The sequence below is a fragment of the Microbacterium testaceum StLB037 genome (assembly GCF_008763945.1).
In the GTDB taxonomy this organism is placed as follows: Bacteria; Actinomycetota; Actinomycetes; order Actinomycetales; family Microbacteriaceae; genus Microbacterium; species Microbacterium testaceum_G.
In genome coordinates this window covers 1-95,558 of sequence record NZ_VTQH01000002.1, presented here as the reverse complement: position 1 = coordinate 95,558, position 95,558 = coordinate 1, and the positions used below count along the sequence as shown (strand labels likewise).

Annotated in this window: 86 protein-coding genes; 39 read left to right on the top strand and 47 right to left on the bottom strand. The window is 70.6% G+C overall.

The annotated features are described in order from the left end of the window. Nucleotides 1–419: 419 nt before the first annotated feature. Together F9B98_RS09090 and F9B98_RS09085 are read left to right on the top strand one after the other, a co-directional pair. Complete coding sequence (locus F9B98_RS09090) at nucleotides 420–1,292, top strand: SGNH/GDSL hydrolase family protein (RefSeq protein WP_150956286.1); 873 nt, start codon at nucleotides 420–422, stop codon at nucleotides 1,290–1,292. Nucleotides 1,293–1,297: 5 nt separating this feature from the next. Continuing rightward, nucleotides 1,298–1,975 (top strand): hypothetical protein, encoded by a 678-nt coding sequence (locus F9B98_RS09085; RefSeq protein ID WP_150956283.1) that lies wholly within the window; start codon nucleotides 1,298–1,300, stop codon nucleotides 1,973–1,975. Between the two features lie 33 nt (nucleotides 1,976–2,008). On the opposite strand, the gene F9B98_RS09080 is transcribed toward F9B98_RS09085, so the two are convergent. Further along, nucleotides 2,009–2,818, bottom strand: a complete 810-nt coding sequence (locus F9B98_RS09080; protein ID WP_150956279.1) for a TrmH family RNA methyltransferase — start codon at nucleotides 2,816–2,818, stop codon at nucleotides 2,009–2,011. Between the two features lie 153 nt (nucleotides 2,819–2,971). Further along, nucleotides 2,972–4,174: an amidohydrolase family protein gene (locus F9B98_RS09075; RefSeq protein ID WP_150956276.1), complete on the bottom strand. Its 1,203-nt coding sequence runs from the start codon at nucleotides 4,172–4,174 to the stop codon at nucleotides 2,972–2,974. A gap of 119 nt (nucleotides 4,175–4,293) precedes the next feature. On the opposite strand from F9B98_RS09075, the gene F9B98_RS09070 reads away from it, so the two are divergent. Both F9B98_RS09070 and F9B98_RS09065 read left to right on the top strand, forming a co-directional pair. Further along, nucleotides 4,294–5,142: a Sir2 family NAD-dependent protein deacetylase gene (locus tag F9B98_RS09070; RefSeq protein WP_150956273.1), complete on the top strand. Its 849-nt coding sequence runs from the start codon at nucleotides 4,294–4,296 to the stop codon at nucleotides 5,140–5,142. Nucleotides 5,143–5,267: 125 nt separating this feature from the next. After that, a complete protein-coding gene (locus tag F9B98_RS09065) occupies nucleotides 5,268–5,855 on the top strand; it encodes a histidine phosphatase family protein (protein WP_150956270.1) in 588 nt (195 codons plus the stop codon). On the opposite strand, the gene F9B98_RS09060 is transcribed toward F9B98_RS09065, so the two are convergent. Genes F9B98_RS09060 through F9B98_RS09040 form a run of 5 tightly spaced genes read right to left on the bottom strand, consistent with a single transcriptional unit; the run spans nucleotide 5,852 to nucleotide 11,897 of the window. Then, a complete protein-coding gene (locus tag F9B98_RS09060) occupies nucleotides 5,852–6,667 on the bottom strand; it encodes an HpcH/HpaI aldolase/citrate lyase family protein (RefSeq protein ID WP_150956267.1) in 816 nt (271 codons plus the stop codon). The genes F9B98_RS09065 and F9B98_RS09060 overlap by 4 nt on opposite strands. 46 nt (nucleotides 6,668–6,713) lie before the next feature. Further along, entirely contained in the window at nucleotides 6,714–7,181 is a 468-nt protein-coding gene (locus F9B98_RS09055; RefSeq protein ID WP_150956264.1) for a MaoC family dehydratase, read from the bottom strand. Further along, nucleotides 7,178–8,356 carry an acyl-CoA dehydrogenase family protein gene (locus tag F9B98_RS09050; RefSeq protein ID WP_150956261.1) on the bottom strand — a complete coding sequence of 393 codons (1,179 nt, stop codon included), beginning with the start codon at nucleotides 8,354–8,356 and terminating at the stop codon, nucleotides 7,178–7,180. Before F9B98_RS09050 ends, F9B98_RS09055 begins: the two co-directional genes overlap by 4 nt. Further along, nucleotides 8,353–10,296, bottom strand: coding sequence for an acetyl/propionyl/methylcrotonyl-CoA carboxylase subunit alpha (locus tag F9B98_RS09045; RefSeq protein WP_150956258.1), 1,944 nt, complete (start codon nucleotides 10,294–10,296; stop codon nucleotides 8,353–8,355). Before F9B98_RS09045 ends, F9B98_RS09050 begins: the two co-directional genes overlap by 4 nt. Before the next feature lie 2 nt (nucleotides 10,297–10,298). Continuing rightward, a complete protein-coding gene (locus F9B98_RS09040) occupies nucleotides 10,299–11,897 on the bottom strand; it encodes a carboxyl transferase domain-containing protein (RefSeq protein ID WP_150956255.1) in 1,599 nt (532 codons plus the stop codon). Between the two features lie 121 nt (nucleotides 11,898–12,018). On the opposite strand from F9B98_RS09040, the gene F9B98_RS09035 reads away from it, so the two are divergent. Then, nucleotides 12,019–12,843: a TetR family transcriptional regulator gene (locus F9B98_RS09035; RefSeq protein WP_150957759.1), complete on the top strand. Its 825-nt coding sequence runs from the start codon at nucleotides 12,019–12,021 to the stop codon at nucleotides 12,841–12,843. Between the two features lie 139 nt (nucleotides 12,844–12,982). Here the strand turns inward: F9B98_RS09035 and F9B98_RS09030 are convergent, their stop codons facing one another. Genes F9B98_RS09030 through pdhA form a run of 3 tightly spaced genes read right to left on the bottom strand, consistent with a single transcriptional unit; the run spans nucleotide 12,983 to nucleotide 16,616 of the window. Beyond that, on the bottom strand, nucleotides 12,983–14,491 hold the full coding sequence (locus F9B98_RS09030) for a dihydrolipoamide acetyltransferase family protein (protein WP_150956252.1): 1,509 nt from the start codon (nucleotides 14,489–14,491) through the stop codon (nucleotides 12,983–12,985). Further along, nucleotides 14,488–15,495: an alpha-ketoacid dehydrogenase subunit beta gene (locus F9B98_RS09025; protein ID WP_150956249.1), complete on the bottom strand. Its 1,008-nt coding sequence runs from the start codon at nucleotides 15,493–15,495 to the stop codon at nucleotides 14,488–14,490. Before F9B98_RS09025 ends, F9B98_RS09030 begins: the two co-directional genes overlap by 4 nt. After that, the gene (pdhA, locus tag F9B98_RS09020) at nucleotides 15,492–16,616 is read right to left on the bottom strand and encodes a pyruvate dehydrogenase (acetyl-transferring) E1 component subunit alpha (RefSeq protein ID WP_150956246.1); all 1,125 of its coding nucleotides are present in this window, start codon (nucleotides 16,614–16,616) and stop codon (nucleotides 15,492–15,494) included. Before pdhA ends, F9B98_RS09025 begins: the two co-directional genes overlap by 4 nt. 174 nt (nucleotides 16,617–16,790) lie before the next feature. On the opposite strand from pdhA, the gene F9B98_RS09015 reads away from it, so the two are divergent. Beyond that, entirely contained in the window at nucleotides 16,791–17,264 is a 474-nt protein-coding gene (locus tag F9B98_RS09015) for an Lrp/AsnC family transcriptional regulator (RefSeq protein WP_056232426.1), read from the top strand. 4 nt (nucleotides 17,265–17,268) lie between these two features. Here F9B98_RS09015 and F9B98_RS09010 read toward each other — a convergent pair whose 3' ends face one another. Beyond that, nucleotides 17,269–18,261: a DMT family transporter gene (locus tag F9B98_RS09010; RefSeq protein WP_150956243.1), complete on the bottom strand. Its 993-nt coding sequence runs from the start codon at nucleotides 18,259–18,261 to the stop codon at nucleotides 17,269–17,271. A gap of 71 nt (nucleotides 18,262–18,332) precedes the next feature. On the opposite strand from F9B98_RS09010, the gene F9B98_RS09005 reads away from it, so the two are divergent. Next, complete coding sequence (locus tag F9B98_RS09005; RefSeq protein ID WP_150956240.1) at nucleotides 18,333–18,887, top strand: CGNR zinc finger domain-containing protein; 555 nt, start codon at nucleotides 18,333–18,335, stop codon at nucleotides 18,885–18,887. Here F9B98_RS09005 and F9B98_RS09000 read toward each other — a convergent pair. Continuing rightward, nucleotides 18,884–19,756 (bottom strand): alpha/beta fold hydrolase, encoded by an 873-nt coding sequence (locus F9B98_RS09000; RefSeq protein WP_150956238.1) that lies wholly within the window; start codon nucleotides 19,754–19,756, stop codon nucleotides 18,884–18,886. The two genes, F9B98_RS09005 and F9B98_RS09000, sit on opposite strands and share 4 nt — an antisense overlap. A gap of 163 nt (nucleotides 19,757–19,919) precedes the next feature. Between F9B98_RS09000 and F9B98_RS08995 the strand changes: the two genes are divergently transcribed. The 4 genes from F9B98_RS08995 to F9B98_RS08980 all read left to right on the top strand — a co-directional run bounded on the left by F9B98_RS08995 (nucleotide 19,920) and on the right by F9B98_RS08980 (nucleotide 26,533). Beyond that, a complete protein-coding gene (locus tag F9B98_RS08995) occupies nucleotides 19,920–20,654 on the top strand; it encodes an exonuclease domain-containing protein (protein WP_150956235.1) in 735 nt (244 codons plus the stop codon). Nucleotides 20,655–20,969: 315 nt separating this feature from the next. Next, the gene (locus F9B98_RS08990; protein ID WP_150956233.1) at nucleotides 20,970–23,270 is read left to right on the top strand and encodes a M1 family metallopeptidase; all 2,301 of its coding nucleotides are present in this window, start codon (nucleotides 20,970–20,972) and stop codon (nucleotides 23,268–23,270) included. 479 nt (nucleotides 23,271–23,749) lie between these two features. Further along, nucleotides 23,750–25,531: an HNH endonuclease signature motif containing protein gene (locus F9B98_RS08985; protein ID WP_150956230.1), complete on the top strand. Its 1,782-nt coding sequence runs from the start codon at nucleotides 23,750–23,752 to the stop codon at nucleotides 25,529–25,531. 177 nt (nucleotides 25,532–25,708) lie between these two features. Continuing rightward, complete coding sequence (locus tag F9B98_RS08980) at nucleotides 25,709–26,533, top strand: carbon-nitrogen hydrolase family protein (protein ID WP_150956227.1); 825 nt, start codon at nucleotides 25,709–25,711, stop codon at nucleotides 26,531–26,533. A 325-nt stretch (nucleotides 26,534–26,858) separates the two neighbouring features. Here the strand turns inward: F9B98_RS08980 and F9B98_RS08975 are convergent, their stop codons facing one another. The 3 genes from F9B98_RS08975 to glgA all read right to left on the bottom strand — a co-directional run bounded on the left by F9B98_RS08975 (nucleotide 26,859) and on the right by glgA (nucleotide 29,307). Further along, on the bottom strand, nucleotides 26,859–27,110 hold the full coding sequence (locus F9B98_RS08975) for a type B 50S ribosomal protein L31 (protein WP_013586710.1): 252 nt from the start codon (nucleotides 27,108–27,110) through the stop codon (nucleotides 26,859–26,861). A gap of 128 nt (nucleotides 27,111–27,238) precedes the next feature. Continuing rightward, nucleotides 27,239–28,021 carry an ABC transporter ATP-binding protein gene (locus tag F9B98_RS08970; protein ID WP_150956224.1) on the bottom strand — a complete coding sequence of 261 codons (783 nt, stop codon included), beginning with the start codon at nucleotides 28,019–28,021 and terminating at the stop codon, nucleotides 27,239–27,241. A gap of 95 nt (nucleotides 28,022–28,116) precedes the next feature. Further along, entirely contained in the window at nucleotides 28,117–29,307 is a 1,191-nt protein-coding gene (glgA, locus tag F9B98_RS08965) for a glycogen synthase (RefSeq protein ID WP_150956220.1), read from the bottom strand. A 76-nt stretch (nucleotides 29,308–29,383) separates the two neighbouring features. On the opposite strand from glgA, the gene glgC reads away from it, so the two are divergent. Further along, the gene (gene glgC / locus F9B98_RS08960; RefSeq protein ID WP_150956217.1) at nucleotides 29,384–30,628 is read left to right on the top strand and encodes a glucose-1-phosphate adenylyltransferase; all 1,245 of its coding nucleotides are present in this window, start codon (nucleotides 29,384–29,386) and stop codon (nucleotides 30,626–30,628) included. Nucleotides 30,629–30,711: 83 nt separating this feature from the next. Here glgC and F9B98_RS08955 read toward each other — a convergent pair whose 3' ends face one another. After that, on the bottom strand, nucleotides 30,712–31,185 hold the full coding sequence (locus tag F9B98_RS08955; RefSeq protein ID WP_150956214.1) for an S-ribosylhomocysteine lyase: 474 nt from the start codon (nucleotides 31,183–31,185) through the stop codon (nucleotides 30,712–30,714). A 124-nt stretch (nucleotides 31,186–31,309) separates the two neighbouring features. On the opposite strand from F9B98_RS08955, the gene serB reads away from it, so the two are divergent. Both serB and F9B98_RS08945 read left to right on the top strand, forming a co-directional pair. Further along, complete coding sequence (serB, locus tag F9B98_RS08950) at nucleotides 31,310–31,951, top strand: phosphoserine phosphatase SerB (protein WP_150956212.1); 642 nt, start codon at nucleotides 31,310–31,312, stop codon at nucleotides 31,949–31,951. Nucleotides 31,952–32,015: 64 nt separating this feature from the next. Next, complete coding sequence (locus F9B98_RS08945; protein WP_150956207.1) at nucleotides 32,016–32,693, top strand: alpha/beta fold hydrolase; 678 nt, start codon at nucleotides 32,016–32,018, stop codon at nucleotides 32,691–32,693. A gap of 34 nt (nucleotides 32,694–32,727) precedes the next feature. On the opposite strand, the gene fabG is transcribed toward F9B98_RS08945, so the two are convergent. Continuing rightward, nucleotides 32,728–33,438 carry a 3-oxoacyl-ACP reductase FabG gene (fabG, locus tag F9B98_RS08940; protein ID WP_150956204.1) on the bottom strand — a complete coding sequence of 237 codons (711 nt, stop codon included), beginning with the start codon at nucleotides 33,436–33,438 and terminating at the stop codon, nucleotides 32,728–32,730. Nucleotides 33,439–33,572: 134 nt separating this feature from the next. Between fabG and F9B98_RS16235 the strand changes: the two genes are divergently transcribed. The 5 genes from F9B98_RS16235 to F9B98_RS08915 all read left to right on the top strand — a co-directional run bounded on the left by F9B98_RS16235 (nucleotide 33,573) and on the right by F9B98_RS08915 (nucleotide 36,392). Continuing rightward, nucleotides 33,573–34,229, top strand: a complete 657-nt coding sequence (locus F9B98_RS16235) for a DUF4190 domain-containing protein (protein WP_150956199.1) — start codon at nucleotides 33,573–33,575, stop codon at nucleotides 34,227–34,229. Between the two features lie 112 nt (nucleotides 34,230–34,341). Next, nucleotides 34,342–34,713, top strand: coding sequence for a DUF3099 domain-containing protein (locus F9B98_RS08930; protein WP_150956197.1), 372 nt, complete (start codon nucleotides 34,342–34,344; stop codon nucleotides 34,711–34,713). Next, a complete protein-coding gene (locus F9B98_RS08925; RefSeq protein ID WP_150956194.1) occupies nucleotides 34,710–34,916 on the top strand; it encodes a hypothetical protein in 207 nt (68 codons plus the stop codon). Before F9B98_RS08930 ends, F9B98_RS08925 begins: the two co-directional genes overlap by 4 nt. Before the next feature lie 78 nt (nucleotides 34,917–34,994). Beyond that, on the top strand, nucleotides 34,995–35,891 hold the full coding sequence (locus F9B98_RS08920; protein WP_225310292.1) for an SURF1 family protein: 897 nt from the start codon (nucleotides 34,995–34,997) through the stop codon (nucleotides 35,889–35,891). 21 nt (nucleotides 35,892–35,912) lie between these two features. Then, complete coding sequence (locus tag F9B98_RS08915; protein WP_150956191.1) at nucleotides 35,913–36,392, top strand: GNAT family N-acetyltransferase; 480 nt, start codon at nucleotides 35,913–35,915, stop codon at nucleotides 36,390–36,392. A 60-nt stretch (nucleotides 36,393–36,452) separates the two neighbouring features. Here F9B98_RS08915 and F9B98_RS08910 read toward each other — a convergent pair whose 3' ends face one another. Then, a complete protein-coding gene (locus F9B98_RS08910) occupies nucleotides 36,453–38,051 on the bottom strand; it encodes an ABC-F family ATP-binding cassette domain-containing protein (RefSeq protein ID WP_150957755.1) in 1,599 nt (532 codons plus the stop codon). A 244-nt stretch (nucleotides 38,052–38,295) separates the two neighbouring features. On the opposite strand from F9B98_RS08910, the gene F9B98_RS08905 reads away from it, so the two are divergent. The 4 genes from F9B98_RS08905 to F9B98_RS08890 are packed head-to-tail and all read left to right on the top strand — an operon-like array spanning nucleotide 38,296 to nucleotide 42,302. After that, nucleotides 38,296–39,333, top strand: coding sequence for an iron-siderophore ABC transporter substrate-binding protein (locus F9B98_RS08905; protein WP_150956188.1), 1,038 nt, complete (start codon nucleotides 38,296–38,298; stop codon nucleotides 39,331–39,333). A 25-nt stretch (nucleotides 39,334–39,358) separates the two neighbouring features. Next, complete coding sequence (locus F9B98_RS08900) at nucleotides 39,359–40,405, top strand: FecCD family ABC transporter permease (protein WP_150956185.1); 1,047 nt, start codon at nucleotides 39,359–39,361, stop codon at nucleotides 40,403–40,405. Beyond that, nucleotides 40,402–41,478: a FecCD family ABC transporter permease gene (locus F9B98_RS08895; protein ID WP_150956183.1), complete on the top strand. Its 1,077-nt coding sequence runs from the start codon at nucleotides 40,402–40,404 to the stop codon at nucleotides 41,476–41,478. Before F9B98_RS08900 ends, F9B98_RS08895 begins: the two co-directional genes overlap by 4 nt. Next, a complete protein-coding gene (locus F9B98_RS08890) occupies nucleotides 41,475–42,302 on the top strand; it encodes an ABC transporter ATP-binding protein (protein ID WP_150956181.1) in 828 nt (275 codons plus the stop codon). Before F9B98_RS08895 ends, F9B98_RS08890 begins: the two co-directional genes overlap by 4 nt. Nucleotides 42,303–42,366: 64 nt before the next feature. On the opposite strand, the gene F9B98_RS08885 is transcribed toward F9B98_RS08890, so the two are convergent. The 7 genes from F9B98_RS08885 to sufB all read right to left on the bottom strand — a co-directional run bounded on the left by F9B98_RS08885 (nucleotide 42,367) and on the right by sufB (nucleotide 48,790). Beyond that, complete coding sequence (locus tag F9B98_RS08885; protein WP_150956178.1) at nucleotides 42,367–43,296, bottom strand: siderophore-interacting protein; 930 nt, start codon at nucleotides 43,294–43,296, stop codon at nucleotides 42,367–42,369. A gap of 70 nt (nucleotides 43,297–43,366) precedes the next feature. Beyond that, the gene (locus F9B98_RS08880; protein ID WP_150956175.1) at nucleotides 43,367–44,530 is read right to left on the bottom strand and encodes a MalY/PatB family protein; all 1,164 of its coding nucleotides are present in this window, start codon (nucleotides 44,528–44,530) and stop codon (nucleotides 43,367–43,369) included. Nucleotides 44,531–44,703: 173 nt separating this feature from the next. Continuing rightward, on the bottom strand, nucleotides 44,704–45,033 hold the full coding sequence (locus tag F9B98_RS08875; protein ID WP_056232125.1) for a metal-sulfur cluster assembly factor: 330 nt from the start codon (nucleotides 45,031–45,033) through the stop codon (nucleotides 44,704–44,706). 9 nt (nucleotides 45,034–45,042) lie between these two features. After that, nucleotides 45,043–45,813 (bottom strand): Fe-S cluster assembly ATPase SufC, encoded by a 771-nt coding sequence (sufC, locus tag F9B98_RS08870; protein WP_150956172.1) that lies wholly within the window; start codon nucleotides 45,811–45,813, stop codon nucleotides 45,043–45,045. Nucleotides 45,814–45,854: 41 nt separating this feature from the next. Beyond that, nucleotides 45,855–46,184: a non-heme iron oxygenase ferredoxin subunit gene (locus F9B98_RS08865; RefSeq protein WP_150956169.1), complete on the bottom strand. Its 330-nt coding sequence runs from the start codon at nucleotides 46,182–46,184 to the stop codon at nucleotides 45,855–45,857. Beyond that, nucleotides 46,181–47,371 carry a Fe-S cluster assembly protein SufD gene (sufD, locus tag F9B98_RS08860; RefSeq protein ID WP_150956166.1) on the bottom strand — a complete coding sequence of 397 codons (1,191 nt, stop codon included), beginning with the start codon at nucleotides 47,369–47,371 and terminating at the stop codon, nucleotides 46,181–46,183. Before sufD ends, F9B98_RS08865 begins: the two co-directional genes overlap by 4 nt. Further along, complete coding sequence (gene sufB / locus F9B98_RS08855; RefSeq protein WP_115918981.1) at nucleotides 47,372–48,790, bottom strand: Fe-S cluster assembly protein SufB; 1,419 nt, start codon at nucleotides 48,788–48,790, stop codon at nucleotides 47,372–47,374. 249 nt (nucleotides 48,791–49,039) lie between these two features. Between sufB and F9B98_RS08850 the strand changes: the two genes are divergently transcribed. Both F9B98_RS08850 and F9B98_RS08845 read left to right on the top strand, forming a co-directional pair. Next, nucleotides 49,040–50,026 carry a COX15/CtaA family protein gene (locus F9B98_RS08850; RefSeq protein WP_150956163.1) on the top strand — a complete coding sequence of 329 codons (987 nt, stop codon included), beginning with the start codon at nucleotides 49,040–49,042 and terminating at the stop codon, nucleotides 50,024–50,026. Nucleotides 50,027–50,209: 183 nt separating this feature from the next. Beyond that, on the top strand, nucleotides 50,210–50,701 hold the full coding sequence (locus F9B98_RS08845; protein WP_150956161.1) for a dinucleotide-utilizing enzyme: 492 nt from the start codon (nucleotides 50,210–50,212) through the stop codon (nucleotides 50,699–50,701). A gap of 365 nt (nucleotides 50,702–51,066) precedes the next feature. On the opposite strand, the gene F9B98_RS08840 is transcribed toward F9B98_RS08845, so the two are convergent. Continuing rightward, nucleotides 51,067–51,993, bottom strand: coding sequence for a heme o synthase (locus tag F9B98_RS08840; RefSeq protein WP_150956158.1), 927 nt, complete (start codon nucleotides 51,991–51,993; stop codon nucleotides 51,067–51,069). Between the two features lie 229 nt (nucleotides 51,994–52,222). On the opposite strand from F9B98_RS08840, the gene tkt reads away from it, so the two are divergent. From tkt to F9B98_RS08805, 7 genes are all read left to right on the top strand, one after another. Further along, nucleotides 52,223–54,322: a transketolase gene (tkt, locus tag F9B98_RS08835; protein ID WP_150956155.1), complete on the top strand. Its 2,100-nt coding sequence runs from the start codon at nucleotides 52,223–52,225 to the stop codon at nucleotides 54,320–54,322. Nucleotides 54,323–54,341: 19 nt separating this feature from the next. After that, nucleotides 54,342–55,463, top strand: a complete 1,122-nt coding sequence (tal, locus tag F9B98_RS08830; RefSeq protein ID WP_150956152.1) for a transaldolase — start codon at nucleotides 54,342–54,344, stop codon at nucleotides 55,461–55,463. After that, the gene (locus tag F9B98_RS08825) at nucleotides 55,460–57,085 is read left to right on the top strand and encodes a glucose-6-phosphate isomerase (RefSeq protein ID WP_150956149.1); all 1,626 of its coding nucleotides are present in this window, start codon (nucleotides 55,460–55,462) and stop codon (nucleotides 57,083–57,085) included. The genes tal and F9B98_RS08825 overlap by 4 nt, the downstream gene beginning before the upstream one ends. Nucleotides 57,086–57,087: 2 nt before the next feature. Continuing rightward, nucleotides 57,088–58,638, top strand: coding sequence for a glucose-6-phosphate dehydrogenase (gene zwf, locus F9B98_RS08820; RefSeq protein WP_150956146.1), 1,551 nt, complete (start codon nucleotides 57,088–57,090; stop codon nucleotides 58,636–58,638). Beyond that, a complete protein-coding gene (locus F9B98_RS08815; protein WP_150956143.1) occupies nucleotides 58,635–59,582 on the top strand; it encodes a glucose-6-phosphate dehydrogenase assembly protein OpcA in 948 nt (315 codons plus the stop codon). The genes zwf and F9B98_RS08815 overlap by 4 nt, the downstream gene beginning before the upstream one ends. Beyond that, nucleotides 59,579–60,370, top strand: coding sequence for a 6-phosphogluconolactonase (gene pgl / locus F9B98_RS08810; protein ID WP_150956140.1), 792 nt, complete (start codon nucleotides 59,579–59,581; stop codon nucleotides 60,368–60,370). Before F9B98_RS08815 ends, pgl begins: the two co-directional genes overlap by 4 nt. A gap of 231 nt (nucleotides 60,371–60,601) precedes the next feature. Then, on the top strand, nucleotides 60,602–63,124 hold the full coding sequence (locus F9B98_RS08805; protein ID WP_150956137.1) for a helix-turn-helix transcriptional regulator: 2,523 nt from the start codon (nucleotides 60,602–60,604) through the stop codon (nucleotides 63,122–63,124). A 120-nt stretch (nucleotides 63,125–63,244) separates the two neighbouring features. Here F9B98_RS08805 and F9B98_RS08800 read toward each other — a convergent pair whose 3' ends face one another. After that, nucleotides 63,245–64,525 (bottom strand): glycosyltransferase family 2 protein, encoded by a 1,281-nt coding sequence (locus F9B98_RS08800; protein ID WP_150956134.1) that lies wholly within the window; start codon nucleotides 64,523–64,525, stop codon nucleotides 63,245–63,247. A 289-nt stretch (nucleotides 64,526–64,814) separates the two neighbouring features. Between F9B98_RS08800 and F9B98_RS08795 the strand changes: the two genes are divergently transcribed. The 5 genes from F9B98_RS08795 to F9B98_RS08775 all read left to right on the top strand — a co-directional run bounded on the left by F9B98_RS08795 (nucleotide 64,815) and on the right by F9B98_RS08775 (nucleotide 71,299). Beyond that, complete coding sequence (locus tag F9B98_RS08795) at nucleotides 64,815–66,146, top strand: nucleotide sugar dehydrogenase (RefSeq protein ID WP_150956131.1); 1,332 nt, start codon at nucleotides 64,815–64,817, stop codon at nucleotides 66,144–66,146. Next, complete coding sequence (locus F9B98_RS08790; RefSeq protein WP_225310291.1) at nucleotides 66,143–67,207, top strand: NAD-dependent epimerase/dehydratase family protein; 1,065 nt, start codon at nucleotides 66,143–66,145, stop codon at nucleotides 67,205–67,207. Before F9B98_RS08795 ends, F9B98_RS08790 begins: the two co-directional genes overlap by 4 nt. Further along, nucleotides 67,207–69,021 carry a glutamine--fructose-6-phosphate transaminase (isomerizing) gene (gene glmS / locus F9B98_RS08785; RefSeq protein ID WP_150956128.1) on the top strand — a complete coding sequence of 605 codons (1,815 nt, stop codon included), beginning with the start codon at nucleotides 67,207–67,209 and terminating at the stop codon, nucleotides 69,019–69,021. The genes F9B98_RS08790 and glmS overlap by 1 nt, the downstream gene beginning before the upstream one ends. A gap of 86 nt (nucleotides 69,022–69,107) precedes the next feature. Beyond that, nucleotides 69,108–70,553, top strand: coding sequence for a polysaccharide deacetylase family protein (locus F9B98_RS08780; protein ID WP_150956125.1), 1,446 nt, complete (start codon nucleotides 69,108–69,110; stop codon nucleotides 70,551–70,553). Further along, the gene (locus F9B98_RS08775; protein ID WP_150956122.1) at nucleotides 70,550–71,299 is read left to right on the top strand and encodes a hypothetical protein; all 750 of its coding nucleotides are present in this window, start codon (nucleotides 70,550–70,552) and stop codon (nucleotides 71,297–71,299) included. The genes F9B98_RS08780 and F9B98_RS08775 overlap by 4 nt, the downstream gene beginning before the upstream one ends. Nucleotides 71,300–71,369: 70 nt before the next feature. On the opposite strand, the gene F9B98_RS08770 is transcribed toward F9B98_RS08775, so the two are convergent. The 11 genes from F9B98_RS08770 to F9B98_RS08720 form a co-directional block, all read right to left on the bottom strand. Next, nucleotides 71,370–71,723 (bottom strand): RNA polymerase-binding protein RbpA, encoded by a 354-nt coding sequence (locus tag F9B98_RS08770; protein WP_055955187.1) that lies wholly within the window; start codon nucleotides 71,721–71,723, stop codon nucleotides 71,370–71,372. Nucleotide 71,724: 1 nt separating this feature from the next. Then, nucleotides 71,725–71,973, bottom strand: coding sequence for a preprotein translocase subunit SecG (gene secG / locus F9B98_RS08765; protein ID WP_056232190.1), 249 nt, complete (start codon nucleotides 71,971–71,973; stop codon nucleotides 71,725–71,727). A 113-nt stretch (nucleotides 71,974–72,086) separates the two neighbouring features. Then, entirely contained in the window at nucleotides 72,087–72,875 is a 789-nt protein-coding gene (tpiA, locus tag F9B98_RS08760) for a triose-phosphate isomerase (protein WP_150956119.1), read from the bottom strand. Then, nucleotides 72,866–74,080 (bottom strand): phosphoglycerate kinase, encoded by a 1,215-nt coding sequence (locus tag F9B98_RS08755; protein ID WP_150956117.1) that lies wholly within the window; start codon nucleotides 74,078–74,080, stop codon nucleotides 72,866–72,868. The genes tpiA and F9B98_RS08755 overlap by 10 nt, the downstream gene beginning before the upstream one ends. 6 nt (nucleotides 74,081–74,086) lie before the next feature. Then, on the bottom strand, nucleotides 74,087–75,097 hold the full coding sequence (gene gap / locus F9B98_RS08750; protein WP_150956113.1) for a type I glyceraldehyde-3-phosphate dehydrogenase: 1,011 nt from the start codon (nucleotides 75,095–75,097) through the stop codon (nucleotides 74,087–74,089). Between the two features lie 103 nt (nucleotides 75,098–75,200). After that, on the bottom strand, nucleotides 75,201–75,827 hold the full coding sequence (locus F9B98_RS08745) for a superoxide dismutase (RefSeq protein WP_150956110.1): 627 nt from the start codon (nucleotides 75,825–75,827) through the stop codon (nucleotides 75,201–75,203). Nucleotides 75,828–76,109: 282 nt separating this feature from the next. Then, nucleotides 76,110–77,087, bottom strand: coding sequence for a DNA-binding protein WhiA (gene whiA, locus F9B98_RS08740; protein WP_150956107.1), 978 nt, complete (start codon nucleotides 77,085–77,087; stop codon nucleotides 76,110–76,112). 40 nt (nucleotides 77,088–77,127) lie between these two features. Next, a complete protein-coding gene (gene rapZ, locus F9B98_RS08735; protein ID WP_150956104.1) occupies nucleotides 77,128–78,009 on the bottom strand; it encodes an RNase adapter RapZ in 882 nt (293 codons plus the stop codon). A gap of 29 nt (nucleotides 78,010–78,038) precedes the next feature. Next, nucleotides 78,039–79,982 (bottom strand): excinuclease ABC subunit UvrC, encoded by a 1,944-nt coding sequence (gene uvrC / locus F9B98_RS08730; protein ID WP_191966752.1) that lies wholly within the window; start codon nucleotides 79,980–79,982, stop codon nucleotides 78,039–78,041. Between the two features lie 2 nt (nucleotides 79,983–79,984). Beyond that, entirely contained in the window at nucleotides 79,985–82,954 is a 2,970-nt protein-coding gene (gene uvrA, locus F9B98_RS08725; protein ID WP_191966751.1) for an excinuclease ABC subunit UvrA, read from the bottom strand. A gap of 110 nt (nucleotides 82,955–83,064) precedes the next feature. Next, nucleotides 83,065–83,508 (bottom strand): MarR family winged helix-turn-helix transcriptional regulator, encoded by a 444-nt coding sequence (locus tag F9B98_RS08720; protein ID WP_150956101.1) that lies wholly within the window; start codon nucleotides 83,506–83,508, stop codon nucleotides 83,065–83,067. 15 nt (nucleotides 83,509–83,523) lie between these two features. Here F9B98_RS08720 and F9B98_RS08715 point away from each other — a divergent pair, with 15 nt between their 5' ends. Next, a complete protein-coding gene (locus F9B98_RS08715) occupies nucleotides 83,524–83,766 on the top strand; it encodes a hypothetical protein (protein ID WP_150956098.1) in 243 nt (80 codons plus the stop codon). Nucleotides 83,767–83,795: 29 nt separating this feature from the next. On the opposite strand, the gene F9B98_RS08710 is transcribed toward F9B98_RS08715, so the two are convergent. The 3 genes from F9B98_RS08710 to coaE all read right to left on the bottom strand — a co-directional run bounded on the left by F9B98_RS08710 (nucleotide 83,796) and on the right by coaE (nucleotide 87,002). Further along, on the bottom strand, nucleotides 83,796–84,218 hold the full coding sequence (locus F9B98_RS08710; RefSeq protein WP_150956096.1) for a VOC family protein: 423 nt from the start codon (nucleotides 84,216–84,218) through the stop codon (nucleotides 83,796–83,798). A gap of 31 nt (nucleotides 84,219–84,249) precedes the next feature. After that, nucleotides 84,250–86,319: an excinuclease ABC subunit UvrB gene (uvrB, locus tag F9B98_RS08705; protein ID WP_150956093.1), complete on the bottom strand. Its 2,070-nt coding sequence runs from the start codon at nucleotides 86,317–86,319 to the stop codon at nucleotides 84,250–84,252. Nucleotides 86,320–86,399: 80 nt separating this feature from the next. Further along, nucleotides 86,400–87,002, bottom strand: coding sequence for a dephospho-CoA kinase (gene coaE / locus F9B98_RS08700; protein WP_150956090.1), 603 nt, complete (start codon nucleotides 87,000–87,002; stop codon nucleotides 86,400–86,402). Nucleotides 87,003–87,114: 112 nt separating this feature from the next. On the opposite strand from coaE, the gene F9B98_RS08695 reads away from it, so the two are divergent. After that, complete coding sequence (locus F9B98_RS08695) at nucleotides 87,115–87,489, top strand: response regulator transcription factor (RefSeq protein ID WP_150956085.1); 375 nt, start codon at nucleotides 87,115–87,117, stop codon at nucleotides 87,487–87,489. 8 nt (nucleotides 87,490–87,497) lie between these two features. Here F9B98_RS08695 and F9B98_RS08690 read toward each other — a convergent pair whose 3' ends face one another. The 6 genes from F9B98_RS08690 to F9B98_RS08665 form a co-directional block, all read right to left on the bottom strand. Further along, the gene (locus F9B98_RS08690; RefSeq protein WP_150956082.1) at nucleotides 87,498–88,655 is read right to left on the bottom strand and encodes a diguanylate cyclase domain-containing protein; all 1,158 of its coding nucleotides are present in this window, start codon (nucleotides 88,653–88,655) and stop codon (nucleotides 87,498–87,500) included. Then, nucleotides 88,652–90,271 (bottom strand): sensor histidine kinase, encoded by a 1,620-nt coding sequence (locus F9B98_RS08685; protein ID WP_150956079.1) that lies wholly within the window; start codon nucleotides 90,269–90,271, stop codon nucleotides 88,652–88,654. The genes F9B98_RS08690 and F9B98_RS08685 overlap by 4 nt, the downstream gene beginning before the upstream one ends. A 90-nt stretch (nucleotides 90,272–90,361) precedes the next feature. After that, a complete protein-coding gene (locus tag F9B98_RS08680) occupies nucleotides 90,362–91,018 on the bottom strand; it encodes a hypothetical protein (protein ID WP_150956075.1) in 657 nt (218 codons plus the stop codon). 163 nt (nucleotides 91,019–91,181) lie between these two features. Then, on the bottom strand, nucleotides 91,182–91,673 hold the full coding sequence (locus F9B98_RS08675; RefSeq protein WP_318527706.1) for a GIY-YIG nuclease family protein: 492 nt from the start codon (nucleotides 91,671–91,673) through the stop codon (nucleotides 91,182–91,184). A gap of 183 nt (nucleotides 91,674–91,856) precedes the next feature. After that, nucleotides 91,857–94,115 (bottom strand): maltose alpha-D-glucosyltransferase, encoded by a 2,259-nt coding sequence (gene treS, locus F9B98_RS08670; RefSeq protein ID WP_191966815.1) that lies wholly within the window; start codon nucleotides 94,113–94,115, stop codon nucleotides 91,857–91,859. Between the two features lie 140 nt (nucleotides 94,116–94,255). Beyond that, complete coding sequence (locus F9B98_RS08665) at nucleotides 94,256–95,470, bottom strand: MFS transporter (RefSeq protein WP_225310290.1); 1,215 nt, start codon at nucleotides 95,468–95,470, stop codon at nucleotides 94,256–94,258. Nucleotides 95,471–95,558: the final 88 nt, after the last annotated feature.

Genomic DNA, 95,558 nt, shown 5'->3' with positions numbered 1-95,558 from the left:
GACCGGGCCGGGGCTCGCGATGCGCGGCGCTCCGTCGACCGGCGCCGCGCCTGCCTGAGGGAGGTTCGGGGTGCGGGCTTCTTCTTCCAGCATCGAACCTCCATCCTTCGCGAGCGCGAACATCCACGATAGGTCACTCGCGCGCCCTCCGATGCGGGGTGTGGACAGCCGGCCGCCGCCCGCACGTCGGTCGCCGCCGGCCGAGCGGGCACGACGCAGGACTCCCGGCATCCCGCCCCCGCGTTCCCCCGAGTTCCCGGGCACGGCCTCGCCGGGCGCGCCGGATCTCCTGCGTCGTGCACGTCCGCGCGGCCCGCGCGCCGCCGGGCGGGCCGGCGACGGAGCATCCCGGGGGCGGCCCGAGCGCCGGGCCCTGGCGATGTCGGAGGCCGGGGGTACCGTGGAGGACGGAGGTTTCGATGACTCTCGATCCGCACTCGCCCCGCACCTCGTCCGCGTCCTCAGCCGCGCCCGACAACGCCGGCCCCCACCCCTGGCGGCGCTTCGTCGCCCTGGGGGATTCGTTCACCGAGGGCATCGGCGATCCCCTGCCCGACGGCGGCCATCGCGGCTGGGCCGACCGTGTCGCCGAGGTGCTCGGCGCGCAGGTCGACGACTTCGCGTACGCCAACCTCGCCGTGCGCGGGAAGCTCATCGCCCAGATCGTCGCCGACCAGATCGAACCGGCACTCGCGCTCAAGCCCGACCTCATCACCCTCTCGGCGGGCGGCAACGACGTCATCCGCCCCGGGACGGACCCCGACGTCGTGTCGCAGCAGTTCGAAGACGCCGTCCGACGCCTTCGACGCGACGGCGCCACCGTCGTGGTCTTCACGGGCGTCGATACCGACTTCACTCCGGTGTTCCGCGGCATCCGGGGCAAGGTCGCCATCTACAACGAGAACATCCGCTCGATCGCCGACCGCTACGACTGCGTCGTCGCCGATCAGTGGGGCTTGAAAGAGGTGCAGGACATGCGCTTCTTCGACGACGACCGCCTGCACTACAACTCCCTGGGCCACCACGAGATCGCCCGCATGGTGCTTCGCGCGCTCAACGTGCCGAACGACCTGGAGCCGATGCAGGCGGGCACCCAGGCGATCACGACGTGGCGCGCCGCGCGCGAGAAAGACCTGGTCTGGGCGCGGTCGTACCTCGTGCCGTGGGTGCTGCGGCGTCTGCGTCACCAATCGTCGGGCGATCACATCCTGCCCAAGCGCCCCGAGCCGCTGCCCGTGGTGACGCTCGCCCCGGGTCAGGACGCGGCGGCCTCCCGCGAGACGCAGGTCTGACGACCGTGGCCCCGCTTCCCGACGCAGTGACCGCGCTGTTGCGCGCGGCCGATTCCGACACGCTGCTGCGTGACGCCGAGCACCTCGCCGAAGGGCTCGACGCCGCGGGCTGGACACCCGAGGTCGAGAGCGGGCGCTTCGGAGCCGACGGCTGGGATCTGCTGTCGTCCGCATGGGCGCCGAACGTCTCGGTGTTCTTCGACGGGTCGGAGCGGTCGGTCCGCGAGGCCGCCCTGGCGGTCGCCGCGGCCCTGAAGGCCGAGCCGCACCGGTGGACCTTCGACTCCGAGGGACCGGACTGGTCCACGTGGCCCGTCGACGACGAGCGTTGGGGCACCGACGACATCGACTGGCTCGTGTGGGAGGGGGCGGATGTCATCGTGACACTGTTCACCGCCGGCGAGACCCCCGCGGGTCCCGGAACGCTCCCGGCACACCTGCAGCTCGCGATCGAGCGCGGTGACACCCCTTCCGAGGGTCTCCCCCGCGACGATGACCGCGCGCGGCGCGTGCTGCGCGAGGGCTCCGTCGTCGACAGGTGGTATCTCGCCGGCGAGCGCGACCTTCCCGCCGAGGTGATCGAGGCGCTCGAGAACGACCCCGATCCGCGCGTGCGCGCCGCGGCCGAGTCGGAACGCTGGATTCGCGAGCGCTCGTTCAGCGGGCCTCCGCCGGCGGAGTGACGTCGGCGCGGCGGCGTGGGCCCGCGCCGGGCGTCAGCCCCGGCGACCTCGCGTCAGTTCCCACAGCGCCACCGCGCTCGCCGCGGCGACGTTGAGCGAGTCCACTCCCCCGGCCATCGGAATGGTCACGACCGTGTCGGCGGCGGCGAGCGCGCCGCGGCTCAGGCCGTCGCCCTCCGAACCCATCAGCAGGGCGACGCGCTCGTGCCCCGCGGCCGAGAACGCATCCAGGCTCACCGCGTCGTCCGACAGGGCCATCGCGGCGAGATGGAACCCGGCGTCGTGCAGCAGCGGCTTCGCCTCGGCCCACTCGGGCAGGCGCGTCCACGGCACCTGGAACACCGTGCCCATGCTCACGCGAACACTGCGGCGGTACAGCGGATCGGCGCACCGGGGCGTGATGAGCACGGCATCCGCTCCGAGAGCCGCCGCGGAACGGAAGGCCGCGCCGATATTGGTGTGGTCCACGATGTCTTCGAGCACGACGACGAGCCTCGCGTCGCGGACGACCTCGTCGACGGATGCCAGGGCCGGGCGATGCATCGACGCCAGCAGGCCCCGGTGCACGGTGTAGCCGGTGACCTGCTCGGCGATCTCCGCCGGGACGACGTAGACCTCGGCGTCCTCCCCCACCAGCGCGAGGGCATCGGCGAGGAACTTCTCCTGCACGAGGACCGAGCGCGGCCGGTGCCCCGCGCGCAGGGCGCGGTCGAGCACCTTCGACGACTCGGCGATGTACAGCCCGCCCGCGGGCTCCGACACGCGTCGCAGGGACACGTCGGTCAGGTCTCGGTAGTCCGCGAGGCGCGGGTCGTCGGCGGAGTCGAGCGGGATGACGGGCATTCCCCCATCCTCCCAGCACGTCCGGTCCGCACGGTGAGCGTCCAACGCGCCACCCCGCGGTGACTGTCCCCGACACCCGGACGAATCCCGAAACCGTCCGGGTGTCCTGGACACTCGACGAAGGGGGGCCTCACCCCGCGCGGAACCCCGACCTCATGCCACGTGCAGCGCGCGACCCCCGGCGATCACCAGGGCCCGCTCGGGCTGGCGGACGAGCGCGTCCAGGGGGTTCTCGGCATCCACGAGCACGATGTCGGCGCGCGCGCCCTCGACGAGGTCGTGCACATCGCGCCCCACGGCCCACGCGCCGGCGCTCGTCGCGAGCTGCACCACGCGCAGCAGCTCGTCGTCGTGCATGAGGCCGCCGGCGCGGGCGTACTGCCAGGCGATGCCGAGCGTGTCGCCGGTTCCGAACGGGCTCCACAGATCCCGGATGCCGTCGGTGCCGAGCCCCAGCCGGACTCCGGCCGCGTCGAGCTCGGCGAGGGGCAGCTGGGCGAGCCGTAGCGGGGCGACGGTGGTCATCGAGACGCCCGCCTCGCCCATCGCGGCGAGCAGGTCGCGGCGGCGGGCGGGGTCGAGCTGTGCGACGGCGAACCCGTGGGCGATGGTGACCCGACCTCCGAGGCCGAGGCGCTGCGTGCGGTCGACGATCAGCTCGATCTGGAACGCCCCGAGCTCGGCCGGGTCGTGCAGGTGGATGTCGAGGCCGACGCCGGTCTCGGCGGCGAGCGCGGTGAGGGCGTCGATCTGGCCCACCGGGTCGCGGTCGATCGAGGCGGGGTCGAGTCCCCCGATCCCCGTGACGCTGTCGCGGGCCGCGGCCTCGCGCAGCAGCTCGAGCACCCCGGGGCGTCGGAGCACGCCGTCCTGCGGGAACGCGACGATCTGCACGTCGAGGGCGCCGCCGTACGCCGCCACCGCCTCTTCGACCGCCTCGATCCCGCGCAGTCCCACGCTGGTGTCGACGTCGACGTGCGTGCGGATCGCGGTGGTGCCGTGGCGCACGAGCTCGCGCAGCACGAACGCCGAGCGCTCGAGGGAGGGGATGCCGAGCGCGTCGCGCTGCTCCCGCTCGTGGCGGATGCGTCCCTCGGTCGAGCTCTCGCCGCCGTACGACTGCCACGGCAGCCCCCACCACGACTTGTCGACGTGCGCGTGGGCGTTCACGATGCCCGGCAGGGCGAGGAGCCCGCGCCCGTCGAATTCCCGGATGCCGATGGGATCGGCGGCGGCGGGGGTGATCGTGGTGATCCGCCCCTCGTCGATGGCGATGTCGACGGGGTCGCCGCCCCAGGGCCGCACGCGGCGGAGCGAGGTGACGTCGAGCATGGCGGGCCGGGGGAAGGAGCTCATCCCCCCAGTCTCCCTTTCGAGCGCGCCACCGAGTGACACGGGCCCGCCGAGGCGGAACCCGCTGCACGCGCGAGCCGGTGTCGGTGCCCCGCCATAGACTCGATGAGACGGAGGTGTGCATGACCGACACGACGCAGGATGCCGGGTTCTCGGCATCCATCGATCGCGCCGTCGACGTCCTCGCCGGGCGCAGGATCGCCGTCCTCACGGGCGCCGGTGTGTCGACCGACTCCGGGATCCCCGACTACCGCGGAAAGGGTGCTCCCACGCGGACGCCCATGACCGCGCAGCAGTTCCTCTCCAGCGCCGACGCGCGCCGCCGCTACTGGGTGGGCAGCCACCTGGGGTGGAAGGTGTTCGCCGCCGCGCAGCCGAACGACGGCCACCGCGCGCTCGCCGACCTCGAGGCCGCGGGGGTGGCGAACGGGGTGATCACGCAGAACGTCGACGGTCTGCACGTGCGCGCCGGCAGCGGCCGGGTCGTCGAGCTGCACGGCACGATGCGCCGGGTCGGGTGTCTGCAGTGCGGGCAGGTGTTCGACCGCCGTGATCTGGCCGAGCGGGTCGAGGCCGACAACCCGTGGATCTCGCTCCCCGAAAACGTCGAGCTCGGTCCCGACGGCGATGTCACCCCGGCGAGCGCCGACGGCTTCGTCGTGCCGGTGTGCTCCGTGTGCGGGGGAACGCTCAAGCCCGACGTCGTGTTCTTCGGCGAGTACATCCCGGTCGAGAAGTTCCGCGAGGCCGAGCAGCTGGTCCACACCAGCGAGGCTCTCGTCATCGCCGGTTCGTCGCTCGTGGTCAACTCCGGCATCCGGCTCGTCGAGCGGGCGCGTCGCAAGCGCCTCCCCGTGGTGATCGTCAACCGCGGCGAGACCCGCGCCGACCAGCGCGCGGCGGTCAAGATCGACGGCGGCACGACGCACGTGCTGCGGGCGTTCGCGGATCGGCTGCCCGGACTGCTCTGACGCCGACGACACCCGCGGCGGCACGAGCGACGTGCTGAAAGCCTCCGCCGATCGGCTGCCGGACTGCTCTGACGGTTCGTCCGCCTCCCGGCATCCGCTCCCTCCGCGCCGGTTAGGCTCGAGGCGTGACGATTCTTACTCTGGTGCGGCATGGCGAGACGGCGTGGAACTACGAGGGACGCATCCAGGGGTCGACCGACATCCCCCTGAACGACACGGGTCGTGTGCAGGCGCGCGGCATCGCCGAGACCCTCGCCGCGGAGTACGCCGGTCGTGAGGTCGTCGTCGTCTCGAGCGACCTGGGTCGTGCCGCCGAGACGGCCGACATCATCGCCGCAGCTCTCGGCACCGAGGTCTCGCGTCGCTTCCCGGGCCTGCAGGAGCGCTCGTACGGCGAGGCCGAGGGCATGGACGCACCCACCTTCTACGACACCTACGGACCCTGGCACGCGGCCGATGTGCCCGGTGCTGAGACCTGGCCGGTCGTGCGCGAGCGTGCGCTGGCCGCGCTCGCCGAGGCCGTGGCATCCGCCCCCGATGGCGTCGACGTGATCGCCGTCGCGCACGGGGCGCTCATCCGCGAGGTCATCATGTTCGCCACCGACGGGGAGTTCCCCCGCGAGGGCGAGCGCCTGCCGAACTGCTCGGCGACGACGTTCCGCCTCGACGGCGATCACTGGGAGATGCTGGCCTACGCCGGCGTCGCGAGCTAGAGAATCCCCGCCCGCGCCACCAGCGACCGGGCGTGGCGCAGGATGGGCTCGTCGATCATCCGCCCCTCGAAACGGAACACTCCCCGCTCGCCCTCGGCCGCGGCGAGCACTCCGCGCGCCCACTCCACCTGCTCGGGGGGCGGCGCGTACGCCTCGCGGATGGTGGCGACCTGCCCGGGGTGGATGCACGCGGTGGCCGTGAATCCGGATGCCACGGCATCACGCGCCTCATCCGAGAGCCCGTCCAGATCCGCGATGTCGACGTGCACGGCGTCGATGGCCTTCTTGCCGAAGGCTCCAGCGGCGAGCAACACCCGGGCCCGCGCGAGGCGTGCGATGTCGCGGTACGAGCCGTCGTCGCGGCGACTCGAGGTGCCGCCCAGGCTCGCCACGAGGTCCTCGGCACCCCACATCAGCGCGACGACCTGCGCAAGCGCGGCGAGATGCTCGGCGGCGACCACCCCGCGGGCCGTCTCGCACAGCACGATCACCTCGTACCCCTCGAGCGGGGTGAGCGCTGCCGGGTCCTCGGCCTTCGCCACCATCACGCGCCGCACGCGGGTCTGCGCGATAGCGACGAGGTCGAGCGCGAAGTCGGGCGTCTCGGGTCCGTTGACCCGCACGATGACGCGCTCGGGGTCGGGGTCGGCGGCGATCAACTCCGCGCGGGCGTGCGCCTTGGCATCCGGGGCGACGGCGTCTTCGAGGTCGAGGATCGCGGCATCCGCCCTCTCGAGGGCCTTCGACAGCCGCTCCGGTCGGTCGCCGGGCACGAACAGGAGCGCGGGGCCGAGCGAGAACGACGCGCTCACGCGGAACCCCCGTCGAACGCGCCGCGCGGCTCGGGGAGGGACCCGCTCACGCCGCCGCCTCCTGCGCCCACACCAGCACCGTGCGGGTCGCGGTGGCGACCACCTCGTCGTTCTGCGAGCGGCCGGTGTGCTCCATGACGACGATCCCCTGCCCCGGGCGCGAGGCCGAGGGGCGCACCGAGACGATCTCGGTCTCGGCGGTCAGGGTGTCGCCGACGAACAGCGGAGCCGGGAAGCTCACGTCGGTCAGCCCGAGCTGCGCGACGAGCGTCCCCTGGGTGAGCTGGGCCACCGAGAGTCCCACGAGGGTCGACAAGGTCCACATCGAGTTCACCAGCGGGCGCCCGAACGGCTGGGTCGCCGCGTACGCGGCATCGAGGTGCAGGGCTTGCGGGTTCATCGTGAGGGTCGTGAAGACCACGTTGTCGGCATCCGTCACCGTCCTTCCGGGGCGGTGCGCGTAGGTCTCCCCGACGACGAATTCCTCCAGATACAGGCCGCGCTGCTCGATCATGCCGCCACGGTACCCGTGAGCCCCAGCGCGCGCGAGATCACCATGAGCTGCACCTCGGTCGTGCCCTCGCCGATCTCGAGGATCTTCGAGTCGCGGTAATGCCGAGCTACGGGGTACTCGTTGATGAACCCGTTGCCGCCGAACACCTGTGTCGCATCGCGGGCGTTCGCCATCGCGGCGTCGCTCGCGGTCATCTTCGCCACCGCCGCGTCGACCGAGAAGGGCTTGCCGGCGTCGCACAGGCGCGCGGCGTGCACCCACGCGAGACGGGCGGTGTGCACGCGGGCGTGCATGCGCGCGAGCAGGAACTGCATGTTCTGGCGCGTCGACAGGCGCTCGCCGAAGACGGTGCGGCTGCGGGCGTAGTCGACGGCGGCTTCGAGGCATCCCTCGGCAGCGCCCGTGGCGAGGGCGGCGATCGCGACGCGGCCCTCGTCCAGCGTGCGGAGGAAGTTCTTGAACCCGTGCCCGCGCTGGCCCAGAAGGTTCGCCTCGGGAACCCGCACGCCGTCGAACGTCAGCGGATGCGTGTCGGAGGCGTTCCAGCCGACCTTGTCGTACGCGGGACCCACGGTGAAGCCCGGCGTGCCGTTGGGCACGATGATCGTCGAGATCTCGGGGCGGCCCGCGTCGGTGCGGCCGGTCACCGCGGTGACGGTCACGAAGCGGGTGATGTCGGTGCCGGAGTTGGTGATGAACTGCTTCGTCCCGTCGATCACCCACTCGCCGCCCTCGAGCTTCGCGGTCGTGCGGGTGGCGCCGGCATCGCTTCCGGCCTCGGCCTCGGTGAGCCCGAATCCGGCGAGGGCGCGACCGGCGACGAGGTCGGGCAGGTACTCCGCCTTCTGCGCGTCGGTGCCGTAACGGTAGATCGGCATGGCGCCCAGGCCCACGCCGGCTTCGAGGGTGATGGCCAGGGACTGATCGACGCGCGCGATGCCCTCGATCGCGACGCACAGGCTGGCATAGTCGCCGCCCTGCCCGCCGACTTCCTCGGGGAACGGCAGCCCGAACAGCCCCAGCTCGCCCATCTGCTCGACGAGGTCGAGGGGCAGCTGGTGGGCGCGGTCGGCTTCGTACGAGCGCGGGGCGATCACCTCGTCGGCGAACTCGCGCACCATCGCGCTCAATTCGCGCTCGTCGTCGGTGAATCCCTGCTGGCTGTCGATGCTCACGAGTGGGTCTCCTTGTGGGATGAAGAGGGGGCGGATGCCGGGATGCCGGCGGGATCATGGGAGGGGGGAATCTCGGGGGTCACCGTCGCGACCACCGCGTCGCGGGCGACCTGCGCGCCCGCCGACGTGCGCAGCCGCACCGTTCCGGCATGCGGGGCCATGACGGTGTGCTCCATCTTCATCGCCTCGATCGTGACGAGCCGCGCTCCGACCTCGACCGCGGTCCCGTCGGCGACGTGCACCGCGACCACGGTTCCGGGCAGCGGCGCGACCAGGTCGGGGTCCACGGCTCCGGGCGCACGGCTCGCGGCGGCGCGGCGACGCGCGGCGGCGTCCCGGCGCGACACCACCCGCAGGCGGTGAGCCCCGCCGTCGGCGTGCACCCAGTACTCGACCGGCCCGCCCGTCACCACGGCCTCTTCCGCCGTGCCCGGCTCGACCACGTGCACCTGTCCCGCGTCGTCCTCCAGCGCCACCGTGCGAGCAGCCGCCGCTCCCCCGGCACGCCAGGCCCCCACACGACCCCAGACCGAGCCGTCGGCCGGGGTCCCGGCATCCGCCACCGCTCTCTCGGCGACTGCGGCGAGCGCGACCGGGGACGGTTCCGGAGCCTCGGGAATCCCCCGCCGATCCAGCAGCCCCGTGTCGAGATCGCCCGCCCGCACGGCGGGTTCGGCGAGCAGGGCCCGCAGATCGGCGATGTTCGTGTCGACGCCGAGCACGACCGTGTCGGCCAGCGCCGCGTCGAGCCGGGCGAGGGCCGTCTCGCGGTCGGGTCCGTGCGCGATGACCTTGGCGATCATCGGGTCGTACAGCGAGCTGATGACGCTGCCGGTTTCGACGGCGCTGTCGACGCGGGCGGATCCCGGATGCCACAGGCTCACGGTCCCGGTTGCGGGAAGGTATCCGCGCGCCGGGGTCTCGGCGTACACGCGCGCCTCGATCGCGTGTCCGTCGAGGCGGATCTCGCCGAGCTCGAGCGCGAAACCTGCCGCGACCCGCAGCTGCTGCTCGACGAGGTCGATGCCGGTGACCATCTCGGTCACGGGATGCTCGACCTGCAGGCGCGTGTTCATCTCGATGAAGAACGGCTCGTCGAGCCGGTCGCCGGCGACGAGGAACTCAACCGTTCCCGCGCCCAGGTAGCCGACACTGCGGGCGGCGGCGACGGCGGCCTCGCCCAGGCGGGCGCGGGTCCCTGCGTCCACGACGGGAGAGGGAGCCTCTTCGATCACCTTCTGGTGCCGCCGCTGCAGGGTGCACTCGCGCTCGCCGAGCGAGAGGGTCGTGCCGTGCGCATCGGCGAGCACCTGCACCTCGATGTGACGCGGGCGCTCGAGCAGCCGCTCGAGCAGCAGGGTGTCGTCGCCGAAAGCCGCGGCGGCGACCCGGCGGGCCGTCGCGAGCGCGTCGGCGAGGTCGGCGGGACCGGTGGCGACGGTCATGCCCTTGCCGCCCCCGCCGGCGGAGGGCTTGACGAGCAGGGGGTATCCGGCGCGGTCGGCCTCGACGGCGATCTCGGCGTCGGAGAGCCCCGTGGCCGAGAAGCCCGGCACGGTCGGCACGTCGTGCGCGGCGACGTGCTCCTTGGCGCGGATCTTGTCGCCCATCACCTCGAGCGCTTCGACGCCGGGGCCGACGAACACGATCCCGGCCACGGCGCACGCGCGGGCGAAGCCGGCGTTCTCGCTGAGGAAGCCGTATCCCGGGTGCACGGCATCCGCCCCCGACGACACCGCGGCGGCGATCACCGCGTCGACGTCGAGGTACGAGGGCACGCGCACGGCGTGATCGGCCTCGCGGGCGTGGGGAGCGTCGGCATCCGCGTCGGTGAAGACAGCGATCGAGCGGATGCCGAGACGCCGGAGCGTCCGGAACACCCGGCGCGCGATCTCGCCTCGGTTGGCGACGAGAACGGAGGAGAACGGGGGACGGTTCATGATCACATCCGGAAGAGGCCGAAGCCCCGGTCGGCGAGCGGCACGCGGCTGACGACGTCGAGCGCGAGCCCGAGCATCGTGCGGGTGTCGGCGGGGTCGATCACGCCGTCGTCCCAGAGCCGGGCGGTGGCGTAGTACGGGCTGCCCTGCTCTTCGTAGCGGTCGCGAATGGGCTGCTGGAAGGCCTGGTCGTCGGCATCCGTCCACTCTTGCCCGCGCGCGGCGCGCTGGTCGCGCGTGACGGTCGAGAGAACGGATGCCGCTTGCGCCCCGCCCATGACCGAGATGCGACTCGAGGGCCAGGTCCAGAGGAACCGGGGGTCGTACGCGCGACCGCACATGGCGTAGTTGCCGGCGCCGTACGACCCCCCGACGAGGACCGTGAGCTTGGGGACGCGGGTCGTCGCGACGGCGGTGACCATCTTGGCGCCGTCTTTCGCGATGCCTCCGGCCTCGGCATCCCGCCCCACCATGAACCCGGTGATGTTCTGCAGGAAGAGCAGGGGGATGCCGCGCTGGTCGGCGAGCTCGATGAAGTGCGCGGCCTTGAGTGCCGACTCGCTGAAGAGCACGCCGTCGTTCGCGATGATCCCCACCGGGTGCCCCTGCAGACGCGCGAAGGTCGTGATGACGCTCTCGCCGTACAGGGCTTTGAACTCGTGCAGGGTGCCCGCGTCGACGAGGGTGTCGATGATCGCGCGCACGTCGACGGGCTGACTGACGTCGGCGGGGACGATGCCGTAGAGCTCCTGCGGGTCGCGCGCGGGGGCCTTCGCGTCTTCGACGGGCCAGACCGGCGCGGGGGTCTGCGGGAGGGTGGCGACGATGTCGCGGACGATCTCGAGCGCGTGCTCGTCGTCGTCGGCGAGGTGATCGACCACTCCCGAGCGGCGGGCGTGCAGATCGCCACCACCGAGCTGTTCCGCGGTGACGTCTTCGCCGATCGCGGCCTTCACCAGGGGCGGTCCGCCGAGGAACACCGTGCCCTGGTTCCGCACGATCACGCTCTCGTCGCTCATCGCGGGGACGTAGGCCCCTCCCGCGGTGCACGAGCCCAGGACGGCGGCGATCTGCGGGATGCCGCGGGCAGACAGCTGCGCCTGATTGCGGAAGATGCGGCCGAAGTGGTCGCGGTCGGGGAACACCTCGTCCTGCATCGGCAGGAACGCTCCTCCAGAGTCGACGAGGTAGACGCACGGCAGCCGGTTGTCGAGGGCGATCTCCTGCGCGCGCAGGTGCTTCTTCACCGTCAGGGGGAAGTACGCCCCGCCCTTCACCGTGGCATCGTTGGCGACGACCATGACGTGGCGTCCGTGCACGAGGCCGATGCCGGCGACGACTCCCGCGCCGGGAGCCCCGCCGTCGTAGAGACCGTGGGCGGCGAGGGGCGCGACCTCGAGGAAGGGACTGCCCTCGTCGAGCAACCGGTCGATGCGGTCGCGGGCGAGGAGCTTGCCGCGCGCGGTGTGGCGCTCTCGCGCGGCGTCGGATCCGCCGCGGGCGGTGCGGGCGAGGACGGCGCGGAGCTCTTCGGCGAGGTCGCGCTGGGTGGGCGCGGCGGTGGCGTCGGGCGCTGGTGGGGTGACCGGTGCTGTGCTCATGGCGGCTCCGTCTCGGCGCCGCGTCGTCGACGGCACCGTCGTTCCGGTCGGGTCGTTCCCGCCGGGGAATTTCAGTTAATGTTGGCTAACTGAGATTCCAGGCTAGCCCGAGCGGATGCCGATGACAAGAGCGAACGACGAGCCCCGTGCGGCCACCGACGAGCCGCGCGCCGAGGCCGTGGGTCCGCGGCCCGCCGGCACCGCCCGCGACCGTGCGAAGGCCGACCGCCGCGCCGCCCTGCTCGCCGCCGCCGCGCGCCTGTTCGCCGAGCGGGGCTTCGACGGTGTGACTCTCGGGGACATCGGCGAGGCCGCCGGCGTGAGCGGGCCCGCCGTCTATCGCCACGTCTCGGGCAAGCAGGCGCTGCTGGGCGCGATCCTCGTCGACGTCAGCGAACGGCTGCTCGAGGGCGTGCGCCGGGTCGCCGAGCTCGCCGCCGCGGACACAACCGCGGAGCTCCGAGCCGACATGCCGCGCTCGGCCACCCCCGTCCCGCGTGTCGCCGAATCCCCCCGCAGCCGTGCACAGCCGGCATCCGCCGCCCCCGACCGGCGTGTCGCCGAATCCCCCCGCAGCCCAGCTCACACGGCATCCACCCCCGGGTCACCCGGAACCCCCGACGCCGTGCTCCGCGCGCTCGTCGACTTCCACGTCGAGTTCGCGCTCGCCGAGGCCGACGTGATCCGCGTGCAGGACCGCGACCTCGACCGCCTCTCCCCCGACGACCGCCGCACGGTGCGCCGCCTGCAGAACGCGTACGTCGCCATGTGGACGGAGGCTCTCGCCGCTGCGAATCCGGATGCCGAGAACCCGGCCGAACGGCGCGTGCGAGCCCTCGCGTGCTTCGGCCTGATCAACTCGACACCGCACAGCGTGCGCGGCGTGCCCGCGGCTCGCGTGCGCCCGACCCTTACCCGCATGGCGCTCGCGGCGCTGACGGCCTGATCCCGGCATCCGGGCACCTCGCCGCCGCCCCGGCGTCGCACGCCGGATGCCACGGCGATCAGAAGGTGCCGAGGGCGATCACTCCCCCGGCACCCCGTCGGTGTACCGCGCGACGACGAGTGCGCCGCCGCGGGTCCGCTCAGCGCAGCAGCATCGCCCTCCCGGGTTCGCGCATCACGCCGGCGACGTCGGTAAGGAACCGCGCCGCCTCGGCCCCGTCGACCAGGCGGTGGTCGAACGAGAGGCTGAGGGTCAGCACGTCGCGCAGGGCGATCTCGCCGTGGTGCTCCCACGGGGTGCGCCGGAGCGCGCCGACCGCGAGGATTCCGGCCTCACCCGGGTTGAGGATCGGGGTCCCGGCATCCACTCCGAACACGCCCACGTTGGTGATCGAGAACGTCCCGCCGGTCATCGCGGCAGGAGCCGTGCGTCCGGCGCGGGCCGTGGCGGCGAGCTCGGCGATCGCGTCGGCGAGGTCGACGAGGGCGAGGGCATCGGCATCCGGAATCACCGGAACCACGAGACCGCGGTCGGTCGCGGCGGCGATCCCGAGATTCACGTAGTGGTGCTCGACGATCTCACCCGCCGCCTCATCCCACCTCGCGTTGAGCGCGGGCGTGCGCCCGAGCGCCAGGCACACCGCCTTCGCGACGATCGCCAGCAGCCCGATCTTGTGCCCGTCGAGGGCACGGTCGGTCTTGAGGGATGCCAGCAGCTCGGTCGTCGCGGTCACATCCAGCGTGAGGAAGGTCGTCGCGTGCGGAGCGGTGAACGCACTCTGCACCATCGCCGCCGCCGTGTGCTTGCGCACTCCGCGGATCGGTGTGCGCGTGACGCGGGGGTCGCTCGCTCGAACGGCCGAGCCCGAGGGAACCACCGAGCCCTCGGACGACGTGTCGGAGCGCGACTCCGCGCGGGTGGGGGCCTGCGTCGCGGCGGTGGACGGGGGTGCGATCCTCGCGGCGTACTCCTCGACGTGAGCGCGCGTGACCATCTCGCCCGGGTGGGCGGCGGCGACGAGCACGAGGTCGATGCCGTGGTCCTTCGCGAACTTGCGCACCGGCGGCGTGGACCGCGGACGCTCGAGCGGCAGGTCGATGGGGCCGGTCCGCACGACGTCGTGCGGGGCCGCCTCGCGCACGGCGCGGTCGGTGTCGAGGGTGACGGTCCCCGCCCCGCGCGCCCGGCGCCGCGGCCGGGTGCCCGAGGTCGGGGCCGCGCCGTATCCGACGAGGTTCGGGGTCGCCCGCGCGGCGATGTCGTCGGCGGGGACCTCGACGGGTGCGTCGACGACCTCCTCCACGGCGCGACCCTCCGCCGCGGCGGCCGGGGACACGGCGGCCGGGGACACGGCGGCCGGGGCAGACGTGGGCTCGCTGGACGCGGGCGCCGGGGTGCCGGCATCCGCCCCCTCCACCGCGAACGACACGAGTGGTGAACCGACCTCGACGACGTCGCCCGCGGCGGCGTGCAGACCCTGCACGGTGCCCGCGTACGGCGAGGGGATCTCGACGATCGCCTTGGCGGTCTCGACTTCGGCGATCGTCTGGTTGAGGGTGACGGTGTCGCCCTCGGCCACGTGCCACTGCACGATCTCGGCCTCGGGAAGCCCTTCGCCGAGGTCGGGAAGCAAAAACTCCGCGATCACGACATCACCTCCGAGCCCGCCCCGCGCTCCAGCACCCGGTCCACCGCATGCAGGATCCGATCCAGGTCGGGCACGTGATGCTTCTCGAGCTTCGACGGCGGGTACGGGATGTCGTGTCCAGTGACGCGCTGCGGCGGCGTCTCGAGGTAGTGGAAGCACTGCTCGGTGATGCTCGCGACGAGCTCGGCCCCCACCCCCGCTTCGCGCGCGGCCTCGTGGGTGACGACGATCCGTCCGGTCTTGCGGACAGATGCCGCGACCGTGTTCATGTCGATCGGCGACAGCGAACGCAGGTCGATGACCTCGAGCGAGAGCCCCTCGTCCTCCGCGGCGAGCGCGGCGTCGAGCGCCGTGCGCACCTGGGCGCCGTAGGTGACGATGGTCGCGTCGGTGCCCTCGCGGGCCACGCGGGCCAGGTGCATCGGCGGGGCGTCGGCGAGGTCGGCATCCAGATCGACCTCTCCCTTGGAGTGGTACAGGCGCTTGGGCTCGAAGAAGATGACCGGGTCGTCGGAGGCGACCGCCTGCTGCAACATGACGTAGGCGTCCTGCGGGTTCGATGCGGCGACCACGCGGAGCCCGGCGGTGTGCACGAAGTACGCCTCGGGAGACTCGGAGTGGTGCTCCGCCGCGCCCACGCCCCCGGCCCACGGGATGCGGATGACCAGCGGCATCCGGATCCGCCCGTTACTGCGGTAGTGCAGCTTCGCGACCTGGCAGACGATCTGGTCGAACGCGGGGTAGACGAACCCGTCGAACTGGATCTCGACGACGGGGCGGTAGCCGCGCAGGGCGAGGCCGACCGCGGTGCCGACGATGCCGGCCTCGGCGAGCGGGGTGTCGACGACGCGCTGCGCGCCGAAGCGGTGCTGCAGACCGTCGGTGACGCGGAAGACGCCGCCGAGCTTGCCGATGTCCTCGCCCATGAGCAGGACCTTGTCGTCGTTCTCGAGTGCCTTGGCCAGGCCCGCGTTGATCGCGGACCCCAGGGTCATGGCGGTCACTTCTCGAACCCCGCGAGGTACTCGACGTACTCCGCCTTCTGCCGCTCGACCCCGGCATGGGGCTCCGCGTACACGTGGTCGAACATCGTCTCGGGGGCCCGGGTCGTCGCCCCGATGCACGCCGCGCGCACCTCGGCCGCGAGCGCGTCGGCGGCGCGGGCGACCTCGGCCATGCCGGAGTCGTCGAGCATCCCCTCGGCGCGCAGGTACGCCTCGAGCCGCGCGATCGGGTCGCGCTGCGCCCATTGCTCGACCTCGGCGGCGTCACGGTAGCGGGTGGGGTCGTCGCTCGTGGTGTGCGGTCCCATGCGGTACGTCACGGCCTCGATGAACGAGGGACCCTCCCCCCGACGAGCCCGATCGAGCGCCCACCGCATCGCGGCGACGCAGGCGAGGGCGTCGTTTCCGTCGATTCGAACACTCGGGATGCCGAACCCCGGCGCCCGACCCGCGATGGGGTACTTGGCCTGGACGGTGACGGGCTCCGAGATGGCCCACTGGTTGTTCGAGCACACGAACACCACGGGAGCGCGGAACGACGAGGCGAACACCATCGCCTCGTTGACGTCACCCTGGCTGGTGGCCCCGTCGCCGTAATAGGCGACGGCGACGTCGGTCGATCCGTCGCGCTGGGCGCCCATCGCCCAGCCGGTGGCGTGCAGCGACTGCGCGCCGATGATGATCTGGGGAGGAGCGGCGTTGATGGTGGTGTGGTCGTAGGCCGAGTGCTCCTCGCCGCGCCACGCGAGCACGTAGTCGGCGGGCTGAGCGCCGCGGGCGAGCAGCACGCCGTGCTCGCGGTAGCTGGGGAAGACGAAGTCGCCGGGGGCGAGCGCGTGGGCGGTTCCGACCTGCGTGGCCTCCTGGCCGCGGCACGGTGCCCACAGCGCCAGCTGACCCTGGCGCTGCAGGGCGACGCCCTCGGCGTCCAGTCGGCGGGTGAGGACCATGTCGCGATGCAGGGCGCGCAGCTCGTGCGGCGACAAGTCGGCGACCCAGGGGTCGAGGGTGTCGTCGGCGATCCGAGAACCGTCGGGCTCGAGAAGGCGGAGCACGTCGTCGAGGGCGCCGGGATCGTCGGCGCTTCCTGTCGAGGAGTCCCGCGTCTGGGTGTACGTCATCGTCATCCCTCCAGTGCGGCCCGGGCTCCTCGTGAGAGCCGGGGCGTACGGATGCCGGCAGCACCGCCGACGAGGCCGACCGTACGCGCGGAATGCAGCCCGCTCAAGACCTCGCCGTCATATTGAGCATCGTGCCCACCGCAACCGACCTTCGCGCTGCTAATGTTTCGCACCATGAGCAAGCTCGACGCGGTCGACCTCGACCTCCTCCGCGCCCTGTCCGCCGATCCGCGCGCCACCGTCGTCGCGCTCGCCGAGAAACTCGGACTGTCCCGCAACACCGTCCAGGCGCGCATGAGCCGCCTGGAGCGCGGGGGCGTCTTCCTCTCGTACGAACGCACGCTGTCAGCCGAGGCACTGGGCTTCCCCATCGAAGCGTTCCTGCAGGTGACGGTGCGGCAGGCCGAGCTGCCGGCGATCCGCGCCGAGCTCGCCAAGGTGCCCGAGGTGCTGCAGGCGCACGGACTCAGCGGTCAGGTCGATCTGCTCGTGCGCGTGGCGTGCCGCGACACCCAGCACCTGTTCGACACCGACGCGCGCATCCTTGCGATCGAGGGCGTCGAGCGCACCGAGACCTCCCTCGTCATGGGCGAGGTCATCGGCTACCGCGTCGGCCCGCTGATGCAGCTGGCACGCGAAGAGATCTGACTCTCTACGGCGCCGGCACCACCGGGATGCTCGCCGTCTCGGTCTTCTGCTCCACCGGGCTCCCGGCATCCATCCGCACGAGCACCACGCCCGCGAGGATCAGCGCGCCGCCCACGAACTGGACCGGCGCGGGCGTCTCGCCGAGCAGCAGCCACGCGAAACCGAGCGCGAAGAGCACCTCGCTGAGGCCCACGAACGACGCGAGCCGCGAACCGATCAGCGGCACCGCGATCACGCCCAGCGCGTAGCCCACGGTGGTCGCGACGCCGCCCACCCAGAGCAGGGGCAGGATGCCGGGCAGCTCGAGCCCCGCGAGCGACACGGTGATCGAGGGGGCGGCGAAGGGCAGCGCCCCGGTGAGTACCAGCACTCCCATGAGCAGCGTCCCGGTGAGCAGGCCTCCGGCGGCCAGGGCGAGGGGCGGCAGGTCGTCGCCCGCGCGCCCGGCGATGACGAAGTACGCCGCGGCGCACACCGCCGCGCACAGCGCGAAGATCGTGCCCAGCAGGTCGAAGCGCGCACCGCTGATGTCGACGACGAGCACGAGACCGGCCATCGCGACGACCGACCCGATCAGCACGAGCTTCGAGGGTGAACGCCGCGTTCGCACCCACACGGCGATGACGATGAGCACCGGCGCGATGTACTGGATGAGCAAGGCGACGGCGACCGGCATCCGCTGCATGGCGGCGAAATAGAACAGCTGGCATCCGGCCACGGCGGTGAGACCGAACGAGACGATGAGCAGTCCGTGCCGCCTCAGGAACCCGCGCTGTCGGCGGATCGCCAGGATGAGCGCCGGCGACAGCAGCAGGGCCGCGAGCCCCATGCGCACGAGCAGCACCGCGCCGAGAGACCAGCCGCCGTCGAGCAGGGGTTTGACGAACGGACCGCTCGACGAGAACGCGAGGGCTGAGGCGACGGCGATCGCGAGGCCGGTGACGGCGCTCGATCCGCGGTGGGTGGGACGCGGGAGGGTCACGGAAGACGTGGTCATGCGGGCCTGCTGTCACGAGTGAAGGGGGTTTACACTCGTGACAGTACGGCCTCTACCTGTCAGGAGTCAACGTGGTCTTCATTCGTGACACCGAACTCGTGCTGCGCGCCGCCGTCGAACTCGTGAACACCCTGCCCCACACCGACGTGAGCGGGGTCGACACCCTCGTCGAGGTGTCCGATCTCGAGGCCTTCACCGAGACCCACGGCTACACCGGCTCGCGCACGCGCGACGCTCGCGAGCTCGCCGCCGTCCGCGGCATCCGGTCCCGCATTCTGCAGCTGTGGAGCGCCGACCGCGACGGGGCGGTTCCGCTCGTGAACGCGATGCTCGCCGACGGACGCGCGCTCCCCCAGCTCGTGCGGCACGACGGCCTGGACTGGCACATCCACGCGAGCGACCCCGCGGATCCCCTGGCCACCCGCATCCTCGTCGAGACGGCGCTCGCCTTCGTCGATGTCATCCGCGCCGACGAATACGACCGGGTGCGCGTCTGCGATGCCGACGATTGCAACGGCGTCTACGTCGACTTCTCGAAGAACGGCTCGAAGCGGTACTGCGACGCCGGCAACTGCGGCAACCGCATGAACGTGAACGCGTACCGCAAGCGCCGTGCCGGGGCCTAACCGAGGAATTCGACGATCGCGGATGCCGCGGCCCCGGGCGTCTCGTAATGGATCAGGTGCCCGACCTCGGGGATCTCGACGAGCCGCGCGTCGGGGAAGAGCGTGGCGAGGTGGCGCTCGGCCTCGATCGGAGTGATGTCGTCTTTCTCGGCCGCGATGAGCAACGTCGGCTGGGCGATGCGCGGGGCGAACTCCCGCACGTCGTGCGAGACGCTCGTCACGAAAGCCTCGTGCAGCACGTCGCGGTCGGCGAAGCGCGAGAAGTACTCGTCGTGCTGCTCGTGCACGAAGCGGCGCAGCTCGGGGTCGCGCGTCTTGGCCATGGCGTTGCTCATCACGCGCACGATGAGGCCGTTGCGCAGCAGGGCGTCGCCGAGGGCGCGCGGCAGCTTGGCCCCGGCGAGGTAGTAGAAGACGGCGAGGCGGGTGAGGATCCCGCGCGGGCCCTCGAGCGCGGGCGCCCCGATCGGGTTGACGAGGATGAGCCTCGGCGTCGACAGCCCACCCGCCACCGCCGCCGACGCGACGATCGAGCCGAACGAGTGGCCGAGCACCACGGCATCCGGAGCGACCTCCTCGACGAACGCGCGCAGCCACGCGGCGTAGGTGTCGAGATCGTGGGGTCGGCCGCGGAACGGCGCAGTCTCACCGAACCCGGGAAGATCGGGAGAAATGACCCGGATGCCGGGAAGATGCGCCACCACCGGATCGAGCCCGTGGTGCTCGCCGCGGAAGCCGTGCACCGCGACAATGGTCGTCTCGGCGTCGTCGTCGCCGTAGACCCAGTACGCCGTCGTCCCCCCGAGAACGCTCGCCTCGCGCCGCACGACGGGGATCTGAGCGAGGCGTTCGGCGTAGGGGTTCGGCATGGGTCGAGTCTACGAGGGGGGTCCGACATCGCCCGTGCCGGGGGCCTCCAGCAGGGCCGGTCCCCCGTCTCCGCTACACCCTCGCGATCCCCGGCTCCCCGGCATCCGCCCCGCTTCTGCGCGCCTCGACGGCGATGTCGGAGCTCCGCTCTACCGTGAGCGCATGACCACGTGGCAGGCCGAGCCGCTCCCCCTCTTCCAGACGCCCGAGTGGGCGCGCCTCGTCGGCGTGTTCGATCTCGAGACGACCGGGATCGATGTCGAGAACGATCGCATCGTGACCGCGCACGTGGGCGTGCTCGATGCCGACGGTCACGTCGTCGATGCGCGCGACTGGCTCGCCGACCCGGGCGTCGAGATCCCGGCCGGGGCCGCGGCCATCCACGGCATCTCCACCGAGCGCGCTCGCGCCGAGGGCGCTCCGGCGCCGCGCGTCGTGGCCGAGGTCGTCGAGGCGCTCGGGGCGCTGTTCGCCGCCGGCATCCCGGTCGTCGCCTACAACGCGCCCTTCGACTTCTCGATGCTGAAGAACGAAGCCGTGCGCCACGGGGTGGCTCCCATCGCCGCTCCCTCCCCCGTCATCGATCCGCTCGTGGTCGACAAGACCTTCGACCGGTATCGCCGCGGCAAGCGCACGCTCTCGGTCGTCGCCGAGCACTACTCCGTTCCCCTCGAATCCGCCCACCAGGCCTGCGCCGACGCCGTCGCCGCTGGTCGGCTCGCCCTGGCCCTCGCCGAGAAGTTCGGCCCCTGGCTGCCCTCGACGCTCGACGAGCTGCACACCCGGCAGATCGCCTGGGCCCGCGCGCAGGCGGCGAGCCTGACGGAGTACTTCGTGAAGATCGGTCGGCTGGATGCCACGGCTCCCGCGATCGACGGGGCGTGGCCGATCCGCTGAGGTGAGGACGGACGCCTGCCGCGACAGGCACCGCCTCCCGGCAGGAGGTCGAAGCCGTGCGGAGCGAGTGCATCGGGACGCGCACGTTCACGATGGCGCCTATGCGTCCCCTGTGACGGATCCCGCCCTCGTTCGACACGCGGCCGAAACCTGCCGCCCCTACGGTGGCGACAACCACCTCGGCGGCTCCCTTTCACGTGTGCCGCCGCATCTTCTGAACGGACGACAGAACACATGCGCCAGGCTACGGCAGCCCCTCCCTCGCACCCTCCCCTCTTCCGCCGCTCACTCCTGACACTGGGAACGGCCGCACTCGTGGCGGGGCTCGTCTCGTCGTCCGTCGCGCCGGCGGTCGCGGCCGACCCGGTGGACGGCGCGCGCACCTCGGGCGACGCGATGTTCCCGAATGTCGGCAACGGCGGCTACGACGCCCTCAACTACGACATCGACCTCGCGTGGACCCCCGATGCGGTGCAGACCGGCTCGGTCGTCGCGGGCTCCATCGTCGCGACCTCGACGATGACCGCTCGCGCCTCCGCGCCGCTGCGCAGCTTCTCGCTCGACTTCGAAGGGCTCGTGGTCGACTCCGTGACGGTGGACGGCACGCCCGCCGCGTGGCAGCGCGACATCGACGCCGGCGCGATCCGGCACAAGCTCGTCGTGACCCCCGCCACCCCGGTCACGGGCGAGTTCCGGGTCACGATCGCCTATCACGGGGTCCCACAGGCCCACGTCGACGCCGACGGCTCGTACGAGGGGTGGAACGCCACCACCGACGGGGCGACGATGCTCGGTCAACCGGTCGGCAACATGACCGGATTCCCTCACAACAACACGCCGGGCGACAAGGCCACCTACTCGATCTCCCTCGACGTTCCGACGACCCTGACCGACGCCACCGGTGCGGGAGCGGCCCCGGCCGCCGCCGTCAGCAACGGCGAACTGCTGTCGAAGACGCCCTCGGCGGATGGAACCCGCACGACCTGGGCCTGGCAGCAGACGAAGCAGATGGCATCCGAGTTGCTCCTCATCTCGATCGGACGCTACGACGTCATCGAATCGTCGGTGACCCTCACCGACGGCAGCACGATCCCGGCGTGGTCGTTCGTCGACTCAACATCGACCACGGCGAACAAGGCGACCGTGACCACGGCGGTGAGCCAGCTCGGGCCGATCATCCGCAACCTCGAGTCCCTCTACGGTCCCTACCCGGGCCGCAGCGCGGGCGTTGTCGTCGATCGCGTCCCGCGCGGAATCAATTACGCGCTCGAGACGCAGGACCGCTCGTTCTTCCCGACGCGGATCAACACCAGCACCCTCGTGCACGAGCTCGCCCACCAGTGGTACGGCAACAACGTGTCCCCCACGACGTGGACCGACATCTGGGTCGCCGAGGGCATGGCCACCTGGTCCGAGAGCTACTACGCCGGCAGCGACGGGTTCGGCGCCGGCACCGCCTCTCGCGAGGCGCAGTTCGACGCGTGGAACAGCACGCCGGCGGAAGAAGCCGACTGGACCATCGCCCCCGGAGCCCAGACCGACTCCGCCTCCCTGTACGACTATCAGACCTACGACCGGTCGGCGCAGTTCTGGGCGGCGCTTCGCGTGGCGATTGGCGACGACGCGTTCTTCGACGTCGTGAAGCAGTGGCAGCTACGCAACAGCGGGACCAGCACGACCGGAGCCGACCTCCTCGCCCTCGCCGAGGAGATTTCCGGCCGCGACCTGGAGGCGTTCTACACGGACTGGATCCTGGATGCCGACAAGCCCGCGTGGCCCGACCAGTTCACACTCGCGCTGACCACGGCGGCGACCGCTCCACTCGATCGCGAAGCTTCCACGAGCTATACGCTCACGGCCGACAACACCGGGCTCGTCCCGCTCGCCTCCTCGACCGCGACGCTGGATGTCAGCGGCATCCTGGATCGCGCCTCGATCAACGAGGCCACCCTGCCCGTCGGTGTGACGCTGTCCGGTGACGAGTTGGTCTGGACCATTCCTGCGACCGACCCCGGACGCACCGCCACGACGACGTTCGAGGTGACGATCGCCGACGACGCCTCCGGTGGCGTCCTCACCGCCGAGGCCGTCACAAGCCTCGGCGGAACGTGCGCGGTGTGTGCGAGCACACTCGCGGTGCGGGAGTATCCCGTCGACGCACAGGCGCCGGTCATCGTGGGCGAGACCGCGGTCGGTTCGATGCTCACGGCGACCACCCCCGGGTGGACCGAGGGCACCTCGTTCGCGTATTCCTGGGCCGTCGACGGGACTCCGATCCCGGATGCCACGACCCCCACCTATGTGATCCCGCCCACCGCCGAGGGACGAACGGTGACGGTGACCGTGACGGGCAACCTCACCGACTATCTCACTCAGTCGCGCACGAGCGCGCCCGTCGGGCCGGTCGTTGCCGCGGTCGTTCCCTCGCCGTCGGCCTCGCCGTCGGTGTCCGCTGCGGCCGTTCCGCCTGCCGGGCCCGGTCAGCTCGGCGCGACCGGCTCGGAAGCGCCGATCGCGGCGATGATGTGGGCTCTTGCGGCTGTCATCGGCGGCGCGGCGCTGTCGGTCATGGCGGTGCGACGTCGGCGGGTGACTCGAGCGTCCGACGCGATCTGATCGTCGCGCGGTAGACGCTCCCGCTCCCGGGTCGACCGGGGGCGGGGGCGTCTTTTCGAGCTCAGCGCGGCGAAGACGCCCGGGGCCGGGCGAGGGCGCCTCCTCCTGCGTGTCGGTCCGGCAGCCGGGACAAGGCTGCGATCGCGTCATCAGCGGAGAGCCGGCATGAGTGCGCGGATGTGAGCCTCGTTCGCCGCGCGCCCGCCGGGCTCGACGACCTTCGCCCCGCCACAGGTCGCGATCCCCACAGTCGTCCGCGGGCCACGGCGGGCCCTCACTCCCGTGTGCGAGGTGCTCCGACCATCGGCGGGTCGTCGCGCAAACCCCACGCGAACTCCCCGCATGCGCTGGCTCCGCACGCCTGCAGACGGCGGCACGGGTGGCACCCGGACTCGTGACCTTTCCCCTGCGAACGGGCCCTCCACCTGCGGCAACCCCCGCCCCGATCCGATGTCGGAGGTCGGCGATAGCGTTCTGCCATGACCCGCAGCCCACGCTCCGCAGACCGGCCGACGCCGGTGTTTCGGGAGTGCGATGGTGCGCCGTGGCCGAGTGATGACGAGCTCGAGTTCGAAGCGGAGTGGGCGGCTTTCCGGGAAAGCGGCGATGTCGAGTGGTGGACGGATGCCGACAGCCCGGCGCCCGGTGAGGTGTCTGTGCTTGCGGGGCAGGTGTTTCCGTGTGATGGTCTCGGTGGCGTCGATGCGTGGGAGGGGGACGCCCTCGCGCACCCGCTCGATAGCGCGTTTCTGGCGGTGTCGGATGTCGATGGGCGGGTGGGCCACCTGGAGAACGTGGTCGCCGAGCGGCAGCGGGCGACGGCGGAGGAGTACCGCCTGATCCTGGCGATCCTCGACGACGCCGCGTTCGATCCGACACCGTGGGTCGGCCCCGACCCGACGCTCGATCGTGCGTGGCAGGATCCCCGGGGCCGCACCCCTAGGGCCGTGCGGCGTGACCGCGTCGATCTCGCCGAGCGCGCGGCGGTGGCGGAGATCGCGGTGCGTCTGCACCTATCCGAGCAGACCGTTCGCACGCGGGCCGCGCACGCGCGGACGCTGGCGGTGGGGTGCCCGAAGCTGTGGGCCGCGTTCGGTGAGGGACGTCTGTCCGAGAGGCACGCGGTCGATGCGGCGCGGTTGGCGTCGACCCTGCCCGCCGGTGACGCCGACGCGTTCGCGCGTTTCGACGACGAAGCGTGCCCGCCCGCGCTGGTGTTGACCCCGGCGAAGTTCGCCGTCGCAGCCCGCGCGATTCGTGAACGCGTGCACGCGGAGTCGATCGAGGCCCGTCATCGCCGCGCCGCGGAGGACCGCGGGGTGTGGATGCGGGCGGAGCTGGATGGCATGGCCTCCCTGCACGCGCTGCTCCCCGCTGACCGGGCGCACGCTGTCATGTCCCGCCTCGACAAAGCCGCCCGGCACGTGCGTGCTGCGCCCGACGAAGAACGCACCCTCGCGCAGCTGCGCGCCGACGCGTTCGCCGACCTCGTGACGATGACGGATGCCCCGAAGGCTGCGACGACGGCCCCACCCGTGTTCCCCAACGCTTCCGTTACCGCGCCCGGCGCGAACAGCACTACCCGCTCCACACCGTCGCCCGCGTCGCACGGCGCCTCGCCCGTACCGCACGACGGCTCACCCGCACCGCACGACGGCTCACCCGCACCGCACGGCGGCTTGACGGCGCCGCCAGATGGCCCGCCCGCACCGCACGACGACCCGCCCGCAACACGCGACGACCCGCCCGCGCCTGTCGCGCCTGCCTCACCGCGCACGTTCCGCTCCGCCCCACCGGCGACGATCATCTTCACCGTCCCCGCGCTCACGCTCCTCGGCGCCGACACCGAACCCGCCACCCTCGAGGGCTACGGACCCATCGACCTCGACACCGCACGACGCCTCGCCGGCACCGCCACCTCGTGGATCCGCCTGCTCACCCACCCCGTCACCGGCGCACCCCTCGTGCTCGACCGCAAGACCTACCGGGTGCCCGTCGCGCTGCGCCGGTGGCTGGGGATCACCTCACCCACCTGCGTGTTCCCGGGGTGCAACCGCGCCGCACGCGACTGCGACATCGACCACCTCACCGCCTGGGCCGACGGCGGCACCACCGACGACGACAACCTCGACCCCAAATGCCGCCATCACCACCGCCTCCGCCACGAAACCCGCTGGGACATCGACCACCCACCCGACGCCCCCACCACCTGGGTCTCACCCCTCGGCGGCACCTACGACACCGACCCACCACCCTTCTGAGGTCGGCATCGGACGGGCCGCGCGCGGGACCGACCCTCCCTGAGCCCGCGTCGCCACGGGCCTGGGCACGAGCGCCGCGCAGGACCCCCGCCCCACCCGCGCCTGGGCGTTCACCTCCACCCTCGCCGCCCCCTGCCCCGCGCTGACCCCCGCCCCTGCCCCTGCCAGACTGTCCCCGTGCCCGTCCGCATCGCCACTGTCCAAGCCGAAGCCGTTCCCGGCGCCGTGGAGCTCAACGTCACCCGCGCCGCACAGTTCGTCGTCGAAAGCGCCGCGGCCGGCGCGGAGCTCATCCTCTTTCCCGAAGCGTTCGTCACCGGCTACGACGAAACCGCGTTCGCAGGCGCACTGCCGGGGCTCGACGACCTCGCCTGGCTCGGCCCTCTGCAGAATGCCGTCGACACAACCGGTGTGGTCGCCGTGGTGAACACAGCGCTGCAACACGACAGCCACCGCACCCTGACCGACCTCCTCGTCGTTCCCGGCGCACCTCTGCACGCGGCGTACTCCAAGCAGCACCTGCACGCACCCGAGCGCGCCATCTTCACGCCGGGCGCACGGGGGTTCTCGTTCCGGATCGCCGACGTCGAGTTCGCGCTCTCGGTCTGTTACGACGCGAACTTCCCCGAGCATGCGTCCGCCGCCGCATCGGCCGGAGCCACCGTCTACCTCAACAGCGGCGCGTATTTCCCGGGCGGTGAGCGCCGTCGCGACCTCCATCTGGCCGCACGCGCTCTCGACAACGGGATCTACGTCGTCTACAGCGGCCTTGTCGGAGCCCCGAGCGACTTCATCGGCGGCTCTGGCGTCTTCGACCCTCTCGGACGCCGGATCGCGGCCGTCGACGAGCGCGAGGGACTCGCCATCGCCGACATCGATCCCGCCCTCGTGCACGACGTCCGACGAGATCAGCGCATGTGGGCGGACCGCCGACAGGATCTGGGCGGTTTCGACCGGCTCGGACTGCTCCTGTTGCAAACCGACATCGCGTCACGCCGCTGAGGTGATCCCGTAGCCCCGACGCCACCCCTCGTGCGCACGACCACGCGCCCACCCCCGAATTGAACCCCGGGTCTCCCGACCCGACCCCCTGCCGGTCTCACCATGCCGTCCTCGCACTCAGCCCGCCCACAGGCGCCCGCAACCCCACGTCGTCCCCGCGCTCACGCCACCCATCGGCCGCCCCTGCGCTCACACCGCCCGCAACCCTCGCCGCCCCCCGCTCCCAGACGCCCCACCAGCCCCGCCCCCACCCCACGTCCCCACACAACGCGAAAGCCCCCCGTCCCGAAGGACGAGGGGCTTTCGCTGCGGGAACCGCTGCGAATCAACGACCGCCGAAGTTCTTGAAGCGCTGGTTGAACTTCTCGACACGACCGGCGGAGTCCATGATGCGCTGCTTGCCCGTGTAGAAGGGGTGCGAAGCCGACGAGATTTCCACGTCGATGACGGGGTACTCCACGCCGTCGAGCTCGATCGTCTTGTCGCTCGAGACGGTCGAACGGGTGAGGAACGTGTCGCCCGAACCGAGGTCGCGGAACACGACGGCCTTGTACGTGGGGTGGATGTCAGTCTTCATGGGAGGTCCTTTGAGAAGTGGTGTCCTGGATTCTGCCAGGACGTCAAAGTCTGCGGCGCCGATGGCACCAACGGGAGAGTCTACCAGGCCCAGCTCCGAGCCGTGGTCACCGGCGATACCGCACCAGGTCAGGACGCGCGAGCCGCCCAGCGACCGGCCTCGTGCGTGAGCGTGATGTCGAGCCCGAACGTCTTGGAGAGGTTGTCCGCCGTGAGGGCCTCGTCGAGAGGACCGGATGCCACGACCTCACCGTCCCGCAGCAGCAAGACGTGCGTGAAGCCGACGGGGATCTCCTCGACGTGATGCGTCACCATGACCATCGCCGGCGTCGTGGGCGCTTGCGCGTACCCCGACAGCAGCGCGAGCAGCTCTTCGCGCGCACCGAGGTCGAGGCTCGCGGTGGGCTCGTCGAGCAGCAGCAGCTCGGGGTCGGTCATGACGGCACGAGCGATCTGCACACGCTTCTGCTCGCCGTCGCTGAGCGTGCCGAAGGTGCGGTCGGCGAGGTGGTCGAGCTTCCACTCGGCGAGCACCCGCAGCGCGCGACGCTCGTCGATGTCGTCGTAGTCTTCGCGCCAGCGCCCGACGACCGAGAAAGCCGCCGTCAGCACGACGTCGAGCACGGTCTCCTCCGCCGGAACCCGACGCGCCATCGCCGACGAAGCGAACCCGATGCGCGGACGCAACTCGAACACGTCCGTGCGACCGAGACGCTCGCCGAGGATCGTCACCGCACCCGCGGTGGGGTGCAGCAGCGTGTCGGCGAGCTGGAGGACCGTCGTCTTCCCCGCGCCATTGGGGCCGAGCACGACCCAGCGCTGGTCATCCGACACCATCCAGTCGAGGTGGGACACGATGTCCCGCCCGTTCCGGCGAACGACGACGTCGGAGAACTCGAGAACCTGGGGCATGCCCCCAGCCTACTGTCCGGCAGGCAGAGCACCGGATGCCACGCGGCCCCTGTGGACAGCACGTGCAGGCCCGCGAGGACCCCGCGAACCCCGCCCTACTTCCCCGCGACCTCCGCGTACAGCGCCGCCGTCGTCTCCGCGATCGCCGCCCAGCTGAAGTCGTCGACCGCGCGCTGACGCCCGGCCTCTCCGTAGGCCCGGGCCTTCCCGGCATCCATCGCCACCTCCGTCAGCACGCGGGCGAGGTCGTCGACGAAACGCTCGGGATCCACGGGCGTGCCGGTGCCGTCCTGCACCTGCTCGATCGGCACGAGGCGCCCGGTGACGCCGTCCACGACGACCTCCGGAATACCGCCCGTCGCCGTCCCGACGACCGCCGCGCCGCACGCCATGGCCTCGAGGTTCACGATGCCCAGCGGCTCGTACACCGAGGGGCAGACGAACGTCGTCGCCGCGGTGAGGATCGCGCACAGCTCGTGGCGGGGCAGTAGCCGCTCGATCCACACGACGCCGTCGCGGGTCGCCTGCAGGCCGCGGACGAGCTCCTGCACCTCTGCCATGATCTGCGGGGTGTCGGGCGCTCCCGCGCACAGGATGAGCTGCACCTCGGGCGGCAGCTGCTCCGCCGCGCGCAGCAGATAGGGCAGCCCCTTCTGCCGCGTGATGCGTCCGACGAACACGACCGACGGGCGCGCGGGGTCGATGCCCTGCGACCGCAGGAAGTCGTCATCCGACACCGGATGCCACGACTCGGTGTCGATGCCGTTGTAGATGACCCGCACTTTGTCGGGATCGAGCGAGGGGTAGCTGCGCAAGATGTCGTCGCGCATGCCCGAACTCACCGCGACGACCGCCGCGGCGCCCTCGTACGCGGTCTTCTCGATGTAGCTCGACACCGCGTACCCGCCGCCGAGCTGCTCGGCCTTCCACGGCCGCAGCGGCTCGAGGCTGTGCGCCGTCACCACGTGCGGGATGCCGTGGAGAAGGGATGCCAGGTGCCCCGCGAAGTTCGCGTACCAGGTGTGGGAGTGCACGACGTCGGCGCCCGCGATGTCCGACACGATCGCGAGATCGGTTCCGAGGGTCTGGATCGCGCCGTTCGCCGACGCGAGTTCGGCCGGCACGCCGTACGACGTCGTGTCCGCCTCCTCGCGCGACGCGCCGAACGCGCGCACCTGCACCTCGGTGCCCTCGGCACGCAGCGCCTTGACGAGTTCGGTGGCGTGGACCCCGGCCCCGCCGTAGATCTCCGGCGGGTATTCCTTGGTCACGATGTCGACGCGCATGAGACGAACCGTAGTACAGCGCGAGACGCGCCGTGAACGTGTTCCCGCGCGGTTGCGGGAGCCCTAGGGTGGTGCCATGCCTGCAGCGCCGAAGGTCTTCGGAATCATCCTCGCCGGCGGCGAGGGAAAGCGACTCATGCCCCTGACGGCGGATCGCGCCAAACCCGCCGTCCCCTTCGGCGGTCAATACCGCCTGATCGACTTCGCGATCTCGAATCTCATCAATTCGGGCCTGCGTCAGCTCGTCGTGCTCACGCAGTACAAGTCGCACAGCCTCGACCGCCACATCTCGCAGACGTGGCGCATGTCGCCCATGCTCGGCGCGTACGTCGCCTCGGTCCCGGCGCAGCAGCGACTCGGCAAGCGCTGGTTCTCCGGCTCCGCCGACGCCATCCTGCAGTCGATGAACCTCATCCGAGACGAGAAGCCCGACATCGTCGTGGTCATCGGTGCCGATCACGTGTACCGCATGGACTTCAAACAGATGCTCGACGCCCACATCGCCTCCGACGCGCGGGCGACGGTCGCCGGCATCCGTCAGCCGATCTCGCTCGCGAACCAGTTCGGCGTCATCGACACCGACCCGACCGACCCGACGAAGATCCGCGCCTTCCTCGAGAAGCCGCAGAACCCGACCGGTCTGGCCGACGCGCCTCACGAGGTGCTCGCCTCGATGGGCAACTACATCTTCGACGCCGACGCGCTCGTCGACGCCGTCACCCACGACGGCGAGCTGCCGACCTCGGCGCACGACATGGGCGGCGACATCGTCCCCTATTTCGTCGACCGCGGCGAGGCCGCCGTGTACGACTTCAACCGCAACGACGTTCCCGGCTCGACGCCGCGCGATCAGTCGTACTGGCGCGACGTGGGCACGATCGAGTCGTTCTACGACGCGCACATGGATCTCATCTCGACCCTGCCCGTGTTCAACCTCTACAACAACGACTGGCCGATCTACTCGCAGACCTTCAACGCCCCGCCGGCGAAGTTCGTCCGCGACTCGGTCGGACGCATCGGCAACGCGATCGACTCGATCGTCTCGCTGGGCTCGGTCCTGTCGGGAACCCACCTCGAACGCAGTGTCGTCGGCCCGTGGGCCCTCGCCGGAGGCGGCTCGACGATCACCGACTCGGTGCTCTTCGACAGCGTGCAGGTCGGCGCGGGGGCGCGGATCCACCGCGCGATCCTCGACAAGAACGTCGTCCTCGAGCCCGGCGCCACCATCGGCGTCGATCGCGAGCGCGACCTCGCGCGCGGCTTCACGGTCACCGAGACGGGCATCACCGTCGTCGGCAAGGACGTGCACGTCCACGCCTGATCCCGGATGCCGGGAACTCCGGATGCCAGAAGGGGCGGCGACCGAGATGGTCACCGCCCCCTCGGCATCCGGGATCCGAGGTTCTAGACCCCGACGCGCTCGAAGGCGTCACGGGAAATGCCCTTGGCGAGCACGGCCTTGGACCACTCCTTCGCGGTGTGCAGGCTGTGGTCGCGGTAGTTGCCGCAGCTGAAGGCGTCGGTGCCGGGCACGTCGTCCCACTCGACGTCGTCGGCGATCGCGCGCAGAGAGTCGGAGATGGCGTCGACGAGCGCGGCGACCTCGGGCTCTCCCCACATGATCACGTGGAAGCCCGTGCGGCAACCGAACGGCGAGATGTCGATGAGACCGTCGATGCGGTCGCGCACGAGGCTCGCGAGCAGGTGCTCGATCGTGTGGAGCCCGGCGGTGGGGATCTCCTGCTCGTTCGGCTGCACGAGGCGCAGGTCGAAGTTCGAGATGACGTCGCCGCGCGGCCCCGACTCGGTGCCGATCAGTCGCACGTAGGGCGCGAGCACGGCGGTGTGATCCAGGGTGAAGCTTTCGACGTCGGCCATGGAGGGATCCCTTCTGAGGAAGCGGGGGTACCGCAGAAGCCTACGCGGGGGCACGGACATCGGCGGGCGCGTGACGCTCCGCGACGGACCGGACCGGTCCGCGATTGCCGCTAGCGTTGTGCGCGTGCCTGAGACCGCCCGCTTCCTCGTCGTTCTCGACGCCGATTCCACGCTGATCCGCAACGAGGTCATAGAACTGCTCGCCGACGAAGCCGGACGCGGCGCCGAAGTGGCCGCCGCCACCGAGGCCGCGATGCGCGGAGAGGTCGACTTCGCGACCAGCCTGCGGTCGCGCGTCCAGGCCCTCGCCGGCGTGCCCACTGAGGCTTTCGCACGCGCCATCGCGCGCATCGAGCCCACTCCCGGTGTGCGCGAGCTGATCACCGCCGTGCACGAGCGCGGCGGGGTCGTCGGCGTGGTCTCGGGCGGGTTCCACGAGGTGCTCGACACGGTCGCCCCCGACCTCGGCGTCGACCTCTGGCGCGCGAACCGGCTCCGGACCGTCGACGGCGCGCTCACGGGAGCGGTCGACGGAGAGATCGTGGATGCCAGGGCCAAGGCCGACACGCTCCGGCGCTGGGCCGACGAGCTCGGCGTCGCCCTCCCCCTCACGTTCGCGATCGGCGACGGGGCCAACGACCTCGAGATGATGGCGACCGCGGGGCTCGGTCTCGCGTTCAACGCCAAGCCCGCGGTGCGCGAGCGCGCGGATCTGGTGATCGGACCCGTCGACCTGGCCGAGGTCATCGCGCTGCTGCCGCGCTGACTCCAGGCCGCCGGGCCGCGACGACCCCTTTCCCGATGTCGGAGGTTCGTTCTACCCTCGCCGCATGGACGTCATCTTGGTTCCCGGTCTCTGGCTCGACGCGTCGTCGTGGGACGACATCATCCCCGCCCTCGAAGCGGCCGGGCATCGCCCGCACCCGCTGACCCTGCCCGGTCCGGCCGTGGGCGACCTGGTCGTCGACGACTGGGTCGATGCCGTCGTCGGCGAGGTCGACCGCCTCGACGACCGCGTCGTCCTGGTCGGGCACTCGGGCGGCGGCAATGTCGTCTGGGGCGCGGCCGACCGGCGGCCCGACCGGGTGGCGCGCGTCGTCCTGGTCGACACGATCGTGCCGCACCCGGGGGCCATGATCTCGGAATTCCCCGTCGAAGACGGCGTCGTGCACTTCCCCGGGTGGGACTTCTTCGACGACGAGGACGTCGCCGACATCGACGACGAGACCCGTCAGCGCACCGCGCAGCACGTCGTCGACGTCCCCGGCCGCGTGCCGAGCTCTCCGATCACGCTGACCGACGACCACCGGTTCCACGTGCCGGTGACCATCCTGTCGGGGCAGCTCGACAGCGACTCCCTCCCGCGCGTGCTCGCCGAGTGGGGTGCCTACGCCGAAGAGGTCGACCGCATCGACGAGCTCGAGGTCGTGAAGCTCGACTCCGGCCACTGGCCGCAGTTCTCCCAGCCGGAGCGCTTCGCCGAAAAGCTCGTCGCCGCCGTGCGGTGAGGAGTTCTCCCCCACCGGATCGGATATGCCGTCGTCAGTGCCCCATGCCCAGGCCGCCGTCGACCGGGATCACCGCGCCCGAGATGTAGGCGGCGTCGTCACCGGCGAGCCAGGTGACGACACCCGCGACCTCGTCGGGCGTGGCGAAACGTCCGGCGGGGATGCTCTTCTTGTACTCGGCCTGGGTGTCGGCGGCCAACTCGGCCGTCATGTCCGTCTCGATGAAGCCCGGGGCCACGACGTTCGCCGTGATGCCGCGACCGCCGAGCTCGCGCGTGAGCGAACGTGCGAATCCGACGAGGGCGCTCTTCGACGCGGCGTAGTTGATCTGACCGGCCGAGCCGTAGAGGCCGACGACGCTCGAGATGAGGATCACGCGCCCCCAACGGGCGCGGAGCATGCCCTTCGAGGCGCGCTTGACCACGCGGAAGGTGCCACCGAGGTTCGTGTTCACGACGCTGTCGAAGTCCTCCTCGCTCATGCGCAGCAGCAGGGTGTCCTTGGTCACGCCGGCGTTCGCCACGACCACCGCGATCGGACCGAGCTCCGCCTCGACCTGCGAGAAGGCGGCGTCGACGGCCGCCCCGTCGGTCACGTCGGCGCGAACGGTGAGCGTCCCCTCGGGCCCCTCGCCCGAACGCGCGGTCACGGCGACCTTCCACCCCTCGGCGACGAAGCGCTCGGCGATGGCACGACCGATGCCCCGGTTTCCTCCGGTGACGACGACGACGCGGTCCTGGGACATGGTGAGACTCCTGCGCTTGCGATGACGGAACCGACCCAGCCTACCGAGGCCGCCCGTCTTGCCCGCCCTCCGAGGTTTGACACGGGGTCAGCGCCGCTGGAACGCTGGGACGACGCGCGACGAAAGGGACTCCCGTGAGCGACGACCGCACCACCGACCCGCAGCACCCCGACCACGCCGGGGCCGGAGACACGCACGGCACTGACCAGCCGGCCTCGCCGTACGCCCCGAAGGGCGAGACGACCCCCACGCCCCCGTACGAGTCGGTCGAGCCCACGGAGGCGCCCGCCTACGGCACCCCCACTCCCCCGGCCTACGGCGCCTCCACGCCCGAGGCTCCCGCCTACGGCACCCCCACTCCCCCGGCCTACGGCGCCTCCGCGCCCGAGGCTCCTGCCTACGGCGCCCCGGCCTACGGCGCTCCCGCGTACGGTCAGTCGACCACCTCGACCTACGGTCAGCCCGCGTACGGCACCCCGAACGCGGCGTACGGATACGGCGGCGCCTACGCTGCCCAGGCACGCACGAACGTGCTCGCGATCATCTCGCTCGTGGCATCCCTCGTCGGCTTCGTGATGATCCTGCCCGTCGTCGGATCGATCGCCGGTGTGATCATGGGGCACATCTCGCTCAAGCAGATCAAGGAGCGGGGCGAGCGCGGCCGCGGTATGGCGCTGGCCGGCGTGATCGTGGGCTACGTGACCCTCGCGTTCGTCATCCTGTTCGTGATCGGCATCTCGATCCTCATCGCCACCGCCGCGAACAGCAGCGGCACGCGCTACGGCGCCTGACTCCGCGAGCGAGCCGCCGGGCGCGAGGGCGTCCGGCGGCTTGTCACGACGTCGAAGAGTCCCTGCACAGGCGCGCCCTGTGACTTCCCCACGGGCGTACCCTGATACCACTGTGAAGACATCGCACAACGCCCAGTCCGCGACGTCGCTCCCCAAGGCACCGCGGGAGGACGCCGACTCCCGTTTCACCAAGTACATGGTGATGATGGGGATCCGCATCGCGTGTTTCATCGCGATGGCCGTGATCACTCCCTACGGCTGGTACACCTTCGTCTTCGCCGCGGGCGCGATCTTCCTCCCCTATCTCGCCGTCATCGTCGCCAACGTGGGCGCCGACCAGGGATCCACCGAGGCGATCAGCCCCGAGCGGGCCATCGAGGCTCCCACGGCCTCACCCGCCGCCGCCCCCGCCGCCGACGGTCCCATCGTCATCCGCATCGCCGAGACTCCGCGCCTCGACCCGCCGCGCGACGACCGCCCGTGACCGACGAGCCCGCCGAATGTTCGCGGGCCGGATGCCGTGATCTCGCCGTCTGGGCGATCCGGTGGCGCAACCCCCGGATCCACGCGGTCGACCGCCGGAAGACCTGGGTCGCGTGCGACGACCACGTGGCCTACCTCCGCGAATTCCTCGCCGCCCGCGACTTCCCCGTCGAGGTTGCCGCGCTCTCGAGCGACCGCGCGTGAGTGCCGCGCCGTCCGACGTACCCTGGAAGATGTGGTCGAGTCGGTCGAGATGAGCGCGAGCATCGGATGGTGCGCGTCATGAGCGCGCGAGAGATGCCCGCCGCCGGCCGCTGGGCGATCTACGTCGGCGTCGCGATCCTGTTCGCGATCGCCTGCGGATTCCTGTCGAACTGGCAGTTCTCCCGCAACGCCGACCGCAGCGAGCAGCTGCAGCTCGTCGCCGACAACTACGACGCCACCCCCGTACCCCTCGGCGACCTGCTCGCCCCCGGCGCCGAGATGAACCCCGCCGACGAGTGGCGCCCCGTCCGCATGCGGGGGCAGTACCTCGCCGACGAGCAACTGCTCGTGCGCAACCGCGCGCACGGCGGCTCGGCCGCGTTCGAGCAGCTCGTCCCGTTCCGACTCGACGATGGCCGCACCTTCCTCGTCGACCGCGGGTGGCTCGCCCCGGGTAATCAGCAGTCCGAACCGGACGAGATTCCCGCGCCGCCCACCGGACAGGTCACCGTCGAGGTGCGCCTGCGCCCCGAAGAGGCGGCCCCGACCTCGGGTCGAACCGCCGAGGCCGGCCAGGTTCCGACCATCAACCTCGGGCTCGTCGAGGAGCAGACCGGCCCGATCGAACAGGGCGCTTACGGCCTGCTCCTGTCGGAAGACCCAGCCCCCGCCACCGCGCCCGCCCCGGTCGACCCGCCCAGCAACGACCCGGGCCCCTACCTCTCGTACGCGGTGCAGTGGATCCTGTTCGCCGTCATGGGCTTCGGCTTCCTCACCTACGTGATCATCAACGAGCGCAAGCTCCGCCGCGAAGAAGACGAGGACGACGAGGAGGAACTCCCCGCCCCCGCCCCGGCGCCCGAGAAGCCGACGGGAGAGCGCCGCCGCGTCGACCCCGTCGCCCTGCACCGCTCGCGCAAGCGCCCGAAGGACCGCGACGCCGACGACGAGGACGCTCTGCTCGACGCGCGCTGACACGTCCGACAGGATGGCGGCATGCCCTCGACCGTCCGTCCTGCCACCGCCGACGACCTCGCCGCCGTGCGACTGGTCGGCATCCTCAGCTGGCCGCCCACGTACGGCCCCTCGCGCGGAGCCGGCTTCGTCGTCGCCGGGTTGGACCGGTACTGGAGCGACGAGGCCATCGGCGCCGCAATCCACGAGGGACGCATCGATGTCGCCTGCCACGAGGGCGAGGTCGTCGGGATGGCCGAGATCGACCGCCTCGACGACGACGTCGTGCTCTGGAAGGTGTACGTCATTCCGGAGCATCAGCACCGGGGTATCGGTCGCCGACTCGTCGATGCGGCGAAGAGCCGGGCGCGCGCGATAGACGGAGACCTGGTCACCGAATACGACAACGGCAACGCCGTGGTGCGAGGGTTCTATCTCCGCGAGGGATTCGTCGACGATCCCGCGCCGTGGCCCGGCACCGACGCGGTGTGGATGCGCTGGAGTTCGCCCGCGGGCCCCTAAGTCGGTCGGGTGCGCCGCACCCGCGGCATCCGGGACATCCGCGCGAAGCGCCGACGGTGATTACGCCAGCGTGATCAGATCCGCGTAATCGCGACCCCAGATGTCTTCGACGCCGTCGGGCAGGATCAGCACGCGCTCGGGGTTGAGCGCCTCGACCGCTCCCTCGTCGTGCGAGACGAGCACGACAGCTCCCTCGTAGTGCGACAGCGCGCCGAGGATCTCCTCGCGCGAGGCGGGGTCGAGGTTGTTCGTGGGCTCATCCAAAAGCAGCATGTTCGCCGACGACACCACGAGCGTCGCGAGCGACAGACGCGTCTTCTCTCCACCCGAGAGCACGCCCGCGGGCTTGAGCACGTCATCCCCGACGAACAGGAACGATCCCAGCACCTTGCGCGCCTCGGTCGCCGTGATGTGCGGCGCTGACGACATCATGTTCTCGAGCACCGAACGGTTCACGTCGAGGTTCTCGTGCTCCTGCGCGTAGTACCCGATCTTCAGGCCGTGGCCGGGCTCGAGCTGCCCGGTGTCGGGCTGGTCGACGCCGGCGAGGATGCGCAGCAGCGTCGTCTTTCCGGCACCGTTCAGTCCCAGGATGACCACGCGTGAACCGCGGTCGATCGCGAGGTCGACGTCGGTGAAGATCTCCAGCGACCCGTACGACTTCGACAGACCGGATGCCATGAGCGGGGTCTTGCCGCACGGTGCGGGCTTCGGGAAGCGGAGCTTGGCGACGCGCTCCTCCGCACGCACCTCGTCGAGGCCCGACAGCATCTTCTCGGCGCGCGCGACCATCTGGTGCGCCGCCGCCGCCTTCGAGGCCTTCGCACCGAAGCGCGCGGCCTGCAGCTGCAGGGCCGTGGCCTTCTTCTCGACGTTGACGCGCTCCTTCTTGCGGCGCTCCTCGTCGGCCACCCGCTGGCGCAGGTAGTTCTTCCAGTTCATGTTGTAGACATCGATGACCTGGCGATTGGCATCCAGGTAGAAGACGCGGTTGACGGTCTCGCCGACGAGCTCGACGTCGTGCGAGATCACGATGAGCCCGCCCTTGTATCCCTTGAGGAACTCGCGCAGCCACACGACGCTGTCGGCGTCGAGGTGGTTGGTCGGCTCGTCGAGGATCATCGTCTGCGCGTCCGAGAACAGGATGCGCGCGAGCTCGATGCGCCGACGCTGACCGCCCGAGAGGGTCTTCAGCGGCTGATCGAGGATGCGGTCGGGAAGAGAGAGGTTGTGAGCGATGGATGCCGCCTCGGCCTCGGCCGCATACCCACCGGCCGCCTCGAAGCGCTCCGTGAGGTTCGCGTACTTCTTCATGGCCTTCGCGGCCACGGCGGGGTCGTCGTCGCCCATCGCCATCGACGCCTCGTGCATGCCGAGGGCGAGGGATCCGAGCCCGCGGGCGTCGAGGATGCGCGTGCGCGCGAGCATCTCGGGGTCTCCCGAGCGGGGGTCCTGCGGAAGGTAGCCGAGTTCACCCGAGCGGTCGACGCCGCCGTTGGAGGGCAGCAGGTCGCCGGCGAGCACCTTGGTGAGGGTGGTCTTTCCGGCACCGTTGCGCCCGACGAGGCCGATCTTGTCGCCGTCGGAGACGCGGAACGCCACGTCGGACATGAGCACGCGGGCACCCACGCGGATCTCGAGGTCGTGCACGGCGAGCACAGCGAACGTCCGTTCTTCGGGGATGGGGAAGCAGGCCGACATGGCCAGCCACCCAGTATATGACGCGCCCGTGGATGCCCGCCGACAGCCCGCCTCTCGACGCGAAAGCAAGCCGCCGGACCCCGGATGCCGCTACCTCGACGCCGAGACGATTCGCCCGCCCCCTCGGCATCCGGGTTTGCGTTCTCACCCGACCCCTGAACTAAACTAAGCCTATCCTTACCTAACACGCAGGAGGCTCTTCGTGTCCCGATTCCGCGCTCTGGCGGCACTCGCCGTCGGTACCGCCCTCGTCCTCACCGGCTGCGCCGGCACCTCAGCCGCCCCGGGCGCGCAGGAAGGGTCGTCGACGTCGGCAACGGGGTCGTTCCCGGTCACGATCGACCACGCTTTCGGCGAGACCACGATCGAGGCGGAGCCGAAGCGCGTCGTCACGGTCAGCTGGGGCAACCAAGAAGCCGCTCTCGCGCTGGGCGTCGTCCCGGTCGCCATGCCCAAGGTCACCTGGGGCGACGAGGACGGGGACGGAATGCTCCCCTGGGTCAAAGACAAGCTCGACGAGCTCGGCGCCGAGACGCCCACGCTCATGGACGAGACCGACGGTTTCGACTACGAGGCGATCGCCGACGCGAAGCCCGACGTCATCCTCGGCGCCTACTCGGGCATGACGCAGGAGCAGTACGACACGCTCAGCAAGATCGCCCCCGTTGTGGCGTACCCCGAGATCGCGTGGGGCACCTCGTGGCAGCAGATGACGCTGACGGATGCCAAGGCCCTCGGCCGCGAAGACCAGGCGCAGCAGCTCGTCGGCGACCTCGAGAAGCACGTGACCGACGAGTCGGCGAAGTACCCGGCCCTCGCCGGGAAGAAGACCCTCTTCACCTACCTCGACCCCACCGACCTGAGCACCCTCGGCTACTACTCGCTGAAGGACCCGCGCGCGCTGTACCTCTCGGAGCTCGGCATGACGCCTTCGTCGGCCGTCGAGACCTCCAGCAAAGACAGCGAGACGTTCTGGTTCACGCAGAGCACCGAGAACATCGAGTCGTTCTCCGACGTCGACGTGATGGTCGGCTACGGAACCCCCGAGCTGCTCGCCCAGCTGCAGAGCGACCCCCTGTGGTCGCGCATCCCCGCAATCAAGAACGGCGCGTTCGCCGCCCTGACCGACAACACCACGATCGCCGCGGCTGCGAACCCGAGCCCGCTGTCGATCGGCACCTCCTTCGGCGACGAGTACATCGCCCTGGTGGGCGCCGCCGCCGAGAAGGCCGGTCAGTGATCGCCTCCTCCCCCGCCTCGGTGCGATGACCCGTCTCGGTCCGGCATCGACCGCCCCCGTCGACGCATCCCCGCGTCGACGGGGGCGGCGGCGCGTGCTCTGGGTCGTGCTGTTCCTCGTGGCCCTGGCGGTCGTCGCGGTGCTCTCGGTCACGTTCGGCGCCCGCGACGTCGCTCCCGCCGACATCTGGGCCGGCCTCACCGGCTCGACCGACACCGCCTCGGCCGCCGCGGTCGGCAAGCGGGTGCCGCGCACGATCCTCGCGATGATCGTCGGCGCCGCTCTCGCCGTCGCCGGGGCCGTCCTTCAGGGTGCCACGCGCAACCCCCTCGCCGACCCGCAGATCCTCGGGATCAACGGCGGAGCGTCGCTCGCAATCGTGTCGGGCATCGCGTTCTTCGGCCTCAGCTCGGCATCCGACTACATCTGGATCGGCATGATCGGCGCCGCCGGCGCCGCCGTCTTCGTCTACGCGATCGGCTCGCTCGGCCGCGGCGGGGCCACCCCCCTGCGCCTCGCCCTCGCCGGAGCCGTCACCGCCGTCGCCTTCAGCTCGCTGGTCAGCGCGATCCTGCTGCCGCGCATCAACGTCATGAACGTCTTCCGCTTCTGGCAAATCGGCGGCGTCGGCGGGGCCACCCCCGAGACGATCGTGCAGGTACTGCCGTTCCTGCTGGTGGGCCTCGTGATCTGCCTCGCGAGCGCGTCCGCGCTCAACACCCTCGCCCTCGGTGACGAGCTCGCCGCCGGGCTCGGTGCGCGCGTGCGCACCGCGCGCCTGTTCGCGTCGGCCGGAGCCGTCATCCTGTGCGGTGCCGCGACGGCCGTGGCCGGACCCATCGGCTTCATCGGCCTGGTCGTCCCGCACATCTGCCGCCTCCTCGTCGGCGTCGACCACCGGTGGCTCCTCCCCGTCTCCGCCGCCGGCGGTGCGATCCTGCTGACCGTGTCCGACATCGTGGGCCGCGTCATCGCCCGCCCCGAAGAGATCGAGGTCGGCATCGTCACCGCCCTGATCGGCGCCCCCTTCTTCATCGCCCTCGTCCGCCGTCAGAAGATGAGGGCCCTGTGAGCGTTCACGCCTCCCCCCGGGTCGCCGTCACGGGCGCCACGCCCGCCTCCCTGGCATCCGTCGTCGCCGGCCGCCGTCGTCGCCGCCAGCGCTGGACGCTGGTCACGGCCATCCTCGCCGTCGCCGTCATCGCCGCGTTCGCGCTGTCCCTCATGCTCGGCCAGACCTTCTACTCGCCCGCCGAGGTCTGGGGCGTGCTCACCGGACAACGCGTTTCGGGCGCGTCGTTCACCGTCGGCGAGCTGCGCCTCCCCCGTGCCCTCACCGGCCTGCTGACCGGCCTGTGCTTCGGCATGGGCGGGGTCGTCTTCCAGTCGATGCTGCGCAATGCCCTCGCGAGTCCCGATGTGATCGGCATCAACACCGGGGCGAGCGCCGCCGCGGTCTTCGGCATCGTCGTGCTGGGCTGGGGCGAGACCGCCGTGTCGATCGTCGCCATGGCCGCGGCCCTCATCGTCGCGCTCTCCATCTACCTGCTCGCGTACCGCAAGGGCGGGTCGGGCGCGCGGCTGATCCTCATCGGCATCGGCGTCGCCGCGATGTGCCAGGCGCTCGTGTCGTACGTCATCTCGCGCGCCGCGGAGTACGACCTCCCCGCCGCGATGCGCTGGATCACCGGCAACCTCAACGACGCCACGTGGGATCGCGCCCTGCCCGTGGCGGGAGCCGTCATCGTGCTCGGCCCCCTGCTCCTCGCCCTCTCGGGCCGCCTCGAGATCCTGCGGATGGGCGACGAGACCGCCGCGGCCGTGGGACTCCCCGTCGAGCGCAGCCGCCTGCTGCTCATCGTCGCCGCGGTGGGCCTTCTCGCCTTCGGCACCGCCGCCGCAGGACCGATCGCGTTCGTGTCGTTCCTGGCGGGTCCCATCGCCGTCCGGCTCCTCGGCCCGGTGGGCTCCCCCGTGCTGCCGGCGGGCCTCGTCGGCGCCCTGCTGGTGCTCGTCGCCGACTTCTGCGCCCAGTACGCGTTCGGGACGCGCCTGCCCGTGGGCGTCATCACCGGCGTGCTCGGCGCGCCGTATCTCATCTACCTGCTCGTTCGCAGCAGCCGATCCGGAGGAACCACGCTATGACCGTCGAGCGCTCCCTGGTCGCCGAGGGCGTCACCCTCGGCTACGGAGACCGGACCATCGTCGACACCCTCGACCTGCAGATCCCGCCGGGCAAGGTGACCACGATCGTCGGCGCGAACGCCTGCGGCAAGTCGACACTGCTCAAGGCCATGGCGCGCCTGCTCACCCCGTCCGCGGGTCAGGTGCTGCTCGACGGCAAGTCGATCCACCGCCAGCCCACCAAGCAGGTGGCCCGCGTGCTCGGCCTCCTCCCCCAGTCACCCATCGCCCCCGACGGCATCGCGGTGTCCGACCTCGTCAGCCGCGGCCGCCACCCGCACCAGGGCGCGCTGTCGCGCTGGACCAGCGCCGACGACGCCGCGGTCGCCCGCGCGCTCGACGCCACCGACGTCGCGCACCTCGCCGATCGCCCCGTCGACGAGTTGAGCGGTGGCCAGCGTCAGCGCGTGTGGATCGCGATGGCCCTCGCGCAGGAGACCGACGTGCTCCTGCTCGACGAGCCCACCACCTTCCTCGACATCAGCCACCAGATCGACGTCCTCGACCTGCTCGCCGACCTCAACCACGATCGCGGCACCACCGTGGCGATGGTCTTGCACGACCTCAACCTCGCCGCGCGCTACGCGGACCACCTCGTGGCCATGGCCCAGGGCCAGATCATCGCCGCGGGAGACCCCGGTGACGTCCTCACCGAAGACACCGTGCGCCGCGTCTTCGGCCTCGACAGCCGCGTCGTCCCCGACCCGCTGACCGGACGCCCGATGGTCATCCCGATCGGCCGGCACCACACCGTGGCCGAGCCGGAGCAGGCGCAGACCGCCTGACCGGCCCAGAGAACGGCAGAAGCCCCGGCCTCGGCCGGGGCTTCGTCGTCGTGATGCCGGGCGCCTACGCCGTGCGCTCGACCTGCCCGGCGCGCCAGTAGCCCATGAACGCGACCCGGCCGCGGTCGACACCGCACCCCGAGACCAGCATGCGGCGCAGCAGCTTCACGGTCGACGACTCCCCCGCGATCCACGCATAGAACTCGCCCTCGGCGTCGGCCGGGCTGTCCCACAGCAGATCGACGTCGAGGTCGATGTCCTCGAGGATCTGCGGCCGCGGTGCGGCCGCGCGGGCCAGAACGTCTCCGGATGCCGCGGTCCACGCCTCCATGGCCTCGATCAGCGCCTCGCCGTGGGGCCGTTCGCCGCGCGGGAGCCAGTGCACGCGCGCATTCCCGCTCCGCACCGGGAGGGCGTCGTCCACATCGGGCACTTCGATGAACGCGTCGACCTCGAGCCCGGGTTCGAGACCCTCCAGCACCGCGCAGATCGCGGGAGCGGCGGTCTCATCCCCCGCCAGCACGATCCGGCGAGCCGTGCCGGGGTGGAAGTCGATGCCCTGCGCCGACTCGAGGCTGCGCGCGTCGGGGCCGACGACCACGAGGTGGTCCCCCGCCGCCGCGGCCTCGGCCCACGAGCCCGCGGGGCCGGCGTCGTGGTGCACGACGAAGTCGATGTCGAGCTCGAGCGCCTCGGGGTCGATCCGGCGCACGGTGTAGGTACGGAACGGCATGCGCTCCTCGTCGGGCAGGTCGCGCCAGCGGGTGTACCACTCGCCGCCGGCGATGGCATCCGGATCATCCTGTCCGATGTCGCAGACCGTGCCGTCGGGACCGGGCAGCACGAGCTTCACGCGCTGGTCGCGCCGGTCGGTGCCGAAGACGTCGAAGTCGGGCGAGGTGAACGTCACGCGCACGAAGTGCGGCGAGAGGCGCCGGGCGTCCTTCACCACAGCGACGTACGGGCGGTAGGCGGGACGCGTGGCAGTGATCACGAGATAAGGATATCCTTACCTTCCCTCGAAACGCCACGCCGCTGCCTCGACAGCGAGCTACCGCGCCGGGCTAGGCGCGGTCGACGAGCTTCCCGATCCGCTCGATCGCCTCGCGCAGCACCTCGGGCGCGCAGCCGACGTTGATGCGCACGTGCCCCACCCCCTCGACCCCGAACAGGGGTCCGTGGTGCAGGGCCACCTGCGCCTCGCGCCGGATGAACGGCGCCGGGTTGTCGCCCCAGCCGTACGCCGAGACATCGACCCACGCGAGGAATCCCGCCTCGGGAATGCGGTAGTGCGCGAGGGGCAGGTGCTCAACCAGCAGTTCGGCGAGCAGACGGCGATTGTCGTCCAGAGCCACGAGCAGCGAGGCGAGCCAGTCGTCGCTGTCGGCCGAGAACGCGGCGCGGTTGGCGAGGACGCCGAACAGTCCCGCGCGCCACTCCACCTCCCACGGCAGGCCCCGCACGACAGCGGCGGTGTCCTCGGAGCCGGTCACGATCACCGCGCACTTCAGACCGGCCAGGTTGTACGTCTTGCTCGCGCTCGTCACGATGTAGCCGACCGCGGCGGCCTCGTCGCCGGCATCCAGGAACGGGGTGAACACCTCGGGAGCGTGCGTGAGCGGCGCGTGGATCTCGTCGCTGACCACGCTCGCGCCGTAGCGGCGCGCGAGCCGCGCGAGGGCCGCGAGCGAGTCACGCCTGTGCACGGTGCCGGTGGGATTGTGCGGGTTGCACAACAGCACGGCCCGAGCGCCGTCGGCCAGCGCCTTCTCGATGCCGTCGAGGTCGAGACTCCACCGCTCTCCGTCGTCGATCAGCGGAACGCGCTCCACCACGGCCCCCGCCTCTTCGACGGTGTCGTAGAACGGCGGATACACCGGAGGCGTGACCACCACCCGATCGCCCGGCGAGGTCACCGCGCGCAGCACCTCGACCACGCCCATCATCACGTCGCCGGTCCACCGGATGCGCGCCGGGTCGGGCCGCCACCCCCACTGCCGCTCGGCGAAGTCGGCGAAGTCGAGGTCGATCCCCGGCCGCGGCGGCGTGTACCCGGTGTCGCCGATCTCGACGGCGCGGTGCAGGGCGGTCGTGATCGCGGGCGCCAGCGGGAAGTCGGTCTCGGCCACGAACATCGGGATCACGTCGTCGCCGTACGAGCGCCACTTGGTGCTGCTGCGCTGGCGGAGAAGGTCGAGCGGCAGGGCCTGAAGAGGGGAAACGCTCATGCGAAAAGCCTAATGAGAGCACCGGATGCCGAGCACCCGGCGCGTCAGAGGAGGACACACGGCGGGATGGGCGCTGCCTTCGGGCGCGCGACGCCTTCGGGTCGGTGGGGTCCCGGCATCCGGAAACAACGAACGCCCACCCGTGAGGGGTGGGCGTTCGCGGATGTTCTGGCTCAGATCGCGAAACCGAGGGCGCGCATCATGTCGCGGCCGTCGTCGGTGATCCGTTCGGGGCCCCACGGCGGCATCCACACCCAGTTGATGCGGAAGCGTTCCACGACGTTGTCGAGGGCCTGGGCGGTCTGCTCTTCGAGCACGTCGGTCAGCGGGCAGCCGGCCGAGGTGAGGGTCATGTGGATGACGAGCGCGTCGTTCTCGTCGTCCCACGCGAGATCGTAGATGAGGCCGAGGTCGACGACGTTGATCCCCAGTTCGGGGTCCATGACGTCTTTGAGAGCCTCGGTGACCTCGTCGTACTTCTCGGGAGCGAGGGTTGCGGTCATGTAACGATCCTACGCGTCGATCGGGGTCCCGGCCTCGAGGAAACGGTCGTAACCCTCTTCTTCGAGCCGGTCGGCGAGCTCGGGCCCGCCCTCTTCGACGATGCGTCCCTTGACGACGACGTGCACGAAGTCGGGGCGGATGTAGCGCAGGATGCGCGTGTAGTGCGTGATGAGCAGCACACCCAGGTCGGTCTGCTCCTTGGCGCGGTTCACGCCCTCCGACACGATCTTCAGCGCGTCGACGTCGAGGCCGGAGTCGGTCTCGTCGAGCACGGCGATCTTCGGCTTGAGCAGCTCGAGCTGGAGGATCTCGTGGCGCTTCTTCTCGCCGCCCGAGAAGCCCTCGTTGACGTTGCGCTGCGCGAACTTGGGGTCCATGCGGAGGTTCTCCATGGCGCCCTTGACGTCCTTCGTCCACGAGCGAATGGCCGGAGCCTCGCCGTCGATGGCCGTCTTGGCGGTGCGGAGGAAGTTGGTGACGGTGACGCCGGGGATCTCCACCGGGTACTGCATCGCGAGGAAGAGGCCGGCACGGGCGCGCTCGTCGACGCTCATCTCCAGCACGTCTTCGCCGTCGAGGGTGATGGAGCCGCTCGTGACGGTGTACTTGGGGTGACCGGCGATCGTGTAGGCCAGGGTCGACTTGCCCGAGCCGTTGGGGCCCATGATCGCGTGGGTCTCACCGGTGCGCATGGTCAGCGTCACGCCGTTGAGGATCGGGGTCGTACCGTTCTCCGTCTCGACCGTCACGTGGAGGTCGCGGATCTCGAGGACAGACATGGTGTTCCTTACTCGTAAATTCTGGGGGTCGTGGGCGCGGCTCAGGCCGTCGCCTTGGTGACGGACGGATCGATGAGCACGTCGTCTCCGTCGATCACGACCTCGTACACGGGCACCGGCTCGAAGGCCGGGAGGTTCAGCGGGCGACCGGTCTTCAGCGAGAACGCCGAGCCGTGGGCCCAGCACTCCAGGGTCTCGCCCTCGACGAACCCGTCGGAGAGCGAGATGTCACCGTGCGTGCAGACATCACCGATCGCGTGGACCTCGCCGTTGCCGTCGAGGACGACCGCGATGGCGACGCCGTCGATCTCGACGCGGTGCGCCTCGTCTTGCGTGAGGTCGCTGAGGGCGCAGGCGCGCGAGGCGCTCACGCCTCGGCTCCCGCGGCCAGCTCGTTCTCGATGGCCTCGATGAGCTCGATCTCGAGCTCGGGGATGCCGATGCGCTGGACGATCTCGCTGAGGAAGCCGAGCACGACCAGGCGGCGCGCCTCGTCCTCGGCGATGCCGCGCGCCTGCAGGTAGAACAGCTGCTCGTCGTCGAAGCGACCCGTGGCGCTGGCGTGGCCGGCGCCCTGGATGTCACCGGTCTCGATCTCGAGGTTCGGGATCGAGTCGGCGCGGGCGCCGTCGGTGAGCACGAGGTTGCGGTTGGCCTCGTAGGAGTCGGTGCCCGTGGCATCCGGTCCGATGAGGACGTCGCCGATCCAGACGCTGCGCGCGCTCTCGCCCTGCAGGGCGCCCTTGTAGAGCACGTCGCCGACGGTGTGCGGGCCCTTGTGGTGCAGGTAGACCTGCGACTCGAGGTGCTGACCGGCGTCCGAGAACGACAGGCCGTACAAGCGCCCCTCGGCGCCGGGGCCCGAAAGCTCCACCGAGGGGTTCACGCGCACGACGCCGCCGCCGAAGCTCACCACGACGTGCGTGAGCTTGGCGTCGCGGTCGACGCGGGCCTGGTGGGATGCCGCGTGCACGGCGTCGTCGTTCCAACGCTGCACGGACACGACCGTGAGGTCGGCGCCGTCGCGCACGAGGATCTCGACGTTCTGCGCGTGGTTCGCGGTGCCTTCGTGCCGCAGCACGATCGTGCCGCGCGAGTTAGGCTGCGCCTCGATGACGACGTGGGCGTGCGCGAGGCCGCCGGTGCCGGTCAGGCGCACGACGACGGGCTCGTCGAGCTCGACGTTCGCGGGGATCCGCAGGAGCGGCGCCTCGGTCTCGTGCGTCCAGGCGAGGGCCGCGGGCAGGTCTTCGGGCCGGAAGTGCTCACCGCGCGGGGCGTCGCCGGCCGCGAGGCGCAGCTGCTCGACCGCGGCGGGAGCGCTGACCTCGACGGAGACGGCGCCCGAGGGCCCCGCCTCGTCGACGAAGAGCGGCTTGAGCCGGTCGAGGGGCGTGAGCTTCCAGTTGACCTCGCGCCCCGTGGGGACGCCGAAGTCGGCCGGGTCGAACGAGGTGAGACGCTCCGAGCGCGTCTGCACCGGAACGACGGATGCCACGAGGGCTGCCGGGTCGATGTGACCCTCGGCGGCTGCGGGAGATTCGGTCGCAGTCGTCATTTAGCCTACGGATCCTTCCATGCCCATTTCGATGAGCTTGTTGAGTTCGAGCGCGTATTCCATGGGCAGCTCGCGGGCGATGGGCTCGATGAACCCGCGCACGATCATGGCCATGGCCTCGTCTTCGGGCATACCGCGCGACTGCAGGTAGAACAGCTGCTCTTCGCTGACCTTCGAGACCGTGGCCTCGTGGCCGAGCTGCACGTCGTCGACGCGGATGTCGATCGCGGGGTACGTGTCGCTGCGCGAGATCGTGTCGACCAGCAGGGCGTCGCAGCGCACGGTGTTGGCGGAGTGGTGCGCGTTGGCGTCCACCCGCACCTCGCCGCGGTACCCGGCACGACCGCCGCCGCGGGCGATCGACTTCGAGACGATCGACGACTGCGTGTACGGCGCCATGTGGATCATCTTCGCGCCGGCGTCCTGGTGCTGACCGGGACCGGCGAAGGCGACCGACAGGGTCTCGCCCTTGGCGTGCTCGCCCATCAGGTAGATGGAGGGGTACTTCATCGTCACCTTGGAGCCGATGTTGCCGTCGACCCACTCCATTGTCGCGCCCTCGTGGGCGACGGCGCGCTTGGTGACGAGGTTGTAGACGTTGTTCGACCAGTTCTGGATCGTCGTGTAGCGAACGCGTGCGTTCTTCTTCACGATGATCTCGACCACGGCCGAGTGCAGCGAGTCGCTCTTGTAGATCGGAGCCGTGCAGCCCTCGATGTAGTGGACGTAGCTGTCCTCGTCGGCGATGATCAGCGTCCGCTCGAACTGACCCATGTTCTCGGTGTTGATGCGGAAGTAGGCCTGCAGCGGGATCTCGACGTGCACGCCCTTGGGGACGTAGACGAACGAGCCGCCCGACCAGACGGCCGTGTTCAGGGCGGCGAACTTGTTGTCGCCGGCGGGGATGACCGTGCCGAAGTACTCCTCGAAGAACTCCGGGTGCTCGCGCAGGGCGGTGTCGGTGTCCATGAAGATGACACCCTGCTGCTCGAGGTCCTCACGGATCTGGTGGTAGACCACCTCGGACTCGTACTGGGCGGCGACGCCGGCGACCAGGCGCTGACGCTCGGCCTCGGGGATGCCGAGCTTCTCGTAGGTGTTGCGGATCTCTTCCGGCAGGTCTTCCCAGGTCTGGGCCTGCTTCTCGGTCGAGCGCACGAAGTACTTGATGTTGTCGAAGTCGATCTCCGACAGGTCCGCACCCCACGTGGGCATGGGCTTGCGGCCGAACAGCTGGTAGCCCTTCAGGCGCGTCTTCAGCATCCATTCGGGCTCGGACTTGAGGGCGGAGATCCCGCGCACCACGTCCTCGTTGATTCCACGCTGCGCAATCGCGCCGGCGGCATCGGTGTCGTGCCAGCCGAATTCGTATTGCCCCAGGCTTTCGAGCTCGGGTCGGTCGATGAGGACATCGGACATGGTGATCACTCTCCTTCTCGGGCCACAACGGTGTCATCCGCCCCGACATTCCGGACTCCGGTCGAAGTCTCAGGAAGGTCGCTGGTGGGCCCGCTCGAAGGCGCTGGCTGCGCGCCTAGACTGTCTCTGGTGCCGAACGCGTGAGCGCTGCACCCGGACCCTTTGATTCTACAGGCAAGACCCGCTCCCGGCACGGCACTCCCGTCGGCCCGACAGCCTCGAGCGAATGGATGCCAGGAAGCCAGACGCATGTCCCCCGCCTCGACCTCGCCCGCCTCGTCCCGCGTCCCCGCGCCGCTCCGGCGCGTCGTCGCCTGGCTCCCGACCGACGTCGACCGCCGCGTGCGCGTGTTCGCCTGGCTGTCGTTCATCGCCGAAGTCCTCATCATCGGCACCGGAGGCGCCGTGCGGCTCACGGGCTCCGGCCTCGGTTGCCCGACCTGGCCCAAGTGCACGCCCGACTCCCTCGTCAACACGCAGGAGATGGGCATCCACGGTGTGATCGAGTTCGGCAACCGGACGCTCACGGGACTCGTCGGCATCCTGGCCATCGCCGTGGTCGTGCTGGTGTGGCGCATGCGGCACGAGCGCCGCGTGCTGTTCGTGCTCTCGCTCATCGTGCTCGTCGGGATCGTCGCCCAGGCCGTCGTCGGCGGCATCACGGTGCTGACCGGCCTCAACCCCTTCATCGTCGGGTTCCACTACGTCGCCTCGGTGTCGCTCGTCGCAGTGTGCGCCGCCTTCCTCGTGCGGATGAACCAGCCCGCCGGCCCCCGCCGGCGTGCGGTGCCCGGCTGGTTCGCCGGGCTCGTCCACGCGACGACCGGCGTCCTCGCCCTCACGATCGTGTTCGGCGTGCTGACCACGGGTGCGGGTCCGCACTCGGGCGACGCGGCTTCCGTGCGCAACGGCTTCGACGCCGAGGTGCTCGAGCACGTGCACTCGTGGCCCGGGTACGCGCTGTTCGCGCTCACGCTCGTCGTGGTCGTCGCCGCGTGGCGCCTGCGCCTGCACGTGCGCCGTTGGGCCGTCGCCCTTCTCGCCGTCGAGCTCGTCCAGATCGCCGTCGGCCTGTACCAGGCGCGCAACGGCCTGCCCGAGTTCGCCGTCGGTACGCACATGGTGCTCGCAGCTCTCGCCGCCGCGACGATGACCGTCGTCGTGCTCCGGTTGAAGGAGCCCGTGGTCGCAGGACGTCAGGATGCCGCTCGCGAGACGGCGTCCGCGCGCGGCTGACGCTCGGCGGGGTGCTCGCCGACCCCCTTATACGCTCATAGGCGATTCATCGGCGACCCCTACACGGCGCACCGACGCATGGGTCATGGTTGACCGTGGCACTTCCGTGCCCATCGTCTCAACGCCCCCGCGTCGAGACCCGCCGCCCGACACCCCCTGTCGGAACGACAAGGAGCACTCCCCATGAAGACTCGTCCCCGCCTGCTGACCAGCATCCCGTTCTGGGTGCTCGTGGTCGCGTCCATCGCCGCCATCGTCGGCGGTCTCGCGATCGTCCTGAACGGGATCGACGCGATGGAGCAGGTGCTCAACGACCCCAACGCCACCGTCGTGCAGGTCTACGTCGGCCAGTCGTGGGTCGTCGTCGGCGCCGCCGTCCTCGGCGCGGGCGCGATCGGCATCGCTCTGTGGCTGGCCCTCGCCGCCGCCTCCGCGCTCACCCGCCGCCCCGACGTCGCGATCGAGACCATCGACTGGAACAACGACGACGAGACGGCCCCCGAGGCCGCCGCCCCGGCCGCCGCGTTCGCACCGGCGACGACCGCCACGCCCCTCGCGGTGGAGGACGCCGACGTCGAGACGCCCTCGACCGCGACCGCTCCCCCGCAGGCCGCCGCGTCCGCCAATCACGACGCGCCGAAGCTCGACACGGGCGACGACATCACGCGTCGCTGACCCCGCGAGTCGAAAGCGCCCGTTCCCGTCAGGGGGCGGGCGCTTTCGCATGCGGCGATAGCGAGCCGAAAGCGCCCGTTCCCGTCAGGGGCGGGCGCTTTCGCATGCGGCGATAGCGATGCCGGCGCAGGCGTCGGGGCCCGTCCCGGGTGGGTGGGCAATAGGTTTGCCGCGGCGGGAGGCTCCGCCCCCTGTCGTGAGGCCGGGTGGTTCGGACACGGCGACCAGCGACATCGCGCATCGCGAACGCCCGAGTCCGAACGCGTCTTTCGACGGTTCCGCGAACGTTCCGGCGAGGCCGGGGAGCCGGCATCCGGGAACGAAAGCGCCCGCCCGCGACGGGGACGGGCGCTCGTCGAATCAGCTCAGAAAGGCAGCAGCGGGTCGACGGCGATCGCGACGAACAGCAGCGTGAGGTACGTGATCGAGGCGTGGAACACGCGCATCGGCCGGGGCTCGCCCCCGCGCACGGCGCGCGAGTACAGGCGGTGCGACTCGTAGATGAACCAGCCGCCGAAGACGAGGGCCGAGACGGTGTACACCAGGCCCATGGGCGCGACGGGGATGAGCAGCAGCGAGCACGCCACGGTGGCCCACGCGTACAGGATGACCTGCAGGCCCACCTGCGAACCACTGCGGGTCGCACCCAGCATCGGCACGTCGACCTCGTCGTACTGCGCGGCGTACTTCATCGACAGCGGCCAGTAGTGCGGCGGCGTCCAGAGGAACACCAGCGCGAAGAGGATGAACGGCGCGAGAGACAGCGAACCGGTGACCGCCGACCAGCCGATCAGCACCGGGAAGCATCCCGCGATGCCGCCCCAGACGATGTTCTGCTCGGTGCGGCGCTTGAGAATCATCGTGTAGATCACGACGTAGAAGAAGATCGCCGCGGCCGACAGACCGGCCGCGAGCGGGTTCGTGAACGCCCACAGCCACACCGTCGAGACGACGGCGAGCGTCCACGCGAAGGTCAGCGCACCGCGCGGCGAGACCTCGCCGGTGACCAGCGGACGGTTCTCGGTGCGCTGCATGTGCGCGTCGATATCGCGGTCGAGGTACATGTTGAACGCCGCCGCCGAGCCCGCGCTGAGCGAGCCGCCGATCACGGTGGCGAGAATCAGCCACAGGTTCGGCAGACCACCCTGTGCCAGGATCATCACCGGCACGGTGGTCACGAGAAGAAGCTCGAGGACGCGGGGCTTCGTCAGTGCGACGTAGGCCCGGAGGGTGCGTCCGACGGAGCGGCGATCGGTCGTCGCAATGACGTGCGACGTCGTCGAGATGTCCATCGTCCCCCGGGGTAGCGCGTATAGAACCTCCACGATTCTATGCCATCGCCACCACACGCTCGGCCGTCTGTCGACCCCCGTCACGCGCCGCAACCTGCGGCGGCGATCTCGCTATGCTGGCGATGAACGCGCGCCCCGCGCCGACACCCCACCCCTCTCCCACTCCTACGGTGGTGAGTGCGGCGTCGGAAGTGAACCCGGGCGCTCAGTATCGAGAAAGGCGACCCTGTTGTCGGACTTCGAATGGGATGACATCGATCGGCGCGCGGTGGACACCGCCCGCATCCTCGCGGCGGATGCCGTCGAGAAGGTGGGCAACGGCCACCCCGGAACCGCGATGTCGCTCGCACCCGCCGCCTACCTGCTCTACCAGCGCGTCATGCGCCACGACCCCGCGGACACCCACTGGCCGGGTCGCGACCGCTTCATCCTGTCGGTCGGTCACTCCTCGCTCACGCAGTACGTGCAGCTGTACCTCGGCGGCTTCGGCCTCGAGAAGAAGGACCTCGAGGCCCTGCGCACCTGGGGCTCGCTGACCCCCGGCCACCCCGAGTACGGCCACACCGACGGCGTCGAGATCACCACCGGCCCCCTCGGCCAGGGCCTCGCCTCATCGGTGGGCTTCGCCTACGCCGCCCGGTACGAGCGCGGTCTCTTCGACCCCGAGACCCCCGCCGGCGAGAGCCCCTTCGACCACTACGTGTACGTCATCGCCGGTGACGGCGACCTGCAGGAGGGCGTGACCAGCGAGGCCTCCTCTCTCGCCGGCCACCAGGAGCTCGGCAACCTCATCGCCATCTACGACTCCAACCAGATCTCCATCGAGGACGACACCAACGTCGCCTTCACCGAGGACGTCCAGAAGCGCTACGAGTCCTACGGCTGGCACGTCCAGACCGTCGACTGGAAGAAGACCGGCGAGTACGTCGAAGACGTCGCCGAGCTGCACCGCGCCATCGAGGCCGCGAAGGGCGAGACGAGCAAGCCCTCGCTCATCATCCTCAAGACGATCATCGGCTGGCCCTCCCCCGGCAAGCAGAACTCCGGCAAGATCCACGGCTCGGCCCTCGGCGCCGACGAGCTGAAGGCCACGAAGGAGGTGCTCGGCTTCGACCCCGAGCAGCACTTCGCCGTCGCCGACGACGTCCTCGCCCACACGCGCAAGCTGGTCGAGCGCGGCGAGGCCGAGAAGGCCGCCTGGCAGCAGAAGTTCGACGCGTGGGCCGAGGCCCACCCCGAGCGCAAGCAGCTGTGGGACCGCCTGCAGGCCCGCGAACTGCCCGAGGGCATCGCCGACGCGCTCCCCGCCTTCGAAGCGGGCAAGGACGTCTCGACCCGCGCCGCCAGCGGCACGGTCATCAACGCCCTGGCCGCCGAGCTCCCCGAGCTCTGGGGCGGTTCGGCCGACCTCGCCGAGTCGAACCTGACGACGATCAAGGATGCAAAGTCCTTCATCCCCGCGTCGTGGTCGACGCACGAGTGGTCGGGCGACCCCTACGGCCGCGTGCTGCACTTCGGCATCCGCGAGCACGCGATGGGCGCGATCCTCAACGGCATCGTGCTGCACGGGCCCACGCGCCCCTTCGGCGGCACCTTCCTCATCTTCAGCGACTACATGCGCCCGCCGGTGCGTCTGGCCGCGCTGATGAACATCCCCACGATCTTCGTCTGGACGCACGACTCCGTCGCCCTCGGTGAGGACGGCCCCACGCACCAGCCGATCGAGCAGCTCGCCACGCTCCGCGCCATCCCGAACTTCGCCCTCGTGCGTCCCGCGGATGCCAACGAGACCTCCGTGGTCTGGCTCGAGATGCTGCGCCGCACCGCCGGCCCCGCCGGTATCGCCCTGACCCGCCAGAACATCCCCGTCTTCGCCCGCGGCGAGGGCGCGGCATCCGGTGACGAGCTCGCTTCCGCCGAAGGCGCGGTCAAGGGCGCCTACGTCCTGGCCGAGGCCGCGAACGGCGAGCCCGACGTGATCCTCATCGCCACCGGCTCCGAGGTGCAGCTGGCCGTCGAGGCGCGCGAGAAGCTCGCCGCCGAGGGCGTCCACGCCCGCGTCGTGTCGGCCCCCTCGCTCGAGTGGTTCGCCGAGCAGGACGAGGCGTACCGCGAGTCGGTGCTGCCGTCGTCGGTGAAGGCCCGCGTGTCGGTCGAGGCCGGCTCCGCGCTCAGCTGGGCGGGCATCGTCGGCGACGCCGGCCGCTCGGTCGCGATCGAGCACTTCGGTGCATCGGCCGATTACAAGACCCTTTTCCAGAAGTTCGGCATCACCACCGAGCACGTCGTCGAGGCCGCGCGCGAGTCGCTGGCCGCCGCGAAGAAGTAATCAGAGGAGAACCACGACAATGAGCACTCCCACCGCAGACCTCGCCGCCGCCGGCGTCAGCATCTGGCTCGACGACCTGTCGCGTCAGCGCATCCAGTCCGGCAACCTCGCCGAGCTCATCGAGAAGCGCGACGTCTCGGGCGTCACCACGAACCCGACGATCTTCGCCGGCGCGCTGTCGAAGGGCGAGGCGTACGAGGGCCAGGTCAAGGAGCTCGCCGCTCAGAACGCGAGCGTCGACGAGGCGATCTTCTCGATCACCACCGACGACGTGCGCGACGCGTGCGACATCTTCCTGCCGGTCTTCGAGGCCACGAACGGCGTCGACGGGCGCGTCTCGATCGAGGTCTCCCCCGACCTCGCCCACGACACCGAGGGCACCGTCGCGCAGGCGAAGGACCTCTCGGCGCGCGTGGACCGCAAGAACGTCCTCATCAAGATCCCCGCGACCAAGGCCGGCCTCCCGGCCATCACCGAGGTCATCGGTGCGGGCATCTCGGTCAACGTCACGCTGATCTTCAGCCTCGAGCGCTACGAAGAGGTCATCGACGCCTACCTCGCGGGCGTCGAGAAGGCGCGCGACGCCGGCCACGACATCTCGACCCTGCAGTCGGTCGCCTCGTTCTTCGTGTCGCGCGTCGACACCGAGATCGACAAGCGTCTCGCCGCGATCGGCACCGACGAGGCCGCAGCCCTCAAGGGCAAGGCGGGCATCGCCAACGCGCGTCTGGCCTACGAGCTCTTCGAGAAGAAGTTCGCCGAGCCCCGCGCGAAGGAGCTCCTGGATGCCGGTGCCACGGTGCAGCGTCCGCTCTGGGCATCGACCGGTGTCAAGGACCCGGCCCTGCCCGACACGCTCTACGTCACCGAGCTGGTCGCTCCCGGCACGGTCAACACGATGCCCGAGAAGACGCTCGAGGCCACGTTCGACCACGGTGTGATCACGGGCGACACCGTCACCGGTGCCTACGCCGAGGCGCACGAGGTCTTCGACCGCCTCGCCGCGGCCGGCGTCGACGTCACCGACGCCACGCAGGTGCTCGAGGACGAGGGCGTCGAGAAGTTCATCGCCTCGTGGCACGAGCTGCAGGACACCGTGAAGACCGCTCTGCAGGCCGGAAGCGCCCAGGCCGCACAGTGACTCTCGCCGTCAAGGTCACCGGCCACGTCAAGTCGGTCGTCGACGCGGAGTTGCCGGGCCTGACGGGCTCGCTCATCGCATCGGGGATCACCGCCGGCGACGCCTCCCTGTGGGGCGTCGCCGCCGAGGACGAGGCCTCGCGTCGGCTCGGGTGGGTGCGGGCGGTCTCCGTCTCGCGCCCGCTCGTCCCCGAGATCACGGCCCTGCGCGACGAACTCGTCGCGCAGGGCGTGACCCGCGTCGTCCTCGCCGGGATGGGCGGTTCCTCGCTCGCCCCCGAGGTCATCGCGCAGTCGGCGGGCGTTCCGCTCGTCATCCTCGACTCGACCGCTCCGGGCCAGGTGCTCGCGGCGATCGACGGCGACGCCGAGTCCGGCGGGCTCGCGCAGACGGTGCTCGTCGTGTCGAGCAAGTCCGGATCGACCATCGAGACCGACTCGGCCAAGCGGGCGTTCGAAGCCGCGTTCCGCGACCTCGGCATCGACCCGGCCGGTCGGATCGTGGTCGTCACCGACCCCGGCTCCCCGCTCGAGCAGTCCGCTCGCGCCGACGGCTACCGCGTCTTCACCGCCGACCCCACCGTGGGCGGCCGCTACTCCGCATTGACTGCGTTCGGCCTGGTGCCGACCGGCCTCGCGGGTGTCGACATCGAAGACCTCCTCGACGAGGCGGATGCCACGCTCCTCGAGGTCGCGATCGACTCGCCGGAGAACCCGGCCCTCGTCCTGGCGGCGGCCATCGCCGGAGGCGGCGAACTGCGCCGCGACAAGCTCGGACTGGTCACCGACGGCAGCCACATCATCGGGCTGCCCGACTGGATCGAGCAGCTCGTCGCTGAATCGACGGGGAAGGACGGCACCGGCATCCTGCCCGTCGTCCTGCTCCCGGTCTCGCCCGAGCTCGAGGCGAAACCCGACGACCTGCAGGTCGTGCGTTTCGTCGACGACGCCGACGCGTTCCACCTGTTCGAGCGTCACACCGGCGAGGTGCTGGTGAGCGGCTCGCTCGGTGCGCAGTTCGTCGTGTGGGAGTACGCCACCGCCATCGCCGGACGCCTGCTGGGCATCGACCCCTTCGATCAGCCCGACGTGGAGTCGGCCAAGGAGGCCACGCGCGGTCTTCTCGACGCGCAGCCCGCCCCCACCGCCCCGGCCTTCGTCGACGGCGGTGTCGAGGTACGCGTCTCCGACCCGGCCCTCGCCGCCGGCGGGACGGTCGCGGGAGTCCTCGCGGCTCTCTGGCGGACGGTGCCGGCCGACGGGTACGTCAGTGTGCAGGCCTACGTGAACCGGCTCGAGCTCGCCCAGCTCGCGGGTCTGCGCGAACTCGTGGCCGCCGACTCCGGTCGCCCCACGACGTTCGGGTGGGGACCGCGATTCCTGCACTCCACCGGGCAATACCACAAGGGGGGTCCCGCTACCGGCGTGTTCCTCCAGATCCTCGAACGCACCGACGTCGACCTGGAGATCCCCGGTCGTCCGTTCACGTTCGGACAACTCATCCAGGCACAGGCCGCGGGCGACGCGAGCGTGTTGGCGGAGGGCCACGGCCGTCCCGTCGTCACGCTGACGCTGACCGACCCGCAGGTCGAGGTGCTCTCACTCTTCGAGGCGGCGCAGTAAGCATGGTCGTAGAGATCACTCCGGGTCACAATCCGTTGCGCGATCCCGAGGATCGCCGTCTGAGTCGGATCGCCGGGCCCAGCGCCCTGGTGATCTTCGGCGTCACCGGCGACCTCTCGCGCAAGAAACTCATGCCCGCGGTCTACGACCTCGCCAACCGCGGCCTGCTGCCCCCGGGCTTCGCGCTCGTGGGCTTCGCGCGCCGCGACTGGGAGGACCAGGACTTCGCGAAGGTCGTCTACGAGTCGGTGAAGCAGTACGCGCGCACCGAGTTCCGCGAGGAGACCTGGAAGGAGCTCCTCGAGGGCATCCGCTTCGTGCAGGGTGAGTTCGACGACCCCGAGGCGTTCCAGCGTCTGCGTGCGACGGTCGACAAGCTCGACACCGAGCGCGGCACGATGGGCAATCACGCCTACTACCTGTCGATCCCGCCCAAGGCCTTCCCGCTCGTGACCACGCAGCTGAAGGCCTCGGGCCTGGTCGGAGACGAGTCCGACGGTGTCACCGGGTGGCGCCGCGTCGTCATCGAGAAGCCGTTCGGTCACGACCTCGCCTCCGCCCGCGAGCTGAACGAGGTCGTCGAGAGCGCCTTCCCGGCCGACTCGATCTTCCGCATCGACCACTACCTCGGCAAAGAGACGGTGCAGAACATCCTCGCGCTGCGCTTCGCCAACGAGCTGTACGAGCCGATCTGGAACCGCAACTACGTCGACCACGTGCAGATCACGATGGCGGAAGACATCGGCGTGGGCGGCCGCGCAGGCTACTACGACGGCATCGGCGCGGCACGCGACGTCATCCAGAACCACCTGCTGCAACTGCTCGCGCTCACGGCGATGGAAGAGCCCATCAGCTTCAACGCCGCCGACCTCCGCGCCGAGAAGGAGAAGGTGCTCGCCGCGGTCCGCGTGCCCGAGAACCTCGCCGAGGCCACCGCGCGCGGGCAGTACGCCGGCGGTTGGCAGGGCGGCGAGCAGGTGCTCGGCTTCCTCGAGGAAGACGGCATGAACCCGCAGTCCGTCACCGAGACGTACGCGGCCATCAAGCTCGAGATCAACACCCGCCGCTGGTCGGGCGTGCCGTTCTACGTCCGTAGCGGAAAGCGCCTCGGTCGCCGTGTCACCGAGGTGGCCGTCGTGTTCAAGCGCGCTCCGCAGCAGTTGTTCTCGCAGAGCCAGACGCAGGAGCTGGGGCAGAACGCGCTCGTCATCCGCGTGCAGCCCGACGAGGGCGTGACGATCCGCTTCGGCTCGAAGGTCCCCGGTGACGGCACGCAGGTGCGCGACGTCACGATGGACTTCGGGTACGGGCACGCCTTCACCGAGGCGAGCCCCGAAGCCTACGAGCGCCTCATCCTCGACGTGCTGCTGGGAGACCCGCCGCTGTTCCCGCGTCACGAAGAGGTCGAGCTCAGCTGGAAGATCCTCGACCCGATCGAGGAGTTCTGGGCCGCTCAGGGCGGTCCGCTCGAACAGTATTCGCCCGGCTCGTGGGGTCCGGCATCCGCCGACGAACTCCTCGCCCGCGACGGTCGCACCTGGAGACGCCCGTGATCATCGATCTGCCCGACACCACCGTCAGCGCCATCTCGAAGAAGCTCGTGAGCGTGCGCGAAGAGGGCGGCGCCGTCGCCCTCGGGCGCGTGCTGACCCTCATCATCGTCACGCACCACGGCGCCGAGGAAGAGGTCATCGAGGCCGCGAACGACGCCTCGCGCGAGCACCCGATGCGCGTCATCGCCGTGCTGTTCGGCGACGACGACGACGAGCCCCGACTCGACGCGCAGATCCGCGTGGGCGGCGACGCCGGTGCGAGCGAGGTCGTGGTGCTGCGCGCCCACGGTGCCGCGGGGTCCAACGCCGAGAGCCTGGTCACCGGCCTGCTGCTGCCGGACGCCCCGGTCGTCGCCTGGTGGCCGGCCGACGCACCCGAGGACCCCTCGCGCTCGGCCATCGGTCGTATCGCCCAGCGTCGCATCACCGACGCCTCCTCGCAGGCCGACCCCGCCGCGTGGGTCGCCCACCTCGGTGAGCACTACGCCCCCGGCGACACCGACTTCGCGTGGACGCGCGTCACGCGCTGGCGCGAGCAGCTGGCCGCCGTCCTCGACCAGCCGCCGTACGAGCCCGTCACGGCGATCGAGGTCCGCGGTGCCGCCGACTCCCCCTCGACGGCGCTGCTCGCGGCGTGGTTGGGGATGAAGCTCGAGGCCCCGGTCGACTACGCCTACCTCCCCGCCGAGGAGTGGGCGAACGGCATCAAGTCGGTTCGTCTGACGCGACCGAGCGGCGACACGCTGCTCGAGCGCCCCGAGCCCGGGGTCGCGGTCCTGACGCAGCCCGGTCAGCCCACGCACGACCTGGCCTTCCCCCGGCGGACGCTGCGCGAGTGCCTCGCCGAGGAGCTGCGACGTCTCGACCCCGACCTGCTGTACGGGCGCGTCATCACCGAGGGGCACGACCTGCTGGTGGCCGCGAGCGAGCGGGACGCGTCATGACCGACAACGGCTCGGTCAAGCAGGTCATCATCAAGCCGGATGCCGACACCCTGGCGTCCTACGTCGCGACGCGTTTCGTCAATCGCATCGTCAAGCGCGTCGCCGAGGGCAAGCGCATGCACGTGTGCCTGACGGGCGGGACGATGGGCGGCGCGGTCCTGCGCACCGCCGCGCGCGACGAGCGCATCGGGCAGATCGATTGGTCGCTCGTGCACTTCTGGTTCGGCGACGAGCGCTTCGTCCCGCGCGACTCCGACGACCGCAACGAGAAGCAGGCGCGCGAGGCGTTCCTCGACCACCTCGACATCCCGGCCGAGAACGTCCACACCGTCGCCTCGAGCGAGGACGGGCTCGACCTGGACGCCGCGGCCATCGCCTATGCCGACGAGCTGGCCCAGTTCGCCCCCTCGGACCGCAGCGAGACGGGGCCCTGGCCGGCCTTCGACATCTGCTTCCTGGGGGTAGGCCCCGACGCGCACATCGCCTCGCTGTTCCCCGACCGCCCCGAGATATCGGTGACCGATCGGGCCACCGTCCCGGTGCGCAACTCCCCCAAGCCGCCGAGCGACCGGGTGTCGCTCACGCGGCCGGTCATCAACTCGTCGAAGCGCGTGTGGATGGTCGTGGCGGGTGTCGACAAGGCCGCCGCCCTCGGGCTCGCCCTGGCCGGCGCGAGCTATCAGAGCGTTCCCGCGGCCGGCGCCAAGGGACGCCGCCGTACGGCGTTCTTCGTCGACGAGGTCGCGGCCGATCAGGTGCCGCCCCAGCTCATCGACCGCGAGTACTGACCCCCGCGCACGCCCACCCCGCGCGCCTCTCCGCGCACGAGAAGACCGGATGCCCCGCGGCATCCGGTCTTCTCCGTTCCGGGGGCTCTGTCTCTAGGGGATTCCCACCCATTGTCATCCGGGCGACACCGTCTTACCCTTTCCGGTGGGGGGCATCCTGGTCCGGTCGACGGGGCTCGAGCCGAAAGGGTCGAATCACGGCGACCGGCCGACGCAGTAGGGAGCGTTCGGATGCCATTTTTCGGTCGTGGCCGAGAGACGCAGGTCGCAGAGAGCAACATCGCAGCACGTGACGGTTCGGCGCGTCTGTTCGTCGGGGAACCCGGAGTCGGGAAGACCTCCCTGGCCCGCGAGATCGCCGCGCGCAACGACACGGTCGTCGTGTCGGCGAGCCCGAGCGAGCGCATGTGGCCGTACTCGGGGTTGTCGGCGGTCGCCGCCTCACTCGGCGGCGCGCGCGGGACGGCCATCGACAGCCTGCTCACCGGCGGTCGCGACTGGCCGGAGCACCTCCTCGCCGAGGAGCTCAGCAGGACCCTGCACCTCGTCCACGACGAACCCGCCGTTCTCGTCATCGACGACCTCGACGGCATGGACAGCGCGAGCGTGACGGTTTTGTCGTTCGTCTTCGGTCGTCTGCGCGGCACCGGCCTGACCGTGATCGCCACCGCCGACGCGGCGGTCAGCCGCCTCGACTTCACCGGCATGGCCCACACGCGCATCCGGCGCCTGTCGTTCGACGAGTCGGTGGAGCTCACCCGCTCGGTGCTCGGACCGTCGGCCTCGCGGGCTGTCGTGCACACGGTCGCCGAATTCACCGGCGGTCACCCCGGCAGCATCGTCCGGGTACGGTTGACCGCAGCGGAGGTCGCCGGCGATAGCTCGCTGCCTCTCCCCCTGCGCCTCACGGAGAACCGGCCCCTGCGGCGCCGCGAGTGCCGGGAGACCCCCGACCCGCGTGTGAAGTCGCTTCTGGACCAGCTCTGCATCGGGCCGGTGTTCGGCACCGACAAGCTGATGGTCGAGGCCGAGCGCCTGGGGGTCGATCTCGACGCCCTCATCGACGACGGGGTCGTCTCGGTGCACGGCGAGCTCGCCCGGATCGCCGACCCCGCCCGCCGCCTGCGCCACCACGCGGCGCTGTCGGCCGACGAGCGTCGACGACTCCACGGGCGCGCGGCCGAGGTCCACGCGCAAGCGTACCCCGCCACCTACCTGTGGCACGCCAGCTTCGCCGAACCGGAGGCAGACCGTGAGCGCCTGCTCGTCGCGGCCGTCGACCTCGCCCGCGGCGGCGACCACCTCGGCGCGATCGAGTTCGCCGAAAGGGCGCTGGCCGGAGACCTCGATTCCGACGCGCGTTCTCGTCACCTCATCGACCTCGCCGACGCCCTCGTCCTGCAGGGTCAGCACGTGCACGGGCGGCACTACCTGCGGCGCGCCGGCCGCGCGAGCGATCCCGACCTGCGCGCCCGCGCCGCCCTGGCACGTCTGCGGGCCGCGGCCGCCATCGAGCACGTGGTCGACGAGACCGCTCTGGCCGCCGTGGTCGACGCCGACGATCCGGACATGACCGAGCAGGTCCTGTGCGAGAGCGCCCTCATGCACCTGTGGCACGGGGAGCCCGAGCGGGCGCGCGAACTGAGGGAGACGGCCGTCGAGCTCGGCGTCGCCGCGACCCAGACCGCGCTGCTGGCACGACTGCTCGAAGAGTTCGGGGCCGACACTCTCACCGAGGTGAGCATCGACACCGGGGTCGCCCGCGCGTCGACCGAGACCGAGGTCGCCATCGAGCACGAGGTGCTCGATCTCGGAGCCGCGATCCTGCGCGAGGAGTACGCCGCCGTGCGCCGTCGCATCCGCAGCCTGCTCGACCGCGCCCCCCGCGTGGCGCCGCTGTGGAGGGATCGGCTGCTGTGCCTGCTCGTGACGGCCGAGGTGCGCGGGGGCGATCCCGTCGGTGCGCGGGAGGCCGTCACCGCGTGGCGTCGGGAGTGGGCCGACGGGCGCACCGTCGACGTCGCCACGATCCTCGTGCTGGCCGCGGCCGCGGCCCTCGATCCCCTCGACCCCGAGGCGGGCGACCTCGTCCGCCGGGGGCGCGAGATGTGTCGCCGCGAGGGAACGCCGACGCTGCTGCCCTGGTTCGCGATCATCGAGGGTGGCCTCGCCCTCGCCGCGGGCCGGTACGACGACGCCGCTGCATCGCTGCGGGCGGCCCGCGAGGTCGTCGGGACGGACGACCCCGCGCTGATGCGCGTGGAGGCGGACCTCATCGAAGCCCTCTGGCTGGCCGGGCATCGCGACGAGGCCCGCCAGGAACTGCGAGGGCTCGAAGACACCGCGCAGCGCTCCCCCCGCCGGTGGACGACTCTCGCTCTCGCCCGCTCGCGCGCCGTCTGCGCCTCGGACCAGGACCAGAGCGGCGCATTCCGCGCGGCCGAGCTCGTCTACCGCACCGACGACGCCCCGGCCGAGCGTCATCGGCTGATGCAGGCGCGCGAGCGCTGCACGACCGGCGACCGGTTCGCCCTGCGCCCCATGCCGCGGGCGCAGACGCACAGCCGTTCCCTCACCGCCCAGGAACGCGACGTCGTGGCCCTGGTCGAGAAGGGCATGCGCAACCGCGAGATCGCGGCATCCCTCTACATCTCCCTCCGCACCGTCGAGCTGCGGCTCACCGGGATCTACCGCAAGCTCGGGGTCAGCTCGCGCGCGCACCTGATCGCGACGCTGAACAACGCGGCGAGTTGAGCGGACGGATGCCGAGGGCTCGGCGAACCCGCTGACGGCTCCACGGTCGCGCGGCCGGGGACACGCCGGCCGGGGGACGGACGGGCCGGGGGCGCGCCGGCCGGAGACGGACGCGCCGACTCAGGCGGCGGGCTGCAACGCGGGTGCGGCCGCGCGGCGGTCGGGGCTGCGCCACCGGCCGTCGGACGGGCGCCCCAGGGCAGCGGTCAGCGCCCGCAGGCACAGCACGGCATCCCAGACGCGCATAAGGGGGAACAGCAGCATCCACACCCGGGGCCGCACGCGCGAGATCGCGCACGCGAACGCCGTCATCACGGCATCCACCACCACGAAGCCCAGCACCAGCGGGCCCACCGGGAGAGCGGCCGCCACGGTCGCCGCGACCTCTCCGGCCTCGCCGGGCAGGACCGGTCCCACCAGCGCCGCCGCCGCGGCCACCACGAGAAGCGGCAGGATCGCCGCGAGGACGAGGCTCGACACCACGGTCTCGAGCGCGAACACGCCCACCGCCGCCCAGAACAGACCGGGCCGAACCCCGTGCCGGCGCACCGTCTGCCAGAACCCAAGGCTCCACCGCCGCACCTGGGCGGAGTAGTCGCGCAGAACGGCGGGGTCCTGGGTCTCGGCGATCGCGCACTCGGGGTCGAAGGCGATGCGCCCCAGCCGCTTCGCGTGCACCTCGAAGGTCATGTTGAAGTCCTCAATCGACAACCCCGGCGCGTCGATGTCGATGCGGTCGAGCACGTCGGTGCGGTAGAGACTCGCGAATCCCGGCACGATCGCCACGGCATCCGCTCCCCGCGCCGCCTGGCCGAACTTGTGCAGGTACTGCGTGCAGACGTAGGTGCGCTCGCGGTACGCCGTGAGAAAGCGCCCCATGCGGGTGTGCGGCGCGTCGGCGGCGGTCGTCGCCCGGCCGGCGACGGCGACCACCCCCTCGTCGGTGAACAGCGGCAGCGCCGTGCGGAGGTAGTCGGGCCGCGGCCGGGAGTCGGCGTCGAGCAGCAGCAGGAGCGGAAAACGCGACGGGATGCCGAAATGCTCGAGGCCCGCGCGGATGGCCCCGGCCTTGCCGCAATTGGGGGTGAGATCCCACGCCGTGGCGCCCTCGGCCCGGGCGCGTTCCACGGTCGCATCGCTCGAGCCGTCCGAGACGACGAAGACGTTGCGGGCGGGCACGAGACGCCGGGCCGCGGCGACCGCGTGGGCGATGACGAGTTCCTCGTTGTGCGCCGCGATCAGCACCGCCACCTCGTCGGGACGGTAGAACATCGACGGCGTGAGCAACCCGCGCGCCGAGCGCCCCCGCGCGGCGAGGCGGCACATCGCCGCCGTGCCCCACACGAGGGTCGAGACGCCGATCGTGCAGACGGCGATGAGGATCACGACGGCAGGGGTCATGGCATCCCTCCTCTTCGGGTCGAGGGGTTCGTACCGACGCTACGGCGGACCGGCGCTCGTCCGACCGCAATGCCCCCGCACACCGGCGTGCGGTTTCCCGCACTCCGCCGGTGCGGTCGGCGGCAACCCGCATGATCCGCCCGGCGTTCTTGACCCCCGCCGGGGCCGGGTCGCAGTGTGATCCCCGGACCGACGCCGACACCCGATCGGACGCGTCCCACCACCCCGAACGTCCGAGGGGGCGTGCATTCCCCCGCCGCCCTCTCGGACCCTGCCTTGGAGGATGAAGATGTCCACTCTCGATGTCCGGGCCGACGTGATCGCCGCGCCGCTGACCCCGGATCCCGCCCCGACGCGCACGTTCGACTTCGACGTCGCCATCGTGGGGCTGGGCTACGTGGGGCTCCCGACGGCCCTGGCCTACCACGCCAGTGGCTCGCGGGTGCTCGCCCTCGACGTCTCGCCTCGGCGCCTGCGCACCATCGCCGCGCGCGGTGCCGACCTCATCGAATCCGACCGGGAGCGCCTCGAGGCCGCCCTGCACGCCCCCGCGGGATTCCGCCTCACCAGCGACACCAGCGAACTGAGCCGTGCCGCCGCGATCGTGGTGTGCGTGCCCACCCCCGTCGACGACCAGCAGGTGCCCGACCTCACCGCGCTCCGGGCGGCGTGCGCCACCGTCGTCGCCGCCGCCCGGCCCGGCCAGCTCATCATGCTCACCTCGACCACCTACGTGGGGTGCACGCACGACCTGGTCGAAGAGCCCCTCCGCGAGCGCGGTATGCAGATCGGTCGCGACGTTTTCGTGACCTTCAGCGCCGAGCGCATCGACCCCGGCAACGTGGGCTTCGCTCAGGAGATCGTCCCCCGCGTGGTCGGCGGAGCCACCGCGCAGTGCGAGGAAGAGGGAGCGCGGCTGCTCGCCCGCTACGCCGCGCGCGTGCACCGGGTGTCGAGCCTGGCCACCGCCGAGATGACCAAGCTGCTCGAGAACACGTTCCGCGCGGTCAACATCGCCCTCGCCAACGAGTTCGCCGACATCTGCGGCGCGCTCGACGTGCCCGTCACCGAGGTCATCGAGGCCGCCAGCACCAAGCCCTACGGCTTCATGGCCTTCTACCCCGGCCCGGGCGTGGGCGGACACTGCATCCCGTGCGACCCGCACTACCTGCTGTGGCAGCTGAAGGCCCTGCACGTCGACGCCGGCGTCATCACCGAGGCCATGACCCGCATCGCCGCGCGCCCCCGTCGCGTGGTCGACCGAATCCGCGACGTGCTCGGCCGAGCGGGCAAGGGCACCCTGGGTGCGCGCGTGCTCGTGGTCGGGGTGACCTACAAGCCCGACGTCGCCGACCTGCGCGAATCCCCCGCGCTGGAGATCATCGACCTCCTCATCGACGTGGGCGCGGAGGTGCAGTACGTCGACACCCACGCGCCGCACATCCATCTGCATTCCGGACGCGAACGCGACTCCCTGGCCGACCCGGCCGCGTTCCACCCCGACGTCGTGCTCGTGCACACGCGGCATCACGACAGCGACCTCGACTGGCTCGACGCGGACTCCGTCGTGGTCGACGGCACCTACCGCAGCGACGACATCGCCGGGCGGGTGCTCCTGTGAGCGGCGTCGAGATCTACCCGGGCGCGGCGAAGGCGCGGATGCGGACGCTGGTCACCGGCGGCGCGGGTTTCGTCGGCAGCCACCTCGTCGAGCACCTGCTCGACCTCGGTGACGACGTCGTGGTGCTCGACGACCTCTCCACCGGCTCGGCGCGCAACCTCGCCGGCGTCGCCGACAACCCGCGGCTGGAGATGATCCACGGCTCGATCCTGAACACCAAGACCGTCAGCGCTGCCATGAAGGACTGCGACCGCGTCTTCCACCTGGCCGCCGCCGTGGGCGTCAAGCTCATCGTCGAGCAGCCGCTGCGGGGTCTGCGCATCAACATCCACGGCACCGAGAACGTGCTGACCGCGGCCATCGAGCACCAGGCGTCGGTTCTGATGGTGTCGACCAGCGAGGTGTACGGCAAGAACACCGCCGACCGCCTGCGCGAGGACTCCGACCGCATCCTCGGCGACCCGCTGCTCTCGCGCTGGACCTACGCCGGAGCGAAGGGCATCGACGAGGCCTTCGCCAAGGCCTACTCCGACCAGGAGGGTCTCGACGTCTCGATCGTGCGTCTGTTCAACACCGTCGGCCCCCGCCAGACCGGCCGATACGGCATGGTCCTGCCGAATCTGGTGGGTCAGGCGCTGCGCGGTCAGCCCCTCACCGTGTTCGGGGACGGCCAGCAGACGCGGTGCTTCTCGGCGGTCGAAGACGTGGTCCCCGCGATGGTGGCCATCGAACGCGATCCGCGCGCACGCGGCCAGGCGTACAACCTCGGCGGAGCGCGAGAGATCTCTATCCTCGACCTCGCGAGCGAGATCATCCGCGTCCTCGACAGCCGCAGCACGATCGAGCTGGTCCCTTACGAGCAGGCCTACGCCCCCGGTTTCGAGGACATGCGCCGTCGCGTCCCCGACAACACCAAGGCGCACGACCTGGTGGGCTACGAGCCGCACACCTCGCTCACCTCCACGATCATGCGCGTCGCCGCCGACCTGCTCTCGCGCGAGCGCCTGGGCTCCGACGCCATGCCGCTCTCGGGCGTCGGCGCCTTCCGCGGGGTGATCTGATGTGCGGGATCACCGCGTACCGCGGGCCCACCGCCGCCGCCTCGCGCGCGCTTTCCGCGCTGGAGCGCCTCGAGTACCGGGGCTACGACTCCGCCGGCATCGCCGCCCGTCAGCCCGACGGCACGGCCCTGCACGTGCGCACCCTCGACGGCGTGGCATCCCTCACCGACGCAGTGCGTTCGGGCGAGTCGGGGACGGATGCCACGACCGCCGCGATCGGACACACTCGCTGGGCCACCCACGGCGGTGTCAGCGAACGCAATGCGCATCCGATCGAGGATTGCAGCGGTCGTCTCTTCGTGGTCCACAACGGCATCATCGAGAACGCCGATCTGCTGCGCGCCCAGCTGGTCACGGGCGGGCACCGCTTCGCCACCGACGTCGACACCGAGGTGATCGTGCACCTGCTGGAGCAGGCGCACCGACCCGGGGTCGGCCTGGGCGACGCGCTCGCGGACGCGGTCACGAGCCTCGAGGGGTCGTGGGCGATCGTGGCCCTCGACACGCGCACGGGGGCGCTCGCGGGGACCGCGCACGGCTCCCCGCTGATCTTCGCCGAAGGCGAGCAGGGGGCGTACTTCGCCAGCGACGTGGGCGCGGTGACCCCGGTCGTCGAGACGTTCCGGGTGCTCGAAGACGACGACGTCGTCGAGATCGACACCGAGGGCATGCGGTGGCACCGAACCGGTGGCAGCTGCCGCCCCCGGGGCCTGTGGCCGGTGCCCCAGACGGCCTTCCTGACGAGCAAGGGGCGCCATCGCGACCACATGGGCAACGAGATCGACGAGCAGCCCGCGGTGGCGCGGCGGGTGCTCGAGGTACTCACCCCCGGCATCGCGGACGGCCTGCTCTGGCGCGGTGTCGGCCTCCCCCCGCTCGACGACATCGACCGCGTGACGATCCTCGGGTGCGGCACGTCGCTGCACGCGGGAAGGGCCGTCGCCGGCATCTTCTCGCGCCTCGGGGGTCTGCCCGCGCGCACCCTGATCGCGAGCGAGGCGGCGCACGAGGTCTGGGAGCCGCGCACGCTCGTCATCGCGCTCAGCCAGTCCGGCGAGACCGCCGACGTCCTGCGGGCGCTCGACGGCCTCCCCGAGCGCGGTCGCACCCTGTTGGCCCTCACCAACAACCCCTCGTCGACCCTGGCTCGACGGGCCGACGCCACCCTCGACTGCCTCGCGGGACCCGAGATCGGCGTCGCGGCCACCAAGACGTTCGTCGCGCAGGTGCTCACCGGGGCGTGCCTCGCCCTGTCGGGACTGTCGACCTCGGCGCGGATCGATGCCGTGGCACTCGAGACGGACCTGCGCGCTCTCGCCGCCACGCCCGACGCCCTCGCCTCCGCCCTCGACACCTGGCGCGGGCGCGCGGCGCAGCTGGCCGCCGAGTTCGTCAACGCGCCCGGCTTCCTCTTCCTCGGCCGCGGCTCCGGTCTGGTGTACGCGGCGGAGGGGGCGCTGAAGCTGAAGGAGCTGTCGTACCGCTGGACGGAGCACCAGGCCGCGGGCGAACTCAAGCACGGTCCCCTCGCGCTCGTGGACGTGGGCACCCCGGTGTTCGTCGTCGACAACGGCGATCCGCGCCTCGACGTCGACATCGCCGAGGTCCTGGCCCGCGGTGGACGCGTGCTGCGCGTGGGCGAGCGGATGCTGAACGTCGGCGGCCTGTCGATGAACCTGCCGCGGACCGGACCCTCGTGGGGACCCCTCGAAACCGTCGTCCCGCTGCAGATGTTCGCCCGCGAACTCGCGCTGCGACTGCGTCGCAACGTCGACAAGCCACGCAACCTCGCCAAGTCGGTGACGGTCTCGTGAAGCCCTGCACGGTCGCGTCCGTCGGTACGGGCCCCACCTCCTCCTCGGTCCGCAGGCGGACCCTCCTCCCCCGAAAGGACTCCCCCATGATGAATCGCCACGCCGCGCCCGCGCGGCGACGACTACGGGCGCTGGCCGTGCTCGCCGCCGTCGCCGTGGGAACGGGCGGGCTCGTCGCGCTCACCCCTCCGGCCCCGGCCCAGGCCGCGACCCGCACGATCGTCAGCCTCACCTTCGACGACGGCAACTCCGACCAGCTCAACGCGTTGCCGGCCCTGAAAGCCAACGGCATGAAAGGCACGTTCTACATCAACTCCGGGTTCATCGGCGCGACGGGCCACATGACCCGCGCCGACCTCACCACCCTGAAGAACGCGGGGCACGAGATCGGCGGCCACACCGTCAACCACCCCGATCTCACGCAGGTGAGCGGTGACGAGGCGACCCGCCAGATCTGCACCGACCGCAAGAACCTGACGTCGTGGGGCTTCACGGTCCGCAGCTTCGCGTACCCCTTCGCCTCCGCCGACCCCGCGGTCGAGAAGGCCGCGCAGAACTGCGGGTACAACAGCGCGCGTCTGCTCGGAGACATCCGCAGCCGCTTCGGCTGCCCCGACTGCGCCTACGCCGAATCCACCCGCCCCGCCGACAAGTACGCACTGAAGGCCCTCGACCAGGTCGACGCGACCTGGACGCTCGACGATCTGAAGGCCGGGGTCACCAACGCCGAGAACAACGGCGGAGGGTGGGTCCAGTACACCTTCCACGACATCTGCGACAACGCCTGCAGCGATCTGGCGGTGACCACCTCGCTGTTCTCTCAGTTCGCGTCCTGGTTGAAGACGCGGCAGGCGGCGGGGACGGTCGTGAAGACCATCGGCGACGTCATCGGGGGAGCCGCCAAGCCCCTCGTCGACGGTCCCTCGGTGCCGGCCGTGACGGGCTCGACCAACGGCATCGTCAACCCGAGCCTCGAGACCGGGGCGCCGGACTGCTGGATGAAGGGCGGGTATGGAAACAACTCGCCCGCCTTCAGCACGGGCTCGCCCGCTCACACGGGCAACATCGCCAGCGGGATCACCATGTCGAACTATGTCGACGGGGATGCCAAGCTCCTCCCGCAGTTCGATCTCGGGCAATGCTCGCCCACGGTCACGCCCGGCAAGACCTACACACTTCGCGAGTGGTACCAGTCCAGTGGCGTGACGCAGTTCGCCGTCTACCTCCGCTCGACGAGCGGCACGTGGACCTACTGGACGTCGAGCCCGTGGTTCGGCTCGGCGACAGACTGGACGCAGGCCGACTGGACGACCGCGGCGATCCCCGCCGGCTACAACGGCATCAGCTTCGCGCTGACGATCTTCGGCAACGGAACCCTCCGCACCGACGACCTGCAGCTCTACGACAGCGCCGGAGCCCCGGCGTTGGCCGCCGCCACCACGACGGCTCCCTCGTCCGCCACGATGCAGGCGACCGCCCCGCAGGGGCCGGTGGAGAAGGTCCACCCCACCGAGAGCGACGTCGCCGGATGACGCGGACGCTGCGGCCGGCGGCGGCGATCACCCTCGTGGTGGTCGCCGCCGTCGGCCTGTCGGCGTGCGCCCCGCCCGAGGTTCCCCGCCCCGACACCGGGTACCCGTGGCACACCGACATCGTCGCCACCACGTTCTGGGTCGGCGAGGTGTTCGACCCGAACGCCTCCGACGGCAGCCAGCGCATCTCGACGTACGACTCCGACTGGCTCGGCTCGTACGGCGGGTGCGACGGCATCGTCGACGGAGACGACTGCCGGACCGAAGCGCGCACTGCCGACTCCGGATACTTCCCCACCGCGATGACGCCGCACGAGAACCCCTTCTACCTCGACCTGCCCTTCGATGACGTCAACGACGACGAGGGTTTCGCCACGCGGGGCGAGGTGGTGCCGTGGGCGGCGGACCCCGCCTACTCCTCGCTCGTCGACGACCCTTCGGCGAGCCTGATGAAGAACCGCTGGGTCGTCCTGCGCAAAGACGGGCGCACCTGCTACGGCCAGATCGAAGACGCCGGGCCCGGCGAGTACCGCGACGCCGCCTACGTCTTCGGCACCGATGATCGCCGACCGGCCAACTCCCGGTACAACGGGGCGGGCCTCGACGTCTCGCCCGCCCTCAACGGGTGCCTGGGCTTCACCGAGCTGAACGGCGACGACGACCGCGTCGACTGGGCGTTCATCGACGACTCCGACGTCCCCGACGGGCCGTGGACGAAGCTCGTGACGGACTCCCCCGTCCGCTGAGCGGACGCCGTACACGCAGAGGGCCGGATGCCATGGCATCCGGCCCTCTTGTCGTGCGCGTGCGCGGGACTTACTGTCCGCGACGCTCGCGCAGCTGCTGGAGAGCGTCGTCGAGGAGCGAGGCGGCTTCTTCGTCGCTGCGGCGCTCCTTCACGTACGCGAGGTGCGTCTTGTAGGGCTCCGCCTTGGCCAGGGCCGGGGGGTTCGCCTTGTCGCGACCGGCCGGGAGACCGGAGTGCGGCGAGTCGATCGTCTCGGGGATCTCGTCGTCGGGGATGCCCGCCGCGAAGTAGCGGACGGTCTCGTTGCCCAGGGCGTCCCAGTACGACACGGCGACGCGATCGGCGTGGAAGCCGTGGTCCTGCTCGCCCATGGGGCCCGCGCCGACGCGCGAGCCACGGATGGCATTGCCTCCAGTGGCCATGTCAGATCTCCGCGAATTTGGTCAGCAGACCGAGACCGACGATGGTGACGAACCACACCAGCGCGAGCACGATCGTGAAACGGTTGAGGTTGCGTTCGGCGAGGCCCGACGAACCGAGGGCGGAGCTCATGCCGCCGCCGAACATGTCGGACAGACCGCCGCCGCGACCCTTGTGGAGCAGGATGAGGAGGGTCAGCAGGAGGCTGGTGATGCCCAGGAGCACCTGCAGGACGAACTCGAGAATCTGCACAGTCGAAAGCCTTTCGTAGCGATCGGGTCGACCGCACAAGCGACAAGTATACGGGGAGGCGCCCCAGACGCACGGATGCCCGCGGCGAAGAGCCGCGGGCACCCGAGTCGGTGTCAGACGCCGACGTGCTTCTGGAAGCGGATGATCGCGGCGAACTCGTCGACGACGAGGCTCGCGCCACCCACCAGGGCACCGTCGACATCGGGCTCGCGCATGAAGCCGGCGATGTTGCCCGACTTCACCGAGCCGCCGTAGAGCACGCGGGTGCGCGCTGCGGCGTCGGCGCCGAGCTTGTCGGCGACGACGGCGCGGAGCTTCGCACAGACCTCCTGGGCCTGATCGGGCGTGGCCGCCTGGCCCGAGCCGATGGCCCAGACCGGCTCGTACGCCACGACGATGTCGGCATCCGCTGCGACACCCTCGAGAGCGACCTCGAGCTGACCGACGGGAACGGCGCTGGCACCGAACTTCTCGAGGTCTTCCGAGGTCTCGCCGACGCAGATGACCGGGACGAGACCGTGGCGCAGGGCCGCCTGGGTCTTCGCCGCGATGACCTCGTCGGTCTCGTGGTGGAACTGGCGACGCTCGGAATGACCGATGATCACGTACTTAGCGTCGAGCTTGGCCAGGAACTGACCCGAGATCTCGCCGGTGTACGCGCCGGAGTCGTGGGCCGAGAGGTCCTGGCCACCGAGGGCGAAGTCGATCTTGTCGGCGTCGAGCAGCGTCTGCACGGTGCGGAGGTCGGTGAACGGCGGGAAGACCGCGACCTCGACGCTTCCGGTCTCGTGCTTGGCCTCCTTCAGCGTCCAGTGCAGCTTCTGGACGAACGCGACCGCCTGCAGGTGGTCGAGGTTCATCTTCCAGTTGCCGGCGATGAGGGGGGTTCTGGTCACTGCCATCCGAGGACCTCCAGTCCGGGGAGCTTCTTGCCTTCGAGGAACTCCAGGCTGGCGCCGCCACCCGTGGAGATGTGGCCGAACGCCTCGTCGGCGAAGCCGAGCTGACGCACGGCCGCGGCGGAGTCGCCACCGCCGACGACGCTGAGGCCGTCGACCTCGGTGAGCGCCTGGGCGACGGTCTTGGTGCCGGCCTCGAACGCCTTCATCTCGAACACGCCCATGGGGCCGTTCCAGAAGACGGTGCGCGAGCCGCGGATGGCGTCCGCGAAGATCTCCGCGGTGCGGGGGCCGATGTCGAGGCCCAGACCCGAGGCACCGAACGCGGTGTCCTCGAGGGCGTCGCTGTCGGCGACCACGTGCTCGGCGTCCGCCGAGAACGACGCCGCGACGACCGCGTCGACGGGGAGCACGATCTCGACGCCGCGCTCCTTCGCCGTGGCGAGGTAGCCCTTCACGGTGTCGATCTGGTCCTGTTCGAGCAGGCTCGAGCCGACCTTGTGCCCCTCGGCGACGAGGAAGGTGAACATCATGCCCCCGCCGACGAGGAGCTTGTCCACGCGCGGGAGCAGGTGCTCGATGACACCGAGCTTGTCGCTGACCTTCGAGCCGCCGAGCACGACCGTGTAGGGGCGCTCGGGGTTCTCGGTGAGCCGGTCGAGGACCTCGAGCTCCTTCTGGATGAGAAGGCCCGCGGCCGAGGGCACCAGCTGGGCGAGGTCGTAGACGCTCGCCTGCTTGCGGTGCACAACGCCGAAGCCGTCCGAGACGAGGGCGTCGCCGAGACCGGCGAGCTCGCGCGCGAAGGCCTGACGCTCGGACTCGTCCTTCGAGGTCTCCCCCGCGTTGAAGCGGAGGTTCTCGATGACGGCGACCTCGCCGTCCTCCAGCGAGGCCACGGCATCCTGAGCCGATTCGCCCACCGTGTCGCGAGCGAACGCGACCGGCTGGCCGAGCAGCTCGGACAGGCGCTGCGCGACCGGCTCGAGGGAGTACTTCGGGTCGGGCGCCCCGTCGGGGCGGCCCAGGTGCGAGCACACGACCACACGCGCGCCGGCGTTGATCAGTGCGTTGAGGGTCGGCAGCGACGCGCGCACGCGGCCATCGTCCGTGATGATCCCGTCCTTGAGGGGAACGTTGAGATCACAACGGACGATGACGCGCGTGCCGGCCAGCGACCCCAGCGAATCGAGGGTGCGCAGAGCCATGAAGGATTACAGGCGCTCGGCGACGTACTCGGTCAGGTCGACGAGACGGTTGGAGTAGCCCCACTCGTTGTCGTACCACGACGAGACCTTGACGAGGTTGCCGCTGACGTTGGTCAGCTCCGCGTCGAAGATCGAGGAGTGCGGGTTGCCCTGGATGTCGCTCGAGACGATCGGGTCCTCGGTGTACTGCAGGATGCCGTTGAGGCGACCCTCGGCGGCGGCCGTCTTGTAGGCCTCGTTGACCTGGTCGACGGTCAGGCCCTCGGTGGGCGTGATGATCGTGAGGTCGACGATCGAGCCGGTGGGAACCGGAACGCGGTACGACGAGCCGCTGAGCTTGCCGTTGAGCTCGGGCAGCACCAGGCCGATGGCCTTGGCGGCACCGGTCGAGGCGGGGACGATGTTGATCGCCGCGCCGCGCGCACGACGCAGGTCGCTGTGCGGGCCGTCCTGCAGGTTCTGGTCGGCCGTGTAGGCGTGAGCGGTCATCATGAAGCCGCGCTCGATGCCGAAGGCCTCGTTGAACACCTGGGCGAGGGGCGCCAGGCAGTTCGTGGTGCACGACGCGTTCGAGATGATGACGTCGGTCTCGGGGTTGTAGGTCTCTTCGTTGACGCCCATGACGATGGTCGCGTCGTCGCCCGTGGCGGGCGCCGAGATGAGGACCTTCTTGGCCCCACCGGTGATGTGCTTCTTGGCGTCTTCGGCCTTGGTGAAGCGACCGGTGGACTCGATGACGATGTCGACACCCAGCTCGCCCCAGGGGAGGTTGGCCGGGTCGCGCTCTTCGAAGACCTTGATGGTCTTGTCGCCGACGGTGATGGAGTCTGCGGTGTACGAGACGTCCTCGGTCAGCACGCCGCCGACGGAGTCGTACTTGAGGAGGTGCGCCAGCGACTTGTTGTCGGTGAGGTCGTTCACCGCCACGATTTCGAGGTCGGCACCCTGCGCGAGAGCCGCGCGGAGGTAGTTGCGTCCGATACGGCCGAAGCCGTTGATTCCGATCTTGACGGTCACGGAATTTCTCCTGAATCAGTTGTGCGCGATAAGCGCGTGATTGCGGTGTTTCGCTGGCGGACAACGGCGTCCCGGTGGGTGTCCCACCGGGACGCCGCACCGTTTACGACAGTACCAGCAGACCCGTGGTCTTCTCTCGGGCGGCCGCGAAGCGCTTCTGGGCGTCGTCCCAATTCGCAATGTTCCAGAACGCCTTCACGTAATCCGCGCGGACATTCTTGTAATCGAGGTAGTAGGCGTGCTCCCAGACGTCGAGGAGGAGCAGCGGAACGGTGCCCGCGACGATCTGACCCTGCTGGTCGAAGAACTGCTGGATGACGAGGTTCTCGCCGATCGAGTCCCAGAACAGACCCGCCCAGCCCGAGCCCTGCACGCCGAGGGCGGCGGCGGTGAACTGCGCGCGGAAGGCGTCGAACGACCCGAACTGGTCGTCGATGGCCGACTCCAGGTCGCCGGTGGGCTTGTCGCCGCCGTTGGGCGAGAGGTTCGTCCAGAAGATCGAGTGGTTCGTGTGGCCGCCGAGGTTGAACGCGAGGTCCTTCTGCAGGCGGTTGATGTTCGCGAAATCGCCCTTCTCACGCGCTTCGGCGAGGAGGTCGAGAGTGGTGTTCGCACCGTTGACGTAGGTCTGGTGGTGCTTGCTGTGGTGCAGCTCCATGATGGTCGCACTGATGTGCGGCTCCAGCGCCGAGTAGTCGTAGGGCAGTTCGGGCAGCGTGTACTTCGCCATGATCTCAACTTCCGAATCGGGCGCTGCCGAGACCTCTTCGCCGTGACGACGTGCCGAGGGATCGAGCAGCGAGGGTGACGATTTCATCCTACTGAGGGCCAACCACGGCGCACCGGGGTTGCTTCCCCGAATGACGGAAGATAGTCGCCCGGGCGCGTCGGGCAGGAACAGGCTCGGGATGCCGGGACCTGCGGCATCCGGTCACCGTCTCGCGCTCAGTCCTCGGCACCCACCGGAACCGCGGCCTCGGGGCCGGGGATGCCCACGGTCACCGTCTCGCGCTCAGTCCTCGGCACCCACCGGAACGGCGGCCTCGGTGCCGGGGATGCCCTCGACCTCGGCCTTCTTGTCGGCCATCGCCAGGAGGCGGCGGATGCGGCCGGCGACGGCGTCCTTGGTGAGGGGCGGGTCGGCGTGGTGGCCGAGCTCGTCGAGCGACGCGTCGCGGTGCGCCAGGCGCAGCTCCCCCGCCTGCTGCAGGTGGTCGGGGACGTCGTCGCCCAGGATCTCGAGGGCACGCTCCACGCGGGCGCACGCGGCGACCGCGGCCTGCGCCGAACGGCGGAGGTTCGCGTCGTCGAAGTTGACGAGGCGGTTGACACCCGCGCGCACCTCGCGGCGCTGGCGCATCTGGTCCCACTCGCCCGCGGTGCGGCGCGCACCCATCTCGTACAGAGCGCCGCGGATGGCTTCTCCGTCGCGCACGACCACGCGCGGGACGCCGCGCACCTCGCGGGCCTTGGCCGGGATGCCGATGCGGTGACCGGCACCGACGAGGGCCATGGCCGCCTCGGAGGAGGGGCACGAGATCTCCAGGGCGGCGGAACGGCCCGGGTCGCTCAGCGTGCCCGCGGCGAGAAACGCCCCGCGCCAGATGGCGCTGAGGTCGGGGCGCGAGCCCGTCGTGAGCTTGTTCGGCAGACCGCGCACGGGGCGGCGGCGCTGGTCGAGCAGCCCCGTCTGCCGCGCGAGGGTCTCGCCCGCCTCGATCACCCGCACCGCGAACAGACCGCCCGTGCGCCCTCCGGAACCCTGCACGTGGTGCAGTTCGGGACGCACGCCGTAGAGCTCCATGAGGTCGCGAGCCACGCGGCGCGCGAGGATGTCGGAGTCGAGCTCGGCCTCCACCGCGACACGGTTGGCGATGGAGTGCAGACCGCCGGAGAAGCGCAGGAGGGCCGTCAGCTCGGCGACGCGCGCGGTCGGGCGCGGGTCGCGAACGGTGATGAGTTCGGCCTTCACGTCGGCGGTCAGCGGCACGGTTCTCCTCGGGTGGGGGCGGCGGGGACGACGGTACAGCCTACTCGCGACCGAGGTCGCGGTGAGCCACACGGACGGCCACCCCGGGCACATCGGACAGACGTGCAGCCAACTCCCGGGCCATCACGACCGAGCGGTGCTTGCCCCCGGTGCAGCCCACCGCCACGACGGAATGCCGCTTGTTCTCGCGCTGGTAGCCCTCCATGACGGGGCGCAATGCCGCCGCGTACGCGTCGAGGAAGTCGGCCGCGCCGTCCTGAGCCAGCACGTATTCCCGCACGCGCGGGTCTTCTCCGGTGAGGGCGCGCAGCTCGTCGTTCCAGAAGGGGTTCGGGAGGAACCGCATGTCGGCGACGAGGTCGACGTCGGGCGGCAGCCCGTACTTGAATCCGAAGCTCATCAGCGTCACGGTGTGCCTCGCGGCGCCCTCCTCGCCGAACAGCGACACCGTGCGGAGCGAGAGCTGGTGCACGTTGAGCGCCGAGGTGTCGATCACGACGTCGGCGGCCTCGCGCACGGGGGCGAGCCTCTCCCGCTCACGCCGGATGCCGTCGAGGATCGTGCCGTCGTACTGCAGGGGGTGCGGCCGGCGCACCGCCTCGAACCGTCTCACGAGCACCGCGTCACTGGCATCCAGGAACACCACCCGCACCTGCCGGTTGGCCTGCAGGGTCCGCATCGCCTCGGGCAGATCGCCGAAGAGCGAGCGACCGCGCACGTCGACCACGACCGCCACCCGCGGGACAGCCCCGCCGGCCAGCTCGGTGAGCTCGAGCAGGGGGCGCAACATGCGCGGCGGAAGGTTGTCGACCACGTACCAGTCGAGGTCTTCGAGGGCGTTCGCGACCGTGGATCGCCCGGCCCCCGACATGCCCGTGACGATCAGCACCTCTCCTGGCTCGTCGTCGCGTGCCGGTTCCATGGCGATCGCCTCCCGTCGTTGCGTCCAGCCTACCGAGCCAGGTGCGTGTGGATGGCCTCGGCCAGGGTCGGACCGATGCCGGGCAGCGCCGTGATCTCGTCGGCTGAGGCGTTCTTCAGTGCCGAGACCGACCCGAAATGACGCAGCAGCGCCTTGATACGCGCGTCTCCCAGACCGGGCACCTCGGCGAGCACGCTCGTGATGTCGCGCTTGCGGCGCTTGCGCTGGTGCACGATCGCGAACCGGTGGGCCTCGTCGCGCAAGCGCTGCAGCAGGTACAGCGCCTCCGAGGTGCGCGGCAGGATCACGGGGTACTCCTCCCCCGGAAGCCAGACCTCCTCGAGGCGCTTGGCGATGCCGCACAACGCGATCTCCTCGTGCCCGGCGTCGGCCAGGGCGCGGGCCGCGGCGGCGACCTGGGGCTGGCCGCCGTCCACGACGAGCAGCTGGGGCCGGTAGGCGAACCGCGGCCGCTTGCGGGCGGTCACCACCTCGCCGTCGGCCGTCGCCTCTTCGGAGTCGGGGGCGGCCACGATCGCCCCGTCGATCGTCTCGGGCTCGATCTCGTCGGGTCGGTCGAGATAGGCGAGGCGCCGCGTGAGCACCTGGTACATCGAGTCGGTGTCGTCGGTCGTCTCGGCCACCCCGAAGGAGCGGTACTGGTCCTTGCGCGGCAGCCCGTCCTCGAACACCACCATGGATGCGACGACGTTGGTGCCCGCGAGGTGCGAGATGTCGAAGCACTCGATGCGCAGCGGCGCCTCGGTCATGCCGAGCGCCTCCTGCAGGTCGGTGAGGGCCTGCGACCGGGCGACGTAGTCGCTCGTGCGACGGGTCTTGTGCAGCATGAGCGCCTGCTGTGCGTTCAGGGTCGCGGTCTTCAGCAGGTCGGCCTTGCGGCCGCGCTGGGCCACCTGCAGGGTCACGGGGCGACCGCGTCGCTCGCGCAACCAGTCCTCGAGCTGCTCGGCGTCGTCGGGCAGCTCGGGAACGAGCACCTGCCGCGGGATGTCGCTCGCGTCGGCGTCGCCGTAGGTACGTTGCAGCACCTGATCGACGAGGTCGGCGCCCGAGATGTCGATCTCCTTCTCGATCGTCGTCGCCCGCACACCGCGCACGCGACCGCCGCGCACGACGAAGTGCTGCACGGTCGCGGCGAGCTCGTCCTCGGCGATGCCGAACAGATCGGCGTCCGTGTCGGCGGCGAGAACCAGGGCGCTCTTGCCGAGCACCGCGTCGATCGCCTGCAGACGGTCGCGATAGTGCGCGGCGGACTCGTAGTCCATCGCCGCCGAGGCCTCTTTCATGCGGGAGGTCAGCTCTTTCGCGAAGCGCTGGTCACCGCCCGACATGAAAGCGACGAAGTCGTTCACGATCGCGCGGTGCTCCTCGATCGTCACCTTCATCGAGCAGGGGCCGCCGCAGCGCCCGATCTGGCCCGGGAAGCAGGGCCGGCCGGACGCCATCGCCTTCTTGTACGACGAGTCGCTGCAGGTGCGGATCGGGAAGACCTTGATCATCAGGTCGATCGTGTCGTGCACCGCCCACACCTTGGGATACGGCCCGAAGTACTTCGCTCCGCGGATCTTCGGATTGCGCGTGACGATCACCCGGGGCGCCTCGTCGGCGAGGGTGATCGCCATGAAGGGATACGACTTGTCGTCTTTGTAGCGAACGTTGAAGGGCGGGTCGAACTCCTTGATCCACATGTACTCGAGCTGCAAAGAGTCGATGTCGCTGGGCACGACCGTCCACTCCACGCTCGCCGCGGTCGTGACCATCCGGCGCGTGCGCTCGTGCAGGGAGTGCAGGGGCGCGAAATAGTTCGACAGGCGTGCGCGGAGGTTCTTCGCCTTGCCGACGTACAGCACGCGCCCCTCGGCGTCGCGGAAGCGATAGACCCCCGGGTTGGTGGGGATCTCGCCGGCCTTGGGGCGGTACGAGAGGTGCGACACCCGTTCTCGGGATGCCACGCTCAGCCCGCCGCGCTCACGAGCTCTCGCTCGGCGTCACCGGTGGCGACCGCGGCGGTGTTGCGCTGCGTGCCGGTACGGCCGGTCTCGAGGAGCTCCGCCAGGAAGGCACCGGTGTGGCTGCCCTCCACCTTCGCGACCTGCTCGGGAGTGCCGGTGGCCACGATCGTGCCGCCGCCGGCGCCGCCCTCGGGACCGAGGTCGATGACCCAGTCCGAGCTCTTGATCACGTCGAGGTTGTGCTCGATCACGATCACCGTGTTGCCCTTGTCGACGAGGCCGTTCAGCACCTTGAGCAACAGCGAGACGTCCTCGAAGTGCAGACCCGTCGTGGGCTCGTCGAGCACGTAGATCGAGCGGCCGTTGCTGCGCCGCTGGAGCTCGGTCGCGAGCTTCACGCGCTGCGCCTCGCCACCCGACAGCGTGGTCGCCGACTGCCCGAGACGCACGTAGCCGAGACCCACGTCGACGAGGGTCTTGAGGTAGCGGTGGATCGCCTGGATGGGCTCGAAGAACTCCGCCGCCTCCGAGATGGGCATCTCGAGCACCTCGGCGATGTTCTTGCCCTTGTAGTGCACCGACAGGGTGTCGCGGTTGTACCGCTTGCCGTGGCACACCTCGCAGTCGACGTACACGTCGGGCAGGAAGTTCATCTCGATCTTCAGCGTGCCGTCGCCGGAGCACGCCTCGCAGCGCCCGCCCTTGACGTTGAAGCTGAAACGCCCGGCCTGATAGCCGCGGACCTTCGCCTCGGGCGTCTCGGCGAAGAGGCTGCGGATCCGGTCGAACACGCCCGTGTACGTCGCCGGGTTCGAGCGCGGGGTGCGGCCGATGGGCGCCTGGTCGACGTGCACGACCTTGTCGAGGTTGTCGAGACCGGTCACGCGCGTGTGCTTGCCCGGAACGCGTCGCGCCCCGTTGAGCTTGGAGGCGAGGACTTCGTACAGGATGCCGTTCACCAGCGTCGATTTGCCCGAACCGCTCACGCCGGTCACCGAGGTCAGCACGCCGAGGGGGAAGTCGGCGGTGACGTTCTTCAGGTTGTTCTCGCGCGCGCCGACCACCGTCACCTGGCGCTTCTTGTCGATCTTCCGGCGCTTCTTCGGCGCCTCGATCGAGCGGCGCCCCGAAAGGTAGGCCCCCGTGAGCGAACGGTCGTCGTCGAGGAGCTCGGCGAGCGGACCGGAGTGCACGACGTTGCCCCCGTCGACGCCCGCGCGGGGTCCGATGTCGACGACCCAGTCGGCCGCGTGGATGGTCTCTTCGTCGTGCTCGACCACGATGAGGGTGTTGCCGAGGTCGCGGAGCGTCTCCAGGGTCTGGATGAGTCGACGGTTGTCGCGCTGGTGCAGACCGATCGAAGGCTCATCGAGCACGTAGAGAACGCCGGTCAGGCCCGAGCCGATCTGCGTGGCGAGGCGGATGCGCTGCGCCTCGCCGCCCGAAAGAGTGCCGGCCGCGCGGCCGAGGCTGAGGTAGTTCAGCCCCACTTGCAGCAGGAAGTCGAGGCGCGCGCGGATCTCGCGCAGCACCGCCGCGGCGATCGTCGCCTCGCGCTCGGTCAGCGTGAGCTGCGAGAAGAACTCGCGCGCGTCGGCCAGGCTCATGCGCGAGGCAGCCGCGATCGAGGTGCCGTCGACGAGGACGGAGAGCACCTCGGGCTTCAAACGGTCACCGTCGCAGACCGCGCACGGGACCTCGCGAAGGTACTCCGACCAGCGCTGGCGCTGGGTGTCGGACTCGGCCTGCAGGTACTGACGCTCGATGTAGGGCACCACGCCCTCGAAGCCCGACGAGTATCGCATCTCGCGGCCGTAGCGGTTCTTCCACTTGACCGTGACCTTGTAGTTCTCGCCGCGGAGCACCGCCTGCTGCACGTCGTGCGAGAGGTCTTTCCACGGGGTGTCGAGCGAGAACTTCAGGTCGCGGGCGAGGCCCTCGAGCAGACGCTCGTAGTACTGGAAGAGTCCCTTGCCCTGAGTGGTCCACGGGAGGATCGCACCGTCGCGGATCGACAGCTCCTCGTCGCCGAGCATGAGGTCGACGTCCACCGACATGCGGGTACCGAGGCCCGAGCACACGGGACACGCGCCGAAGGGGGCGTTGAACGAGAAGGTGCGGGGCTCGATCTCGGTGAGCTGCAGCGGGTGGCCGTTGGGGCACGCCAGCTTCTCGGAGAACGACTGCCAGGCGTCGTCGCCCTCTTCGTCGACGTAGTTGACCTGCATGATGCCGCCGGCGAGGCCCATCGCCGTCTCGACGGAGTCGGTCACCCGGCTGAGATTGTCTCCGGATGCCACGAGTCGGTCGACCACGACCGCGATGTCGTGCTTGTAGCTCTTCTTCAGCGTCGGGGGCTCGGCCAGCTGGACGAGCTCGCCGTCGACGACCGCGCGGGCGTAGCCCTTCGCGCTGAGCTCCTTGAAGAGGTCGACGAACTCGCCCTTCTTCTGGCTGACGACCGGAGCGACGATCTGGTACCGCGTCCGCTCGGGAAGCTCCATGAGCTGGTCGGCGATCTGCTGGACCGTCTGGCGCTGGATGCGCGCTCCGCAGTCGGGGCAGTGGGGCACGCCGACGCGGGCCCAGAGCAGACGCATGTAGTCGTGGATCTCGGTGATCGTGCCGACCGTCGAGCGGGGGTTGCGGTTGGTCGACTTCTGGTCGATCGAGACGGCGGGACTCAGCCCCTCGATGAAGTCGACGTCGGGCCGGTCGACCTGTCCCAGGAACTGACGGGCGTAGGCGCTGAGCGACTCGACGTACCGACGCTGTCCCTCGGCGAAGATGGTGTCGAAGGCCAGGCTCGACTTGCCCGAACCCGACAGACCGGTGAAGACGACGAGCGAATCGCGGGGGATGTCGAGGTCGACGTTCTTCAGGTTGTGGACGCGCGCGCCCCGGACACTCAGCTTTCCGCTGGTACCGGAATTCGCGGACGACGAGGGCTGGGCGACAGGAACGATGGGCACCTGTTAAGTCTAGGTCGGACCTCCGACATCGGCCCCGGGTTCGCCCCGAGCGCACGGATGTGCGAGAGTGCGACGTCCCTCCGGCCGCCCCTTTCGGGCGAGCCCGGGCCTTAGTCGCGCGGCGACCCCGCAAAGGGGGCGAGCCCGTCGCGGAGAGCCGCGAGGGCCTCCTCGTCGACCCCGACCCGCGCCATGATCTTCGCCGGCACCTCGAGCGCTCGCGCGCGCAGCGCTCGCCCCTCGTCGGTGAGGTCGATGTCGAGGACGCGCTCGTCGTCGGCGCGGCGAGAGCGTGCGACCCTCCCCTGCGCCTCGAGTCGCTTGACCAGCGGAGACAGCGTCGCGGGCTCCATCGCGAGCTCGGCCGCGAGAGCGCCCAGCGAACGTGGGGCCTGTTCCCACAGCGCCAGCATGACGAGGTACTGCGGGTGGGTCAGTCCGAGTGGTTCGAGGACCGGGCGGTAGATCGACACCACGTTGCGCGCTGCCGTCACCAGGGCGAAGCACACCTGGTTCTCGAGCTTCAGCGGATCGTCCACGCGCCGTCCTTTCATTTCATTAGTACACTAATGATCATGACACGAAAAGATGCCGACCGCCCGCGCTTGCGCGAGCGCGTCCGCGACGCCGGGGGCTGGTACCAGTACCTCAACACCCGCCTCATCCGGGTCGCCGGTCCGGCGTCGGTCGGCCCCTACGAGACCACGCCCGAACCCGTGCGCACCGAGCGCCCGTGCCCCCTGTGCGGTCACGCGATGTCGGAGCACGGTGTCGATCGCTCAGGCCCCAAGCCGCTGCTGCACTGCCCCTGAGCACCGCGGTTCGCTCGGCTCATGACCGGTCAGCTCAGGACCGGTCTGCCCGCGTCGTCGAGCGGCCACCCGGGATTGACCGCGACCTCCCACGGATGACCGTCGGGGTCGACGAAGACGCCCGAGTAGCCGCCCCAGGCGGTCTCCGCCCCGGCGCGCGCCACCCGCGCTCCCGCCCCCTCGGCGTCGGCCAGGATCGCGTCGACCTCCGCAACCTCGCGGACGTTGTGGGCCAGCGTCACCCCGCCCCATCCCCCGGTGTCGGGAACGCCCGAGTCCGCGGCGAGTTTCGCGCGGTCCCAGAGCGCGACGACCATCCCGCCGGCATCGAAGAACGCCACCTCGCCCGCGACCGAGGACGGATGCTCCGTCCAGCCGAGCGCACGGTAGAAGGCGATCGCGCGCTCGAGTTCGCCGACCCCCAGGGTGACGAGCGTGACGCGCTGCTGCATGACGACCTCCCGAGCCCGGACGCTCGCCGACTCAGGCGTGACCCGCGCGCTCCATGGCGCGCAGCTCCTTCTTCATGTCCTGGACCTCATCGCGCAGGCGACCGGCCAACTCGAACTTGAGCTCAGCCGCCGCCGCGAGCATCTGCTGCGTCAGATCGGCAATCGTCGACTCGAGCTGATCCGCTCCCTCCGCCGCGATGCCGGTGCGGCGCAACGACGGCGTCGGCGACTTGCCCTTGCCGGCCTTGTCGTTGCGCGACAGCAGGTTCTTCGTGTCGGATGCCTCGCGGTTGAGAACCTCGGTGATGTCGGCGATCTTCTTGCGCAGCGGCTGCGGGTCAATGCCGTTCTCGAGGTTGTACGCGATCTGCTTCTCGCGACGCCGTTCGGTCTCCTCGATGGCGTTCGCCATCGAGTCCGTCATCTTGTCGGCGTACATGTGCACCTGTCCGGAGACGTTACGGGCGGCGCGACCGATCGTCTGGATCAGAGAGGTCCCGCTGCGGAGGAAGCCCTCCTTATCGGCATCCAGGATCGCCACCAGAGAGACCTCCGGAAGGTCGAGGCCCTCACGGAGGAGGTTGATGCCGACGAGCACGTCGTAGACGCCGGCGCGCAACTCGGTGAGCAACTCCACGCGGCGCAGGGTGTCGACGTCGGAGTGGAGGTAGCGCACGCGCACGCCGTGCTCGCCGAGGAAGTCGGTGAGCTCCTCCGCCATCTTCTTGGTCAGGGTGGTGACGAGGACGCGCTCGTCCTTCTCGACGCGGATGCGGATCTCTTCCAGGAGGTCGTCGATCTGCCCCTTCGAGGGCTTCACGATGATCTCGGGATCGACCAGCCCCGTCGGTCGGATGATCTGCTCGACGACCCCGTCGGCGATGCCCATCTCGTAGCGACCCGGCGTCGCCGACAGGTACACCGTCTGTCCGACGCGCTCCTTGAATTCGTCCCACCGCAGCGGGCGGTTGTCCATCGCGCTCGGCAAGCGGAAGCCGTGCTCGACGAGGGTGCGCTTGCGCGACGCGTCGCCCTCGTACATCGCGCCGATCTGCGGCACCGTCACGTGCGACTCGTCGATGACGAGCAGGAAGTCGTCGGGGAAGAAGTCGAGAAGGGTGTGCGGCGGGTCGCCCGGCATGCGGCCGTCCATGTGACGCGAGTAGTTCTCGATGCCGGAGCAGAAACCGAGCTGCTGCAGCATCTCGAGGTCGAAGGTCGTGCGCATCCGCAGCCGCTGCGCCTCGAGGAGCTTGCCCTGCGACTCGAACTCCTTCAGGCGCTCTTCGAGCTCGTGCTCGATCGTGCCGATCGCGCGCTGCACCGTCTCGGTGCCCGCGACGTAGTGCGACGCCGGGAAGATCGGCACGGAGTCCATCTTCTCGATGACATCGCCCGTGAGCGGGTGCAGCGTGTACAGCGCCTCGATCTCGTCGCCGAACATCTCGATGCGGATCGCGTACTCCTCGTACACGGGGATGATCTCGATCGTGTCGCCGCGCACGCGGAAGTTGCCGCGGGAGAAGTCGACGTCGTTGCGGTTGTACTGCATCGAGATGAACTTGCGGATCAAAGCGTCTCGGTCGTAGCGCTCCCCCACCTGCAGCGCGACCATCGCGCGCAGGTACTCTTCGGGCGCGCCGAGACCGTAGATGCACGAAACCGTCGAGACCACGACGACGTCGCGCCGCGACAGCAGGGAGTTCGTCGTCGAGTGCCGCAGACGCTCTACTTCGGCGTTGATCGAGCTGTCCTTCTCGATGAAGGTGTCCGTCTGGGGCACGTACGCCTCGGGCTGGTAGTAGTCGTAGTACGAGACGAAGTACTCGACGGCGTTGTTCGGCATGAGCTCGCGGAACTCGTTCGCCAGCTGCGCCGCCAGGGTCTTGTTGTGGGCGAGCACCAGTGTGGGCCGCTGCACCTGCTCGACGAGCCAGGCGGTGGTCGCCGACTTGCCGGTACCGGTCGCACCCAGCAGGACGACGTCGGTCTCGCCCGCGTTGATGCGCGCCGCGAGCTCGGCGATCGCCTGTGGCTGATCGCCGGACGGGCTGTATTCGCTGATGACCTCGAAGGGACGGACGGAACGCGTGGCCTGCATGGTTCCAGCGTAGGCGGGGCCTCCGACATCGGGGTCGGGTTGCGTTCGCCGTGGGCGAGCGCGCGGTGTCCCACCCCCGTTCAGGCGCTTCGCGTCAGACGCTCCCACAGCTCGTCGACCTGCCGGCGCGTGGCATCCATGTCCGTCGCGGTGTCGATGACGACGTCGGCCAGAGCTCTGCGCTCCTCGTCGCTCGCCTGCGAGCCGATGCGCGCCCGGGCGTCGGCCTCCGTCAGGCCGCGGTTCTCGACCAGCCGACGCACGCGCAGCTCGGTGGGGGAATCGGCCACCACGACGAGGTCCCATGCGTCGCCGGCGCGCGCCTCCGCGAGCAGGGGGACGTCATAGACGACCACCGCGGCCGGATCCGCGGCGAAAGCGGCCTCGAATCGGCGCTGCGACTCCGCCCGCACCGCCGGATGCACGAGCGCGTTCAGTCGCGCGAGACGCTCGGGGTGCCCGAAGACCAGCGTCCCCAGCGCCGCGCGATCGAGGGAGCCGTCGGAACGGAGCACGTCGCCGCCGAACGCCCCGGCGATCTCGTCGAGAACCGGGGAGCCCGGTGACTGCACCTCCCGCACGATCGCGTCCGCATCGACGATGACGGCTCCGTGGTCGGCGAGCAGGGCGGCGATGGTGGACTTGCCGGAGGCGATCCCACCCGTCAGCGCGAGAAGAGGCACCCGACGAGGATGCCACACCTCGTCCGCCGCGCTCGCGAGGAGGCGTTTCGTCGCGCGGTCGTCTAGCATTCCCCCAGGCCGCACCCCCGATCCGGCCGACGAAAGCTCCGCCATGACCGCTGCCCACACCACCGTCGTGATCGAGGACGACCTCGACATCCGCCTGCTCGTGACGACCGTGCTCGAGGGGGCCGGGTACACCGTCCACGCGGCCGCGACGGGTCTGGACGGGATCGAACTCGTCCGTCGGCACGATCCCGTGGTGACCACGCTCGACGTCAGCATGCCGGGGATCGACGGCTTCGAGACTGCGCGGCGCATCCGCGCGTTCAGCGACACCCGCATCATCATGGTCAGCGCCCGCGCCGACGAGAGCGAACAGCGCGCGGGCCGCGAGGCCGGCGCCGACGACTACCTCACCAAGCCGTTCCGCCCGCGCGAGCTGCGCCAGCGGGTCACCGACCTGGCGCGCGCCGCCTCCGGCTGAGACCGTCGTCAGGCGAGGCCGAACGCCTGCTCCCCCGTCGCGGCCGCGTGCGCCGCCGCCTCATCGGCCCGGCTCGTGAGCGCCTCCGAGTGATATCCGTGATCGGCGCTCAGCGCCATCCCGACCCCCACCGCGGGGACGACGGCCGCGCCCAGTCGGGCCAGATCCGCGACCACCCGCTCGTGCAGGATCCGCGCCGCCCGGCGCACGTCCGTCGTGGGCGTCGTGGTGAACGCGACCGCGAGGCCGCCGGCATCCGTCTCCCCCACCAGGGCCATCGTCGGCGCGTGCCGACGCACGGAAGCCCGCACCTCGGAAGCGAGTCGCTCCGCGTCGTCGGGCCCGAAGGCGACCGCGACGCGCTTGAGGTCGTCGATCCGGATGCCGATCACGCAGACGCCCTCGCCGGCGTGCTCGGCGCGCTCGCAGACGATGGCGAGAGTGGCCTCGAACGACTCGCGGAAGAGCACCCCGTGGGCGTCCACCGAGAGCCTCCGGTTCTCGGACGTCCCCCTCAGGGCCGATTCGTTCGCGCGGAGCGCCGAGGTGACCACGACCGCGGCGATGAGCAGCGAGATCGTGAGGAATGCCGACACGCGCGTGTCGAACGCGTTGCGGAACAGCTCGCTGTCCGGCCCCAGCCAGAGGAACACCACGGACCGCGCGACGAACCACACCGTCTCCACCGCGAGCACCACGGTCAGCCCCGACGAGCTCCACCGTCGGGCGATGGCACCGCGGCGCGTCTCGACGGCCCCGGTCGCCGCGAACACCGCGTTGCCGAGGAAGAACGGCACGGCTCCCGCCCACGACCCGCCCTCGGGGCCCGCCGCCAACGCGGCCACGATCACGACGACAACGGTCGCCGCCATCACGAGAGCGGGCCCGCGCACCGACCTGCCGTTGAAGGCCACGCAGCCCAACCAGATGAAGCCCGTCGCGGCGACGAAGGCCCCGTTGCCGAGGGCCACCGCGACGTACACGTCGGGCAGCAGCAGCCAGGCCAGATAGCAGGTCGCCGCGAACGTTCCCGACAGGTACGCGCTCGCCCACAACCGGCCCGGAAGCGCGTCCTTCAGCATGAGGGTGTCGAGCAGGTACATCACGGTCGAGGCGACGATGACGAGCGTCGCGGCGGCCTGCAGGGTTAGAACGTCGAGGTTCACGGGGTCTCCCTCGGATCGCGGGGCAGCCGCACGGTGAAGGTCGCGCCCTCGCCGGCCGCCGTGCGCACGGTGATCTCGCCGCCGTGGGCGCGGATGAGGTCTCGGCTGATCGCGAGGCCCAGCCCGCTGCCGTGCGTCGAGGATTTGCGGACGGCGTCCCCCCGGAAGAACCTCTCGAACAGACGCGCCTGTTCGCTCGCGCTGATGCCCGGACCGTCGTCGGCGATCACGATCGTGACCGCGTGCGCATCGCCGCCCACCGAGACGGTGACCGACCCCCCGCGCGGGTTGTACTTGACGGCGTTCGACAGCAGGTTGTCGACGACCTGACGAACGCGGCGCCCATCGACCATCGCCTGCGACGCCACGAGGTCGTCGGACACGATCCGGATGCCGTGATCCTGCGCCCGCGGGGCGATCGACTCGATCGCCGAGCGCACGATGGCCGAGACGTCGGTCGGGCGCAGCTCGAGCTCGACGCCGAATCCCTCCCGCGCGGTCGACGACACCGCGAGGATGTCGGCGACGAGTTCGAGCAATCGCGAGGCGTTGCGCTCGGCGACCTCGAGCCTCTCGCGGGTGCCACGGCCGAGCGCATCGTCGTCGAGCGCCAGGTCGAGGTAGCCGATGATCGAGGTCAGCGGTGTGCGCAGTTCGTGCGAGACGCTGGCCACGAGATCCTCCCGGGCGCGACGCGCCTGCTCCTCGACCGTGACGTCGCGCGAGACGACCACGCCCCCGCCGTCTCCGGACTCGCTGGCGGGGAGGCGGCGCGAGGTGATGCTGAGCGCCCGCCGGTCCTCACCCGGCAGTCCGTACCAGACCAGCTCTCCCTCGAACACCTCGCCCGCGCGCGCTCGCGCGAGCGGTGCCGCCTCGGGGGCGATCGCCGTCGACCCGTCGGCGGCGAAGACGGCGATCTCCCGCCCGAAGGCGTCCGTGCTGTTCAGCAGCTGCCCGTGGGCGGTGTTGGTGACGGCGAAGTCCCCGGTCGGCGTGATGCGCGTCACGCCGAAGTCGACGGCATCCAGAACCTCGGTCACGAGATCCTCCTGCCGACGCGCGCGATCGAGGGCGCGGCGGAGTTCGGCGGACTGCTTCTCGAGAAGAGCGCGCTGAGCGCGTCCGCGGCGCGCGGTGAGCGCGGCCATCGACGACAGCGCCGCCACCGTGAAGGGCAGCACCAGGGTGGAGGCGGCGAAGCGCTGCAGGTCGTCCGTGGTGACCTGGTGGATCAGCACGACCGACACCGTCACCGAGACGGCGACCACCCCGCGGAGTCCGAAGACGGTGCCGATCCAGATGGCCGGGAAGGTCCACAGCAGACCGAGGCCCGCCGCCGGCGCGCTCTCGCGCATCACCGCGATGGCCATGACGTCGATGATCGGCAGCGTCCCGACCACCCACCGGGGAGTCCGCTGCCAGGGCACCAGAACCGCGGCGATCGCCCCGCCGAAGACGAGCGCACTTCCGGCCACGAACAGGGTCGCGTGCACGACCTGGCCGACGACGATCGCCACGATGACACCGAGCAGGGTGGCGGCGGCGAGCAGAGTCTGACTCGCCACGATGCTGCGGCGCAGACCGAAGCTCTCGCTCGGGATCGGGGGCGCCATGGCCTCGACGATAGCGTTCCGTCACGGCCCGACATCGCCGACGGCCTCCGGCACGCCGGTCAGTCCGCGCCGGTGATCCCCTCGACGACGTCAGAAGCCGAAGTCGCCGCCGAAATCGCCGCCGAAGTCCGCTCCCCCGGCATCCATCGCTCCGGGGTCGGCGGCTCCTGCATCGGCGGGCCCGTCCGACGCCGCACCATCGGCGTAGCCGGCGTCGTAGCCCGGATCGAACATCGCGCTCACGAGAGCGGAGCCGACCACGTACCCGCCGATGGTGCCGAGCATCGACGCCCCGAGCATCGAACCGAATCCCGGTCCGTTCGAGAAGCCCCGGCCACCGAAGGTGCGCTCCATGAAGCCGGGCTGGGAGTACTCGGCGCGCGTGGCCGCCCGGGCCAGGGAGGCGGGGTCGTCGCTGGAGGGGCGTTCCGAGGGTGCCAGCCCCGACGACAACTCGGCGAGGACCTGCTGCCGCTGCGCCGGCGTGAGGCGCCCGAAGGCCTCGGCGTGCACCTGTTCGACGGTCTCAGGAGGAGCGGTCCGCAGAAGGTACCGGTATCGCTCGATCGCCTGGCGATCGTCCTCGGACCCGGATGCCGCGGGGGCAGTCCCCGCACCCGGTGCCGGCGGGGGCGCGTAACGGCCGTCAGCATCACGAGAGCCGCTCGCGGGCGCCTGCGACGGCGTCTGCGCCGATCGCCGTGACGCGTCGTCACCGGAGCCGAACAGTCGGTCGAAAAAGCCCATGCCCTTGCCTCTCGGATCGTGTGCTCCGAACGCTAGACCTCGGGCCTGGGCGGTGACGGAGGGTTGTGCGACACGGCGGCGACGTGCCAGAGCAGCGAGCGGTGCTCGCTCGGTGACCCGCGCGCACGGCTCGCCCGCCGCACACGTCCCCGCGCGTCCGCGCTCATCCCCGTCGCGCCACCGCTGCACTCGTCCACCGGGCGTACAGCGCCCACGGATCGTCGACGCCCGCGGCGAGCTCCGCCACGTGCGCGTCGAGCGCCGCACTCCTGCGGAACCACTCCGTCCGACCGAAGCGTTCATCGGCGAACTGACCGTGGCGCCGGCGCTCGACCAGGCGGTCGCCCCGCTCGAAGGCGAGGAGTTCGTCGTGCCAGATGGCCGAAAGCCGCTGGCGCGGGCTCGCCGTGGTGCCGATCTTGACGCGGTCGCCGAAACGGAGGTAGTACACCACGTCGACCCGCGGCGGAGGAAGCTCGCCGTCGACGGGCTCCCCGTGACGCCACTCGCACACCGCGCACAGCCACCCGCTCGGCCACCGCACCCCCAGTCGCGACCCGCACAGACGACAGGGGGTCGGAAGAAGATCGGTCACCCCGTCGCCCGCCGAGACCCACTCGGCGCTGACCGCCAGATGCCACGCGCACAGTGCCACCGGAGCGAGCGGGTCCGCTCGCTCCGGACAGTCCCTTACCAGGCAACCGGGCAGGGCGCCGTCGGGCACAGCGCCGGCGGGCGCAGTGCCGTCGGGCACAGCGCCGGCGGGCGCAACGCAATCCGGCTCGGACGAATCGGGGGCGGGCATGCGCTCACGCTACGCCCGACCCCCGACATCGTCTCAGTCCTCGAGAACCGGCGCCTCCAGCACGAGGAACAGACCCGCGTACGGGCGCAGCTCCAAGGAGAAGCTCTGCAGTTCATCCACGCGCCCCACGGCTTCGCCGGTCGCGGCGTCGATCGCGGTGCTCTGCGGCACGAGCCACTCCGAGCGCACGGTGCCCTCGATGGTCTCACCCGAGAAGTTCAGCACTGTGATCTGCAGCGGCGCCGACTCGTCGCGACGGTCTCCCCCGTCGAGGCGGTGCACCATCACGAGCATGCTCGGGTGTCCGACCTGCGGGATGTCGACCTGCGAGGCGATGGCAATGCCGTTCTCGCTGCGGATGCGCAGGATCTCGCGCAGTCCCGAGAGGAAGGACTCGGGGTCCTCCTGCTGACGGCCCAGCGAACCGTACAGCGAACGCGCGCGCGGCACGCCCGACATCGACGAGGCCGCGTCGGGTGCCACGTCCAGCAGGTCGTGCGCTCCGCGCTCGATCCACCGCGTGTCCCCCGTCGCGATCAGGTGCCGCACGTCGTCGGGGGGCAGCGTGAGCGACCCCGTCAGGTCCCACCCCGAGAGCGCGAACACTCCCGGCTGCCAGGAGTTATACTTCGCCAGCAGCAGGTGCGCGTCGCGGATCGCCGGGATGTCCTCGTCGGAAATCTCTTCGAGGGTGGCTTTGCCCTGCGTGGCGGCGATGAGGGATGCCGACGTGCACGCAATCCCGTTCTGCGTGAAGACGAGGTTGTAGTCGGCGTCGACCGTGAGCTTTTCCGTCAGTTCGGCCCGCACCATCTCGGCGATCTCGCCGCCCGTGTGCTCCTCGTGACGGAACGGGTAGACCGTGTCGCGGTGCGTGGTCGTCCAGTGGACCAGCTCGTAGGTCAGCTCGTCGTGGTTCTGCATCCCGTGCACGAGTTGCACGGGTTCGACGCCGGTCTCGAGCGCCGTGGTGAGCGCGAGACGCAGGAACTCGGTGTTCGCCGTGGCCAGGGCGTGATGATAACCGGGACGCGTCACGAAGTCGTACGACAGGTCGGCGCCCACCGCGCTGGTGTCGCGGATGTCCTCCATCGTGAGGTTCAGCTCCTGGAAGGTGAAGCCTCCGACCTTGCGCACCATGCCCGCGATGATGTGGTTCGCCGCGTGCGAGAGCGGGTGCCCCTCCGACCACGCCGGCAGGCCCTCCGCGCTCTTCTCGACCCCGAGGAAACCGTTGGCGTCGAGACGCAGCGCGCTCGTGCCGAGGTCGCCGAGGGAGTGCAGGGCGTCTCCGATGACGAGGCGCATTCCCGCGAAGGTGGGGTCGAGCCAGTTGATCGAGGGCTGGCCCTCCTTGAAGTAGTGCAGATACACCCAGCGGCGCTCGAGCCCGTCGGTGCCGACGACGGGAGCCGTGGTGCTCCAGTTCGTCTCCTTCACCCCGGGGGTGTAGAAGATGACGCGCTGCAGCTCGCCGATGATGTAGCCGCGCGCGCTGAGCTCGCGCTCCGTCTCGGCGTCGAGGTTGACCGAGTCGCCTCCCGCGGGCACCTCGGGCAGTAGATCCCAGTCTTCGCGCGGGATCTCGACCATGTGGTAGATCCCGGGATAGTCCTTGTACGCCATCTCCGCGAGTCGGAAATCGGCGCCCTTGCCGGTGTGGCCGGGGACGATGTCGTCGATCACGCTGCCGCCGTGCGACTCGGCGACGTCGGCCACCCGACGGAAGGCGTTCTCGTCACCGAATTCGGGGTCGATCTGCGTGCTGATCCGGTCGAAGTGGCCGTCGACGCTCGGGGTCTCCTGCCAGCCGGTAATGCCGCCCGCGCGCTTGACGGGCCCGGTGTGGATGCCGTTGATCCCCACCCACTCGAAGGCCTCCCACAGCGCCTCGTCTCCGAGAGCGTCGAGGAACGACTCCCCCGGACGCGTGATCAGCGAGATCGGGTACGCCGTGAACCAGACGTCGGTGGACTCGATCGCCCGCCGCGCGTCGGGACGCGCGTAGGGGTTGCGCCACATGGACGGCTGCCCCGACAGCTGCCGGCTCAGCACGTCGGCGTCTTTCAGCATCGACTGCCGAACGAGCCACTCGACGTACGACGGGTTGCCGCCGTTGGCGTTGCGTGGATCGGTGAGGAACCGGCGCAGCGTCCCCCCGCGGAACTGATCGCGAGGCCGCAGGCGCCGTGGCCGCGCGGGATAGCGCTGCTCGTCGTAGCTGATCTCCGTCGCGTTCTCGATCGCCTCCGCGTCGACCGGACCCTCTTCGCCCGGGGTCACGTCGACCATCGCGTCGTCCATCACGGTGCGCTCATCGGCGTCGTCCACTCCCGACCTCCCTCACGTCACCAACGACGCTAGTCGCTCCCCCCGACATCGGATGTGGGCATTGACCTCGCCCCTCCGCGTGTCGACGAATACGTCGCCCCTCACCGGGGCGTGGACGGTGCCGTGCGCAGCGCCACCGCGGCCACGACGAACGCGAGGGCGCACATCGCGACGACCGCCGCGACGAAGGCGTTCCATCCCACCGACGCGAACACCAGACCCAGGAGCCACCCGAACAGACTCGACCCGCCGTAGTACCCCAGGTAGTACAGCGACGATGCCTGGGCGCGCGCCTCGGGGTCGGCCGCCACGGGTGTCCACCCCGACGCCACCGCGTGCGCCCCGAAGAATCCCGCGGTGAAGGCGATGAGACCGGCGATCACGGCCACAACCGACGGCACGAGCATCGCGGCCGCGCCGACGCCCATGACAGCGGTGCTCGCCAGCAGCACCGGCAGTCGCCCGTACCGCACGGCCAGCGCTCCCGCTCGAGGAGACGAGACGGTCCCCGCGAGGTAGGCGAGGAACAGCACCGTGACCACCGCCGAAGGCAGCGAGAAAGGCGGATCGGCCACGTGGAACCCGAGGTAGTTGTAGACGGCGACGAACGCCCCCATCAGCAGGAACGCCTGCGCGTACAGCGCCACCTGCACCGGCGACCGCAGGTTGATCCCGAGACGACGCCGCACCGTCGGCCCCCGCACGGACCGCAATCGTCGCGGCACGAACCCGCGGGCAGCCGGAACCAGAGTGAGGAACACCACCGCCGCGACGACACACAGAAGAACGACGGATGCCACCCCCCACCGCCACCCGGCCAGCTCCGCGACCCAGCCGGAGGCCACCCGTCCGGACAGACCGCCCACGGTGGTCCCCGCGATGTACGAACCGGCCGCCGCGGCGACGAACCGCGGTGAGATCTCTTCGCTGAGATAGGCGAGCGCGACCGCCGGCACGGCCCCCAGGGCCGCTCCCTCCAGAAGACGGAGAGTGAGCAGGATGCCGAGATCCTCGGCGAACGGTGTCGTCGCACCCAGGACGGTGGCGGCCACCAGACCGATCGCCATGGCCGGCACTCGTCCGATGCGATCCGCGACGATCGACCACGGGATGACGGCTACCGCCAGCCCGAGAGTGGATGCCGAGACGGTCAGGGCCGCCCCGGCGGGACCCGCGGCGACGTCCGCGGCGATCGCCGGGAGCACGGCCTGAGTGGCGTAAAGCTGCGCGAACGTCGCCACTCCGCCGAAGAAGAGTCCGACGAGCAGTCGTCGATACTCCCGACTCCCGGGTAGATGTCCCGCGAAGTCGCTCACCTCACCGACCCTACCCACACACTGACGGGTATGACGAAGCGCCGGTGTGCTCTCACCCGTGGTTTCGGGGTGGGAGCGCACCGGCGCT

Excerpts from the sequence above, each read along its gene's own strand:
- F9B98_RS09090 (WP_150956286.1), top strand. The coding sequence starts at position 420 with ATGACTCTCGATCCGCACTCGCCCCGCACCTCGTCCGCGTCCTCAGCC.
- F9B98_RS09080 (WP_150956279.1), bottom strand. The coding sequence starts at position 2,818 with ATGCCCGTCATCCCGCTCGACTCCGCCGACGACCCGCGCCTCGCGGAC.
- F9B98_RS09075 (WP_150956276.1), bottom strand. The coding sequence starts at position 4,174 with ATGAGCTCCTTCCCCCGGCCCGCCATGCTCGACGTCACCTCGCTCCGC.
- F9B98_RS09070 (WP_150956273.1), top strand. The coding sequence starts at position 4,294 with ATGACCGACACGACGCAGGATGCCGGGTTCTCGGCATCCATCGATCGC.
- F9B98_RS09055 (WP_150956264.1), bottom strand. The coding sequence starts at position 7,181 with ATGATCGAGCAGCGCGGCCTGTATCTGGAGGAATTCGTCGTCGGGGAG.
- F9B98_RS09045 (WP_150956258.1), bottom strand. The coding sequence starts at position 10,296 with ATGAACCGTCCCCCGTTCTCCTCCGTTCTCGTCGCCAACCGAGGCGAG.
- F9B98_RS09040 (WP_150956255.1), bottom strand. The coding sequence starts at position 11,897 with ATGAGCACAGCACCGGTCACCCCACCAGCGCCCGACGCCACCGCCGCG.
- F9B98_RS09035 (WP_150957759.1), top strand. The coding sequence starts at position 12,019 with ATGACAAGAGCGAACGACGAGCCCCGTGCGGCCACCGACGAGCCGCGC.
- pdhA (WP_150956246.1), bottom strand. The coding sequence starts at position 16,616 with ATGACGTACACCCAGACGCGGGACTCCTCGACAGGAAGCGCCGACGAT.
- F9B98_RS09015 (WP_056232426.1), top strand. The coding sequence starts at position 16,791 with ATGAGCAAGCTCGACGCGGTCGACCTCGACCTCCTCCGCGCCCTGTCC.
- F9B98_RS09010 (WP_150956243.1), bottom strand. The coding sequence starts at position 18,261 with ATGACCACGTCTTCCGTGACCCTCCCGCGTCCCACCCACCGCGGATCG.
- F9B98_RS09000 (WP_150956238.1), bottom strand. The coding sequence starts at position 19,756 with ATGCCGAACCCCTACGCCGAACGCCTCGCTCAGATCCCCGTCGTGCGG.
- F9B98_RS08995 (WP_150956235.1), top strand. The coding sequence starts at position 19,920 with ATGACCACGTGGCAGGCCGAGCCGCTCCCCCTCTTCCAGACGCCCGAG.
- F9B98_RS08985 (WP_150956230.1), top strand. The coding sequence starts at position 23,750 with ATGACCCGCAGCCCACGCTCCGCAGACCGGCCGACGCCGGTGTTTCGG.
- F9B98_RS08975 (WP_013586710.1), bottom strand. The coding sequence starts at position 27,110 with ATGAAGACTGACATCCACCCCACGTACAAGGCCGTCGTGTTCCGCGAC.
- F9B98_RS08970 (WP_150956224.1), bottom strand. The coding sequence starts at position 28,021 with ATGCCCCAGGTTCTCGAGTTCTCCGACGTCGTCGTTCGCCGGAACGGG.
- glgA (WP_150956220.1), bottom strand. The coding sequence starts at position 29,307 with ATGCGCGTCGACATCGTGACCAAGGAATACCCGCCGGAGATCTACGGC.
- glgC (WP_150956217.1), top strand. The coding sequence starts at position 29,384 with ATGCCTGCAGCGCCGAAGGTCTTCGGAATCATCCTCGCCGGCGGCGAG.
- F9B98_RS08955 (WP_150956214.1), bottom strand. The coding sequence starts at position 31,185 with ATGGCCGACGTCGAAAGCTTCACCCTGGATCACACCGCCGTGCTCGCG.
- F9B98_RS08945 (WP_150956207.1), top strand. The coding sequence starts at position 32,016 with ATGGACGTCATCTTGGTTCCCGGTCTCTGGCTCGACGCGTCGTCGTGG.
- fabG (WP_150956204.1), bottom strand. The coding sequence starts at position 33,438 with ATGTCCCAGGACCGCGTCGTCGTCGTCACCGGAGGAAACCGGGGCATC.
- F9B98_RS08920 (WP_225310292.1), top strand. The coding sequence starts at position 34,995 with ATGAGCGCGCGAGAGATGCCCGCCGCCGGCCGCTGGGCGATCTACGTC.
- F9B98_RS08915 (WP_150956191.1), top strand. The coding sequence starts at position 35,913 with ATGCCCTCGACCGTCCGTCCTGCCACCGCCGACGACCTCGCCGCCGTG.
- F9B98_RS08900 (WP_150956185.1), top strand. The coding sequence starts at position 39,359 with ATGACCCGTCTCGGTCCGGCATCGACCGCCCCCGTCGACGCATCCCCG.
- F9B98_RS08890 (WP_150956181.1), top strand. The coding sequence starts at position 41,475 with ATGACCGTCGAGCGCTCCCTGGTCGCCGAGGGCGTCACCCTCGGCTAC.
- F9B98_RS08880 (WP_150956175.1), bottom strand. The coding sequence starts at position 44,530 with ATGAGCGTTTCCCCTCTTCAGGCCCTGCCGCTCGACCTTCTCCGCCAG.
- F9B98_RS08875 (WP_056232125.1), bottom strand. The coding sequence starts at position 45,033 with ATGACCGCAACCCTCGCTCCCGAGAAGTACGACGAGGTCACCGAGGCT.
- sufC (WP_150956172.1), bottom strand. The coding sequence starts at position 45,813 with ATGTCTGTCCTCGAGATCCGCGACCTCCACGTGACGGTCGAGACGGAG.
- sufD (WP_150956166.1), bottom strand. The coding sequence starts at position 47,371 with ATGACGACTGCGACCGAATCTCCCGCAGCCGCCGAGGGTCACATCGAC.
- sufB (WP_115918981.1), bottom strand. The coding sequence starts at position 48,790 with ATGTCCGATGTCCTCATCGACCGACCCGAGCTCGAAAGCCTGGGGCAA.
- F9B98_RS08850 (WP_150956163.1), top strand. The coding sequence starts at position 49,040 with ATGTCCCCCGCCTCGACCTCGCCCGCCTCGTCCCGCGTCCCCGCGCCG.
- F9B98_RS08845 (WP_150956161.1), top strand. The coding sequence starts at position 50,210 with ATGAAGACTCGTCCCCGCCTGCTGACCAGCATCCCGTTCTGGGTGCTC.
- F9B98_RS08840 (WP_150956158.1), bottom strand. The coding sequence starts at position 51,993 with ATGGACATCTCGACGACGTCGCACGTCATTGCGACGACCGATCGCCGC.
- tal (WP_150956152.1), top strand. The coding sequence starts at position 54,342 with ATGAGCACTCCCACCGCAGACCTCGCCGCCGCCGGCGTCAGCATCTGG.
- zwf (WP_150956146.1), top strand. The coding sequence starts at position 57,088 with ATGGTCGTAGAGATCACTCCGGGTCACAATCCGTTGCGCGATCCCGAG.
- pgl (WP_150956140.1), top strand. The coding sequence starts at position 59,579 with ATGACCGACAACGGCTCGGTCAAGCAGGTCATCATCAAGCCGGATGCC.
- F9B98_RS08805 (WP_150956137.1), top strand. The coding sequence starts at position 60,602 with ATGCCATTTTTCGGTCGTGGCCGAGAGACGCAGGTCGCAGAGAGCAAC.
- F9B98_RS08800 (WP_150956134.1), bottom strand. The coding sequence starts at position 64,525 with ATGACCCCTGCCGTCGTGATCCTCATCGCCGTCTGCACGATCGGCGTC.
- F9B98_RS08795 (WP_150956131.1), top strand. The coding sequence starts at position 64,815 with ATGTCCACTCTCGATGTCCGGGCCGACGTGATCGCCGCGCCGCTGACC.
- glmS (WP_150956128.1), top strand. The coding sequence starts at position 67,207 with ATGTGCGGGATCACCGCGTACCGCGGGCCCACCGCCGCCGCCTCGCGC.
- F9B98_RS08780 (WP_150956125.1), top strand. The coding sequence starts at position 69,108 with ATGATGAATCGCCACGCCGCGCCCGCGCGGCGACGACTACGGGCGCTG.
- F9B98_RS08775 (WP_150956122.1), top strand. The coding sequence starts at position 70,550 with ATGACGCGGACGCTGCGGCCGGCGGCGGCGATCACCCTCGTGGTGGTC.
- F9B98_RS08770 (WP_055955187.1), bottom strand. The coding sequence starts at position 71,723 with ATGGCCACTGGAGGCAATGCCATCCGTGGCTCGCGCGTCGGCGCGGGC.
- tpiA (WP_150956119.1), bottom strand. The coding sequence starts at position 72,875 with ATGGCAGTGACCAGAACCCCCCTCATCGCCGGCAACTGGAAGATGAAC.
- F9B98_RS08755 (WP_150956117.1), bottom strand. The coding sequence starts at position 74,080 with ATGGCTCTGCGCACCCTCGATTCGCTGGGGTCGCTGGCCGGCACGCGC.
- F9B98_RS08745 (WP_150956110.1), bottom strand. The coding sequence starts at position 75,827 with ATGGCGAAGTACACGCTGCCCGAACTGCCCTACGACTACTCGGCGCTG.
- rapZ (WP_150956104.1), bottom strand. The coding sequence starts at position 78,009 with ATGGAACCGGCACGCGACGACGAGCCAGGAGAGGTGCTGATCGTCACG.
- F9B98_RS08720 (WP_150956101.1), bottom strand. The coding sequence starts at position 83,508 with ATGAAAGGACGGCGCGTGGACGATCCGCTGAAGCTCGAGAACCAGGTG.
- F9B98_RS08715 (WP_150956098.1), top strand. The coding sequence starts at position 83,524 with ATGATCATGACACGAAAAGATGCCGACCGCCCGCGCTTGCGCGAGCGC.
- F9B98_RS08710 (WP_150956096.1), bottom strand. The coding sequence starts at position 84,218 with ATGCAGCAGCGCGTCACGCTCGTCACCCTGGGGGTCGGCGAACTCGAG.
- uvrB (WP_150956093.1), bottom strand. The coding sequence starts at position 86,319 with ATGCAGGCCACGCGTTCCGTCCGTCCCTTCGAGGTCATCAGCGAATAC.
- F9B98_RS08695 (WP_150956085.1), top strand. The coding sequence starts at position 87,115 with ATGACCGCTGCCCACACCACCGTCGTGATCGAGGACGACCTCGACATC.
- F9B98_RS08685 (WP_150956079.1), bottom strand. The coding sequence starts at position 90,271 with ATGGCGCCCCCGATCCCGAGCGAGAGCTTCGGTCTGCGCCGCAGCATC.
- F9B98_RS08680 (WP_150956075.1), bottom strand. The coding sequence starts at position 91,018 with ATGGGCTTTTTCGACCGACTGTTCGGCTCCGGTGACGACGCGTCACGG.
- treS (WP_191966815.1), bottom strand. The coding sequence starts at position 94,115 with ATGGTCGACGTGACCCCGGGCGAAGAGGGTCCGGTCGACGCGGAGGCG.